Raw genomic sequence first — 115,343 nt, forward strand, 5'->3', positions numbered from 1 at the left:
TTCCAAAACTGCTTTTGAGCTTCCACCGTCATCCGAAGGGCAGCCTGCTGAGTTTCCAACGCAGAGCCAATCAGTGCCTGTTGAAAATTCAGTGCTTTATCAACACTGTCGGAAAAATTCATTGAAACATTGGTATCAGGGATGCTCTTGAGCCATGTATTCAGTACTTCCTGCTGCGACTCGGTTAACTGTTTCTGATAATCTTCCCAAAGTTTGGCGAACTCTTTTTGGGTTGCATCGAATTGCGCCTGGGAATCGGTAAAAAAGCTGCTAGTGACCATAAAATACTACCTCAAATATACTTGCAGATTACTAGGATTAACTTGCTGACTCAAACCTCTCCAACCTCAAACCTGTCTAACCTCAGAAACCTTCCATCACTGACAAAACGCTCCTCAGGGTGACATAAGGCTCCCTAAGATTCCAGGAGTGTGGAAGGGATCTGGTTGACCGACAAATCCTTTTGGTAGGTTGGGTTGGACAGCGTGAAACCCAACACCCGTCTATATTTCGTTGAGTTACGCTATCGCTAACCCAACCTACTACAGAATCATTGTTTCAGGAGTTTTGTCAGTCAATCAGGGAAGTGACTCAATCACCCTTGTTTAATTGGTTAGCTTCACCAAACCATTTTCGAGAAATTTCTGCATAGGTTCCATTTCCCTTTAGGCTTAGAATAGCGTAATTAATGAGTTTGTGGTAGGGGCTATCGTTTAGCAACCCGATCGGATAAAACTGCTCTTAAATGGGGCTACACCGATTTTCCCTTAGAATTAATACACCGCTCCACACTGTTTGACCACAATCATGACTGAACTATGCATCAGCAAGGGACTTTAGGGAACAAGTGGGCTAGCCCGATCGGCCTCTGCCTCACCCTGTTTATGCTGTCGTACACCATCGGAGTCGTGCAACCGATTATGCCGCCCATGGTACGGGAGTTTAACTCTAGCGTGGGCTATGTGCAGTCTGCCCTGGTGCTGATGTCTTTGGTGACGGCATCCTTCACTCCCACCGCAGAGAACCTCAGCCGTCGTCTGGGGCGTAAGCTAACCTTTGGCATGGCCCTGATCTTGTTTGCATTGGGTTTAGGTCTGATCATCATTAGCCCTGACATTGGTACTTTTACCTTTGGGCTGGCAGGGATGACTGGGCTAGCCTCAGCCGTATTAGTCAGTACGCCGGTAGCCTTGATCGATCATCTCTATGCGGATGAAGTGTCTCGCAAGTATGGTCTCGTGGCGTTAGCGATCGCGGGTGTCATGGGTAGTCTGGTTGGCTCTATTTTAGGCGGACTGCTGGCCTTCGAGTTAAGCTGGCGTTGGGCCTTTGCCTTTGAGCTATTGTTAATTCCAGCCATCTGGCTGCTGGTTCGCCAAACTCCAGTTCCTATGACCCCGCCAACCTTACCGCTCGACTGGGTAGGCGGACTATTATCATTAGCAGGATTTGGCTTCACCCTGGCGGCCTGAGTTTAGCCTCAGATCTGGGCTGGTGGCAACCCAAAGGCGATCCCCAAAGGCTAGACTTTGTGCTGGCTCCCTTCGGGATTTCCATCGTACCCATCCTGATTGCTTCTGGCTTAATTTGCCTGGGATTACTGATATTCTGGGAGCGGCAGCGATCGCACCGTGGAATGGTTTCGCTGTTGCGATTGGGTGTGTTTAGCCGTCGAGTTTATACGATCGGTTTAGTCATAGGCACCCTACACACGATGATTAATGCTGGGGTGCAGTTTAACCTGTTTCAATTCATTCCGCCCGTCGTTGGGTTAAACTCCTTCAGAACGGCACTTACGGTGATGCCCCTCACCATTGCCCAACTCATTGTTTTGGTGTTGCTGGTTAAACGACGACCCCAGTTTCCCCCGCGATCGTTGCTCCAGCTCGGTCTAGTGGCGAAGAGTGTGGGAATTGCGATGCTGTTTGCCGCTATAGGAAATATCACTTCCCCTTTAAGCTTGATGCCCTCTCTCGTGGTGATGGGCATTGGCACTGGGCTGTTTGTAACCTACATTACCTCCCTTGCCTTTTCGGATACTGTGGAGGAGGAAAAAGCAGAAGCCAGGGGGGTCTACCGTCCATTTCAAAATTTGGGAGCATCCCTGGGGCGTGGCATTTTAGGGACTTTGCTCGTGAGTCTGGCCTCGCTGAGAATCGTAGACGGGATTATTGCTGAACTCGGACAGTCGGTTGCCCCAGAGGTGCGTCGCAATGCGATTCGATCGCTACAAGTTGCAATTCAAACCCTCCGACGCGATGAACGTCGAACCCTCTTTGCTGACCTGCCCGAACGCATACAGCCGACCCTCACCACAATTTTCCAAACCTCAGCAATAGATGCGATGCAAAACACCTTGCTGATTATTTTGGCCCTGTGCCTGTTGTGCTTAGGGCTATCGTTTTTATTGCCCAAAACGGTGAAAAAACTGGAGGCTCCGATCGAGTGAAGTTTGACCTGCCATGCTCAAGGCTAAACCATGTGTTCTGAACGATCAATCTGCTGGGTCAGGACTGCACCACTTCCCGAAAAAACACCGGGGCATTTTGCCACCGTTTGTAAGCGCGATAACGATGAAACAGTTCACGTTCTGTAAAAAAGAACAGAGAGACTGCCTCCCAAAGAAACACCCACCCGCCGATAAACAAGGCTTCCGCCATGAGCGAGAGAAAATCCCGCTCTCCATATTGCTCTGAGAAAACCGAGCCAAACCACAGAAACGCAAAACCAAGGATAATACAGCGCAGGATTTGAAGATTCGTCTTACCGATCTCTCTTTTCAGCAGGTATCTTTTAAAGGCAAAGCTATTCTTCAGACCACTTTGCACTTCTGCTTCCAACTTTTCATCCCGTCTACCTGGAGGAATGGTAAAACATAATTCAACCGGATGACGCAGCGGAATTTCTTCGGAACTGCCTTCTAAATAAAGCTGGAGATCGGGGTCAATGTCTCGTCGTTTAAAGGGAGCGGGATCCCATTCGTTGAAAATATCTGAGTATTGATCGAGGGCAATCTCGATCATGTAAAATCCTGTAGATTGATCGATCGAGTAGATTTCATTAAATAGTTTGTCCTGTTTCATTGTTTCTTTAATGATAGAGGATGAAAGCTGCACACATCAGATACATTCTTCCTGTCGATCGCAAACAAAAACTCATCTGCGATCGCTGAAAAATATTGCTCACGGCGAGTCAGATGGTGCAGCGACTGGGGTTCCTTGCTGCTGAATCACTCGTCCAGGGCTAATAAATGAAATGCCCTGATTTCCAGTTGTTGCAATCATCAGTGCTTCAATTACCGGTTCGGTCACTGTGGTTGCCGCAACCCATTCCACAATAAAATTGGCCCCAATGCCACCACTGGTATCTTCAGCCTCCACTAAATAATCGACAGAGGCTAAGGCGGGAAGTTCGATCGGCCTCTCTAAAGCGTTTCTGACGAGTTCCCCCTGGCTATCGTAGTAGCGTACAGCAGTGAGAATTAGAGAGTTTTCCAGATCCGTATTACGAAAGCTCAATGTTGCAGACAGTTGCATGACCGGGTTATTCACATTACGCTGATAAACGTGAGAATACACCGGCACATAGACCATTTGTCCTGTGACAATTGTTTCTGTCTCCACGACCACCGTGTTGAACTGATCTTCCATGCGCAGTGGAGTATCTGAAGCAGTTGGTTGGCAGGAATAAGTCACCACACCGATCGCCGATATCAGCAAAAAGCGATACAAACGCAACATAAACCAAAAAGTGACTGCCTACAGCAGAGTGCTAGAGAAGATGATTTTCAATCATTCTAAATCCTTTCCCCCCTAAAGTGTCTCAAACAAGGGCTGGAGGTCAAACACATGGTAGCCCCAGGCAGGTAAATCGAAGTACAAACCAGAAACTAAACTGTCCCCCGATCGTTCATAACCGATCGGATTCATTAAATCCTTCAGATAATACATTTTGCCTGTGAAATCGTTATCCGGCAGCGTGACGTAGCACTGGCTTTGATGGGGTGCATAGTTGACGATCGCCAGCAATTTTTCTCCTGCTGTATCTTCCCAGGCAAAGCTGATGAAATGTTTCCATGTTTCGTTGTCCTCCGATGCAGGGGCGCAGTGCAGCAATTGCCAGCTTCCCCGTCGCAAAACCGGCAACCGCAAACAGTCCAGCAGTTGTTGATAAAAGGTGTAGAGTTCTGGATCGATCGGTTCAGATGGGCCGCGCTGAAGATGCACTGAAATTTTGTGCTGAAATCCTTCTAGCTGTCCCTGATGCAAAAACCGTAACCCTGGACTGAGAAAAGACAGAATGGCGGCGGCTTGATGGACATCGGGTGAAAAGGCGTTGGCTGCACGCGCTTCATCGTGATTTTCCAGGAAACGAACAGATTGACTTTGATAATTCAAATCCGCCCAAAAGTGTTCACGGACTGGTTCAGCTTGCTGTTCCCGCAGGCGATCGTACAGCCGTTTGTCGTAGGTATAATCGAACCCCTGCTGTTGCAGCGTCCATTCCATATCCCAGTAAACTTCTGCCATAAAGACAAAATCAGGCTGCTGATACTGCACCTTTTGAATTGCGGATTGCCAGAAAGGTTCGATCGAAATGCCCCAGGTATGTTGGAAGATCTCCGGCAGAATCAGCATCGCCATATCACACCGCAGTCCATCACAGAGTTGAGCAATAGACTGCAATTCATTCAGCATCGCGGTTTGCAAAGTGGGGTTCCCGTAATTCAGTTGCAGGGTGTCGGGCCAGCCTGCAAAGTAGGGATCGCGTCCGTGGGCAAAGATATACTCACCCTCATATTCTCCAGATAGAGCCATCCGGCAATAGTTTTGCGGTTCTCGCTCTAACCATTCCTCGGTTCCCTGCACAAAAAAATCAGGATCAGATTGCACCCAGGCATGATCGGGAGCCATATGGTTTGGGACAAAGTCCAGCATCAGTTTTAAGTCACGCTGACGCAACCGATCGCGCAACCGTTCGATCGCTGCATTCCCTCCCAGGCGATCGCTCACGGTATAGTCTTTGATCGCAAAACAGGAACCATACACATCATCATCACTGAAGTCTGCCAGGAGTAGGCGATATTCTATCAGCCAATCCGGGTTCGATAGGGAAACCATGCGTCCTGCCTCTCCCGTCTGCCAAACTCCCAGGAAATACACCCAGTCAAAGCCAAGAGTGGCAATTTCATCCAGAGCCGCATCGGGAATATCATCCAGCGTTGCCGGACGGTTCAACTGTTTGGATAGCATTGCTGTCCAGACGCGAGTATTGACCTGATAGAGTAGAGGATGGGTGAGTGTTGACATGGGTTAGATTGGCGAACCTACGTTAACTTCGTTCCTTGAACAGGATAATCAATACCGCAAAATTAACGCAATGTGTTGATGGGCAGATAGTGTTCATCATCCACCAGGCTCACTTTCCCTCCCTTAGCCAACACCAGCTCAATGACTTCATCCACGGCATCATCCATTACCTCTACGCCACCAGGCTGATCCACTAGCTCTAGCTTGCCGCGATCGGTAATGATCGCAGGCACATGATAGTTTTTTTCTACCAACAGCCGTTTTCCTCGTCCTTCGTGGGCTAACCGCCACGCTTCCCCGATCGTCGAAACGAACTTCTGGGCACTGATGGCATTCTCTAAAATCTTGTAGAGCTTCCGCTCGCTGTGCCTCTCGCAGCGATTCGACGATCGGCCACACTTGGGGCGAAAGTTCGTGAACGGCTGCACGGTCAAAATTACCTGTTAAGGTTCCAGCAATCGTCGATTTGGATTCAGACACTTCTTGAAAGAAAGCAATTTGCCAATCGACTCCTCCCACAACCAATGGCAATTCTTCTTTGTTATCAGGTGATGTCCGATGAGTGGATAACAAATTGAAAGGGCAGGCACTTGGGTTAAAGATTGCAATTCATTAAGGTCTTGTCGTTAATTGGGGCGAGTAATCATTATGGTTTCCACCCAATTAACGACTTAAACTCTTCTGCCTATAGAAGTTCTGAAGTTCTGAAGTTCTGAAGTTCTAATGTTCTAATGTTCTAATGTTCTAATGTTGATCAGACGATCGTGAGAGCGATCGATCGCATCTCCAATCAGGAGGCATCCTCAGTAGATCTAAAATGGGTTCGTTTCACAGGGATCCCTGGGGTTGATCCCCCTAAATCCCCCTTAAAAAGGGGGACTTCAACCCCTCTTCGGCTCGGTTCCCCCTTTTCAAGGGGGCTAGGGGGGATCTAAACAAGGTTTGTGATCTACTGATCCTGGATAATGCCCCCTGTCACTTATCAAGTGCCATTAAGCGTACTTTGCCAGCTCAGCCGCACTCCCCTTTAGAACAGTTTCCTTCGTGAAGTAGCCCAATGCCTGAATGATGCGGGCCACGCAGCCCGTCCACCCCGTTTGATGGCTGGCTCCGATGCCTGCCCCATTATCCCCGTGAAAATATTCATAGAACAGGATGAGATCGCGCCAGTGGGGATCCGTCTGAAACTTTTCAGCCGACCCATACAGGGGACGACGGCCCAATTCATCCTTAAGGAAAATACTGACAATGCGCTCACTGATACATTCCGTTACCTGATACAGCGTCAGATGGTTGCCAGACCCCGTTGGGTATTCAATGGTAAAAGAATCGCCATAGTAACAGTAAAATTGCAGCAACCCGCGTATCAGCAAAAGATTCATTGGCATCCAGATCGGCCCCCGCCAGTTAGAATTACCGCCAAACATGCCAGAGGTTGAATCTCCCGGTACATATCCCACCTTGTACTCCTGTCCTGCATGGTAGAAAGAGTAGGGATGCTCCAGGTGACAGCGCGATAGCGAACGAATGCCGTAATCGCTGAGAAACTCAGATTCATCCAGCATCCGAGAAAGAATGCGGCGGAGCTTATCCTGATTCAAAATCGACAGCATCAAGCGTCCTTGCACTCCAGGCTGTGAAGCCAGATGAATATTACTGGTTAATTCGGAATGCCGCGTAATGAACTTTTCGGCTTCTTCCCGGAAGCGCGGTAACTTCTCAAAGGCTTCCTGGGGAAAAGTTGCCACTGCCATCAGCGACAATAAACCTACCAGCGATCGCACCTTTAACCGATTAGACTTTCCGTCTGGCAGGCGCAGCACATCGTAGAAAAATCCATCTTCTTCATCCCACAATTCGTCCTGGTGATCACCGATGCGATCCATCGCCCCAGCAATCCACATCGTATGTTCAAAGAACTTGATGGCAAAGTCTTCGTAGAGCGGATCGTGCAGAGCTAGCTCGATCGCAATCTGAAACATCTGCTCGCTGAAAAACACCATCCAGGCTGTACCGTCTGCCTGTTCTAAATGACCGCCCGTGGGTAAATCTGCACTGCGATCGAATACGCCGATGTTATCCAGCCCCAGAAATCCCCCTTGAAATAAGTTATTACCGCCCTCATCCTTGCGATTCACCCACCAGGTAAAGTTAATCAGCAATTTAGAAAAAGCGTATTTGAGAAATTCAATGTCTCCCACTCCCTCGTTGATGACGCGATCGCGGGTATAGATCTCCCAGGTTGCCCAGGCGTGAACGGGCGGATTAACATCCCCAAAATTCCATTCATAGGCGGGAATCTGACCATTGGGATGCAGATAATCTTCTTGCAGCATCAGCATTAACTGACCTTTAGCAAAATCGGGATCAATCATGCTAATGGGAATTACATGGAACGCCAAATCCCATGCAGCATACCAGGGATATTCCCACTTGTCTGGCATGGAGACAATATCATCGTTGGCCATGTGAAACCAATCGCTGTTGCGTATATGCTTGCGCTCAAAGGTAGGGCCCAGGGATTAATACCGCGTTCCCGCAGCCACAGATCAACATCGTAGTAGAAGTATTGTTTTGTCCACATCATTCCCGCCAACGCCTGCCGCATCACATTGGCGCGATCGGCATCTGCCAGCACAGAGGGCGGAATCACAGTTGCATAAAATTCATCTGCTTCCTTGATCCGAGTTGCAAAGACTTGATCAAAATCAGCAAATACCTCGCTGAGCTGAACCGGAGATTTTTTGCTGAGGCGTAGACGGATCACTTTCGTTTCGCCAGCCTCCACCATCAGTTCGTAATGGGGAGCTACCTTGGTTCCCACATTGTAAGGGTTAACGGCATCCTGTTGTCCGTTGACAATGTAGTTGTTGATACCATCTTTGACGTAAGGAGTGTCGTTCGCTGTGCCAAACAAGCGTTCATGATTCGTTTCATTTTCTGTGAACAGCAGAGGCACAACACCATCGCAATAGAAATAACCTTCAGTGATATGCTGCTTCAATAAATCATTTGTAATCTGAGCATGAACTACGCTATTTCCGCTTCCTTCGTACTTCGTCAGTACTGGTCTAGAACCCGTATCTAACCAAGACCAGGTGTTACGAAACCAGAGGGTGGGTAATACGTGGAGTGGAGCTGCTTCAGGGCCTCGGTTGGCAATGCTGATTTTAATTAAAATATCCTCAGCATCGGCCTTAGCGTATTCCACAAACACATCAAAGTAGCGATCGTCGTCAAAGATGCCCGTGTCCAGTAGTTCGTACTCCAACTCATAGCGATTGCGGTTACGGTTCGTCTCCACCAGGTCATTGTAGGGAAATTCCGCCTGCGGATATTTGTAGAGATACTTCATGTAGGAATGGGTGGGCGTGCTGTCGAGGTAAAAGTAATACTCCTTGACATCCTCACCATGATTCCCCTGACTGTTGGTTAAGCCAAACAACCGCTCTTTTAAAATCGGATCATTGCCATTCCAGAGTGCTAGCGCAAAGCAAAGCAAATTATGGTCATCGGTAATGCCGCCCAACCCATCTTCACCCCAACGGTAGGCCCGCGATCGGGCATGGTCATGGGGAAAATAATCCCAGGCATTGCCGTCTGAACTGTAATCTTCCCGCACCGTGCCCCACTGCCGCTCGCTGAGATACGGTCCCCACTTGTGCCAATTTGCTTCGCCCGTCCGAATTTGTTCCAGCCGTTGCCTTTCCGCCGTCATAGATGCCTCACCATTTTGTGTGTTAATTGGAGTACTTAATGGCTAATGTTTAATCTGAGACACAACCTATTCTCTCCGCGCGTCACTCATTGCGCGTGAGATAGTTACTAATTGTCTGGGGCAGCATAATCATCCAAAACCCCGTGACGATAAAACTCATTCCCGTAAAAAAGCCTAGCAGCCAGATTGCGTTGAAGGGCCAGCGATTCAAAATCAAGATTCCTAAAATCAGTGCAACGATGCCGCTAAACAACATCCAGCCCCAGTTCGGATCAGGACGCACTTTAAAGGCCGTGATAATTTCAAGAATTCCTTGAGCCACAATGACCCACCCCAAAGCCAAGGTTAGGGTGAGCGTGGCTCCAAAAATGTTACTGAGTAACAAACCTGCAACAGCAATGTAGAGAATGCCGACCAGCAACTTTAACCAAAAGCCGCGTTGTCGCCAGGCTTGGATGGCATAAACCGTGCGGACAATCCCTGCAAATAACAATATCCAGGTGAGGATGCGGGCAACGGCGATCGAACTCAAGAGGGGGTTTAGCAGTGCGGCAAGTCCCAACAAAATCATCAAAATGCCTAATGCAATCAACCAACCGAAGCTTCGTTTGACATCATCCGTCACTTGTTCGTTCATGCAGCTTCTCCAAACAGGATGGATTAGATGGTTACAGGACAACTTGGTTAAACGGCGATCGCTGGTTCAATCCCGAAACTTTTCCCCGCAAGCAAGACTTTGTTTCCAGCCATTTCTATGCTGAACCGTTTTCCAGATCTATAAATCTATCTGATCCTAAAACTCTCAAGCATCCGAAGCAGGAACCTGCCATCAGCCTGACTTGACAGTATCTTTAACCCAGTAAAATTTCCAGATGTTGTTATGTTCTTTTAAAAACTCAGACTGCTGACTCAGCATTGATTTAAGCGGACAAAACCTGCTTTTTAGCGTAGAACAAAAAAATATGAAACTGATATGAAGGAAATTTAGCCCTGAAAATAGGCAGTCACGAGGAGGAATCTCGCCTAACTTCCTTGGTTGCCACCTTGTCAAAGATCAACGTCCTAACCAGCTCTAACTCTTCAGCGGTCACTTTATCGTTGGGTTGCACTGCCGCCCAAATCCTGTCCTGCTCGGCTCCACTTGTGACACCATCTGCCCTGGCCGACCCAACAAGGGTATGGAGTCTTTCAAGTTCTTTCTCCGCAGCAGATAATTCCTCGTGGTTTGGATGTAAGCTTTCCATAAAACTTTCCTACCTTCTGACAACTGCTTCTGCCGTAATAAGCTGGCGTTTTCCGCGTGGATGGAGGCAAACTAATCGATCTTTATTGTTTTTTAATTCAATCAATTTTTACCTTGGAATTCCTACGCCTACTCAAAACCTGCTCATTCATTCCGCCATTAACTTTATTTCATGAGGAATACATTCACAGGAATATGTATTTCTCCTCTGATTATGCGCCTGAAGAGATTTAAATCCGCAATCTTAGAGGCATTTAATTTGGATTTTCCCATTCAAATAACGTTCATGGAAGAGTAAATTTAGAGCGGCAGAGATTGTGACGCTGTATAGACTCCGTTCAGTTTAAATCAAGATTATATGAAAACGATATGGGCGCATCCCATTTATGCAAATCTTTCACGGCGCAGGATCTTGCCTGCCCGTGAAAGATTTGCCCTGCAACGCATTATTTTCCTTAACTTGACACCAATGGCATCTGGCTCGCCCAGTCCACTCAGCAAAACGATCGCCCAGATATTTGAGTGCTGTTCGAGTGCAATGGTTTATCGAGTGCCATCCAGGCTGGTACGAGCCGCAGCCGCCAAAACAACCGTTGCAATACCGCTAAACAGCAGCCCAATTCCAACTAAAAGTCCCAGTACCCAAATTGCGCTAAATGGCCACTGTGACCAGATCAGAATGCCTAAAATGATCATCAAAATACCGTTAAACAGAACCCAACCCCAATTAGCCGATGGCTTAAGCTGGAATGCCATCACCACTCGAAAAATGCCATCAATAAAGAAGTAAATTCCAATAATCAACGTTAAAGAAGCTACGCCGGCCAGGGGATCTGCAATCAGCAAAATTCCTGCAATGATGGCAAGGACGCTGAGGAGCAGTTTGAGTGCAAAAGAATTTCCGGGTCGGTTGTGGCGAAAGGCATAAACCGCTTGAATAATACCGCCAATGACCAGCAGCCAGCCAAAAAATATTCCCGTTGCCAGGGAGGCAAAGAATGGAGCTGCGATCGCAATTATACCTAAGACGATCAGTAAAATACCTAGAACGATCGACCAGACCGTGCCTTCTTTCAGAGTTCTTCGCGTTTCAGATTCCATTAATATTCTCCACCGTTAAAAACCTTCCGTGCGGTACTGGCTGACTTTGAGTGATCAACGCCAGTTACTTCAGTTCAGTTTGATGACTGGTATTCACGCATCAGCCTTCCTCAGTTCCGTACCCACTGCACTCAAACAATGGGGTGCATTGAGGAACAATTTAGACCTGCCAATCCCTGCCTGTGAACAGGTAATGGTTTAAAGGGCAATCCCAACCCCTAGGGCAATCAGTACAAACATAATCAGGGCGATCGCCAGGAAAATGCCAAACAACACGAAGGCAATCGTCGATGCACCTCGCGCCACTCCACTAAATCCTAATGCTCCAGCAATGATTGCAATGACTAGGGCGATGATTGACCAGGTTAGTAAATCCATCGCTGTAACCTCTGTATCAATATGTTGAAAAATAACGTGAATAGCGTTTTTCTTCTTCGCACTAAAGATATAGCTTGCGTCTTAAGACATACTTCTCAACAATTCACCCGCGCATTCAGAACTTGTTTGCTCTGCATACCCCCTGAACCTGACAGCATCCATCACAATGTGTCAGGGATTGACCTGCAACCCCAAGGAATACAAATTACATAAAATCGAAAATTTAATCTCCAGAAGGGGCACACTGCTGTGCGCCCGTACAGAAAAAATCGGAGTTATTTAATTTGCGATCCTAAGCCTCATGAACCGAGTCATGGGCCATTTGGGTAAGCATTGCCTGGGCACTCCGTTCCGGTTCCCCATCCTTCGGATGACGTTGAATGTAGGAGCCATCAGGCTGAAGCTCCCACGCCTGACGATTATCCGACAGCATAACGCTCAGGATTTCCTGTAAATCCTTAGACAAATTTGGATCTTCAACGGGGGTCACCGCCTCGACCCGGCGATCGAGGTTACGCGGCATCCAGTCTGCACTGCCAATGTAAACTTCTTCCTTGCCGTCATTTTGGAAGTAAAAGATCCGCGAATGCTCCAGGTATCGCCCCACAATGCTGATCACCCGAATATTCTCGCTAACTCCCTTCACCCCCGGACGCAAGCAGCAGATTCCTCGCACAATCAGGTCAACCTGCACCCCGGACTGGGAAGCCTCATACAGGGATGCAATAATTTGTTGATCCACCAGGGAGTTCATCTTGGCAATGATCCGACCCAGTTTGCCGTTTTTACAGTGGTCAATTTCTCGGTGAATCATCGACACCATCCGCTCCCGCAGGCTAACGGGAGCCACCAACAACTTACGATACGATCGCTGTTGCGAGTAGCCCGTCAGGAAATTAAATAAATCTGTCAGATCAGCACCCAACTCTTCCCGACAACTGAGTAGCCCCAGGTCAGTATAGAGCTTGGCAGTTTTGGGATTGTAGTTCCCTGTGCCAACGTGAACATAGCGGCGGATTTCGTCGCCTTCCTGCCGCACGACCAACACAATCTTGGTGTGGGTTTTTAATCCCACCAGCCCATACACCACATGCACCCCCGATTCTTCCAGCTTGCGGGCCCAGCTAATGTTGTTTTCTTCATCAAATCGCGCCTTTAGCTCCACCAATGCAGCCACCTGCTTGCCATTTTCTGCGGCATTGATCAGCGCGTTGACGATCGGCGAGTCTCCCGAAGTTCGATACAGGGTCATCTTAATCGCCTGCACCTTGGGATCGATCGCTGCCTGGGTAATGAAGAGTTCTACCGAACTGGAAAAAGACTCGTAGGGATGGTGAAACAGCAAATCGTGCTGGCGAATTACTGAGAAAATGTCGTTACTATCATCCAGTATGGCTCCATCTTTCATTAAGTGATTCACTGGCTGAAGTCGAGGCGGAACCACCGACGACCACGATGGATCCTTTAACTGGGGCAGGGGTAAGCTCATGAAGGACATTAAATCCTTTAGCCCCATCAAACCATCCACCTCGTAAACATCATCCTCCGAGAGATCCAACTCCTGTACCAGCCGTTCTCGCACCGACTTTGGCATGGAGGAATGAATTTCCATCCTGACTGCCAAACCAGCAAAATGCCGCTTCCGCAGTTCCTGTTGAATCGCCAGCAGCAAATCATCCGCCTCATCTTCTTCCACTTCCAGGTCGGCATCGCGGGTCAGGCGAAACAGAGAATATTCCTGAATGCTCATTCCCGGAAACAGCATTTCCAGGTTGTGGGCAATGACCTGTTCCAGGGGAACCCCTGTCCATACCGTCGGCTGGCCCGTGTGGTGCTGCAACTCTTCCGGCAGCGGAATAAAGCGAGGTAAGTTACTGGTTGGCACTTTGACCCGGGCAAATTTCTCCTCTGCGTTGGCCGAAGCCTTTACCACCACTGCCAGATTCAGGCTGAGGTTAGACATATGGGGAAACGGATGGCTGGGATCGACTGCCAGAGGAGTCAGAATTGGAAAAATCCGCTTTTCAAAATATTGCTGAAGATAGAGCCGTTGTTCCTGGTTCAGGTCAATGTAGTTGAGCAAGTGAATGCCGTTATCAGCCAGTTCTGGGCGAAGCACCTGTTCAAAATGTTCGTGCTGTTCCACCACCATTGGGCGGAGGAGTTTGCTAATGTCCTTCAACTGCCGCTGGGGCGATCGGCCATCAGGAGTCAGGGAGGTGACATTGGCATCCACCTGATCCATCAACACGGCCACCCGTACCATAAAAAACTCATCCAGGTTAGAGCTAAAAATCCCCATGAATTTGAGGCGTTCCAGCAAAGGAGTCCGGGAATCAAGGGCTTCACTCAAAACCCGGCGATTGAACTCCAGCCAGCTTAGTTCTCGGTTGAGGTAATACTTGGCATCAGTGAGGTTGATCTCGGATGGGGTCTTAGTTGGTTCTTTAGTTCTGGCCATAGCGATCGGCAGAGAAGGGCTTCATACAGCACCGGTCAAGTGATTTACAAATAGTGCCAAATTTACTGAGAAATAGTAAAGTACCCTGGAATACACTCAGGGAAACAATACTAGCGGCAGAAGGGCTTCACTCGATAAACCTGATCTTAATTGTGGCATTCTCTACGAATCTCGGCATAACTTATATTGAAGCATCGCTGCCATTATTCCGTAACCGCCAGGCCATTTCGAGCAACCGCACCCATCGCTTATGCACTTGTTTAGGGGTACATTTCAATTGCTTGGCAATGTCCTGATCATCCATATGTTGTTGTTTAAGTCGCAGCAGTTGCTGTTGTTCTGGTGAAAGCTGTTCGACAAAGGCTTCCCACTGTTGATTGGGCAACCCCAGGTTTTGGTCTAAGTCTGCACCGAGCCACTGATGAACCAACTGCCACTGATGCGATCGAGAGAATTTTTCAACATGGTACTTAAATCGCTGTTGCAGATAGTCTCTTTGCCGGGCAGAAAGTCCCAGAATTTCATCAATTTCCGGAGCGGACAGATCTTGCAACTTCAGGGTCAGGTAATCCACGCAGTCCGTCTGCCCCTGAGACTCCAGGTATTCCATCAGTTCCGTTACAATCCGATCGCGCACGACAGAATCAGCCGGGTCGATCGCATCGGCAACCATTTGCTCACGGACTTGCTGCACCACCGGAGAACGGCTGTGAATTTCTGCTTCTTCCCCCTTCGCGGAATCCATCGCCAATTCCATATCTAAAGAAGTTTCAGGCGGTTGGCGGTTGGCAAAGCCTTGGGCCCGCAGGACGATGAGCTGCTGGCTACGCTGCCCTCTGATACTAATCCGCCGCTTGGCATAATGTTCGGTGAATGCCATATATTCAGCCAGTTCTAACCGCGTTTTGGGGGAATAGTCCTCCGCTAGCTGATGCTCTCGCCGAAAGGCCCTAAGGGCTTCAATGTAAAAACCCTGCAAGAAATCCTCGACCAGGTTATAGCGAGCATTAAATCCCAGTTGGGCCCGTCCGGGCGCAATATGACGATAAACCATCGTACTGAGGTGGCTATGCAGGTCAACCCGTCCTTGCCGGGAACCCAACTTATGATAATGCAGGCATTTTTGCAGGCGATGCCGTCCTAAATTTTGTTTCCAGGATTGAATTTCTCCAGAGGCTTGAATGCGATCGCTTTTGGCACAAATTCGTTCTACCTCTGCAGTAATCCGAGCTAAGACCCCATACATGCGATTAGAGGCAGGTGGGAGTTCTGAATGAAACTCAGCCAGTAAAAATTGCGTCAATTCTACAGAGTCAGGGCGGGAGTCAGGGCGACTGGACTCGTTGATCGGTTCCAGGGGGCTAGGCAATTTTGAGGATTCTAAGTTCATGGCGCGTCTAGGGTGATGCACAACATTGGTAGAGAGGCTTGGCAGAGTGTTTTGAGAGTAACTCATACTTGCAAGAGGGGCTGAGTGAACAGATGAATTTTGGAGCTGGGAAAAAGCTTCTCAGGTCATCTAGTTTCTTTAGAACCCAAATCTAAGCAAGTTGTTTCTGTTCTGCTCTATACTCTGCCTACAAGATGGTTCGGGTTTCCTACGGTAATCCCTGACTTGGGGTAGGTCACTTTCTCAGGTGGTTTCCTGAGCCAGGCAAAAAGGCTTGTTAGACTCATCGATTCAAAGCTTTTCCTCTAGACAGCAAATCCAGAGCTGGAGAGACATTGCGGCGATCGTAAATTTTTTTTGCCAAAACAGCTCCCCTGCTGTCAGTAGACAGTTCTGAATCTGGTTAGCGAATCACTGGGTTAGCTCCTTTTCAAGGACGATCGGACAAGCTCTTTTTCCCAAGCTTATCCGCTAAACTGCCACAAGTCACAGCATTGCTCTCACTGATCGGCAAAATGCTCCACAGCCGATCGGGGTGATTACAGTAGGAGCGATCGAAACAGTAAAACAGCACGCAGGACTTTCTCCCCGTGCTGCTTGTAATGATTCACCTGTTCACAGTTCGGCTTCTTTGACTGGGCGAGTAAGACTTCGGCTTGAGCTCAGTCGAAACGCTGCCCACCCCACAAGAATTTTAGGAGTTCTGCTTCTTTAACTGGGTGGGCAAGATGCCCACCCCACAAGAATTTTAGGTTATTAAATTCGCATTCCTAGCGAACGGTGAGAAGATAGCGACCCCGTCCAGATGAATCGTAGGCATTGGCAATCACCCGATAGGTTCCCGTCAAGGGCAGGGTAATGGTCAACGCTGAATTCAAGGTGCTGGGAGATGCATCATCATTTTCACCAATCACCTGATTGTTGGGATCGAGCAAGATGAGATAGGTATCAAATTCGCTACTTTCCAGGGTGATCGTCACCGTTTGTCCTGCGGTGCCCTGAAACGTGTGTTCTTCGTACAGCGAACCATCCTGGAGGGTGCGAGAGTTCTGTCCTAACAGTCCCTCCATCCGCAACAGCGGTTCACTGCTCCGAGCGGCTGACGTTGCTGCTGCCAGTTCCAGCCGATAGTCCCCCGTTTCTCCAGGTGCGAAGGAGTTAGCCAGGATAATGTATACGCCATCATCGGGGAGGGTGACCGATAGACGAGAGTTGGGCACGCCATTCTGACCATCCTGCGCCAGGGGGGTACCACTGGGAGTGAGCAAGATGAGATAGGGGTTAAAGGTGCTGCTCTGCATATCAATCACCACCTGCTGCCCCGATCGCCCCTCAAAAATATAGGCGTTATAGAAACTGTTATCTGCCGGCAGAATGCTGCTGCGGTTATCCAGACGACCCTCCACCCGAGTATTGAGGGCCAGGGTTTCAACCCCTCGACTTCCCGCAATCAAAGGTGATTCCCGCTGGGCTGTTTGCGGGGCGGAACCTTGGTTGACCGAGGTCAGGAAGGGCTGAATTTGTTCGACGGGAATCGCAAAGCCAATGCCGATGTTCCCCGTCGTCCCTCTGGGCGCGTAGATCGAGGTATTGACCCCGATCAATTCTCCATCGCGGTTCAGGAGTGGGCCCCCCGAATTACCCGGGTTAATGGAAGCATCGGTTTGGATCAGTCCTTGATCTCGATCGATCCGACTGACAATCCCCTGAGTAATGGACCCCTGGAACCGTCCAAACGGATTGCCGATCGCAAACACCTGCTGTCCCGGACGCACCGATCCGGCGCTGGCGAAACGAACCGTCGGGAAGTTATTTCTTCCACCTCGAATTCGCACCACCGCTAAATCTAGTCCTGCCTGGCCATAGCCGATCACATCTCCGGTGTACTGCGTCCCATCCTCCAGGATCACAGCCACCGTTCGGGCTTCACCAATCACATGGGCGTTGGTCAACACCAGTCCATCAGAGGTAACAATGCTGCCGCTTCCAGAGTTATTGTCCGTTTCGATGGATACCACCGCAGGACTGACCCTTTCATAGACTGACTCTGCATCCTGGGCATAGGCTTGTTGAGTCCTGGGCGACTCCAGCGGCGCAATACTCAACAGGTCAATGGGTAGGGCCGCGTTCAGCAAGTTGATCCCTAGCGCAGTCCCTACGATCGCAAAGCTAGAGGAGGCTAGACGAAAAACCTTAGTATTCATAAGTTCATCATTGACGATGGGCGATCGAGTGCTACTCAAAAAAACAGAAAAACTAACGCACGGTGAGAGTATAGTTCCCCCGGCCGCTGCTGTCGAACGAATTGGCCATAATTCGATACGTTCCTGCTGCGGGGAGCGTAAAGTTAATCAGGGAGTTCAAATTGCTTGAAGAGATATCATCGTTCTGAGCCAGGACTTCCCCTTCGGCATCAGTCAAAACCAGGAAAGTATCAAAATCTTCGCTTTCCATGTAGATACTGATGGACTGCCCCTCTTCTCCAGTGAATTCGTACTCGTTGTAGAGGCTGCCGTCTTCTTCGAGCACCTGGGAAGAAGATTCATCCAGCGTTCCTTCTTGCTGTAGGAGTACGGGGCTGATACCAGGGCTGGAAATTTTTAGCGTATATTCTCCCGTTTCTCCCGCCGATAGGGAGTTCGCCAGGATAGTATAGGTTCCCTCGATCGCCAGGGTCATCTCAATCTGTGATTCTTCAGTGGCCCGCGCCCCACTTTGAGCAATGCTGCCGCCATCGGCAGAGAGCAAGATCAAGTAGGGAGTCAGCTCATTGCTGCTCATCTCAATCACGATCTGCTGCCCTGCCTCCGCCTCAAAGGTGTAGGCATTGAAATAGCTGTTATCACTGGGTAAGGTGCTGCTGTCCTGGTTTAAGTCCCCTTTAATTTCGATGGGTGCTTGAGCCAGGGTCAACCGTTCGGCGGGGCGACCTCCCGCCAGTAAGGGAGGCAAATCCGGTGTGCTGAGGGCAGTACCATCCTGGACTGAGGTCAAAAAGGCATCAACGCGATCGGTAGCAATGGCAAATCCAATTCCGACATTCCCCGAGCTGTTTCTGGGGGTGAAGATGGCACTGTTAACCCCAATCAGTTCTCCCCGGTTGTTGAGCAACGGCCCGCCGGAATTCCCTGGATTAATTGCGGCATCCGTTTGAATCAGTCCTCGGTTGAGATCCAGACGGCTGACGATTCCCGTTGTCAAAGTGCCCTGAAATCCAAAGGGACTACCGATCGCAAAGGCCCGTTGTCCGACTTGTACGCCTTCCGGTTGGGCCAGGGGCACAAAGGGCAAATCCGTGACATCATCCAGAATTTGTACTGCTGCTAAATCCAGTCCACCCTGCCCGTATGCAATCACTTCGCCTTCAAACTCTCGCCCATCTGCCAGGCGTACCGTTACCGTTTGAGAGCCTCTCACCACATGGGCATTGGTCAACACTAAGCCGTCTGGACTAACGATGCTGCCACTCCCTGAACCCGTTCGGGCTTCAATGGCAACGACCGCCGGACTCGCATCCCGGTAGACGCGCACATTCACGTCTTCCTCCGCATCGACCGCGATCGCCAACTGTCCGCTGGTTTGACCTAGCTGAATAGGATTGAGGAGTTCGATTGGCGTAAATGCATTCAGAAAACTCAGACCTAAAGCGGTGCTGAAGATAGCCAAACTAGATGATGCCAGGCGGGAAGGATTCATACTCATAAGTGCAGCTTGATTGCGTTGTACAGAAGCTATTAATAAAATACGCAGCAGCGATCGCCGATTTCGTTCACTCCTCAGGGCTTTACAGGATCTTGGTTAATTGTTGGTAGCGATCCATTTCCTAGCCCTTTCACGGTTACTCCACTTCTATTACTGCCTACCATCCCCTATGAATGTCAACGTTAGAAATGTGAATAATCATAGAGTGCCCTACTAATAATCATAGAGTGCCCTAATTAAGCCCTAAAAAAGGGGCGTACCAACCGTGCGCCCCCATTGCATAAATTTCTTCAATGGATTCCAAAATTGTAAGGTGTTTAACCCCAATCGTCTGTGTAGTTCACGGGCTGATAATCTACGTAATCGGAGGAACCACTGCGACGGCGGGAAGTGGGAGGTTTCCGACGAGAACGAGGGCGATCGTCATCTAAGCTGCTCGGACGAATCACCTCACGGGTGTTAGAAGAACTGCTGGAGTCATCCCAATCATCCCGGCTACCTCGTTCAGGCGGCAGACTGGAGGTGCGAGATGAACGGGGTTTGCGAGGACGATCGCTCAGGCTGGGTCGGTCAGCACTACGACGGCTAGACGAACGACGGATCTCTTCCCGTCCATAGTCATCGTCTCTAGAAACTGCTTCTCTAGTCCCGCGAATCCGGCGGTTGACGGGGAAGCGATCGCGTTCATCCAGGGGAGGATAGTCATCCAGTTCTGCTCGATAGACCCGACTCACCGGCCGCTCATCGTCAACGACTGGAGTATTCCGTTTCGCCTGTTCGGTGGCAATTCCCCTGAGTCGAACCGCCTCATAGGCAAACCAGACGGCAGAAACCGCAGACAGGGTTTGGGCAAATTGCAAGATTGGATCAAGCCGCCATCCCTGGAAGAATAGAATACCGCCACACAGTAGAGCGATCGCAGCAAAGAAAATGTCTTGATCTCGTGCTAGAGCCGGACGCATGGTTCGCAGGGCATAGAGTCCTGCTCCTGATAAAGCAAGAGCGATACCCAGAAGGCTAGCCCAGCCGAATCCAATGTTTACCATTACAGTTCTCCGATGTGATATCCCTATGTTAACGAGTCAGGTGATGAAGCCTCCACCGAAATTCCTGGTAAATTTCCAGCAAGTTTCGGCAGGTTCCTGGTAACTGTACCCTCATCTGCGATCGAACTGTCCGTAAAATAAACCACAAAAGGGTTATAAAAGCGAGCGACTCCTGCTGAAAGCTGCTGCTCGATCGCATGGGCCAGATTGAATCACTCAACCCAACCTCAAACGCCAAACAGCAGCTTCAGAAAAGCATTAGGAACGCTGAATTTTATCTTTCTGGCTGATGAAAACCAGACCAACCACAATGGGAATGACAACGATGGCAACACCAGCCAACAAGCTGTAGAAGAAGTTCACTAAAGAGGGTGTCATAAGGTTTTATCCCTAGGTTCAGGCAAGTTGTTCATTAATTATCTTATCGGTCTGTTAATCCTTTGAGAAGATCTACTAAGAATGAAACCCGGAGCCGATCGTCCCCTCTTCCCAAAAACCGCCGTAAATCCAGCCATAAAGCAAGCTAAAATATGAGACAGCCTAGTTACAAAGCTTAAAGATTTATGACTGCTGCAACGATCGCCACCTGGGTTCTGGCTCCTCTGTTCGGGGTGATGATTCTGCTCTTCATTTTCCGCATCGTCTTGACCTGGTATCCCCAGTTTGACCTCACCCGTTTTCCCTTCAACGTTGTTGCTGTCCCCACGGAACCGTTTCTTTCTCCCACCCGAAAGCTCATCCCCCCCCTGGGCGGAGTAGATATCTCTCCCATCATCTGGGTAGGGATTTTTAGCCTTTTGAGGGAATTATTGGTGGGTCAGCAGGGCTTGCTGTTCATGATGGAACGAATGGTGTAAGGGAATCCGTAGCGCAGGCATCTTGCCTGCCTCTAAGCTCCAATCCTCCCTTTAAGCCTCAATCACCACCCGCAAGTTCCCCCGTTTCCGCACAACCCGACAGGCGGTTGCCCCATTCGATTGCTCAAACTCCAGATCCAGCATGGTCTGCCCGATCTTCAAGTTTTGCAACGAGAGATGATGCACGGATTCCGGTAGAGTCGGCTGCACAATCCTCAAATAGTTCCCTGGTGCATCAGGAACCAGATTCACCATCACCTGCAACAGTTGGAAGATCGTCCCCGTTGCCCAGGCCTGGGGTGAACAAGCCACTGGGTAGCGTACCGGGCTGCTGTCGGGCGTACGCTTAAAACCGCAAAACAACTCTGGCGGTCGCTGGTAGGGTTGCTGAACCGTCATATCCAGAATTCCCCTGGCAATTTCCAGGGCTTGATCCACTAATCCCGAAGCTCTCAGTCCAGCCGCGATGATGCCGTTGTCGTGGGGCCAGACTGAACCGATATGGTAGCCCATGGGGTTGTAGGCCGACGATGAACTGCTGAGGGTGCGAATTCCCCAACCGCTGAACATATCTGGAGCCTGTAATCGCTCGGCAACACTACAGACCTTCTCTGACTCAATAATGTCTAACCCCAGGCAGTGACCTGGATTAGAGGTAATACTATCCGCCGGATGTCCCTCTCCATCCAGGGCGATCGCATAAAACCCATGCTCAGGCAACCAGAAGTCACGATTAAACCGCGTCTTGAGGTTATGGGCATCTTCCAACCAGCGATCTGCCAGATCGATGCGCTTCTTCATCCGGGCGATCTGACTCAGGCGCGTCTTGGCGGCATAGATGTAGCCCTGAACCTCGACCAGCGCGATCGCCCCTTCCGCCAGTTTGCCTTTCGAGTCGAGGATGCAGTCCCCCGAATCCTTCCAGCCCTGATTACGCAGTCCGCCTTCCGATTGGCACTCATAGCGCAAATAGCCAGTTTTCTCACAACTGCGATCGATCCATTCCATTGCGGCTAGCGCATTGGGCCAGAGGCGATCGAGTAAGTCCTGATCGTGGGTCCAGGCGTAGTAGTCGGCATAGAGCATCAGCCAGAGGGCCGTGGCATCCGCCGTACCGTAGTAAGGGGTGTGGGGCACTTCTCCACAACGGGCCATTTCACCGAAGCGAAGTTCGTGCAGAATCTTGCCCGGTTCCTCTTCCCGCCACTCATCTTCAACCTGTCCCTGATACTGGGCCAGGGTCAACAGCGTTTGTTGAGCAATTCTAGGATCAAGAATTAAAGTCTGAGCAGCGGCAATCAATGAGTCCCGGCCAAATAGCGTGGAGAACCAGGGCACTCCCGCAGAGAGAATCTTGCCTGTGCTGAAGGTTTGTCCCAGCAAGTAGATATCCTGTTCCGCTCGCTCGATCACTTGATTAAGGGCACGGTTATCGGTACGGATGCGAGTGACACTATCGCGCCAGTGCTGTTCTTCCATTGCTTCCGCTGCAATGGCTTGCTTGAGGGTGGTTGGGGCACTGACAGCCGAGACAGGGTGACTATTGATGAAGGGTTGCAGCCGATAGCCCAAAGCCTGAGTTTCGTGAGGTTGAAGGGTAAGATGCCAGATGGCAGTGTAGCCTTCAAAGGTATCAGGCTGGCGGTGGTAGAACTGGATGCGGGATTCTATCAGAGCTTTGTCGCGTCCCTGGTAGGCTAGCGTCAGTTCCCCCGTTTCTTTAGCCAGGGTCTGCATACTCGCACTGCCACGTGATGTGAGATCGTCCTTCTTGATGCGGCGTAACAGCGTCCCTCCACCACTACGAACGAATCCCCGAATTTGAAACAAATCTGCAAAATCAGCATCAAAGCTCAAACTCAGATCAAACTGCACTGGGCGCGTGCTGTAGTTGGTAATGATTAGCTCTTCAAACAAACCGCCTTGCAGCACAATATCTCGTTGGATACCTACGGTTTCTGCTTGAAAACAGCCCTCAACATAGGGATTGGCACAGAGTACTGAAATACCAAATCCGCGTTGCGCCGTACTGCTCAAAAGAATGGGAGAGAGTCCGTTAATTTGCAATTCCAAACGGCTGAGGAACCGGGTATCTTTACAAAACAACCCCAGGCTCATATCTGTTTCATCATCCAGGCACCCAGCAATGTTGCCCAGGGTATCGGTAATCAAAAACAGATCGTCATCTTTAACGGTCAGGGTGGGCTGCAACTGCTTGGTGATGGTACAGGGCCACTCTGGAATGGGGATTTGCTCCGCTGGGGCAAAGGTGCGATCGTCATCCAGTTGCACAATGTTTAGCTCATCAGGGTTCGGATTTGCTTCAATCGCTCCATTCGCGTCTGTAAGCCTTGAATCCGGGGAAGGGTCGGGAGTCGAAAAATCAGAATCAGACATTGCTCCTTGCATTTACACCGTTTGAATCACAGATTGAACGACAGAGTCATTATGACAGCAGATAAAAAATATGACAGCAGATAAAAAAATTGGGTTAATTGAGTTGGCAAATCCGCAATAATTCAGTGGATATACAGATTTGAATCGCACCAGATTATTCCGGGAATTGTTGCAGGTACGGATCAGCGATCGACAAATTTAACCATTATGGGATCGGTCATATTGCATACTGTCCTATTTAGGAATCATGGATGAGATAACCTGTGCAACATTTTGCTTCGCTGACTGGGCGGACAAGATGCCCACCCCACAAGAATTCCAGATTATTAAATTCGCATCCTGAATTAACAGCAACGGTCAGATTAATTGTTTAACAGAGCTGGCGTTTTCAGGTGTCCATTTTGATCCAGACGATCGGATATAACTTGATAATAAACCTGTTCATATCCATCCACCATTCGCTGCACATTGAAGTTGTTTTCCACATGCTGCCGACAGGCATGGCGATCGATACTGGCAATCTGATCAACTGCTGCGACGCATTCATCCAGATCCTGGCACAGGAAACCGGTCTGTCCCTGCACAATCACCTCTGGTGCAGAACCCATTGCCATCGCAATCACTGGAGTACCGCAAGCCATCGATTCCGGCATCACCAACCCAAACGGTTCCCGCCAGGTGATCGGAAACAAGGTTGCCGTTGCATTGCCCATCAATTTGTTTTTTTGAGGATGATTTGCTTCACCCAAAAACTCGATTTGTTTGCCATCAATCAGGGGAGCCACTTCCTGCTCAAAAAAGACCCGATCGACTGGGTCAACCTTTCCCGCCATTTTCAGGTGCCATCCCGTCCGTTTCGCAATCTCGATCGCCACTTGGGGGCCCTTTTCAGGAGAGATGCGTCCCAGGAAAGCTAAGTAGGGCGGTTGTTCTGGCTCTGGGTAAAACTCAAACCGATCGACAGCGATCGCGTTGTAGACGGTTGCGACGTAGTTCAGTTTAAGTTCTGTCCTGCGTTGTGAGTGAGAGATGCTGATAAAGTTTTGCTGCCGGTGGCGAATAAACATCTGCTCCACTAGCGGGGTGAAGATGCCGTGGATCGTGTGAACAACGGGGGTTTTCGTCAAGCTGGCATAGGGTAAAGCTGGAAAATCAATGTGGGAGTGGATCACATCAAATTCCTTGGCCCGCTCAAACACGCGACTGAGCTGCATCTGATCATACACAGCAGCCTCTTGATGGGTGATCTCCAGAGCGCGCAGGGGCTTCGGCGATCCGGGTTCTAGCCTGGCGATCGTCTGGGAATCGCCCGTGGCAAACAGTGTCACTTCATGGCCACGACGTACCAGTTCATCGGTTAGTAAACTGACGATTAACTCTGTTCCACCATAGGCAGGGGGAGGTACACACTCCCAGAGGGGGGCAATCTGAGCAATCCGCATATTAAATCTCCCAAGTAGTGCAGAGGTAGTGTAAAGAAGCAGTAGATCTGAAAAATTAATTTTGCATCGACCGTTATCGATCGCCTGTGGTGCTTAAGAGGATGCTTTAAAAGTCCTGTTGTTGGCAGCAAAACGGTTTGGATCCCTCTGAATCCCTTTTACTAAGCGGGAATTTGAGTTTGGTTCCCCCCTTCTTTAAAGGGGTTTAGGGGGGATCTAACGGGTTTAAAAGCACAGAGAACACTTTTCAAACACCCTCTAAATGCTTAAGTTAAACAGTTGTTGCTGAATGATTTAATTTGTACAGAGTCAAACTGTTCTTAAAAACAACAAGTGTCCATACTTGAGGATTGAGTCAAGGAGCGTTTGTAAAATTTGACTATTAGTAGTAAACAGGTTAAACCTCAATTAATCCTCCTTCCGAGGAGAGACTTTGAAGTTAGTTTTTCTCTTTATACAGGTTAAAAAATCGCCGCTTTTTGCCTTCTGCAAAGATCAATAAAAATAGGAGCAAAGGATAGCTAGAGCCGGTTTTGAGCAATACTCATTGCCTACTCTTCCTAATCCTTTACCCCTACAAAGATGGATTTTCTACTCTAACCTTTGAAGGCTTTGATCTTTTGAGAGTAGGTTTTAACTCGATGGTTGACCTGTTGCCAAAAGGTTTGAGGCGGAGCAGGCGGTAGGACTGGTTTGGGTTCACCCAGGTAGCGGTAATGTTCCCAGATTTCCCAGTAGGGACAGCCTGGCTGAATCCGCAGTCCTGCCCAGTGGAGGTACTGTAAGGGCTGATTCAGGTTGGGATCAAATAACCGATCGCCCTGAACCATAAAGTGGGAACTGCCCGCCCAGTTACCCGGTGCTTTGCCCGGACGACGCACGATGTTAAACCGTTTGGGAATGTGCTTCAACACCATGTAGTTAATGATGGGTTGATCGGAGGTTTTTTGGGAGAAATCAAAATATTCGGGATGAGCGGCACACTCCCGGAAGATGGCATAGAGTTTTTCTTCCGACATTAAGCCTTTTCTAGAACCCCAAAATCCGCCGTTAAAAATTTCCTGACACTCGGCTTCTGTAAATACACCCTGCTCAATTACGGTTGGTGTAAAAACGTTAGCGATGCCGCCTGCGTGTTGATAGTCTGCACAAATAAAGTCGTATTCCTTTAAGTAATTCAGGTTATTGGCGATTGGCTCAAACACGACAATATCGGTGTCGATATAGATAAACTCATCAAAGGCTCCAAACCAGCAGGCCTGTTTGCGAAACTGATTGGGACGGGCAAAAAAACCTTCCCCAAAAATTTCATAAAGCTGATGGGACAGGCGATCGATAAAGTCCAGATCTTCGTAGACCGTTACGCCAAATTGAGCTAATGCGGCGGCGGCCTGTTGATAATTCTCATCGTAGGGAATTAAAACAACGGGTGTTTCTGGATCATAAAACCGAATGCTTTTGAGTAAAGCAATAGCCTGTTCTGTGGCGCGATCGTTTGCGGTGATATAAATCCCACGGCTCATGCTGATAATCCTTTGTAACTAATAATTGGTGAATGCATTCAGTAGATCGCAAACCCTGTTTAGATCCCCCCTAGCCCCCTTAAAAAGGAGGAACCGAGCCAAGAAGGTCTGAAATCCCCCTTTTTAAAGGGGATTTAGGGGGATCGAACGCAGGTATTGCCATAAATGCAAATTCATTTTCAATCTACTGACATTAGTAAATGCCTGGTGAATACCGGGCGAACTACTGGCGAACCAATCCGAGCTTACGAAACACGCGATTGGAAAGACTGGGAGGTGCATCGTAGGCGCGGGCGGGCTGGCGATAGGTCGGACGTTGCTCTGGCTCGTGGAGATAGCGATAGTGCAGAAAAATATCGCGGTAAGGAAACTCAATATTTTCTCCCTCACAGACCCGATTAATCAGACTGGAAGATAGACCAATGTAATGGAGATAGGTAAGGCGATTGCCCCGATCGTAGAGCAGGTGATTTTGCTCAGTGAAACCAGGAGAGGTGACACAACACCCCGTTTTTTGCGCTGGAGGCAACTGTAACGCAAAATTATAAATCGATCGCTCCGACTTCATCACCATGTAGTTCAGTACGGTTTGATCAGGAGCCATCGGGTACAAAATTTCCGCATCCCCCGATCGCAATTCAGCAAGCAACCAATCCTGCTGTTCTGGCTCAAACAAATTCCGCCTTGAGGCATAAAGTCCGGAACAAAAGATTTCCCTGGCAATGCGAGGAGCCGCAAAGACTTGGTTTAACTTTGGTGAATTGACCTCATAAACGTGAGTTGGATCTTTGTATTGGAAGTCGTACACCACCCAGTCATGATGCTCTAGCTGCTGAAAAATGGACTCCACTGGGTTCAACAGCAACGTATCTGCATCCATATACAGGAAGCGATCGAACGGGCCATCAAAGGCACAGAATCGTCGATGGGTTCCGACCCGATAGTAAGCCGTCGGATCACCCAATCCCCAACGCTGGCGAGCCGTTGGATGGGTATCCCACACCTGCCGCACGAACTGATCCCACTGTTGAATCGAGTCTTGATCGGCATAAAGCTGGACATTGGGACGGCGAGCAATTTCCGCCCGAATCCGATCGCAGCGATCGTCGTAGGGATACACACAAACCGGAAATGCCCCCATCATGGCTTCAATGCTATTGAGCAAGGCCACAAGCTGGTGATAAACCTGGTCGTTTGCCAGGGTACAAATGCCGTCTACCATAGGATTTTGAATTTTGGATTTTAGCGGGTTAAGATCGGGCTTCCACAAACTCAGACAGCCAGTTGAGTAAATTCAACTTGTGAAGAATAATCTGCCGGGCTTCAGCGATCGCCTCTTTTGCGGCATACCAGGCTTCAGGACTGGAAATAACTTCTTGAACGTAGGCCATTCCCGTTTCATCCATGCTGGGTAACCGCAGGAAGCTACCAGGAGGTAGAAGCCGATCGGCGGCTGACCCCCCATAGTAAATCGGCAAACACCATGCCAGGAGCGAATCCCATAACTTCTCACTGACATACCAATCGTTATCGGCATAGTTTTCGATCGCCAGATTGTAATAGTAGGGAGCCATCCCATACCATTTGTTCTTCAATTCGCCACCGCTCCGAACCTCCTGGGGTAATCCCCGCCCATAAAAGTCCACCTCCAGCGCACTCTGCTGAATTTGGTTGAGAAACGCGAGTCGCTTGCGGTGATTCTCGGTGCGATTAATTCCAGAGGTAATCCAGCTACAGGGCTTGACCTTTTCGGGAGGAGGCATCTGATCTAGTTCGCGAAAAGAATTGGCGTGATACCAGATGGCCGGCATGTAGTCGGGAATTGGCGCAGCCTCTTCTGGCCCAGAAACATAGTCGCAGTAAGCCCTGGCGGCATCGTAGTTGATTTGATTCTTATGCAGAATTTCAGCAAGGGGCGGCTCTCGGAGCAGGTAGATCGATCGGGCTGGGGGAACTCCCCGTAAATCCTTTGCCGTTAGACTAACCGGTTGGGGCGAGGGTTTCAGGAATCGATCGCGCCAGCTTTTGCGGGAAGGTGGAGCAAAAAAATCGTACTGGTACAGCAGTAGGAAATCTGGATTGGGAGCGTTCTTAAGCATCTGGATATTTTTCCAAACCCCACAGGAATGAGGGGTCTGCTGCCAGAGCCAGTCGCTTTGGTTTAACCCCTGGTAGGAGGTAAGCATTCCAACGATTTTTCTGCCCATGATCAGGTGCGGTGCGGATAGATGAATTGCAGGTGGACTATTCGTAGAATGCCCAGAAATCAACCCGCCTCACCATGACTCAGTAACCACCCATGCGATCGAGTGGGATTCAGTATGAAGGAAAGACGGACTGAAGGTAAGATGTAAGACGATCGAGCCACCCGGTTGAAGGAGTATGAGTTAAAGGGGAATAAACTCAGTCATTGATGCGATCGTGGATCAAACAATCTGTAATGATTCTGCCTGGTTGATTGGGCAGGCAAGATGCCTACCCCACAAGAGTTTCAAGTGATTAAATTTGCGTTCCTTATGCGATCGTTCTGCTGCTTTGACTGGGCAGGCAAGATGCCTACCCCACAAGAATGTGAGTAGATCAGATTGCCGACTCCCGACCTCCCGACCTCCCGACCTCCCAACTCCCAACCCCTGACCGCATGACTACCACCAAATTTCGTCTACCCTCCATCCGCCTGCTGGCTCCCGCCTCATCCCTCTCCACTCAGATGATGATTGTGGGAATGGTGATCACGCTGGCGTTTATTCTGGCCGCTTTGTTCGCTCCCATGCTGCAATCCTGGGGTTGGATTCAGGATCCCCTGGAATCCCTGGCAAATCCAATTCACCAACCGCCTTCTGCCGATCATTGGTTTGGCACATCCCGGCAGGGCTATGATGTGTTTTCTCGAACGCTGTTTGGCAGTCAGGCGGCTCTCAGAGTTGTTGTTTTAGCGACTATCTTAAGTGTGCTGATTGGTGTACCCCTGGGAATGTTGAGCGGATATCTGGGGGGATGGGTCGATCGCCTCTTGCTCTTTTTGATGGATACGATCTACACCCTGCCAAGCCTCTTGCTCTCAGTCACATTAGCCTTCGTCGTGGGGCGTGGAGTCTGGAATGCAGCGATCGCCCTCAGCATTGCCTATGTGCCGCAGTACTATCGCGTGGTGCGAAACCATACGGTCAGCATTAAAACGGAATTGTTTATCGAGGCTGCTCAGGCTATGGGAGCTTCCACCTGGCGCGTCCTGACTCGGTATCTCTTTTTCAACGTGATTCAAAGTGTTCCGGTACTTTTCACCTTGAACGCTGCCGATGCAGTGCTGGTGCTGGGAGGCCTCGGATTTTTGGGGTTAGGCTTACCCGAAGGGGTTCCGGAATGGGGAAGAGATCTGCAATACGCCCTGGATGCGCTGCCGACTGGAATTTGGTGGACAGCCCTGTTTCCTGGACTGGCTCTTACCCTCCTGGTGGTTGGGTTATCACTGGTGGGTGAAGGTCTAAACGAGGTGATTAATCCGCTGTCGAGGGGTGAATAAGAAAGGTTTCTCGCTTCTCCCCTCAAAGCTCAAAAGGTACTCCCATTCCAGCCCCACATCGATCCCTTCGCATCCGCAAATTCGATATAGGTGCGATTCGTTGGGACACTGAGAGCCTGATTGATCTTCTGGCAAAAATCCTGGCTCATTGCCTTCGTTTGCGTCGGATTCATCGTGCCAACACTTTTGATTTCGACATAGCAGACCGGATCAGTGGTTCCCGCGAAGGTCATGGCCACATCCGGTTCAAAAGCCGTCATCACGTAGGACTCTGGCTTACCCAGATGCTTGGCCAAACTTGCGGACAAGTCCTTCAGCAGGGCTTCTACATCGGTTTTTTCAGGAGATGCGATCGAGGTTTGAACTTTGATCAGGGGCATGATTTTGAGTGAGGAGTGAGGAGTGAGGGGTGAGGAGTAAGGAGTGTTCGCGGAGCGGGGGCGAAGATTCCTATCCGCCGTACTGCCAGCCTGTACTTTCTAAGAGGAGTGGGTCGCCTTCCCGGTGAACCCCTGCGGCAATGACTTCGCCGACAAAAACCGTGTGATCGCCCTGCTCCACTGAACCGACAACGCGGCATTCTACATAGCCCAGCGTGTCAGAGATAATGGGGCATCCCGTTTCGCCCAGGTAAAACTCAACATCTTCAAACTTGTTCCCAACCCGACGCTGCGGTTTAAAGAATTTTTGCGCGAGTTCCTTCTGTTCTGCTGCCAAAATGCTGAGGGCAAAGACCTGACTGGCTTTGATCATGGCGTGGGATTTAGAATCCTGTTTGACGCAATTAACCACCAGGGGCGGCTGAAACGATGCCTGCATTACCCAACTGGCGGTAAAACCATTGACTTCATCTCCCTCTTTCACGCCGCAAATATACAGCCCGTGAGGAATTTTCCGCAGCATTGTTTTTTTGGCCTGTTCGTCCAGCAAGGGGCTACCTCCCGATCGCACTCTACATGGTTCAGTGTAGACAGCCAGGGGACGTTTGAGAAGGGAGTTGTACCAGGGCGTTTGCGAAAAGGCTGACCAGGAGAGGATTGTAGTGAACAAATCCCCTAGAATTTTGGCGTAAATTATTGCAATGGTTGCATTGGGTTATCTGGGCGGGCAAGATGCCCACCCCACAAGCGCCAAACTCCATCATCCTAAAGTTAGGATTTATCAGTTTTGCCAGTCGTTAGTGCCAGTTGAGCCAATCCTGAGGCTTCAGGAAGGTTTCATACAGAGCCGCTTCTGGGGTTCCAGCTTCAGGTTGATAGCTATATTCCCAGCGCACCATTGGCGGCAACGACATTAGAATCGACTCAGTCCGACCATTGGTTTGCAGTCCAAAAATTGTGCCGCGATCGTAGATCAGGTTAAACTCCACGTAGCGACCCCGACGGTATAGCTGGAAGTGCCGCTCCCGATCGCCCCATTCAGTGCCCTGTCTGCGTTCCACGATCGGACAATAGGCTGGCAAGAAGGCATTACCACAGTCCTGCACAAAGGCAAAGACTTGCTCCCAGTTGCGCGGTTCCAGCTCACCTACCGCATCACTATGGCTATGGGCCGGGCTGTCCGCACTTGGGCCGTGATATAGCTTGCCTGTTCCGTCCTGGTAGTCGAAGAACACTCCCCCTACCCCGCGCGTCTCCTGGCGATGCTTCAGGTAAAAATACTCATCACACCAGAGCTTAAAGACTGGGTAGTACTCAGGATGGTGGCGATCGCAGGCATCCTTCAGGGTTTGGTGGAACTGCACCACATCTTCCACGATGGGATAGTAGGGCGTAAGGTCGATACCACCCCCAAACCACCAGACAGGGCCAGCCTCAAAGTAGCGGTAATTGAGGTGAACCGTCGGCACGTAGGGATTACGGGGATGCAGCACCATGGAAGTACCTGTGGCGTAGAATCCGTGCCCGGCCGCTTCTGGACGTTGTACCAGGATGGAAGGCGGCAGGTCTTTGCCCCATACTTCCGAGAAGTTTACCCCTCCCTGCTCAAACACGCCTCCTGCTTTCAGGACTCTGGAACGGCCACCACCGCCCTCTTCCCGCACCCAGGAATCCTCCTGAAATTTGCCTTCTCCATCAACCGCTTCCAGCCCTGCACAAATGTTATCTTGCAGGGATTTCATAAACTCACTGACCCGCTGGCGTGAATCCGATGGCGGGAGCGATCGCTGGGAATTTGACGATTTTTTATCGGGGAAGGATTTCACCATAGCCTTTGATTAATGATGCCAACGAACGGAATAACGTGGATAGTCCTGGTGCGATCGGATAATTTCCAGACCAAAAAACCAGTCCGGATCTAGGCTATACCGAATTTGGACACAGAAAGTAAACAGTATAAAGAATGTAACGAAGATCTACAAAATCTCTCTTGAGAGGGGTTATCAATTTCCCTCATTTCAGTAAAGATGACTTCAGCTCGTTATCAATTTAATCTTGTTAATTCTGGTGAAATGCCGAAAGGATTAGCAATATCCAGTCAGCAATATTTCAGGGGTATTCACAAAGTGCTCTAGCCTCATTTCAACCCATTTTTAGAAGAGTACGAATATTACTAGCAGCTATAAATATTTGTTGCGATACTGTATGGGAATGGCGGTGGTTTGTAATCAAAGCTGCTGAACTGCTCCTGGTTTCTGTAACAAATTATGTTTGATTATGGTTGAACCGTGCTGACGAGTTTGATGAATTTCTCTAGAGTAAAAGCGACTCGTTTACAATGATTTAAGCCAAAACGAAACAAGCGGATTGGGGGCAAACCGAGAACCGATCGTTTATTCACGCTTCCAGTAAGGTCTTCAGCGTGTCGTGTATTAGCTTCCTCCGTTCCGGTGCTATTAGATATGGGAGATAAGCTAAAATGGCTGGCTTTTGGTATAAATTAACACACAAATCTTTTGAGCCCTTCCCGCCTCCGGTCGGAACGTACCAGGTGTTGAGTTCAGCGTCGGCGGATGACCTGTGGCAGAAAGTGGTCAATCTCGCTGATGTCTCCTGGCATCCTCTCTTGGCTAGAACTAATGTGCCCTATGGGTTGATCCCTAAGCCGGGACTGATTTATCGAGCTGTCAGTCGGTTATTTCCCATCGCCATCCGGATTTTTGTGGAACGGGTGCAGCCGGGTGAATTGCTCAGTGTACGCATTTTCGCCTTGCCTGGGTTAGAGGAACGAGTCACCTACCAGGTGGAGTCTACCCTGTGCGGTACTCGTGTAACTTACTCCGTCACCCTGCGGGGTTGGCTATCTCCCCTCGTCTGGTCAATTATTCGTCCCTATGCCGCTCGTGTGGCTAGCGAACTGGCTCAGGCCGCAGAGCGCGATCGCCAGCAGCCCCCTTCCACCCGTCCTAAGTTCACCAGTCCTGACATCCTGACTATTTTCTTTTCCCTTCCCTTTGTTTTGCATCTGGGCCACCGACTCTACGAAACCCTGCCCCCTTTTCACTGGAGTTATTTCTGAGGTTCATGGGTGCAATTTGTGGTTTTAAGTATTCGTTTAACCCACGGGTAGAACTACGAAATTTCTATGGGCATTCTTTGACTGACCCCTGCCCGATCGCCGCTCTGGTGGGCACACCCCACCTGTAGAATATCTGTAGGAGAGAGCCGATACGGAGAGATTCCTGACGAGTAAGTCGGGATGGAGAACATAATGCCTACAACCCTTGATACAAGTTCGATTCTAGATGTCCTGCGACCCGTACAAGACCCCGAACTCCAAAAAAGTTTGGTGGAATTGAACATGATTCGCCATGTGAAGGTCGATGGCGGTCATGTGCGCTTCACCCTGGTTTTGACGACCCCTGCTTGCCCCCTGCGCGAGTTCATTGTGGAAGATTGTGAACGGGCAGTCAAAAGCCTGCCAGGGGTAGAATCTGTCGAGGTGGAAGTCACCGCAGAAACACCACAGCAAAAGCCATTACCCGATCGCACGGGCATTGACGGGGTAAAAAATATTATTGCAATTTCCAGCGGTAAAGGTGGGGTTGGGAAAAGTACGGTGGCGGTGAATGTGGCCGTGGCTCTAGCCCAGGCTGGGGCAAAGGTAGGGTTAATCGATGCGGATATCTATGGCCCCAATACCCCGACCATGCTGGGGTTAAGTGATGCCAAGGTGACAGTGCAGCAATCGGAAAAGGGCGAGGTGCTGGAACCTGCCTTTAACTATGGGGTCAAGCTGGTTTCAATGGGCTTTTTGATTGATTTTGATCAGCCTGTAATCTGGCGCGGCCCGATGCTGAATGGCATCATTCGGCAATTTCTCTATCAGGTGCAGTGGGGCGATCTGGACTACCTGATTGTCGATATGCCCCCCGGAACCGGAGATGCGCAACTCACCCTGGCTCAGGCTGTGCCGATGGCGGGAGCGGTGATTGTGTCTACACCTCAAACCGTTGCACTCCTGGATGCGCGGCGCGGCTTGCGGATGTTCCAGCAGTTGCAGGTTCCGGTACTGGGCATTGTGGAAAATATGAGTTACTTCGTGCCGCCGGATTTGCCCGATCGCCAGTACGATATTTTCGGTTCTGGAGGGGGTGAGAAGACTTCCAAAGAATTGGGCCTACCCCTGTTGGGCTGTATTCCGCTGGAAATGCCGGTGCGGGAAGGGGGCGATCGGGGGATTCCCATCGTGATCGATCGACCAGAATCGGCTGCGGCTCAGGCTTTGGTGAAGGTATCCCAACAGATTGCAGCACGGGTTTCGATCGCGGCCTTTGCCTGATATTGGATTGAATGCGCTTTACCGTTGCATGAAAAAGTTGGGAATCGCTTGGAGTACACTAGGAGCAGATCACATTCCTGCCGTTATTACGTTACTACTGCCCATTATGATGATTCTTCCAGGTTCAGCGGTTCGCGTTAAGAACGTCAATGACATTTACTACGGATATCAGGGACTCGTCCAGCGGATCAGCGGTGGCCGGGTTGCAGTCCTATTTGAAGGCGGCAACTGGGATAAATTAGTCACGTTTAAATTATCGGAACTGGAATCAGTGGATGCCACCGCCGGACGCAGCAAGAAGTAGGTTCACCATGCGCCTTCCCCTGCCCCAATTTTCTACTCAAAATCGCCAGCCTGGGCACATTGCTGAGGTGATTGAAACCTCAACGACGGAGTTTTTGCCCAATGCCTGGAACCGGAGGATTTGAGCTTTGCCGTGATGCCCCCCTTCGGCAGTTGGGTGAAGGCGTTTGATGAGGAGTCGGGCAATCAAATTTATGCAGTGGTGTACCATGCCACAACCAGTCCGATCGACTCAGTGCATCGGGCTAGAGCATTAGGGTTGTCCTTGCAGGAATTGCGAGAGCAGCAACCACAGATTTTTGCCATGCTGAAAACGGAATTTCGAGCCGCGATCGTTGGGTTTCAGCCACCCCAGGCAACTCCCAGTAAATCCAAAAATGGCTCCAGGCGATCGAACCCAGAAACCAGCGTAAATGGTTCGCTGTTCAATACAATCTACCAGCACCTTCCACCCCGTCCGCCCCAGGTTCACCAGGCGGTTTACTTCTGCGAGGTCGAGGAAATCGTGCAGTTTAGCGAACAGTTTGACTTTTTGCGAACTCTACTGCAATTGTCTAATGCACCAGTGGATGCCTTAACTGCTGCAACCCTCCGGGAAATTTATCAACTGCGCCAGGCCGATCGCACCTGGTTAGTCCAGGCAGGGCGTTCCCTCAGTTTGCTACTCAAAGATGACTACGATCGCCTCCGAATCATTCTGAGTCAGGTGCATTTGTAGGGCATTCAGCCCATCTTGAATCTATCCCCCTATCTGACGGATCCCATCCAGATGATCCCAGCTAAACGAGCGGGGCATTAACCTCTTAGAGGGCGAAAAACAGGACGGGGAGAAGCCGAAGCAGGATTTTGCCGGGTGCGGTAGGAACTCAGGGCGTAGGCTAAATCTTCACGGGTCATCGGGCCGAGCGGGTCGATTTGATTGTATTCCTTGAGATTGACAAACCCCGCCTTAATCGCCGTTGCCATCGATTTTCTGGCCCAACCTGGAATTTTCGATGCATCAGGATAGGGAGCCAGCACTTCGTTGATGGTTTGTTCGGGAAACTGAAAAACGCCATGCGCCTGGGCGAAAATGGCAAACGCTTCGGCTCGGGTAATGCGCTGATCGGGATAGAACAATCCTTCCCGATAGCCTGTCATAATCCCATTCCGGAGAACGAGTTGGATATCATGATAGGCCCAGTGGGAGGGGGGCACATCTTTGACATCCAGCAGGACGTGATGTTCAATATGCCGCTGATCAAGCCGAAAGGTTCTCACTAAAATGCTGGCGAGTTCGGCACGGCTCACCGTTTCATCTTCGCGGAATTCCCCATTTTCCGATAGGGTCATTAACCCCGCATCAACGACTTCCTGAATCGGATCGCGGACGGAAGACTGCACCTGGGCTACAGCAGCAAGCCCTGTGAGCAATATGGTCAATGAAAGGGCACTGACAAACCGCTCCATCGGAATCACTCCTTAACCACACCATTCGCAGTCACTACACTGATATACGCTATATCAACCTTAACCCTCGATCAGGCTATTTGAAGTTCCCAACTGTTTGGGAAGGCAAATCGGAATTCAGGAATCGGGAGCCAGGAATGTAGCCTGCTTTGTTTGCTTTTGGGCAAGCGGTTACTTAGCCTCCCCTCTGTTATGCCTTCTATCCTCCGGAGTTGACCCTGTTCGTGTGACAGTATCTTCATCTGCACCCGGTGTTTTGACTTTCTAAGGGTTTGACTTTTCGATCGTTGTCTTTTGGGTCAACCGCCATTGAATCAAAAGCAATCGACCAGAGCAAAATGAAAAACGTTCCAACCTGTCCCAATTTGGGAGAGTTCAGGTAAACTCTTCACGATAGGGGACAATAAGCAGGCAAGCAAGTTGAAATCGATCGTGGCACAGGTTGTTTTAGAAAACGTTTACAAAAGTTTTCCCCATCAACGGGGCGATCGGGTGGTTCAAGCCCTGCCAACGGCTGCCGATCGCACGGCTCAAGGGGTCAGTGTGCTACGACGGATTGATCTGACGGTGCAGGATGGCGAGTTTATGGTGCTGGTGGGGCCTCCGGCTGCGGCAAAAGTACCCTACTGCGGCTGATTGCTGGTTTGGAAACCCTGACCGGGGGGAATATCTGGGTTGGCGATCGGCTGGTGAATGCCCTGCCCCCCAAACAGCGCGATATTGCAATGGTATTCCAGAGTTATGCCCTGTATCCCCACATGACAGTGTATGACAACCTGGCGTTTGGCTTGCGGCGATCGGGAGGCGGGAATCGGGAATCGGGAGGCGGGAATCGGGAGGCGGGAATCGGGAATCGGGAGGCGGGAATCAGGCGGGAATCGGGAATCGGGAATCGGGAATCGGGAATCGGGAATCTAAGAGAATCAAAACGCCAAAATCCAAAATCCAGAATCCAAACTCTCCGAAGCTCCCGTTCCCTGTGGCGTTCTCTGGTCGAACCCCTGATCGATCGCCCCTCATCGCCAAAATGGATGCGGGATTGGCTGGACACAGAGCGATCGATCGCACAACAGGTGTTAACCGTAGCGCAGATGCTCCAGATTGAAGCCTTGCTCGATCGCTATCCCAAACAGCTTTCAGGGGGGCAGAAACAGCGAGTCGCGTTGGGACGGGCAATGGCGCGGAATCCGCAGGTCTTTTTGATGGATGAACCGTTGTCGAACCTGGATGCCAAGTTGCGCACAGAAACCCGGACTCAGATTGTGAGTCTTCAGCGGCAGTTGGGCATCACTACAATTTACGTCACCCATGATCAGACGGAAGCCATGACGATGGGCGATCGCATTGCGGTGATGAATGCCGGACAAATTCAGCAGGTGGCCCGACCGTTAGAACTGTATAACGCTCCAGCGAATCGCTTCGTCGCAGAGTTTATTGGTTCTCCGCCAATGAACTTTATTCCAGTCCAGGTTAAAGCTCCGTTACTGATTCAGCACCCCCAGTTTCGGATTACGCTACCGGAATCATGGGAAGCCAGCCTGAAACCCTACGATGGGCGATCGATTACGCTAGGCATTCGGCCTGAACACCTGAGTGTGAGCTTACCTGCTCCGAAAAATCTCCCCGTGCAGGTGGAGCGCGTTGAAGCCCTGGGAAGTGAAACCTATTTGATGGTGAATTTGTCTGAAACTGCTGCCCGTCCAGGGATTTCTCCCCCGCTGCAAGTGCGGATTGAACCCGATCGCACCGTTACCATCGGCGAAACCCTCTGGTTGGCGTTATCGCCGGACAAAATTCATTTGTTTGACACCGAAACGGGCGAGGCGATCGTTTCTTACCCTTAACCCAACTAAAAACCTCTCCGGAAACCCCGTCGGGAATTTTGGATTCCAAACCCTCTGGCGAGTTTTCGGAGAGGCGGTAAGGCAAAATAATGAAGCGGCGATAAATCCTGCCTGGTTGGGGCAGGGTCTTGGTGGCGTATTTCTCGGATAGCTTAAGGAAGCGGCTGATGTATACCGAAAGTTCTTACACCCAATTTACGTTTTATTACCTCAATGGCCAGAGCGAATCGTTCAATGTCTTTGAGCAATCGGATGATCCGACGGTGCCGGGGTTACAGATGGAAATGCGTCGCTTCCTGGAGAAAGATTGGTGGATTTTGAATCTGCCGGAACAGACGGTCATGATTAATGTGGCTAATGTGGTGAAGGTTGAAGTCAAGCCAGTCATGAACCAGCTTCACGGAGAAGGAATTTTTAACAATGTGGAGCGGGTGACCGCGTTGAATCGGGGCAGATAGGGCTGAGTCCGTCGGCTGGAATAGCGGGTTGCAGGTCAAGGCGATTGGGGGTAAAACCAAGAAAAGCCAGCCGTTGAAGATGGAGGATAGAAAATCATGCCGATGGTGAGTTTGGTTCGGGCAACTGCCTATGAGCATCAATCTTTGCGATCGTCTCTGGAGCGGTTGTTGGAGCCGTTAGGAGGCATGGGCGCAGTGGTGAAGCCGGGCGATCGGGTGTTGCTGAAGCCAAACTTGCTGACGGGAGCACGGCCGGGCAAGGAATGTACCACTCGATCGGAGGTGGTGTACTGCGTGGCGCAGATGGTACGTGAGGCGGGGGGAGACCCGTTTCTGGGAGATAGTCCGGCGTTCGGTAGTGCTAAGGGCGTGGCGGTTGCCAATGGGTATCAACCCCTCATTGATGAGTTAGGATTGCCCATTATTGACTTCCAGGGGGCGCGATACCAGACGGTGAACACTGATTTTAACCATCTGCTGCTCTCCAAGGAAGCGATGGAGGCGGATGTAGTGATCAATCTACCCAAGCTCAAGTCCCATGTACAGTTGACCCTGACGATGGGGGTGAAGAACTTGTTTGGCTGTGTTCCGGGCAAGATGAAGGCCTGGTGGCACATGGAGGCCGGCAAGGATAGTGCCCGCTTCGGCAATATGCTGGTGGAAACCGCCCGATCGATCGCTCCCAATCTCACGATCATAGACGGCATTATCGGTCACGAAGGAAATGGGCCTAGTGGGGGAGAACCCCGGCTCTTAGGAGTCCTGGGAGCCTCAACCGATGTATTTGCCCTCGATCGAGCCATTGTTGATTTGCTCAATGTCAATCCGGCTGATATTCCCACGGTGGCAGCGTCCCAGCGGCTTGGACTTTGCCCTGATCCCGCCGAGATTCAGTTCCCGCTCTGCACACCCGCCGAACTTCAGATCACCGACTGGAAACTGCCTTCCCGCATGGCTCCGATCGACTTTGGCGTGCCCCGCGTGATTCAGTCTACCTTCAAGCACCTGTATATTCGGTTAATTAAAGAACCGATCGCAGCCTACAGCCGATTGAGCTAAGGAATGCAAATTTAATAACCTGAAATTCTTGTGGGGTGGGCATCTTGCCCGCCCAGTCAGCAAGGCAGAATGATTACAGGTTATTTGATCCACAATCTTAATCATGCGATTTCTCTGGCAGGGGTTTGATGCCCCGGAACCGTTCCTTCGCCGACTGAAACGCGACTTTCATCACCGCCTGAATTTTCTTCGGATCAGGCTTTTTACCGCCCATTAAATCCCCAAAATAGACACAGGCTCCTTCTCCCAGGGCCCAGGTATAGGCAGCAGCCCAGGATGCAGCAATCACACTGCCAAATCCGGGCAGGAATTTGATCAGTTCTCGCCCAACGGCTTGAGCCAAAAATCCGCCAGCGATGGCACTGGCCACGCCGCCCGCCTGGGAGGGAGAAAGGGTTTGACCATACAAATTCCCCAACACACCGATCATAGAAACTTGCAGGGCGGTGAGAACGGGCATCGTCGCAAAGGGCAGGGGCACAGCGGCGATCGTGGCAGCCATGATGGAAAATGCCGTCATGTAGTGCCGTCCCACATCTCGATACAGGTTGCCCAACTGTTGCCCCACCCCTTCATCTAAAAGCTGATAAATCGTACGAGCCTCTGCTTCGGGCAGCAACTCCGCCAGCATATCCCGAAAGGCTTCCAGTCCGTAAAAGACGGGATCATAGCCATCTTCCTCCAGGGTGAAATCAATCAAAACACTGCGATCGAACAACCCTGTGAACACTTGCTGAATTTCGGTATAGGCTCGCTGAATCTCCGTAAAGTCGGGGGGATAGGGAGGATGCTCGGTGGCAAGAGAAGGGTACAGTTCGTGCAGATTGGTGACAGCTAAGAGACAGGGAATATCGGGATGCTGTTTGCGTAACTGTTGGGCAATTTGCTGGAGCGTGTCCATCGCAAAGTCATTAATCTTAACCGTCAGGATCAAAACCCGGGCGCGATCGGACTTTTGTTTGAGTTCTGCCGTCAAGTCCTGAACGATCCCTGGTGTGTTCTGAGCAATGTCCCCCAAGCCAACGGTGTCCGTGAAAATTAGTAAGGGTAAATCATCAGAGGGATAGGCATACTGTTTCGTGTGCTGAGTATGGGGACGAAATCCCTGACCCACAATTTCAGCCGAAACTCCAGTCAGCCCACGGACGATCGAGCTTTTACCCGCCTGGGGTTTACCCACCAAAAGCGCTTCCGTTGTGGGAAGTTCTGCCCGTACCGTTTCCAATATTTTGGCGAGCTGCTCCTCATCCACGTTGAACCACTGCACCACTGTTTGAGCAATCTGATCGACGGGTAGCCGTTGGGTGATCTGATTGGCGATCTGGGTAGTCGTCTGATTCCACAGCTTCAGAACTGGATTGGACTGCTCCTTTCCCTTTAGCTCAAACGTTACCGCAGAAATGGCTTCAGGCGTGGTTTCAGAGGCTTGATTTTCAGATTGATTCTCAGTCTTCCCAGGGGCAGGAGTCGATTCGGGAGAATTTGTGAAATCAGCATCATGTGGCTCCATCATGCGATTCATCCAATGATTAGACAAATAAAGCTGGGGCGTTACGGATGACCTCACTAGAGTGATTTGGCGATCGATGGCGATCGGTCTATCCCTGCCCCCGCTTTCTCATACTAGTAAAGGATGGGCACAAACAGAGCCAGACTTGCAGTTAAACTAACTTTCCGACTGACCAACCAAAAGGTTAAGTTCGCTTCAGGTAAGGTTTCAGCCGTTGCGTTAATCGATTCATGCCATTCATTAGAGGCAGCTCCCCTACAGGTTGGGGTCGATCGCCTGGGGTGAGTGCAGTCCGTTGCTCCAGTCCATGCAGTTGGGCAATGATGCTTTCAACATGACCATCGCTGGTAAATTGCTCCAGGAAGAGTTCGTAGGCTTGTTGAGCCTGGGCCGCCGCCACCTCAGGATGGTTGAGCAGGTGGAGAATGGCTTGTTTGAGTCCGGCTGGATCTTCCGCTTCTACCCCTGTCACAATGCCCAGATCAATCAGCGTGGATGCCAATCCGGGGGTGCGTGTGATCACCACTGGACGTTTGCAGGCCATAGCTTCCATTAACACCGTCAACCCAGCAGAATAATGGTTGTACAGCAAGCTAACCACAACGATATCTGCATCCCGGTAAAGCTGGCGCAGATCCGGCCAGTCGTAGTGTTGAGCCACCATATTGCTGGGCATCACCTCTGGAAAGGCGACTCGCGTAGCGGCAGAGGCATTGGGCGACACGGCACAGGCCCGCACGTCGAGGTCTAAATCCTGAGTTGCCGCAGCTAACGTCCGATAGTCTCGTTGTTCTAACCCGGCACTGGCAATCAGGGGTCGTTGTTTGTCCGCCGACATCGGGCCAGGATTGAAAAACTGAGCGTCTGTCTGTTCGGGATAGACAAAAATTTCATGGTCGGCAAGCTGCAAGTGCTGTTGTAGAAAATCGGCTTTCTGCTGAGTGTTGGTCATGATCAGTTGAATCGGTTTGGCCCAGTTCAGGAGCTTGGTCAGGATCTTGGGTCTGGGGCGATCGGGAGCCATAATCATCACCACCAACTTCGCCCGAATGCCACGCAACGCACACAAAATTGCCAGCGGCAATCCAATGTCTTCACCCGCACAAACCACCAGATCTTCACTGCTCAAGTCTGAGGACAACTTCCGGGCTAACGCCCAATGTTCGGGTTGTCCGATGATGCGAGCCAGGAGCCGATCGAAACGGGTGACGATCGTTTTGTCGGGTTGGTGAACAACTGCATTCAATTGCTGTTGCAAAATCCACATTGTATGCCGGGGACACAAACCCATTTCAGCTTTGCGTTGAATGCCATCTAAGTCAAACTGCCGACTGAGCGCGATATGGTACTTCAAGTTGCCCTCCAGGATTTAAGACAAGTTTTCAGGAATGAAGAGATTAGGGAAGCAAATAATAAGACATGAAAACCAGAACCATAAACAGCAAGGGAACATGAAAAACCCATGCTCCATCTAACTGATGGTTGCACCACAATAAATCTGGCTTAATAGAAAGCGAACGATACGGGAGTGACTATAGAAAAACCGCCATATATTCAGCTAAAGAACCAAAAAATGGAATGGATGATGGAATTTTTATAGATCCCGAAAAGTAAGTCTAAATCGACCAGTTATCACACACGACTACATCAGACCAGACAACATCCTGGAGTGTTTAAAGGATGCTGTATGCTGACTCGACTAGCTCCTTGGAGCTATTTAATACACACTTTTGACCTCAAGCCCCGATGAGTGAAAATTTCAGGTAAGTAATTTTAGTTATAGAAAATTGCTATTCACGCTAATCAGGAGACAGTAACCTGTACGATTTGCTTGAAATTCACCTATCCATTGCTGAGCACTAGTTCTGCTAAACCAAAGCTTTTCTAACACTCAACCCAAATATGAAATTGATGCTGATATAACTCGCTCCGTAAAAATGAATGTATGACGTGTTAATTACCGGATAACGGATTCAACCTCGAAACGATCGAACTTCAACGTTGAATCACTGTGAGGCACTGACTAGAGAGAAATCGGACTGAGGTAAACCTTTTGTCCAATTCGTTTGTTCGTTAAACTGAGATTAAATGATCGAATTTGACCAAAGGAAGTCTTTGATGCGAGGCCTCACTAATTCTTCATATTCCCTACCCCTGTCAAGCGGTTTACTGTAAAAAATCCATAAAGCTATGGGGAACATGCTGAGTCGGTGCGGGAAAATACGGTTAGTGATAGTACTGATGATCAGAATTGCAGTTCCTACTGCTCTAATACTCCAAAAACAGGGTATCCAGCGTCTCTGCGGGTGGAGCAGGTTCCGATCGCCTGGGCGGCTGAACAGTAGGTGGGTTGCTCTGAGTTTCTGTGCTGCGGAACTGTTGGGCGGTTTTTTCCAGCGTGGAGACTTGCGTTTCCAGCAAAGCCAGGCGATCGACAATCTGCTGCCGTCGTTGATCCATTCCCTGAAGCTCTTGCTGAAGCCGTTTTTTCTCAATCACAAGCTTATAGATATCTAAAAATGCGGTTGCCTCAGACTGCTGCCGTGGCATGGTGCTAATTTTGGGGCGAATTTGACCTCTGGCTGACTGCTGATACATGGGGGTTCACCGCTAAGTTGCGCCTTCAGTATTCCCAGCCCGACAATCAGAGCTGCAACGCTTACAAATTGTTAGGATTTTTTGCTGGAAAATTTACAACATCGTGTCATCAGCTACAGTTATTGGAATTCCGATCGCAGAACAATAAGGGTTTATGGACAAAGAACCGTCTTCTACTGGTTTTGTCAATTTCCTTAACGTTATGAAGCCCCGAATTATTGTCTGCGGTTTGGGTCGTACCGGATTCAAGGTCTATAGCCTCTTAAAGCAACAGGGGGCAATGGTAATTGGCATCAACGATCGCCCTTTGCCCTATCTGGAAGCGGAAATTGCAGCCAGCCATATTCTGATTGGTGATATGTGTGCGGCATCGACTCTGATTGCAGCCGGAATCCAGGATGCCCATACGCTGATATTATCCAGCAGTAATGACCACAGCAACCTGGCCGCCCTGACTCAGGCACGGGTACTCAATCCCCACATCCGTATTATTAACCGTTTATTCAATGAAAGTTTAGGCGATCGCCTGGATCATATTCTGTCCGATCATTTCTCCATGAGTGTGGCGGCTCTATCGGCTCCCGTCTTCGCGTTTTCAGCTCTCGGCAACCGGGCGATCGGGCAGTTGCGGCTGTTTGATCAGCTCTGGCCGATTCGAGAAGAGTACATTGACGAAACCCATCCCTGGCGCGGCCGCAAGCTAAGTGACCTGTGGGACGATACTTCCCGGATGCTGATCTACTACCTGCCTGCCCATCAACAGGTGGATCTGGTAACAGCCGTAGTGTCTGGACGGCACCTTCAGTTGGGCGATCGGCTCATCATTGCCACTCAACCCCGGATTCAGGCAGTACAGAACACCTTCCGGCAACAGATGATCCGCATGCTGACGGGCTTCCGCTATTTCCAGCAGCATATCCGCCCCATGATTCTGGTGACGCTGTTTCTGTTCCTGACGATTTTTGCAGCCACCTTCACCTACATGATGGTGAATGCCCACGTTTCCGCAGCAGACGCACTCTACTTCTCGGTGGGTATGATCACGGGAGCCGGGGGGGCAGAGGAAGTAGCCGAATTGTCTCCAGACAGCATCAAGGTGTTCACAGTGATGATGATGCTGGTGGGGGCAGCAGTCATTGGGTTGTTCTATGCCCTGTTGAATGATTTGGTGCTGGGAACACGGTTTCAGGACTTCTGGAATAAGGCGCGAATCCCCCACCGCCATCACTATATTATTTGCGGATTGGGAGCAGTCGGCGTACAGATTTTGCGCCAGCTGCATGCTAACGGCTGCGAAGTGGTGGTGATTGAGCGTGATCCCAACAATCGATTCCTGAATATGGCGCGATCGCTGAAGGTGCCTGTGATTCAGGGGGATGCCAACATTGCTGCCACCTTACAAACAGCCTATCTGTCGGGTGCGTCTGCCGTTCTTGCCGTCACCAGTGATGATGTCACCAACATTGACATTGCCCTGACGGTGAAAGGAATTGCCCCCAGAGTCAAGGTGATTGTGCGAAATCAAAATCCTCAGTTTGCTGAACTGTCTCAACAGGTGTTTGACTTCGATGCAGTGTTGAGTCCGGTGGAGTTGGCGGCTCCTTCGTTTGCTGCGGCTGCGTTGGGGGGAAGGGTGCTGGGCAATGGCTTAACGGCTGACATTCTCTGGGTTGCCCTCTCAACGCTGATTACCCCCGCCCATCCTTTCTGCGGTCGGCTGATCAAAGATGTGGCGATGGATTCTGATCTGGTGCCGCTCTATCTGGAAGCAAAACGCCAGACTGCCCACGGTTGGAATCTGCTGGATGTGGAACTGAATCCGGGAGATGTGCTGTACCTGACGATGCCTGCCACCCATCTGGAGCAATTGTGGCGAACTCATCCTGCTTCAATTTCACTGCGGCTAACATAAATGAAATTGATTGTGCAGAAATTGCACATCCCGTAAGGGCACACAGCAGTGCGCCCCTACAGGCAATCTATCTGCCGTGCAAACGATTTGAATCAAAATGAGAATTGCTGACCGTAACAATTGTGACTTGATTTGCTCGATCGATTAATGCTACGCTCATCAGCTATAGCTGTCTTTCGGGTTGCACAGACCTGGGGGTAGCTGGATGACCTGGAGACGAAATTCTCTAACGGAGGTCAAGCGCGCCTGGCAAGCAATACGCTTAACCTCCTGACCCAGACTATCTGAGGTAGTCCAGGCTAGGGTGTATGATAACACCCGGTGCTTGCGGCCTGCCCTGTCTGACATTGAGGGCTAGTCTCTGGGGTTTCTTCAAACCCTGGAACACAAGGAGATTCATACAATATGTCCGACAAACTATTCGGTCTGCCTCCTGAAGGCGATCGGCTGATTTCCCCTGCCCGGCGATCGGTCAAAATTCTGATGATCGGCCAACCCAATGATGTAGAAATCACGATCGCCCGTCTGTATCAATGCGATTTTTGCCGAGTCGAAGACTGGTCAAAACCCCTCCCCTTCTCGCAAATTCAACAAGCCACCACCAAAGAACCGGGTGAAATTATGCGAATCTACGTGCGATCGATGACCCTCTAAGCCAGGGCGCACAGCGGTGCAGCCCCTACCATTTACCATTTTGATTGTCCTCTTGTGGGGTGGGCATCTTGCCCGCCCAGTCAGCAAAGTGAAGCGATCGCACAGGCGATTGAATCCACGATCGTACATCGGTTTCTTTAGGGCGATCGGCGGAGTACTTGAGACGAATGGCATTTCGCACCTGATTTAGCAACTTTTTAGAAGGTAGTTGCATAGAGAAAAGTAGATGCATAGCGCACCCAATAGTGCACCTTATCTATGCAAGGAATAGGAATCTGAAATTATGCGGAAAGATTCTGGCTAATCAGGTCAAACGGAGTATTATGCGGAAATAATCGGCATAAGTAGTAATTTGGGATCTTATGCGGAATCGTTCTGCCTATCCACCTAATTTGGGATCTTAGGCAGAAATAATCTCAGTAGATCGCAAATTCTCTAGGAAAGGGGTAGGGTCAGGCTAAACGCATTAAAACAAAGCCATGACGATCTACCCAAGTTCATTATCGCCTGCTCCAGCTTTGACGGATGAAGCGACGTTGGAGGTAGCCCTCGACTGCCTATTGGAACACTTATCCCTGGACATGCAAGGTGGATACACACTCCAAGATCTGTTTGAGATTTTGCTACGGGCCGCCAGTCGCAGCGATAGCATTGAACACACAACACAACGATTGGAGGGCGTACCCAGTGGCAATGGCATTCGCTATCATCTCGATAAGTTAGACGATATCACAACTCTGGAATCTCAACTCAATGCCGCTCTGCAAAGCCGCATCCCCCCAAAAATTCGTAAGGGCAAGCATCGTATTGCCATTGACCTCCATCTGATTCCCTATTACGGCAGTGTGAACGTCGCCACTGAGCCTTACATCTACCGCTCTCAAGCTAAGGCAGGCACGACTTCGTTCTTTGCCTATGCCACCGTCTATGTGATTTGTCGTAACAAACGGGTTACTTTGGGTATTCATGCCGTTGTTGGACGACAATACCAAATAGATGAGAACGACGACTATTTGACCGGTGAGCAAATCGCACTGGCTCAGTTTTGAGATCGTAGACCCGTGAGAGATCGCACCTAAGACCAGCGACAACTAGATAGAAGTCGTCGCAACCATAGAAAAGCACTAGATCATTTCTGTATTGAACGCAGAACGAGAGCTAGTGCCGATGCTACAACCCTACCAAGTTCAGGTGTATATGCGAGCACGAGAGGAAGGCTGCACGCAGGTGCAATCGGCGAAGATCGCTGGATGCTGTGAGCGCAGCGGCCGACGAATTGAACGTGGAGAACGCACAGAGCGTCTGCCCGAAGAGCGCCACTGGCGCAGACGCTCAGACCCCCTCTCTGGAGTATGGGAGCAGGAACTCGAGCCGATGCTCAAACGAGAACCACGCTTGGAAGCGACGACACTGTATGAGTACCTGGTAGAGCGCTACCCTGGGGAGTATGAGTCAACCTTGAGAACCGTGCAGCGGCGGGTACAGACCTGGAAGGCGCTGCACGGCGACCCGAAAGAAGTGATGTTTGAGATTCGCCACACGCCGGGTGAGATGGGTCTGTCGGACTTCACGGAGCTCAAGGGGGTGACGATTACGATAGCCGGAGTGCCGTTCGAGCATATTCTCTACCACTACCGCTTAGCCTACAGTGGCTGGCAGTACGTGCAGGTGATTCAGGGCGGCGAGAGCTTCATTGGTCTATCCGAAGGGCTGCAGAACGCGCTGGCGGCGTGTGGCGGAGTACCAAAGCTGCATCGCACCGATAGTTTGAGTGCGGCCTACCGCAACATGGCCGGCAAACGCCACAAGCCGTTGACCCAGTTGTACGACCAGCTGTGTGAGCATTATCAGATGCAGCCGACACGCAACAACACCGGTGTAGCACACGAGAACGGGGCTATAGAGGCGTCTCACGGGCACCTCAAGCGCCGCCTCATCCAGCAACTCTATCTCCGTGAGAGCGTTGACTTTCCATCGGTGGCCGCTTACCAGGACTTTATTGGACAGGTGGTGGCAAAGCTCAACGGCAAGTGCAGCGTCAAGTACGAAGAGGAGAAGCAGCATCTACAGCCGCTGCCCCGCTACCGCGTTGCTGATTACGAAGAGGTCATCGCCCGGGTCAGTCGCTTCAGCACCATCACGGTGCGCTGCGTCCTCTACAGCGTCCCCTCGCGTTTGATTGGCCAGCAGTTGAACCTGCGACTCTACCATGACCGATTGGTGGGCTATCTGGGGCAGCAGCAGGTGGTGGAACTTCCACGGATTCGGGGGTCTGGAAGCGGCACGCGACGCCGCGCCCGCTGTATCAACTACCACCACATCATTGAGGGACTCAGGCGCAAACCCAGAGCGTTCCTCTTCTGTACATGGCAGCAGGACATTTTGCCCAATGAGCACTGGCGGACCCTGTGGTCGCACATCAGTGAACAGTTCGACCCGGATAGCGCCGCCAAACTCATCGTTGAGGCGCTCTTCATCGCTCATCAAACAAACCAGGAAACGGCGGTTGCCGACTATCTAGAGATGCAGCTGCAAACGAGTCAACTGACCTTGAATGGCTTACAACGCCACTTTGGAATCGTTCCCCGCTCCTCGATGTCCAACCTCAATGTTCACCAACATCCCCTGGATTCCTATGACCAACTCCTCCCCTCTCATGGACTCGATAGTGCCGATACCCCCCAACCAGAGCAACCCGCATCAGACCCTCAGCCTCACCCTCAAACACCTGCGCCTCTCCCACATGCTCAACCACTGGCAGAGCATCGAAGCCAAGGCCATTCAAGAGAACTGGTCCTACGCGCAATTCTTACTAGCGCTATGCCAACTGGAGGCCGACCGTCGCGCTCAAGTCCGCATCCAACGCGCTCTAGGCGAGGCCCAACTCCCACCCGGAAAAAGTTTTACGACCTTTGAGTTTGACCATTGTCCTACTCTCAATAGCGCTGCTCTGATGCAACTGGTGCAACACACCACTTGGCTGGAGCAGGCGGAAAACCTGATTTTGCTGGGGCCGAGCGGTGTCGGCAAAACTCATCTGGCAGCAGCAGTCGCCCAACAAGCGATCCACCTGGGCAAACGCGTCAAGTTCTTCTCAGCGATGGCGTTGGTGCAACAGTTGCAGTACGCCAAGCTCCAACTCCAACTCCCGGCTACCTTAGCCAAGCTGGACCGCTTTGACCTCCTCATCCTCGACGACCTCGGCTATGTCAAAAAGGATGAGGCGGAAACCTCCGTTCTCTTTGAACTGATTGCTCATCGCTACGAGCGTCGCAGCCTCCTGATTACCGCGAACCATCCCTTTAGCCAGTGGGATGCCATCTTCTCTGACTCGATGATGACCGTCGCTGCGGTCGACCGCCTCGTACACCATGCACTGATCATTGAAATCCAGGCAGAGAGTTTTCGTAAGCATTCAGCCGTTGAGCGCGCTAAACCCAAGCCATAGTGTGATGCTCTGAGTTAGCGATCTCGTGTTGAGTCGTTGCGCTGTTTTATCTATCGATAGTGCATCTATCTTTTGAGATTCTCCTACCTGAGGGTCTCTTTTTTGATATAGGACCTGTCGTCTGTGAAATGACAGGTCTTCTTTGTGTCGTTGTCGATTTGCTCTGTCTAGTTGTCACTCTAGGATGTCATCTAGTTCTGCCCCTTGGAATCGGCAAACCAATAGTCATTCACCGGCACGAATAGTTGACATTTCACAGCATCAGCATTACAAAGACCGTTTCGGTATCGAGACCAGCTACAGGATGAAAAATGGGTGCCGTATCCGCACCACGAGCAAGAATCCAGTCACCCGTTTGCTGTTTGTGGCTCTGGCGTTTATTTTGGTCAATCTCTGGGTGTATTTGCTCTGGTTCTTTGTGAGCCGTACTCAACGAGGAGGACGGGTCGTTTACCGAGAACTCTTTAGTCTCAAGACCATGTTGGAGTTTCTCTCTCAGGCTGTCGAGCGACATTTCCCAGTCATCACAGCCATCTATTTACCCTCTCTAGAATGAATTTGCGATCTACTGAACATTGCTAAAAAGTGGACGATGCCTATCAAAGATTGGAAGGCGGCACTCAACCGTTTTGCCATCGAGTTTGAAGATAGGTTTCCGCTTTAACTTTGCTCCCTGACACAATCTGTTTGACATATCCCTGCGTCTGTTCACCCTCATCGAGTTTGTCGTGCGTCGTCAACTCGAACAAGACAAAACCGAGTTAGCCGGACTCTATGCAGGCAATCCCAAACGCGCCACCCGACGCCCTCGACTGAATCCTTGTTAAGAGCGTTTGCCGGAATCACGCTATGCCGACTCCCTACCGGAGACTACTACACAACCCCCTTAAGTTCATTGCAAACCCAGATCCTCTCCTTGATGGGCATTCCCCCGAATCTCTATCAACTGCCAAACCCCCCATCCGCTTTTCTGACCGCCGCTTAGCAACTTTGTACTATGGCAACGGGCAACAATATTCTCAATCCCCCTTCAAAATCAGCGAACCGACCGTCATAACTCACAGACAATCCGAAACCCAATAAACTTATTGCGGGTAGATGGATTATCTCGATCGCGGTAGGCCGATCGACAAGTCCAGGGATCTTTGTTCCAGGCTCCACCACGCAACAGGCGGGGAAAGTGGGGCGTATCCTCCAGTAGCCAGGCTCTACCATCGGTTGGCGCATTTTCGTAGGAATCATGCCAGTGATCCAGACACCATTCCCAAACATTGCCGTGCATATCGTGCAGCCCAAAGGCGTTGGCTGGGAAAATGCCGACGGGGGTAGTTTCTTCCCGGTACACGCCCTTCGGCCAGAGCCAAAGGTGTGATTGCCGTTGTAGTTGGCTAGATCGGGAGTCAGGGTTTCACCAAAGTGGAACGGGGTCGTGGTTCCGGCACGGCAGGCGTATTCCCACTCCGCTTCCGTCGGCAAACGGTAGGTGCGCTGGCGGCACTTAGAAAGGCGGGCACAAAACTCGATCGCATCTTCCCAGGACACCATTTCCACGGGCCGATCTTTACCTTTAAACCGAGCCGGTAGGGGGTCGAGGTCCGCTGAATCTGTGGTAGGGCTGCGATCGATCGCCACTGGGCTTGCGTTACCGGAAACATACTCATGAAAAAAGGGGCGACACTGACTGAATGCAGCGGCATTTCGGCGGGATCAGGCATCTCATAGTCAGCCGTACCCATGCCAAAGATGCCACCTGGAACGCCCACCAGTTCCAAAATCGTGCCATCTCCTAAATCATCAGAAATGATTTCAATTTCTCGCGCTCGTCGCAGGGTTTCCTGCCCTCGTAAATTCACCGTCAGCACATCGACCTTCATCGTGAGAACATTGATGGTGGAACCCAGGGATTGGGCGATCGATTGGGTAATGGATGGATTGCTGGGAGGCGAAGGGGAAGGAGCAGGTTCTGTATCAATCATGCTCTGGAGGGCTTCCAGGGCTTCGCGGGCAGAGGAGTAGCGGTGAATGTGGCGATCGCGCACCATCTGATCGAGAATATCCGCCAGACGATCGCTGACTTCGGCTCGATTGCGCCAGATCACCTCTCCGGTTTGCGGGTCTTCCGGGAGGGAAAGGGGGTAGATTCCGGTCAAAGCTTCGATGCCAATCATCCCCACCGAATACACATCACTGCACAGGTGGGGCTTGCCTTTGGCCTGCTCCGTTGGCATATAACCCAGGGTGCCAATTACCACAGATGTCGCAATCTGACCCATGGGATTCACCGCCATCGTTCCCAATTCCTTGACCGCTCCAAAGTCAATCAGCACCAGTTCACCGTTCAGTCGGCGCATGATATTTTCCGGCTTGATATCTCGATGCACCACATTGTTTTGATGGACATAGACGAGAATCTGCAAAATATCCCGCAGCATTCGCACCACATAGTCTGCATTGAGTCTTCGACCAGGGCGAATTTCCTTTCGCAACGAATGGCCTTCAATGTAATCCTGGACGATGATCAGCTCTCCTTCATCCGCGAAGTGCGCCAACAGTTGGGGAATTTGGGGATGCCGTCCCATGCGTTCCAGAATATCTGCCTCTTTTTCAAACAGTTCTAGAACTCGGTGATCGGTGTATCCCGGCTTCAGGCGTTTGACCACGCAAAAGGGTTCCCTGGGGCGTTTTTGATCTTGCGCTAAATAGGTTTCTCCAAAGGCTCCTTCACCCAATTTTTCCAGGATTTTGTATCGCCCATCTAGCAGTTGTCCCAGCATGGAAATTCACTCGACAGCACACTTTGAGTATATGGCAAGGCGTTAAGGGTGAAGGACATTATCGGGCATGATGACGTTTCGCAGGTTGGCGGTTGAGAGATTGGTATCGAACAGATTAGCATTCTGCAAGTTGGCTCCCTGGAGGTTGGTGCGGTGCAGGTTGGCTCCCTGGAGATCGGCTCCCTGAAGGTTGGCACGGCGCAGATCGGCTCTGGAGAGGTTAGCACCTCGGAGTTTGGCCCGATCGAGCATAGCTCCTGATACATTTGCTCGACTCAGGTTTACCCAACTCAGATCCGCTCCCGTCAACTGGGCTTCAATCAGGGTTGCCGCGAAAAGATCGGCTCCCACCAGATAGGCTCGGATCAAAATGGTTTTGTAGAGGCTGGCTCTCGCCAGGTTCACCTCCATCAGTTCTGCCAGATGCAGGTTAGCCCGGCTGAGGTTGGCTCCACTCAGGTTAACGGCCATTAACCGGGCGCGATCGAATTCAGTCCGGGTCAGGTTGGCATCACTGAGATCAGCTTCCTTCAAATTGGCCTGCCGCAAATCAGTGCCAATCAAATCCGCCAGGCTGAGATCGGCTTGAATCAAGACAGCCTCGCGCAGATCCGCCCCCCGCAGGTTCGCCCCTCGCAGGTCGGCCCCGGTCAGGTTTGCGCCAATCAGATTCGCATCGATCAGTTCCGCCTCCGTCAGATCCGCATTCGTCAGATCCGCTTCATAGAAGTTCGCCTTCCGGAGTTTCGCCTGCCGTAAATTGGCCCTGACCAGTCGTGCCTCCAGCAGGTAAGCCTGTTCCAGATCAACCTGGCTGAAATCAACGCCCTCCAGATCAGCATTCCGCAAGTCCGCCTGACGCAAATCTGGCCAAACCTCCGGGTGTCTGCTCCGCCAATCTGTCCAGGCAACCGCTCCCCATTTCAACTGTGAAAGATGTTCTGCCCTCGCCATTGTCCTGCCCCAGTCAACCTGCTCCTGCCTGCCTGTGATTCCCCAATCCACCCTGCCCATCGGGTGCTATTCATTCCGATTTGCCACCAGGACATCCCGGCCTGCGACATTTTCGATCGCCTCCAGGGCCGCCGTTGACCCAGCAATAATGTCTCGCTCTGCGCCACCCAGGTAAAGCCGCCCAAAGCTACCGACCGCTGAAATATGGAGGATGTTAATCAGGGCTGACTTCTCCGCTTCGTTGGCGGCTAACGCAGCATAGGCAGCCGGTTCCACCTCCAAAACATAGAGGCTTTGCCCAGCCAGAATCATGTTGCCCCTACGGGTACGATTGATCAATTGGGTGTGGTGAGCATCGATATTTCGGATGATTTGGCTGGAAATCACACGCGGTTTGATGGAATCCCTGCCCGTACCCCGATCGCCTCCAAAATGGCTCGTCCGGCGGCCAGGGTATCACTTTGCTTGTTGGCATGAATTTCCAGCAGACCATACAACCGTTCAATCACCAGGACTCCGGGCCGGACAGAAGCCGCTTTGAGGGCAATATCCATCAGGCGGTTAATTTCCATGCCCGGCGAAATTTCTACCCACAGGGAAGAATCCCCCGGTAAAGGCAAAAAACCCAGGGCCTGAGTGCCCAGGTAGGCAGCGTGCTGGGACTGCAAACTATCTAGATAAACGTAGCTACGAAGATCAATTCCCAAGGTTCAATCTCAACGATCGGCAGTGTCTAAGCTTTAGAGGATGCTTTATAAAGTCCTTCTGTTGGTAGCAAAACGGTTTGGATCCCCCTAAATCCCCCTTAATAAGGGGGACTTTGAGTTCGGTTCCCCTTTTTTTAAGGGGGGTTAGGGGGGATCTCAGGTGCCCAAAAGCACAACAGAACACTTTTCAAACACCCTCTTAGGGTTTGGCTGCTCAGTTTCCCAATCAACCTGCCCCCATTATCGCTGAGTGTTCACAAAATTTAGGAATTAAAAAATCGAAGCCATGACCGCGCCCCAGGATTCGTACCCGCGCAAGCTGAGATGAATGCCGTCTGTGGTGAGATCGCGGCGGAGAATCCCCATTTCATCGTTGAAGGCATAGTGCAGGTTCAGAAAGTCCGTCCCTTCCTGTTCCGCTGCATTGGCGATCATATAGTTCAACCGACGAATGCGATCGGTGGGTAGGGCTGCCAGCCGAGTCGGCAGAATGGAATGGACAATCACCTGGGCATTGGGATGGTGATACCGCAGTTGGCGCATAATCTCCCGCAGGTTGCTCACCACTTCGGTATCCGTGGATCCTCGCCGCAGATCGTTAATGCCGACCATAACGTGAATGGTGTCAGGATTCGTGTCTCGAATCGCCGAGAGCCGTTGCAGTACGCCCATCGTCGTATCACCAGAAATCCCCTGATTCAGCCAGAAGCGATCGCCAGTCAACAACTCTGGCGGAAACCACAGGGAGAGGGAGTCCCCAATCATCACCGACAGCTTACTGTCCCCCTGTCCCCCGGCCATGGCCTGGGCTTCCTGGTTGAGCAAGCGAACCCACTGATCGTAGGTGGGCTGGATTGCGGTATTCATCCACTGTTCCTGAAAGCTGTCGGTTGGGAGACGGGTGTAGGTGGCTCCAGCCTGTAGGGCAGCCTGACGCTGTTGGTACAACTGGCCGCCGTTTAAGGGACGGGCTGGCGCAACGGGCAGAAAGCTGGACGGAGCATCACTGATGGCTGCATCAGGTGGGGAGGGTGTAGTGGGAGAAATGGGAGGGGCGGGGAGAGCGGGGGCTGACTCCGAGGAATAGGAAACCGATCGCAGTTGAAGAGGAGAACTAAATTCGGGGGGGGCAACTTCGATCGAGGTAATCGCGTCTTTCGCTACCGTTTTAGGGTGAATTGTGTTGCAGAACCGAGCCAGCCCAGTTTCAACGGCCGCAGGTAAAGAGCTGGGGAGCTTAGATATGGGAACCGTTAACGGCCCTCCTGGAGCTTGTCCTGGAACGAGCAGACTAACCGCAAGGAGACACAATTCACTCATCGATTCAACCTCTCTGGGAAATCGAGATTTCCTCCCTCTGCCTCAGTACTATCCCTGAGGTAAGGCAGGCATCCTATTCACTTTCACTATTGATCTTCCGAATGCTCAGGACGAGTTCCTAAAAGTTCAGACAATTTTCATAGAGAAAATCGGTGGTATGCCTCCCTTCCATCAGTAGAAACTCGGAAGTCCCCAGGGAAACATTTCAACTGTTCTGGCTAAACTGCCCTGAAAAAATATTCATGGTACGATGGGGCGATTCACCGATTGTGATTGCAGCATTTGCAGGTGAAATTTGCAAAGACTTTATAGAAAATTTTCGGGGTATAGAGAACCCTTACGGAAGGACGGAGACAGAGTGTCATGAGCTACAGAATGGATCGGCGCGCCTATGCTGAAACCTTTGGCCCCACCGTAGGCGATCGGCTGCGGTTGGCGGACACCAATTTGATCATCGAAGTGGAACAGGACTACACCACCTACGGCGATGAGGTCAAGTTTGGCGGCGGTAAGGTGCTCCGGGATGGCATGGGACAGTCTCCGATTTCCCGCAAGGATGGGGCGGTGGATGTGGTGATTACCAATGCCCTGATTCTGGATTGGTGGGGGATTATTAAAGCCGATATTGGCATTAAAGACGGCAGAATTAGTGCGATCGGCAAGGCAGGAAATCCTTACATTCAGGACAATGTCACTATCATCGTTGGCCCCAGCACGGAGGCGATCGCGGGGGAAGGCATGATCCTGACGGCAGGCGGGATTGATGCCCATATTCACTTCATTTGTCCTCAGCAGATTGAAACGGCCATTGCCTCTGGAGTAACGACGATGATCGGGGGAGGAACGGGCCCTGCAACGGGAACCAATGCCACCACCTGCACCCCCGGAGCCTGGAATATTCACCGAATGCTGCAAGCCGCAGATGCTTTCCCCGTTAATCTTGGTTTTCTGGGAAAAGGGAACGCGGCCCAACCGAAGGGATTAGTCGAGCAGGTGGAAGCAGGGGCGATCGGCTTAAAGCTCCATGAGGATTGGGGAACCACTCCAGCGGCGATCGATACCTGCCTGAGTGTGGCGGAGGATTACGACATTCAGGTGGCGATCCATACCGATACGCTGAATGAAGCAGGATTTGTGGAGGACACGATCGCAGCCTTTAAGAATCGCTGTATCCACACCTACCACACGGAAGGAGCAGGCGGAGGACACGCGCCCGATATCATCAAGGTTTGCAGTGAGTTGAATGTGCTGCCCTCTTCAACCAATCCAACTCGTCCCTACACCGTCAACACCCTGGAAGAACACCTGGATATGCTGATGGTCTGCCACCACCTGGATCGGGGCATTCCAGAAGATGTGGCCTTTGCTGAGTCTCGCATTCGCCGGGAAACGATCGCCGCCGAAGATATCCTCCACGATTTAGGGGCCTTCAGCATGATTTCGTCGGACTCCCAGGCGATGGGGCGCGTCGGGGAAGTAATCTGTCGCACCTGGCAAACGGCCCACAAGATGAAGGATCAGCGGGGTCGTTTAGCGGGGGATAGCGATCGCAATGACAATACCCGGGCCAAGCGGTATGTCGCCAAATACACGATCAATCCCGCCATCACCCACGGCATTTCCGATTATGTCGGTTCCGTTGAAGTCGGCAAGCTTGCCGATCTGTGCCTGTGGAAACCTGCTTTCTTTGGCGTGAAGCCCGAACTGGTGATTAAAGGGGGATTCATTGCCTGGGCCCAGATGGGGGATCCCAACGCCAGCATTCCTACCCCCCAGCCCGTCCACATGCGACCGATGTTTGGGAGTTATGCCAGGGCCATGAGCAGTACTTCGCTGACCTTTGTATCAAAAGCGGCCTACAAAGCTGGGATTGCTGACGACTTAAAGCTCCAGAAAAAAGTTGCCGCTGTATCCGGCATTCGGAAGCTGACGAAAAAAGACATGAAGCTGAATGATGCCATGCCCCAGGTGGAGGTCAATCCTGAAACCTATGAAGTTCGGGCGGATGGAGAACTGTTAACCTGTGAGCCGGCCTCCGTATTACCCATGGCCCAACGCTATTTCCTGTTCTAGCATCCTCCCAAACCCTCGACCTCACGACGATCGCTCGATCTTCTCGATCGCTCGATTCTCGATCCCGATCCCTGAGCCTCAACCCTAATTCCCATCCGGGAACACCTGTACCCGACCATCTGGATCGAGCACCAGCCGGACTTGCAGGGAATCTATCCCCTGGAGCGGTGAGACAAACGGTTCATCCATCAACGGCATATTGGTGCGATCGACAAACTGTTCAGAAGCTGTCCCCATGGGCGTGATCAGCCGGATCGAGCCGTTGGGGTTGAGTTGCAAGCGATACTGGATGGTTTGGGACATTTCTGCGGGCGGCTGCCAGTTTTGCAGAAAATAATTCCGAATTTCGGCGATTTGCGGGTGGGTATCGAAGGCGGTGCCGCTAGCCGCTGCGATCTGAGCATCACTGGGGTCTGACTGAGCCAATTCCGCTCGACTGGCAGTGGAAGCAACCTGGCGATCGGCTCCGTAGGAGGGCAATAGAGCGGCAGTGGGCAGTCCGTTGGGATCGGTGGGAACGGCATTGGCTAAGGGATCGGACAGGGAAGCCTGGGCAACATCCCCATCAGGAGCCGCATCCACCGGGACATCGGAAGGAACCAGAATCACGGTTCCAGAAGCGGGATCACTCCCCGCAGCACCAGAGGGCGGTAAGGCTGCCAACTGATCAGGGGATACAGAGGTAATTCCTACCGGCGGCAATTCTGCCACACCTTCCGGTTGGAGGGCTTCCGTGGGCGGTTTGGGAGGAAACTGACTCTGGAGCTTTAGATCTAACTCAGAGGGGGTTGTGCCAGAAGCGGGGACAGGTAAGCGCGCCAGATCCGATCGCTGGATTGAACTGATTTCTGCATCACTGGTCTCTGCCGATTCAGAAGAAGCGACCTGAACGGGAGAAGCAATATCCAGCACAAACTTCGTGACGGCTCCGGTTGCCCCCAAAGCCAGAACGAGCACAGCGGCAACCTTCGTCCAACTGGCAGGAGACTTCAACCAGGCGGGTCGGCTGAGGGCAGGTAGGCTCAAGGCTTCTGCTCGATACTCATCCAGGGCATTGGACAGGTCAAATAGCTGTAGGGTGTTGAGGGCTACACTTGACCCGGTTTCACTACTTGCCAACGTTCCCAGTTCCAACTCATGGGCCAGGAGTCCCTTCGGCTTCAGGTGAATTCCTGCATCCGGAACCCGCTCATCCACACCAGCCTCCTTTGGAAAGGGCAACAGCTTGGCAGAATGGGTTGCCTCCTCCAGGTGAATCACCGATCGATGGAACTGTTCTGAAGGCTGGGCTAACAAGCTTTGAACATAACCCTCTACAACCTCACACAGGGCTTCTAGCTGGGATCGATCGCCATGAATCTTGACCTGTTTTTCGGGCGGCAAGGTTGGATCGTCAAAATTCAACTGGAATCGCAAGTTCTTTAGCACCGTGCGATCCGTCCAACGGGACAACACTGAGCCTGTCGCCGCGATCTCCAGCGTACAAGTTGGAGGAGTATATCGACGTAGAACAGATGTGGACATGAGCAAAACGCAGGATGTAAAGGTCAGTGATGAATCAAGGTCAGGTGCAATACACCGGAAGAAAAAGCGGCAGCCTACTCTCTACTCCCCACCTCACTCTCGAACCGATCGTTCAAGTAACGCCAACCATAATCGACGCGACCCATTCGGTGCACTATAGAATAACAAGTCAATCAGCAACTTTAGTGCCAGATGAGTCAACTGTTCCGAGGGGATGCTCTCCCCGTCGTCCATTCGCTCCTGGTAGGTATTGCTGAAATTATCAAGATAATCCCCCAGGAGTGCTGCCTGGTGGAGTTCACGGTTTTGCTCCGTCAACTGCTCCAGGAGGGTGACCGCCCGCCGAATCAGTTCCTGATGCTGTTTGGCCAGATGGCAGGTGATTAACACCAGGGCCCGTGCTTCTTCTACATCAAGACGTTTGCGCCCCTGTCCGCGCCGCAGCGGGCTGGACTGACGTAACCGCCACAAAGAAACTCGATCGGCCACCACGCTGGTCAAGTTCAAATGAGAGGCTGCCTGAAGAATGGCTTCAGAACTGACGTTAGCCAGTGCTTCCAGGGCCAAAAGCACCAGATCCAACTGAGCTTTGATATTGTCCAGCTGAGTTGGATCGGGCTGACTCGTTAGGGTCAACTCGTCCCAGGCAGGCTTCGAGGTGTCTGACTTCATCGTGGAGGGCATAGTTTCAGGATAGGAAATTCAGCAGGAATTGGGGATGCAGTTACAAGTCTTGAAACAAGACGACCAAATTGATCGTCAAGTTTCCGTTAACCTGTGCCTCGATCTGGGGCATCGACCTGTAGTATTTTGAAAAAAAGTAGCTTGGATTGCGTAGGATGATACAACACCTGAGCCAGATATTAAATCGGGAACGACTCGTTCAATATTTTTCAGTGTCGGCCCTGGCACTGATTTTGATGATACAGGTATGGCTGTTTGGGGCAGCCGCAGCCCTGGCAACCGGAGCCTATAGCTTCCCTAATGTATCCCCTGGGGAGCCAACCTGGGTTATTGATCAGGCCAGTGTGTTGAGCCGCCTGACGCGCGGAGAAATTAGCACTCAGTTGGAAGAATTGGCGGAAGCAACGGGTAAGGAAGTCCGCTTTGTCACCATTCATCGTCTGGACTATGGAGAGACGATCGAAAGCTTCGCCAGTCAACTATTTGAGAAATGGTTCCCGACTCCAGAAGCCCAGGAGAATCAGGTGCTCCTGGCTCTAGACAATGTGACCAATGGTGCCGCGATTCATACCAGCGAGGGGCTTCGATCCATTTTGCCAGAGGAAACAGCAACTAGCATTTCCCAGGAAACGGTCATGGTGCCGCTGCGAAATGGGAATAAGTACAACCAGGCGTTTTTGGATGCCAGCGATCGGCTTGTAGCGATTCTATCTGGTCAGCCGGATCCAGGGCCACCTGTGATTGAGGTGAACATTCAAACGGAGGGTACCTTTGCGAAAGCGGAGGAAACGGACAGTAAGAGTGCCACTATCATCGTGGTTGCTTTATTGGTTGTTGCCACGGTAATCCCCATGGCGACCTACTTCCTGTATCAAGCGTTTCAGTAACTTCCAGGCTTTGTTAAAGTTCGGGTAATGCTATTTCGTAAAGGATAGAGAAAAACCGTAGGCCGTCATCTTGGCTGCCAGTCCACGCAGGCAAGAGTCCTGCACGACGGTTGGATCAACCCGCTGCATCAATTTCTTTCGTCTTTTACGAAATGGCACAAGGAATGTAAATTTAATAATCCGAAATTCTTGTGGGGTGGGCATCTTGTCCGCCCAGTCAAAAAAGCAGAACGGTGAACAGCCCACTCAGTCAAAGAAGCAGCACGATGAACAGGTGATTTAACCCACGATCCTAACTAGCAGCCCCTGCGATTCAGTTCGACAACCTTTTAACCAGAAGGCACCAGGAGGTAGGAGGCAAATGGGGTAATCAGATTTTGGAGTAGGCAGATCTCTGCCGCAAAGCACCAGCGTACTCAGGCTAGCTGGCTCATCCACTCCGATCCAAGTCACAGTCACTCCGTACTCGAAGTGCCCGCCTTAGTTTTGATTAATATTTTTAAACTTTTGCGACTTACTGTTCTGGAAATTTTTCACTGAGAAACAAACTTAATCAAAACATTAAAAGATAACTATCATTGTTCAGCAAAAGCTTAAGGATGAGCTAGCCCATTTCCGCCTATAATATTCACCAGATTTAGGATTTTCCTAAGATTTAACCCAATCCCAAGATGAGCTTTAACAAAAAATCTTAATGTTTTGTTGACTGTCTCTGACTAAGTGATTTGTTGCTCTGGAGTTTCTGGAGTCAGCTCTCTGGTGGAGGCAGGTGGTAAGGTGAGCGGCAGGAAGCAATCTCGGAAATTGAGCGGCTGATGCAGTAGCAGTTGCAACAACAGTTACAGTAACGGTTGTAGTGAAAGTTGCAGTAGCAGTGGATCAATCCCCAACTGATGCAGTGATACAGGAGGAAGCAATGGCTGAACAGGAAAAGACTTCAACGAATGGCGATTCAACTCAGGTCGCTGCACCCAGTGGCGGCAAGCTGGAGTTGTCCAAGAAAAAGGATGAGAACGGACGGAATGAATCAGGTTTAGCTTTGCCTGGTAAAGGGGACATGGAAGTCAGCAGTTTTTCGGCTGCTGGACTACGCCCGATCGGTGCAAGCCACATGGATGTCTACGGCACGATCTTGAATAACCGCCCCGTGATGGCAAGCCACCTCAAAGTATTAGAATATTTGCCCGGTAATCGTCCGATTTTTGCTAGCGAAATTGTCGTACTGGACAATCTCTCCCTGCCTGGCGGTCGCCCCATTCTCGCCAGCGATCCGCTGCTGCTTCAGGGCAGCTCGCTACCCGGAGGTCGTCCGATCGCTTCTAACGAAATTGATGACAGCGAAACCTTGATGGGATTTATTGACTAGGACTATGAATTAAGTCACCTGGAGAATGGGATTTGGTTTGGGCTTGGCAGTACCAAACCCTGGTACTGGGAATCGGGATCTAATCTAATCGGGATCTAATCTGATTGGCGGTTCCATGCGGCTGGCTCCAGAACGGATATGATATCCATGCCTCCAGACACGTGCTAATCCATCTCATTTTTTATCTATACGGTCAGGGTGAGGCATCTCACCCTTTTCGTGGCCATCCCACGCTGATTTTATTGCTCCACTCCTCCTGCCATGAACCGCAACCTTATCACCATCAGTAACCGTGATCTCGTTTACATTTCTTTGTTTGCAGCGATCGTGATTGTTTTGGGACTGATTCCAGCCATTCCACTGGGATTTATTCCGGTTCCGATTACTGCCCGATCGCTGGGGCTGATGCTGGCGGGTTCATTGTTGGGGGCAAAGCGGGGAGCGTGGGCGATGGCACTCTTTCTAGTGCTGATTGCGATCGGGATTCCCCAAGCATCTGGGGGCAGTGGACTGGGGGTATTTTTAGGGCCGAGGGGTGGTTTCTTGCTGGCGTTTCCGGTGGCAGCCTGGGTGATTGGCTGGTTGACCGAGCGGTTCTGGCGACGGTTGAATTTTCTGAATGCGCTGTTGTTTAACTTAATCGGTGGCGTAGTGGTACTGTATGCGATTGGGGTGCCCTGGTTGGCTCTGGGTGCAGGATGGAATGTTGCCCTGGCTTCGATCGCGTTTTTGCCGGGGGATGTGATTAAAGCGGTTATTGCGGCGTTGGCGGCTGTCACCATTAAACGGAGCTATCCCTTGATTAGAGGATAAGCTGACCGATCAATGACGCACCTTGCCGATGGATTTGTTGCCCACGCCCTTCAGAATTCAGATCAGTTGGCGATCGGTTTTCTGGATGGGCAGTTTTCTGGCGATTCCTCTCCCAAGGTTCAGTTACGCACTTGCACCTATGGAGAGTTGTTGACTGCGGCCCAGAAAGTGGCTGCGATCGTTGCACCGTTAGTCCAAAATAAGCAGAATCAAGCTGAACGGATGGCTGGACTGAATCCAGTGCTCCAGAATACGGTTCGGATTGGATTATTGCTGCCAAACTGTCCTGAATTTCTGGAAATTTTTTTGGGGGTGACGATCGCCGGCGGTGTAGCAATGGTGTTTGATCCGAAGTGGACGCTGGATCAGGTACAGCAAGTGATTGGGCGATCGGCTCCTGCTCTGGTGTTTGTTGCATCGGAGTGGGTGGCGCAGATTGAAAAGTCCTTCCCAAACTTGCCTCTAATTTGTGTGCCCCAACGACCTGAGGCGGAAGAAGCGACAGCAATCGGTAATATCCGCCCAAAGAGTCAGACTCCAGCAGCTAAACGGCAGAACCTGTGCAGCGTAACGAGTGAGGTCAGTGGGCGCGAATCGAGCGAGGCGAGTAATACTCCCTTTTACGTTGGATTTACCTCTGGAACGACTGGAATTCCCAAGGGGGTGGTCAGAAGCCATCAGTCGTGGGTAAATAGTTTTGCTGCCAGCCAAATTGAGTTTGGCACCTGTGCCGCCGATCGGATTCTGGTGCCTGGCTCTTTAACCCATAGTTTGTCCCTCTACACTGCGCTGGAATGCCTGAATGCTGGCGCAACGCTGTATTTACTCCCTAAGTTCAGTGCGAAAGCAGTTCTCAGATTATTAGATTCCCAGCAAATCACCGTTCTGGTGGCGGTTCCGGCCCTGCTCAAACCGATCGCTAAACAGATCATTTCACAAACTCTAACTTGTCCTGCTCTGCGTACTGTCATTGCCGGTGGTTCTAAGCTGGATTTGAGCCTGCGATCGGAATTGCCCCTAGCATTTCCGACGGCTGAAATTCTGGAATATTTTGGAGCCCTGGAACTGAGTTTTATTAGCCTGGCGACTTCCCGTGAAGCCGTGCCCCCTGACTCGGTGGGGCGATCGTTTCAGGGGGTTGAGTTATCTATCCGGCAGCTAGATGGAGCAGGAGAAGCGGCGATCGGTGAGGTCGGCTGGGTTGGGGTGAAAAGTCAGATGTTTAGCCTGGGATATCTGGAACAGGTTGAGTCATCAGAAAGCGGCTATCGGGTGGTGGATGGCTGGGCAACGGTTGGGGATCTGGGCTGGCAAGATGCAAAGGGCTATCTGCATCTGGTCGGACGAGAACAGGACATGATTCTTAGCGGAGGAATCAATATTTATCCAGCGGAAGTTGAAACGGTTTTATGCAGCCTGCCCGAAGTCGCTGATGCCGTGGTAGTGGGTATACCGGATGGCGATCGAGGTCAGGTGGTGGGGGCAGCCATTCAGTGGGTGGGGGCACCGTTGTCTCGGTCGGAACTGCTGCATCGATTGCGGACTCAGCTTGAACCGACTAAATTTCCCCGATATGTCATTACGGTCGATCAGTTTCCGACCACATCAACCGGAAAAGTCAGGCGATCGGTTGTACGAGAACAGATTGTTGGGGCGGTTAAAAATTAAATTGGGTTATTTCAACCATTCTGTCTAGTTGACTGGGCGGGCAAGACTTCGGCTTGAGCCCTTCGGCTTGAGCTCAGGTCGAAAGCTCAGTCGAAACGCTGCCCACCCCCCAAGAATTTCAGACTATTCGATTTGCATTCCTTATGATCTGGGCAGCGATCGAACCTCTGCGGTCGATGTACCGGATTCGGGAGCCGCACCAAACCATTTTTGATGAATTTGTGCCAGGGTGCCGTCCTGTTTCAGTGCAGTAATAACAGCATTCATTTCATCGCGCAATGGACTCCCTTTTGCAAACATAATGCTGTACTGTTCTCCGGTCGGAATGCGTTCCACTACCTGTAACGATGCCCTGTCTTTGGTGTAGTAAAGCAACGAAGGAATATCGGAAATGTAGCCATCAAACTGTCCGGATTCTAAATCTGCCATAGCAGGCACTAAGCCTTCGTAGCGCACGATTTCGGCAAAACCGTATTCTTCCATATGTTGCTGTGCCCATGCATCTCCTGTTGAAGCACTATCAACTGCGACAATTTTGTTCCTCAGATCAGCAAGGGATTGGATACCGCGATCTGTCCGCACCGTCAGAGATTGATCGCTATCATAATAGGGCTGGGCAAAGTCAAGGGTTTTCAGGCGTTCAGTTGTGATGGTAATGGAGGAAACTGCTGCATGAATCCGGCTTGATAGAACCGCTGGAAATAGGGCGGTAAAGGGTGTATCAACAAACTCAACCGCTCGTTCCAGACGTTTACCTACTTCCTGAAGTAAATCAACTTCAAAACCGACCAATTCACCTGTCTCCGTCCGAAATTCCCAGGGAATATTTCCGACATTCAAGCCCACTTTAATTGGTTCAGAATTCTCATTTGCGCCACTCGTTGAACGAGAATTGGCAGAAGTGCAGGCATGAAGCAACACCGCACTACTGAACCCTGCAAAACCCTTTAAAAAGCTGCGTCTAGTGCCGTGAGATCGCATAGTTGATTTCTCCTATTGAATCGTGAAGTTGTGTGGCATCGTTGGGATAAGGGAATTAAACGGGTAAGGTGACGATAAACTCAGCTCCTTGCCCTGGGGATGAATGCACTTGAATACTACCCCTATGTTTCTCGATAATCTGATAACAAATTGCCAGACCTAGCCCGGTTCCCTGACCGATCGGCTTGGTTGTAAAAAAGGGATCAAAGAGTTTTCCAATGATCTCTTCCGGAATGCCTATTCCATTGTCTTGAATCCTGATTCTGACCCGATCGCTTTCTGCTTCAGTATGGATAATAATCTGTTTATCTAATTGATTTCTGTTCTCCAGCAGCGCATCGATCGCATTACTCAAAATATTCATAAAAACCTGATTAATTTGGGCGGGATAGCATTCCACAGGAGGCAAATCACCATAGTGCTTAATAAGGCGAATCTCCTGCTTGGTACGATTACTCAGTAGTAACAATGTGCTGTCAATGCCTTCATGCAAATCGATTATTTTCTGTTCTGCTTCATCCAGGCGAGAAAAGTTTCGTAGTGATAAAACAATCTGACGAATTCGCTCCGCTCCGATTCGCATTGATACTAATAGCTTAGGCAAATCGTTCTGCACAAATTCCAGATCCATAGATTCAACATGAGCTTGAATTTCTGGACTGGGATGAGCATCGTGCTTTTGGTATAAACGAATCAACTCCAACAGCTCTTCAGCATAAGTGTTAACGTGGTTGAGATTACCATAAATAAAATTGACCGGGTTATTAATTTCGTGAGCCAGCCCTGCCACCATTTGCCCCAAACTAGACATTTTTTCAGTTTGAATGAGTTGCGTTTGGGTTGCATGCAACTCTTTTGTATAGATAGCAATCCCCTCAATGAGTTGATTGAAGGAGTGTGCTAAGTACCCTACTTCATCTTCTGTATTGACCGATGCCCGTAAACTAAAATCGCCCTGTTCCGTAACCGCCTGGGCTACTTGGGTCATAGTCTGAATCGGACGAGCGATCGCTTGACTAATGTATACCGCAAGCAAAGCAGCGATTGTAATTGACAGCAACATACTGATGACAATCACTTTCAACCGTAGTAATTCAGTCTGATCAAGCGCAATTTCTGCTAACCGATTTTGCTCCTCCGCAGACAGAAACAATGTATCTAGTTCAGCGGAATAACGTGCTAATTTGGTATAGGTAGAACTATTAGTAAAGCGAGTGATCTGTTGTTGAAACTGAGTAGCCTGCTCAGGGGTAATGTTCGCCGGATCAACGCGAGATACGATCGCCTCCAGATTTTGAGCATACTCTTCAACTTCAATTTGGAACGCCTGTAAGAACGGATAAACGATGGTCGAATTACTTTTTGTAAGAACCTGAATTTCTGCAATTAAGGTCTGTACAGTTTCAACACGCTGTACAAACTCAGAGCGCGCCGTTTCAAACCGCGTAGGGTTTCGCAAAACCGGAAAAAATTCTCGCTCCGGGCGGAAGTTTGACATGGTAATTTGCAGGCGATTGAGGGCAGCCCCCTGTCGCTGGGCATTCACAAGTTGGTTTCGGGCCTGACGGTGGTAAAGATTGCCGACGGTTAACCCGATCGCCGTTCCCAAAACAGCAATTCCCAGCGAGATCCCATAGCCCCAGCAAATTTTGTTACGAATACTAAATCGAGCATTAAACTGATTAAAAGAACGTACCGCCGTTTGTCCCAGTTTTGAGGGAAAACCGGGAACCAGAATGGGGGCTGAACTAGCTCCTGCCGCCTTTACCCGAACCGCCTCCGCAGGGTGAGGGTTTTGAAATTGCAATAGTTATCCCTCCTTCAAAAAGCCTCAGCACCAGAAACCGTAGTCAATCAAAACCGCAGCAATCACCAGTGCTTTGCAGCAAAAATCTGCCTGCTCCATCTGGATTCTGTCCCAACGTTCCAGAGTGAATGCAACCAGGTACAAGCAGCGGTCTTGCAGAATATGTTCTGCTTCAGCTTAGACAAAGTTCAGGAGACTGACTATCGCAGTTTCGCTGGTAAATTTTGTGAATTTAAAGTAGGGAGGCGATCGGCTCAGTAGAATTACGGTTATCACTCAGCAACTGCATAGCTCGATCGTCCCTGAGTCTGTAAATAGCGGTAGAGACGATTCAAAGCATTAACATAGGCATGGGCAGAAGCGACGACAATATCCGTATCAGAGGCTTGTCCAGCAAAGATCCGATCTGCATGGCGGACGCGGATATTTACCGTTCCCAGCGCATCAATTCCCTCAGTCACGGATTGCACTGAGAATTCAATCAGTTGATTTGGGATATCGACTAAACGATTAATCGTGCAATAAACTGCATCAACCGGGCCTGTACCAACGGCGGCATCGGTAAGGATTTTGCCATTGGGGGTGAGTAGAGTGATAGTAGCAGTAGGGCAGGTACAATCGCCACACGTCACCTGCACATGTTCTAACTGAAATCCTTCTTCGATCGCAATCTGAGTTTCATCCCGCACGATCGCTTCAATATCCCAATCGGACACTTCTTTTTTCTTATCCGCAATCTCTTTAAATCGATTAAAGGCCTTGTTCAAGTCATCCTCATTCAACTCAAAGCCCAATTCCTGCAACCGCGCCCGGAAGGCATGACGACCGGAATGCTTACCCAGGACGATTTGATTCTCCGTTAAGCCAATGGAACTGGCATCCATAATTTCATAAGTTTCCCGATGTTTGATCACGCCATCCTGATGGATTCCCGATTCATGGGCGAAGGCATTGATCCCAACGATCGCCTTATTGGGCTGAACCAGCATTCCAGTCGATTGGGATACCAGTCGAGAAGATTTATAGATTTCCTGAGTTCTAATGTTGGTTAAGGATTCAGTAGAGTCTACTGCACGCCCAAAGAATGAATTAAAGTACGGTTTACGAACTTCCAACGCCATGACAATTTCTTCTAATGCTGTATTGCCTGCGCGTTCACCAATTCCGTTAATCGTACATTCAATCTGCCTCACGCCATGCTCGATCGCCGCTAAGGCATTGGCCGTTGCCAGTCCCAAATCATTTTGCGTATGGACGGAGAGAATCACGCGATCGATATTGGGTACATTCGCCTGAATGCCCTGAATCAACCGCTCCATTTCTTTAGGCGTATTATAGCCAACGGTATCCGGAATATTAATGGTGGTTGCTCCGGCAGCAATGGCTCGTTCGATGATCTGATACAGGTAATCGGGATCGGTGCGCGTGGCATCCATCGGGGAGAACTCCACATCCTCAACGAAGCTTCTGGCATAGGCCACCATTTCTGCGGCAATGTCTAGCACTTCCTCACGGGATTTGCGTAACTGATATTTCAAGTGAATATCCGATGAAGAAATAAAGACATGAATCCGCGATCGGGCTGCGGGTTTAACTGCTGCTGCTGCTGCTTCAATATCTTTTTTAACAGCTCTTGCCAAACTACAAATAATCGGCCCATCAGCTTTGCCCACTTCTTCAGCAATTCGTTTGACTGCTTCAAAATCGCCCGGACTGGACACGGCAAACCCCGCTTCAATCACATCAACGCCTAAAAGAGCTAATTGATGGGCGATCGCCAACTTTTCTTCTACATTCAAAGTCGCTCCGGGGGATTGTTCGCCATCACGGAGGGTCGTATCAAAAATAATGACGCGATCGGGACTGGGGTGGATGCTCATTGGTTTTCTCCTTGATAGGGGGAGTCGGGAGTCGAGAGTCGGGAGTCGGGAGTCAGCAATAGTATTTTGATCTCGATCCCATCTCTCATCTTCACTCTACATTGTATACGAAATTCCAAAATCGTATACAATATAAAGTATGAAATTAACTGACATTGCGGCTAATCTCCTCCAACACCAGCGCAGTACCCCGGATTTAATTGCCGATGCCTTGCGCCAGGCGATCCTGTATGGCGTTTTTGCTGAAGGACAGTCCCTTCGGCAGGATGAGATTGCTACCCAGTTTGGAGTGAGTCGGATTCCGGTGCGGGAAGCGTTGCGTCAGTTGGAAGTGGAAGGACTGGTGACTTTCTTTCCCAATCGGGGAGCGGTGGTGACGGTATTGTCGATCGCAGAAGTGCAGGAAATTGTGGAGATTCGGATAGCACTGGAAACGACTGCGCTGCAATATGCCATCCCCAATCAATCTCAAACCTGTTGGGCAACAGCAGAAAGGATTCTGGTGGAAACGGATCAGGCGACGGATTTTAACCGATGGGCAGAGCTAAATTGGGAGTTTCACTCTACGCTGTATACCCCTGCCGATCGTCCCCGCTTACTCAGCATGATTCGGATGCTGCACATTAACGTTGATCGTTACGTTCGGCTTCAGCTCAAGCAGACGAATTATCAGGAACATAGCCAGCAGGAGCATTATCGGCTTTTAGAATATTGTCAGCAGCAGGATGCGAAGGGAGCGATCGAGGGACTGAAACGGCACATTGGAGATGCTGGGAAAGAACTGGTCGGTTACTTACGACAGCTCAGAGACTAAAACTGTAACTCTTGCCGCAAGCGATGCAAGACCGTATTTCGATCGATCTGGCTAAAAATTTCTTGAATCACCGTATCGGCTCCCTGGGGCCCCCAGGTACAGCCCTGCTCCAGGTAAACCTGGGCCGCTTTACCCACTCGATAGCTGCCGTAGCCGGCCAGGGTTGCTTGCGCCACTGCGGCTGCTCCGTAGGCCATCACCCCCGAAGCACTGTCAAACACTGAGGTAACGGCCGCTGCACTTTTGCCGGTTCCCAACAATAGACCACTGCCCAACTCTCCCAGCAGCAACCCACCCGAACTAAACAGAATCGCCTTCAGAAGTTTTCCTGCCTCATAACGAGTCATGGGTAAACCGTAGAGCCGCGCCAGGGAACGAATCATGATCAAGTCCGTCGTTGCTCCCCCCAGTAGATCCAGAATGGCGATCGGATTAGCTGCCACCGCAATCGACTTCCATTTGGTATATTGCCAGATCAGATCATCCGCTTCTGCCCGATGGAGACGAATGGTTTTGCGGGCGATCGATCCTTCTGCCTCTCGGGCCTGACGGAGAGCATTCAGAGCCAATAGCGACTTGCCTTCCTGATTCAAAATGTCCAGCAGCTTGAACTTGAGGGCATCCATTTGGGGAGGAGGCGATTCCCATTCGTGAGTTACCGTCCCATCGGCCCATTCCACCCGCACTTCCATTGGAGACGGTTCTGCCGCCACCAGCACAATATCATTTGGTGTAAAAAAGGGGCGATCGCGTTCTCCCTGCCGGGCAAACAGGTCTTTTAGTTTTAAATAAATCGTCTGTTGATCTGCATCGGGATACAGATCAACTTTGTTGAATACAATCACGATCGGCTTACAGGCAGTCTGCAATTCTTTGAGGGCCTGATATTCCGTGCGGGTGATATCTTCTGAGATCACAAACAGAATTAAATCAGCCTGTTCTGCCACCTCTCGCGCCATGCCTGCCCGCAGTTCTCCACCCACCTCGTCCAGTCCCGGGGTGTCAATCAACTCCACCTGAACCTGCCCACCTGCCACTGACCAATAGACCGATCGCGGATACTGCGTTACCCCGTGGAGTGGCCCCGTCTGAAGTAACTTCTGCCCCAGCAACCCGTTGACGATCGCCGACTTGCCCCGACTCACCAGCCCAAACACTGCAATCTTGAACAAGGCACTGTTTAACTTATCCAGAGCCGCCGATAGCCGATCCAGGTCAGCCTTCAACGCCGCCTGTAGCTCCACCGTTTCAGGACTGCGCCGTTTCATCCGCAACTGATGACTGTAGCGTTGCAGGGTTTGTTTCAAACTCGATCGAGCGCGATCGACGTGAACGTTCTGGAGATTGGTGCGTGCCAGTCCGGTGGAGGGACTTACATTAGTCATTGAATCATCCCAATGGAACGAAGGGGCAGGGGTACAAGGAAATGGATTGACATGCGGCCGACACGACTTATTGAATTATTGAGCAGAATGATCGGGCATTTAATTGGGTTCGGTTTCGCCGGAGACGGTTTGAATCTTTTGCTCCAGGGTCTTTTCCCAATTTGGATCATCCAGATCAATCGAAATCATGCGTCCCGATGCTTTAGAGCGATCGACATAAACCTGAAAGGCATTTTCGTCTTCTCGATGAGACAGGACATACTGACGCAACTCGTCCAGATTCATCGAGTCAAAATGAGTTGCCGTCATGGCCCGTATCCTCCCTCTAGCTTGATCTCAAAATCCAGACTACCTCCGGCAAGCACGTACAGACTCCCGGTTCGTTCATCAATTCTAACCAGTTCGATCGCTCTATACTGCCATCCAGAATAAATCGCAAGTCTAACCGGTAGCAGAGCCGATAAAGCCCTTGAGCCTGCTCATCGTTCGGTTTCATATGTGCTTAGTGTAACTTATTCCCCATTGATGATAGTGGCTCAGAGTCTACCCTTCCCAACTTCCAGACCTTGAGGATCTGCAATAAAATGGCATCCCAATCTTTATTGATCATAAAAGTACAAAACTGGGATACACCCCATCTTGCTTTTATGTAAAGAATAATGCTATCCGTTGACCATTGCCCTCTCTACGGTTGAATGATCAGTTAGAAGTACCTCCATGAAGCGTCAGCAAATTTCAACAGGAACCCCCTGGGAGTCGATCGCAGGCTATTCTAGGGCTGTGCGAGTCGGAAATCTAGTGTTCGTGGCCGGAACCACCGCCGCCGATGATACGGGACAGATCCAGCATCCAGGCGATCCCTATGGCCAAACAGCGTATATTCTGAGAAAAATCGAAGCGGCCCTACAGGCAGTAGATGCCCAGCTTACAGATGTCGTGCGGACTCGCGTGTACGTTGCCAATATGGATGACTGGCAGTCGATCGCTAAAGCTCATCGAGAATGGTTTGAGCAGATCCGCCCGGTGAATGCGATGGTGGAAGTGAGCCGCCTGGCTACTCCAGAAATGTTGGTTGAAATTGAAGTGGATGCGGTTGTAGTGGAATGAACACCTACGATTGGATTGTGGTTGGCAGCGGGCTAACGGGAGCCGCAGTGAGTTATGAACTGGTCAAAGCAGGGTTTTCAGTCCTGCTCCTCGATCGCTCATCTGATCCGGACAGTGCCACTCGGTACAGTTATGGTGGCATTGCCTACTGGTCCGGGTCTACAGACTTGACCCGCCAACTGTGTCAGGAAGGCATTGAAACCCATCGATCGCTATCGGCTGAGTTGGAACAGGATACCCAATTTCGGGAAACCAATCTGCTTCTAACCGTAGAACCCGATCGAGATCCAGAGCAGATTGCCGCCCGATATGCTCAGGTTGCCATTCCCCCCACTGTTCTCAGCCCTGCTGCGGCCCACGACCTGGAACCCATGCTAGATCAACAGGCGATCGCAGGAGTCCTGCAATTTCCCCACGGTCATGTCTCCCCAGAAGCAATGGTCGCAGCTTATATTCAAGCCTTCACGAAGCGGGGTGGAACGAGCCAAATTTCTCCCGTTACGGGCTTACTGACTTCGCAGGGACGAGTCACGGGTGTGGTTACTCCAACGGAGTCATTCTACGGCGATCGGGTGCTGGTTTGTGCTGGAGGCATGAGTCGTTCTCTACTGGCATCCATCGGACTGTCAGTACGACTTTACTTTACCCAGGCAGAACTGATTGAAACCGTGGCGATCGATCCTTGCTTGCAGTCAGTGATCATGCCCGCTGAAACCAAACGGTTCGAGATGGAAGCGGCCGCAGGTCAGGCGGAAACGGATAAATTGTGGGATGCTCCAGGGCACGAAGTCCATCCCCCGATCCTCGATCCGGGAGCGGTTCAACTGCGGGATGGGCGGATTCGGATGGGGCAATGGAGCCGCACCCTGACCGATCCCACCCCAGCTATTGATGCAACCGCCAGTGAACAGGCCATTCGGCTGAACGTGGGGCAGATTTTACCTGGCTTAAAAGATGTTCCGGGAGAATGGCATCAATGTCTGGTGTCCTTTAGTGGCGATCGTCTACCATTAATTGGCGCAATTTCCGGACTGGAGGGAATTCATTTATTTTCAGGGTTTAGCAACCCCTTTGCCATCTTGCCACCCCTGGCGAAACGCTTTGCCCAGGCAGCGACCGGACAGCCAGACAGCGTAATTGCTCAACTTTCCCCCCTGCGGTTTGCCGTACCGACTTCGTAATAACCTTAACGAGTTTCAGACGAAAATATCCGCTAAACTAAGCATAACATCGTCCCTTTTGGGAGCACACCTTCTGATCTGGGATCCAATCGCAACTTTTGAGAACAGTTCTATGGCATTGATTCTGAATTCACTGTCAATCTTTATTAACCTTTACCTGGTTTTGATTATCCTGCGGGTGCTACTGAGTTGGTTCCCAACCGTTGATTGGCTGAACCCTCCCTTCTCTATCCTGAGCCAACTGACGGATCCTTACCTCAATCTTTTCCGATCGATCATTCCGCCTCTGGGGGGGATGGATTTTTCACCGATGCTGGCAACCTTTTTGCTCTGGTTTGTGGCGGGTCAACTGACTGCTTTCTCAGGCAGCATGGTGGGCATGGGTGGCTTCTAAGCTAAACCGGAATTTCTCTGAGTTCAGGTGAGCCGCAATGGTCAATCCAGTCAATTCAAATCAGGCGATCGTCGATCGCCCATTTTTTGTGTCTTCTTTTGGGGGATTGGGAGATTCGATCGGCTCACTGGGCAAGAACTCAGGTTCAGCAGCAATGTAATAGCTTGTAATTAATGCCATCGTCATCCACCAGAGGGTACTGACCTGCGGACGATACCACACCGTATCTACCATGCCGTGGGCTAACATCCCAATTAGCGTGGCCACAGCCGCCATGAGCCAGAATCCCTCGCGGTGACGCAGCTTCCGGAAGGCTTGCAACCGTTGCCAACCCACGTTTAACGTTGTCACCAATAACCACAGGAAGCACAACAAGCCAATTGCCCCCGTTTCCACCAAAATCTCCAGGAAGACTGAATAGGCACTCAGTGCGTTGTAACCCACCTGCTGATAGTTCGGGTAGACCCGGTTGAACGCCACATTTCCCGGCCCGATTCCCAGAAACGGCCGATCTTTGATCATTTCAATTACGGAGATCCAGACATTCAGCCGGAAATTATTGCTGCTATCTCCCCGTCCTACAAAAATACTGGCCACGCGATCGCGCAAAGGGGGTAAGGCAGATACCGCAAACACCACTAGAGCTGCCGAGATGCCCAGCACCACAGGAACCGCCCAGATCCGCCAGAAGCGGGGCAAATGAACGCTAAACCAGTGAATCAATAACAGTAGAAACGCAAATCCGGCCACCACAAAGCCGATCCACCCCCCGCGACTGAAGGTCAGCACCAGGCAGGCGGAGTTGACCACCCAGAGCGTCAGAGCCAGCAGTTTCGGGAGCCAATTTCGCCAGGCAAACACCGCAGCCGCACTCAAAACCGCAGCCGGAATCAAATATCCCGCCAGCAGGTTTGGATTCCCCAGAAAACTGTATACCCGTGTGGTTCCAGCCAGCGTCGATTGGGTATCGACCCAGGTGGCCAGGGCATCTGCACCAAAAAACCACTGACGTAGACCCGCCACGCTGACTACGGCGGTCACCAGCAAGTAAGCTGTGATCACCGATGATCGTAACCGGGGCGATCGAAACACCCGCGCCATCAACACAAACAAGAGCAGGTAAAGCGTCAGTTTAATCAACCCATCCAGGGCCGCAGTCCGAACGGGGGAGAGGGCCGTCGCCACCACCGCGATCCCCCAATACAGCAACACCAACAGGTGGATAGGAGTGAGTCCGGTTCCCGCCTCCGCCTCGTCCGATAGGGTCAGCAGCACCCAAAATCCGGCGCAGGCGACCAGGAGGATCCCGATTAACGAAGTCGAGACAAAGGGAGCCATGATAAAGACCAGTGCGATCAGCAGTGCGGCGATCGGCTCTGCCCAACGCATCAGCCAACTGCCCCTCCGCCACGATCGCAGAATACCGACGATGTGGTGAACATAGCTGGATTGGCTCCACTGTTGAACCGATAGGTTTGCTAAGGTTAGCTGTTGCCAAACTGAATTCATATGCTCCTGCTGCTTTTTGGCTCGTCAGAGGAAAGAGGATTTGTTGAGAAAATCACTCCGCATATTATCCTCAAAAATTTAGAAAATAACCGAACTCTGCGGAAATTTATTTTTATTTTCTAATAGTGAATTCCCTGGCATCCGATAACGAAATCAACGAAATCTCCGTCTGCCGATCGCTCACCTGACAGCAAGTATCTCAATTGATGCCAATTGATTTAGTGCCAATTGATTGGATGCCAATTGATCAACTTCCGGATTCAGCTTCCGTAGCGCAGGCATCTTGCCTGCCAGTGGGATAGTTTTTCGTGCAAATGCCAAATTGGGATATCCCCTGAATCCTGAATTCTGCCAGTTTTGCTGAGAACGGACAGGAGATCCTCCCTGAGGATTTGCAGATCCGGCTTCAGGGATCACGAGGGATCAGGATGCTGGGTATATGTAGATTTGATGAAGGGGTAGTAATTTCTTCGGGTTCAATCTCTGCCGCTTGTATGGTCAATTAGGACTGAAATCAATTGAGCGATCGTTGTTTTGATCAGCAAAGAGACTTCAAGAATTGCGATCGAGCAACAAACGATCGAACCAACAGCCTAAAGAGATGAACCTCTCAACCAAGCACACAGCGTGATAGAACGAGAGCTAACTTTCCACCTCAGCAAAGCCACAGAACTTTCAATTGATGAATTGTTTTAACTCAGTAAATTTTCTGAACTCTGGCAATCAGTCTCTCAAAGTATCAGAAAAAGAAAACATCAAAAGAGTTGTGACACAAAGGTTTATTGGGCAAGTCGAATTCCTGTTTTGAGTTTGCAAATATTTAGACTTGGTAAAGCCATTTTATTTGTTCCTGATTGTGACAATTGAGTGCGTATCAGGAAGTAGAAAAGCTGATATGGAACTCAGGTTATGCACGATAACCTCTTAACTTCATGGCGTGATGGTACAAATCGCTACAGGTCGGTCAATGTCCATTTTCATCGAGGAAGTGGACGGTGAAACCCTGGCGATCAGTGATCTCTCAGAGAGTTGAATCGATGATAAAAAAATTAGAGAACTATTGGTTTAATCTGTAGTTCCTCTGGCTAACACCTCCTATACTGAATAAAAAGCTTTAATAACAGTGTTCAAAGTCATCAAATTTCAATAATGATTGACGATTTTCACAAAAGCGAAATCAATATCACCTGATTAAAAGCTGTCTTGTGAGGCACAGATCGGCTTATCTGGTTCATGGGAGGTTTTTCGTTGAATCCTGGATCGCTGGGCAGTAAAATGAGTCGGTCTTTCACTGTGTAAAAGCGTTTTACCAAAGCGGAGAATAAATCATTGGGATGGCAGTAAGATGACAAATAGGTTGATTAACGCTTGACTTCCGATTCCTGTTACGAGAAATAATGAATGAAGAAAAGGTAAAGAAAGGTCTAATCTGAGCCGCTCTGTGGTCTAGTCCGAATAACCTAAGCTACAGAACCCCCCTCAAGATTCCCCTTTACTACTCCTGGCTCCAGTTTGCCAACGTTCATTGCTCGTCTAGCGGCAGAGGTCGAAGGGCATTCTGAAGCTGGTTCTTGCACTGCCTCTGGCATTTGGCTCGGCTAGCGATTCTTGTTGTTACTTGATGTTGCTGAATTAATTTTGAAATGACCAACGACACCGATCTGATCAAACGCCTCAGTCCCAGTGCAATGGATCAGATCATGCTGTATCTAGCCTTTAGTGCCATGCGTACTGGTGGACATCGGCATGGTGCATTTTTGGATGCTGCGGCGACGGCTGCCAAGTGTGCCGTATATATGACGTATTTAGAGCAGGAACAGAATCTGCGGATGACGGGGCACCTGCACCATATCGAGCCAAAGCGCGTGAAGGTGATTGTTGAAGAAGTTCGGCAAGCCCTCACGGAAGGCAAACTGCTGAAAATGCTGGGTTCCCAGGAGCCGCGTTACCTGATTCAGTTTCCCTACGTCTGGTTAGAACAGTATCCCTGGCAGCCCGGTCGATCGCGGGTTCCAGGCACGAGTTTAACAAGTGACGAAAAACGTCAGATTGAGGCGAAACTGCCCTCTAATTTGCCGGATGCCCAGTTGATCAACTCGTTCCAACTGATGGACATCATCGAGTTTCTCCACAATCGCTCCCAGGAAGACTTACCACCAGAACGACAGATGCCCCTCAGCGAAGCTCTGGCTGAACACATCAAGCGTCGCCTGACTTACTCTGGCACAATTCTGCGGGTTGATTCACCCTGGGGAATGCCCTTTTATGCCCTGACTCGCGCCTTCTATTCCCCTGCCAATGAAGAAGAGCGCACCTACATCATGGTGGAGGATACTGCCCGCTTTTTCCGCATGATGAAGGACTGGGCAGAGCGACAGCCGAAAGTCGTGCGGATGTTAGAAGAACTGGATATTCCCCCTGATCGGCTGGAACAGGCGATGGAAGAGTTGGATGAAGTGCTGCGCGCCTGGGCCGATCGCTACCACAAGGCGGGTGGAATGCCATTTATCTTGCAAATGGTCGTGGGTCCAAAGCAAGAATAGAGCATGCGGTAAAATTGCTATAGACACGGTGATTAAAAGCAGCGGTAGAAGATAGCCTGGAAGGTATTGCTGAAAGTATTACTGGAATATTAAGCTTCCGTGCTTCTCAGTGATTTCTGTCAGAATATGGGTAATACTCTGTAGAAAGGCTAGCTGAAAACGCTGAATGTTGTTGAGGTAGTCAAGGACGCATAAGGGCGCGTACTGCATCAGGTGTCTTGGCACCAGAGAAAGTTTGCGTAATTGCAATCTTGAAGCTTGTATGAGAGATCAGGACATTCTTCGATTCCTTTATGGGGGTGTGAGTGTCTACTCAGGTGTTCCTGGATGAACTGGTGTTTTTGGCTTCAGGTGTGAGCAAAGGTTAACCGCTGCTGCTGAACTGCTCCAAATTTGGTTTTGTGGGTTCAGTATTTATTGATACTGGATTTGGCTTAGGGGCGGATGCGCTTTTTGTACCGATTCAAAGGCTCGATGAAGAGTTTTTGCAGTCCTAGGATCCCTTCATGATGGTTGGGTAAGATCTTAGCCATTTGAGGGTAGGAATGGTTCGCCAATCCAGGTTGTCCGCCTAACAGGGTTTAGCTGTCGTTCGTTCAAGGATCGATCACTCAGGGGTCGATCGCTGTTCAATCTCTGCTTCTTTGCAGCATCTTCTGCATGGAGGTGGGAGAATTCGTGTATCTACTTTCGTGTCTATTGAGCCTGACGGTTTCTCCACCCGGTTCACTCTAAACTGGCTGATTTCAAATTCAAATATGAATCAAATGGTCTATTCCTCCCGCTTTGTCCGTGCTGCTGTCTGTGGTGGGCTGGTTGCTGCCACTACCATTCTTTCATCGCTTGTTCCCGCCTCAAAATCTTCCGCCCAGGTGTCCTTTCGCAACAGTCCCAGAGCCGTCTTGGATGAAGCCTGGCAAATTGTGAACCGGGAGTATGTAGACACTGAGTTTAATCAGGTGAATTGGCAGGCGGTTCGCTCAGAATTGCTCAGTCGAGATTACAGTTCCTCGGAGCAAGCCTATGCAGCATTGCGTCGGGCCCTGGAACAGCTAGACGATCCCTACACTCGTTTTCTGGATCCAAGACAATTTCAAGCCTTGACCAATCAAACCTCTGGTGAGCTTTCCGGGATCGGGATTCGGCTCCAGTTGGATGCAGACACCCAAACCCTGACGGTGGTGGAACCGCTCGAAAATTCTCCCGCCAGCGCAGCGGGAATTCAACGGGGCGATCGAATTCTGGCGATCGATGGTCGTTCGACGGAGGGAATGACGGTTGAGCAGGCTTCGCAATCGATTCAGGGAGCGGTAGGCACCCAGATTACCCTACGGATCGATCGTCCGGGGCAAAACGCTTTCGACCAGGAATTGACCCGCGCCCGAATTGAGGTTCCCAACGTTTCCTATATGCTGCGGCAGGAAGGTACGTATCAAATTGGCTATATTCGCCTGACGGAGTTTAGCAGCCATGCACCGGATCAAATGCGGCGTGCTATCCAGACTTTATTGAATCAGGGTGCAGATGGATTTGTCCTGGATTTACGCGGGAATCCAGGGGGGCTGTTGCAAGCCAGTATCGATATTTCCCGGATGTGGCTGGAGAATGGGCCGATCGTGCGGACGGTGAATCGGACGGGGCAGAGTGACCAAATTAATGCCAACCGGACTTCGCTCACCCAGCTTCCCCTGGCCGTGCTGGTAGACAGTAACTCAGCCAGTTCCAGCGAAATTCTGACGGGAGCTTTGCGGGACAACGATCGCGCCATTGTTGTAGGCAGTCAAACCTTCGGTAAGGCTCTAGTGCAATCGGTGCATTCCCTGTCGGATGGGTCAGGACTGGCGGTAACGGTGTCCCACTACTACACGCCGAATGGAACGGACATTAGCCAGCGCGGCATCACACCTGACATTGCCGTCGGTTTTTCGGAACAGGATCGTCGGGCCATCGCTGGTGATCAGAATTTGATTGGCACGAATGCAGATCCCTACTATCGGCAAGCCATTGGTGCTTTACAGGTGACGATCGCTGACTACCAGCAGCAACAACCAACGGCTGAAACCCAACTGCCTTCGCTACTCCAGCTTGGACAAGAACCGAACCTGAGGCAATCCCATTAGGACAAGCCCGGTCGTAAGTATGCATGAAAGAAGGGTGGGCAATGCCCACCCTTTAATGTTTGATTAGTCAGGATTTGACCAGGTTTGTCTTGATCCAGCTTGACCCAGAATGTTGAGAAATCAGCCTGTTCCCAAACCTATCCGTTATGGGCCGCATTGACTTCAACTGTACTCACCTCACCTTCGATCGCCGGGGCCCGCAGGATCCCCTCCGCCAAAGGCTTCGATCGCATTTCCTGTTCCGCTAGCGTTGTGAGCGAATTCTCCAGCTTTTCGGTAATTGCCAGCGTCTTAACATCGTAAATTTGCGTCAGCAGCTTGGGATAAAACCCAATCCCGATAATGGGGATCAACAGACAGGCAATAATGAATACCTCACGGGGTTCGGCATCAATCAGGACTTCATGCTCAACCAACTCTTTATTCTCAGGGCCGTAGAAGATTTCCCGCAGCATCGAGAGCAGGTAAATTGGAGTCAGGATGACCCCAACGGCTGCCAGAATGACCACGATCGTCTTAAACACCAGACCATAGGCATCACTGGTGGCAAAGCCGACAAACACCATTAACTCAGCGACGAACCCACTCATTCCCGGTAATGCCAGGGAAGCCAGGGAGCAGGCTGTAAACATGGCGAAAATTTTGGGCATTTTCTTGCCGACTCCGCCCATCTCATCCAGGATCAGGGTGTGGGTGCGATCGTAGGTTGCCCCCACCAGGAAGAACAGGCTGGCTCCGATCAGTCCATGGGACACCATTTGCAGGACTGCCCCACTCAAGCCCAGATCGGTAAAGGAAGCGATCCCAATCAGCACAAATCCCATGTGGGAAATCGAAGAGTAGGCAATCTTTCGCTTCAGGTTACGCTGGGCAAAGGAGGTTAGAGCTGCGTAGATAATGTTGACGATTCCCAAAATCACCAAGGCAGGCGCGAAGTAGACATGGGCATCCGGCAGCATCTCCACGTTCATTCGGATCAGGGCATAACCGCCCATTTTTAGCAGAATTCCCGCCAGCAGCATATGCACCGGGGCCGTGGCCTCGCCGTGGGCATCGGGCAGCCAGGTATGGAGGGGGAAAATCGGCAGTTTGACCGCGTAGGCAATTAGAAACGCCCCGTATAGCAAGAGTTGCAGATTGACAGGGAAGTCTTTCTCCATCAGCGATCGCATATCAAAGGTGACAGTATCCCCATAGAACGCCATCGCCAGAGCTGCCACCAGAATAAACAGTGAACCGCCTGCGGTGTAGAGAATAAACTTGGTTGCCGCGTACAGCCGTTTCTTCCCGCCCCAGATGGACAGCAGCAGGTAAACCGGGATCAATTCCAGTTCCCACATCAGGAAGAACAGCAGCATATCCTGCACAGCAAACACACCAATCTGACCGCCGTACATGGCCAGCATCAGAAAGTAGAAAAACTTGGGCTTGAGCGTCACTGGCCAGGATGCCAGCATCGCCAGCGTTGTGATGAAGCCTGTTAAAAGAATCAACGGCATTGATAGCCCGTCCGCCCCGACCGACCATCTCAAGTCTAGAGATGGCACCCAGGAATAGCTTTCAACCAACTGCATTCCAGGGTCAGAAAAGTCGTAGAAGTTGGTAAAGGCGTAGACGATGATAGCAAAGTCGATCAGACCGATCGTTAGCGCATACCAGCGTACTGTTTTGCCGTCCTTATCCGGAATAAAAGGAATAAACAGGGCGGCAACAACAGGAAACAAAATGGTTGTGGTCAACCAGGGAAAATCAACTGTATTCATTGCAGCTTGTTATAGAGGGTTGGGTGGTTGTCATCCGCTATCGCTATTATCTGTGGTGAATTCGGTCAACACGGATTGTTTAATCTAAACTACCGATAGCGGATAGAACCGAGCCGATGCAGTTACGCTACTGGTCAGGTAACACTGGAAATTCAGGTTACGCCAGAAACCAGAACCAGCCCCAGCACAGCCCCAAACACAATCAGCGCGTAGAACTGTACCCGTCCATTTTCCAGGTACTTCAGCCCTTCACCCGTCACCAGCGTGACAAATCCGGCTAAATTCACGATGCCATCCACAATACGAATGTCCACTTCCAAGACCTGCCGTGCCAGACGACGGCTGCCTTTGACAAATAGGACATCGTACACTTCATCGAAGTACCACTTGTTGAGGGAAAGCTTATAGAGCGGCTCGATTTGCTTGGCAATTTTTGCCGGATCGATTTTGCCCCTGAGATACATCAACGAAGCCAGCGTGATCCCAATCAGCGAAACACCGATCGAACTGCCTGCCATGGTCAGGAATTCTGACCAATCCACCTCCGAGGGAATGCCCTCGATCACTTCACTGGGGGGGTGAATAAAGGCTTCAAAGTAGTTGGCAAAGGGCGTACCCAGCAGTCCAATCAGGATAGAAGGAATCGCCAGGGCCATCAGGGGGATCGTCATCGTGATGGGGGATTCATGGGGTGAATCGCTGTGATGATGATCGCCATGCCCATCGTGCTCATCGTGCATTTCAGCATCGATCGCCAACTCCTGGGGATTCATCGCGCCCGGTCCCATTGACAGACCCATCTTTTGCAACTGGGCCACTTTGAGCTGCCGTTTAATGTCTTCATTGGTGCCCCGGAAGCTGCCTTCAAAGGTGCTGAAGTACATCCGGAACATATAGAAGGCGGTGATTCCAGCCGTTAACCAGCCGATCGCCCACAGGAACGGACTGGCTTCATAGGCCGCCCCAATAATCTCATCCTTGAGCCAGAACCCAGCAAAGGGAGGAATCCCAGAAATGGCCAGCGTCCCAATCAAAAAGGTGATGGCCGTAACCGGCATATACTTCCGCAATCCCCCCATCAGCCGCATATCCTGGGCCAGGGTTGGATCATGGCCAACAACGCCTTCCATGCCGTGGATCACCGAACCCGATCCCAAAAACAGCATCGCCTTGAAGTAAGCGTGGGTCATCAGGTGGAACATTCCCGCACTGTAGGCTCCAATGCCCATTGCCATTACCATGTACCCCAACTGCGACATGGTGGAATAGGCCAACCCTTTCTTAATATCATTCTGCGTAATGGCGATCGAGGCTCCGACAAACGCAGTCACGGCTCCTGTCCAGGCGATCGTATCCATGACCACCGGAATGTTCTCAAACACGGGATACATCCGCGCAATCAGGAACACACCCGCCGCCACCATCGTTGCTGCATGGATCAGGGCTGAGATCGGAGTTGGGCCTTCCATCGCATCCGGCAACCAGACGTGGAGGGGCACCTGAGCCGACTTGGCAACCGGCCCCATGAAGACCAGGATCGCAAACAGAGCCGCCACCGCACCGCTGAGGGCACCCGTTTCCACCAAATCTTCCAGGCGCAAACCCATGACTTCAAAATCAAAGCTGCCCGTCGCCCAGAACAGACCCAGGATTCCCAGCAGCAACCCAAAGTCGCCGACTCGGTTCGTGACAAAGGCTTTCTGGCAAGCATCCGCAGCGGGCTTGCGATCGTACCAGAAGCCAATCAGCAGGTAGGAACACATCCCGACCAGTTCCCAGAACACATACACCTGTATCAGGTTTGGACTTACCACCAGTCCCAGCATGGATGAGCTAAACAAGCTCAAGTAAGCATAAAACCGCACATAGCCTGGGTCATGGGACATATAACCATCGGTGTACACCATGACGAAGAAGGCCACAGTGGTCACGATTACCAGCATGACCGAGGTGAGGCGATCGATGGTATAGCCCATCGTCAGGTGAAAGTCGCCCGCTGCGGCCCAATCAATTAACTGGGTATAGGGCGGGTGTCCCTGAACCTGACTCCACAAAATTGCAAATGACAGCACCATTGCTGCCCCCAACAAAGACACAATGAACACGGCACTGGGTGTTCGCAGCGCGTTCATCGCTTTGTTGTATGAAACTAGTCCTAAGCCCAGGATCATTGCCCCTGCCAATGGCAGAACGGGAATTAACCAGGCATACTCATATATAGATTCCATGACTCACGCCCACTCCAAAGCATTCCAGTCGAGTTGGCAAAACCGTTTACATTGTGACACACACCTGCTTCAGACGGTCTTAAACCAAGGTAAAGTTACCCAAATTCCTTCTCAGGAAAGACAGTTGGTACTGTAATTCTTAGCTCATGCTGTTTGCTACCTTACGGTGAACCTCATGAATTTGGGAGATGAAACCAATGGTGGAACCGGGATTATCCCACTTTTATAACAGGCTGAAGATTAACCCACCCCAGCCCCTCCCAAGAGGGGATTGATGAACATTCTCCTTTTAAGGAATACAAATTTAATAACCTGAAATTCTTGTGGGGTGGGCATCTTGCCCGCCCAGTCAGCAAAGTGAAACGTTGCACAGGTTACTTAATCCATGATTCTAAGCAGGGGTTCTCCAGTGTTGCCCCTTCTGGAAGGGACTACAGGTGGGTTCCAGGTTTCCCCTCCTGGGAGAGGTTAGGGGTGGGTTCCCATATCTGATGCCCCAGATCTTTGTATACCCGGTTGCCCTGATTGGGAGAGGGATTTAGGGTGAGGGCTGCAAAACCGGGATGCTCCCAGGGGAAATTTAGGATTGTGGATTGAATAACCTGCCCACCGTTCTGCTGCTTTGACTGGGCAGGCAAGATGCCCACCCCACAAGAGTCGCGGTATTAGATTTGCATTCCTTAGCTTAGAAGGGATACCTGGCTCAATTTGCTCATGGCTAACATGACGATCGAGCAAGACAATTAATGATCAAGGCAATCAATCTCTGATTTTCCTCTGTGCTGCTATACAATCCAAGGCGTACTGTGTCTAAGGCTTCTATGGTTCAGTCAAGCTCATCCCCCCAACTTCATCGAACTCCCCTCTACCTGGCCCATCTTGAGCAGGCAGCTCGATTGGTTCCCTTCTCTGGCTGGGAGATGCCTGTCCAGTACAGCGGCATCAGCAAAGAGCATCAGGCAGTGCGCCAGCAGGTTGGCATGTTTGATATTTCCCACATGGGGAAGTTCATTTTGCGTGGAACGGGTTTGGTTGACCAACTGCAACAATTGGTGCCTTCAGATCTGAGTGCCCTGCAACCGGGAATGGCGCAATACACCGTGCTGCTCAATCCAGAGGGCGGCATCGTCGATGATTTGATTTTCTACTATCAGGGGGTGAATGCTGCGGGACTGGAGCAGATGACCACGATCGTGAATGCGGCGACGACTGAGAAGGATCGGAACTGGCTGTTGACCCATCTGAATTCTGGACAAATTCAATTTGAGGATCTATCCCTAACGCTTGTATTGATTGCCGTGCAGGGCCCAGAAGCCGTTCGATCGCTGCAAGCCTTTGTTCAGGAAGATTTATCCCAGGTGCCCCGGTTTGGGCATATCACTGGGACGATCGCAGGCAAACCCGCATTTCTGGCGCGAACGGGCTACACCGGGGAGGATGGATTTGAGGTGATGCTGGAGCCGGAGAGTGGCGTGCAATTATGGCGATCCCTGGTAGAGGCTGGAGTGACTCCCTGTGGACTGGGGGCACGGGATACGCTACGCCTGGAAGCAGCAATGGCCTTGTATGGACAGGATATTGATGAATCGACCACTCCTCTAGAGGCAGGTCTGGGCTGGCTGGTTCACCTCGATCGCAAGGGAGACTTTATCGGGCGATCGGTGTTGGAGCAGCAAAAGCAGGACGGGGTGACTCGTCGCTTAGTCGGACTGCGGATGGATGGACGGAATATCGCTCGCCATGATTATCCGATCGTGCATCAAGGTGAAGCGGTTGGTCAGGTGACGAGCGGCACTTTATCTCCGACTTTAGGCTATCCGATCGCGCTGGGTTATGTTCCTGCTTCTCTGGCAAAAGTGAATCAAGCTCTGGAAGTCGAGATTCGGGGCAAAACCTATGGGGCAACGGTGGTGAAGCGTCCTTTCTATAAATTGGGGAAATAGTAGAGTCAGGAAAAATTGCTGACAGGGCGGGCAAGATGCCCACCCCACAAGAGTTTTAAGGTAATTCTCAGTCCTCTCTCCTCTCTCCTCTCTCCTCTCTCCTCTCTCCTCAGTCCTGACAGGGCGGGCAAGATGCCCACCCCACAAAAGTTAATCCTATTCAAAGAGTCTGAGGAATCGGAAGGGAAGTTCCAGGATTGAGAACACGCCACCCAGCGGCCCCAGAATTGTCTCCAGGGTATCTCCGGCGCTTGCCAGTCCAGACCGACCGACAATAATCACGTCATTGTTGAGCAACAGGGGATTATTGGCTGTATTTAATCCTTCAGCAAAATCAATTTCTACCTCCTGCCGCGTCACAGAGCCATCTGGATTGAGGCGAATGAGGTCAACTCTGCTCCGTCGTGCCCTGGTGTTGAACCCACCCGCAGCCAGTACAGCTTGATTAAGCGTAGAGTTCGGCGGTAGGGGGAGCGCGCCAGGATTTTCCACCTCACCGACGACATTGACTTGAATGGTTTCTGGAGAAAAGCTAGCTGCTGCAACCTGAGTGGCTTCAGCCGGATCAAGCGTTTCAGCCCTGGAGATGATGATAGTGTCTCCTTCGCTGAGAATGGCATCCTGGCGTAAGTCCCCCTGGAGCAAAGCCCAGAGATCTACTTCAAAGGATCGCTCCTCCCCAGTCCGAGTCAGGCGACGAACTTCCACTCGACGAATATCAGCCAGGGGCTTAATGCCACCTGCCACTTGAATCGCCCGCGTCACCGTCGGTAAGCTCTCTGCACGGGCTACACCACCGATCGCCCCAGCATCCTGAACCTGACCCACACCCCCCGTCACCGTATAGGCTCCAGGCCGGAACACTTCACCAACCACTGCAATGTTAATCGGACGGTTTTCTTCGGGGGCAAAGCTAGAAGCTGCGATAATCGGAGCTTCCGCCAGATCGACGATCGTTTCTGGAATGATTACCGTATCCCCATCTCGCAGCCTGACATTATTCTGCAAGTTCCCCGTTTGCAACAGTTCCCACAGATTGACGCTAATTAAATCTTCCCCACCACCGGGTCGGGGTCGCCGCACCTGCACCTGGCGCAGGTCAGCACTTTGGGTAATGCCTCCCGCCTGCTCAATCAGTTGAGCTAAGGTTGGAAATTCTGCTCCATCGGGCTGAATCGCATAGGAGCCGGGACGAGTCACTTCCCCAGAGATGGCAAGCTGCATCGGGCGACGATTAATCAGGGTAACGGTGAGGACAGGTCGTCTCAGAAATTGAGCGTATCGGCTAGAAATAGTGGCGGTGGCTTGTTCCAGGGTTAATCCTGCAACCGAAACACTTCCCACCAAAGGCAAGTTAAGCGTGCCATCGATCAAAACATCGCTTTCACCGCTATACTGCGGCACCTGGAAAATCTCAATCTGAACTCGATCGCCTGCTCCCAGGGTGTAGGGCTGCTCGGACTGGGGCGGACTGGTTGGTGCAGATTGGGCGGTGGTTTGGGCTACCAGCGTTTGAATGGCAGTCGCAGGTAGGGCATTCGAGAGAAACGTCAGCAGGGTTAACCCAAGCACGGGCAGGGTGGCCCTTTGTTTCAAACCTGACAAACCTTTTGTCGGCATAGGCTCTGGCGTACCTCCAAATTTACTCTCCTCAGCAGTCGTCGAAATACCGAAGACGCGAATCTGAGTAATCTTTGCAGAACAGACTGAGCCAAATCCGAGGAAATTTCTGAAGTCCGATCGAACTTCACAAAAAATTTATTTTTTCTAATTGAAATGTCAGGGACAATTACTACCCCGGACGATAGATCAAAGCTCGCCAGGCAAATTTAGGCAGAGCCATCATCCGTCGCCACCGCCAGGGTTCCTGATACAGCCGATACACCCATTCCAGATGGTTGTCGCGTAACCAGCCAGGGGCGCGGGTTTTTTCTCCGCCCAAATATCAAAACTGCCACCCACCCCCATCCAAACGGCATTCGGGCACAGGTGGCGATGTTCAGCAATCCAAAGCTCCTGCCGGGGGACACCCAAACCAACGAGAATCAGACTCGGCTGCAAATCGGCCAGGGTTTGAGCCAGTTGAGCCTGTTCTTCAGGAGAGATGTAGCCATGTTGCGTTCCGGCGATCGCCAGTTCGGGAAGCTGTTGTTGCCAGCATTGCGCGGCCCGTTGACTGACTCCAGGCTGTCCGCCATAGAAAAAGATTGGGCAAGGTCGTTGTAACTGAGTCGATCGCCGTAACACCGTTTCAGCCAACTCGATACCTGGACATCGCTGGACTTGTTTGCCCCGTAGCCGTAAATAAAGAACGGCTCCTGCCCCATCCGGCACAATCAGATCAGCCTGACGAATAATGCTGGCTAATTCATCCTTTTGCTCTGCTTGAATGGCCATTTCAGCATTGAGGGTGACCACATGAACCCCTTGCCGGTGCTGAAGGCGATCGAGCAGCCAACCCGCATAATCATCAGATACGTGGATAGGCAGGCCCAGGATAGATGCTTCTTCGAGAGATGATTCTGGCGACAGCAACATAATTTGTCTTGTCTGGCTCTTAATGATCCGGAAATAATCCGGCTTTACCTCACACAACCCCTAATTATAAGGAAAGAGACCCGACTTTTTTCCTGATTTTTATGAGGCAGCTTCCAGGGCAAAAAATGTCTCAAAGATTCGCTCACTGACGCTATTTAGACGGCTCTGGGTTTGATCCAGGAACTCATGCAGTCCCTCCTGAATCACTTCTTCGATCGTGATAAATTCCAGCTCAGAGCGAAGCTTACCCAGCGTCCGTTCTGCTGGATTCGTCCAGCGTCCAGTGGAGGTTCCCGAAATTTCGTGCAGCGACCACTCCGCCTGAAGGAGGCAAAACAACACCGATCGCGGAAATTCTCGGTCTAAAAGCAAAAAATTGGTGACATCCTGGGGCGTAATTCGATGCTGGCATTTGCGATACATTTCATAGCCGCTGGCTGATTTCAGTAAAGCGATCCACTGAAGTTCATCCAGAGTTGTCCCGATATCCTGAATGGAAGGCAGCAGAATAAAGTACTTCACATCCAGAATTCGCGCTGTTTTATCCGCCCGTTCGATCAACCGTCCCAGTTGCCCAAAGTGCCAGGCCTCGTTGTGGGACATGGTGGCATCCATAATGCCTGCAAACAAATGGCTCGATAACTTCACGTCCGAGAAAAACTCAGATAATCCTGCTAACTGCGGAGCTGGAGTTGCATCTTTCACCTGATGGTAGAACACATTCACCTGCTCCCACATCTCCGAGGAAATGATCTCGCGCACCGATCGGGCATTCTCGCGGGCTGCCCGCAGGCAAGAAATAATCGAGTTGGGATAATCCGTATCAAAGGTGAGGAACTGAATCACATTCTCGGCGGTGGCTGCTCCGTACCGCTCTTTGAATAGAGACAGATCACCCGTAGTCAAGATTAGCGGGTTCCACTGCTGCTGTACTCCGGGGGGAGAATCAAGCAACAGGGTCAGGTTGACATCGACAAACCGGGCAATGTTTTCCGCCCGTTCCACATAGCGATTGAGCCAGTAGATGGAATCTGCAACACGACTGAGCATGGGAAGTTAGGACTGAGGACTGAGGACTGAGGACTGAGGACTGAGGACTGAGGACTGAAGTAGGGTGGGCATCGCCCACCAGTAAAAAAGAAGTAAAAAAGAAGTAGCCTTGATTTCTCGTAGGGTGGGCATCGCCCACCAGCTTTAATTCAGCGGCCTTCAACCCTGGGTTTGGAATTGGGTTTGATCCCCTTGAGTTTGGGATTGGGTTTGATTTCCCTGGGATTGCGATTGGGTTTGAGTTTGGTTGTGTCCGACGATCCAGGTGTCCTTACTGCCGCCTCCCTGGGAGGAGTTGACGACGAGGGAGCCTTTGCGGAGTGCAACGCGGGTAAGGCCACCCGGGTTAACGTAGATATTGTCGTCTTTGCCGTAGAGAATGTATGGACGCAGATCAACGTGGCATCCCGCGAAATGATCTTCAAACAGGGTGGGAACTCTGGAGAGACAAAGGGTCGGCTGGGCGATGTAATTGCGCGGATTCGCGCTGATGCGATCGGCAAATTCAGCTCGTTCTTCTGGCGTAGCATGGGGGCCTACCAACATACCGTATCCGCCGGACTCACTGGCTGCCTTAACGACGAGGCTATCCAGGTTGTCGAGAACGTGCTGGAGCTGATCGGGTTCCCAGCAAAGGTAGGTCGGTACGTTGGGAAGAATTTGATCTTCGCCCAGATAATACTGAATCATCTGGGGGACGTAGGCGTAGATCACCTTATCGTCTGCAACGCCCGTTCCCAGCGCATTGGCAATGGCAACTCGTCCGGCGCGGTAAACCTCCATGAGTCCAGGAACACCCAGCATTGAATCGGGGCGAAACGCGAGGGGATCAATAAAGTCATCATCAATCCGGCGATAGATCACATCTACCCGGCTCAATCCCTTTGTGGTTCGCATTTGCAGGTAGCCATCCGCCACCACCAGATCCCGGCCCTCCACCAGTTCCACCCCCATCTGCTGGGCCAGGAAAGAATGCTCGAAATAGGCGGAGTTATACATTCCGGGAGTCAGCACAACCACTGTAGGACTGGGCAAACCCGGAGGAGCCAGATCCAGCAAGGTTCCCAGCAGTTTACCTGCATAGTCATCCACGGGCTGGATGTCCATACGATTGAACACCATCGGGAAGGTGGACTTCATCACCCGACGATTTTCCAAGACATAGGACACGCCAGAAGGACAGCGCAGATTATCTTCCAGCACGTACCACTGACCATCTCGATCGCGGACTAAATCCGTTCCAGTAATATGACACCAAATCCCTTCAGGTGGTTTTAACCCCAGACAGGGCTTGAGAAAGCCAGAGGCAGATTGAATCAGCTCCGCCGGCAGCACACCATCTTTGATGATTTTTTGCTCACTATAAATATCATTCAGAAATAGGTTCAAGGCATAAATTCGCTGCTTCAACCCCCGCTCAATCCAATCCCACTCGCTGGCAGATAGAATGCGCGGAATGATATCAAAGGGCAAAATCCGCTCGGTTCCCTGATTGTTGCTGTAAACATTGAAGGTGACACCCAGCTTAAACAAAGCATTTTGTGCGGCTTGCTGTCGCTGGTGCAGTTCCTTTATGGACAGAGAGCTAATGCGTTCTGTCAGGAGAGCCGCTTCGGGTCGGGGTTGGCCCTGAGTTAAGAACAGCTCATCGTAAAAATCTTCGGGGTCGTATTGGTCAAATCGCACGGTCAAATCGTGTTCGTTCTAACGTTTTACTTCGTTGACTGGGCGGGCAAGACTTCGGCTTGAGCCCTTCGGCTTGAGCTCAGGTCGAACGCTCAGTCGAAACGCTGCCCACTCCACAAGAATTCCGGGTTGTTAAATTTGCATTCCTTAGTATGCCTATCCTACCGGATGCGATGCCTCACCAATAATTGTTTCTGCGCCCCTCTGGCTGTAGCTCAAGATACGAATTGACCGAATTTGACCTTGAGAAAAAATTTAGAATTCTGGCTTGTCTGAACTGAAATCTGAACTGAAATCAGGATCTCAATCGAAATTTTTGAGAGCAAACCCACAAAAGTTTAGGAGATACTAGACTTGATAAGGTCTGGATTAGTGTGAAATTCCATGTACATCATTGATGTGACGTTAAAGAATACGCCAGTAACGCTATCGGTACAGCGTAAAGAAGAGAGCGATGCTAAGTCGCTATATACCCAAGTCCTAGAAGCCATTAAGTCCGGTTCTCCTGCCGTTCTGGAACTGACCTGTGAACAAATGGTCGGTAAGACGGTGGGGGTAGTCGTCAGCGAAATCTCAGCCGTACAAATGTCTGAGAAATCGAGCACTGCCACTGCTTCGGGTCGTCCGCCTGGATTTTTTGCGGTTCCCCAAGGGTGAGGGAGTGGGGAGTAGGAATTGAGTCAAGTCCTATTTCCTCCCCCGCTGACTGGCCCTGCTGAGTGGGCAGGCAAGATGCCCACCCCCCCCAAGAATAAGATTTTGTAGGGTGGGCAGTGCCCACCGCTTTAGCATTTGAGCCTGCCGCGCTACTACGGCTCCATCCCTGACCCTCCTCCACCCTCCTCAATGTCCCAACCTGCTATTCGCGTTCATGAGCTTTGCTTTCAGTGGTCAAACGAGGCCCCCGTTTTGCGATCGTGTTCTCTGGAAGTTCCTAAGGGGGAATTCTGGATGCTGCTGGGCAGTAATGGCAGTGGTAAATCAACGCTGTTGCGAACCTTGACGGGTTTATTACAACCCCAATCAGGACAGGTTGAGATCGCGCCGCCGATCGGATTTGTGTTTCAGAATCCCGATCATCAACTGGTCATGCCCACCGTAGGAGCGGATGTGGCGTTTGGACTGGTGGAAGAAAAACTATCCTATCCGCAGGTGCGGGAGCGGGTGGAAGATGCCCTGGCTGCCGTGAATTTGCTGCACTTACAGCGACGACCGATCTATGCCCTGAGCGGTGGGCAAAAACAGAGAATTGCCATTGCAGGGGCGATCGCGCGGCACTGCGAAGTTTTGCTATTAGATGAACCGACGGCTTTGCTTGATCCCGATAGCCAAATGGATCTGGTACAGCAGGTGCAGCAACTTCTGAAACGACGAGGGATAACAGCCCTCTGGGTAACGCATCGACTGGAAGAGTTGGACTATTGCGATGGAGCTTTCTTGCTGGAGCAGGGACGGGTCGTGGAACAGGGCGATCCGATCCATCTCAAGCAGCGGCTGATGCAGCAATTAGAGCAGGAAGTTGACCAGGAAGATTGCTAGATTTTAAGCATAGTTTACAAAATGCAATCATTCACGGCATCATATAAGAAGAATCAATAGATTTGTTGAGATGTCGATTTGAATCTGTGAACTAGAGTTTGTGAACTAGATGTGAACTATGTCCTCTTCTCCCCCCCAAGCCCTGCTGCTGGTTGATGGCTACAACGTCATTGGAGCCTGGCATCACCTTTTGCAGGTGCGCGATCGACATGGCTTAGAAGAGGCGCGACGAGAGCTAGTCACCGCTCTAATCGACTACAGTGCCTACCAGAATTTTAACACCCACCTTGTTTTCGACTCCCAATACCAGAACGCTCCGGGCAGTCGGGAGATCATTACCGGCAATCTCATGGTCTGCTATACAGACTATCGCCAGACCGCAGATACCTACATTGAAAAAGCTTGTGCCCAGTATCGCAAAGATGTACGTAAATTTGTGCAACGGCTGATTGTCGCTACCTCCGATCGAGCGCAGCAGCTTACGGTGGTGGGATACGGTGCAGAGTGGATGTCTGCCCAGAAGCTCCGGTCTGAGGTGGAGTTAGCCGTGATCAGAGTGCGGCGAAAACAGCAAACCCAGCGCAAACGGCAATCCTCTCAGCGGTTCCTGGCCAACAGCCTTGATCCCGTCGCACGTCAGCAACTCGCCAGGCTACGGATGGGCGAACAGGGCAAAAAGGACAAGTGATAGCCAATTAGCCAATCAGCCAACCAACTCCAAACGGTTGCTAATCAGGGGTTTGAGCATTAAGCAGTGGAAATAAGCAAACAATCATCCCAAAAAAATTTGCATAAGTACTTGCCAAAGTGCATCTCCTATCGCTACTATTGTTAATCGTGATCCTCAGTAGCTCAGTGGTAGAGCGGTCGGCTGTTAACCGATTGGTCGCTGGTTCGAATCCAGCCTGGGGAGTTTAAAAAATTTAAATAAGAAAGTCAAAGGCGATGCGGGATGCAGTAGGTGAGATGACGTAGACTGCAATATATGGCAGATTCTTCTCATTCCGTTCCTGAACCTTTGTCCTCCGCCGGTTCTCCTGATCACCTCCGTTCGCTCTGGGCACTTGATCCAACCGTCGCGTATTTGAATCATGGATCATTTGGAGCCTGTCCAATCGCCGTGCTGGAGCAACAGCAGTTATTTCGATCGCAGTTGGAGGCAGAACCCGTTCGCTTCTTTGAAACCCAGTTAGAACCCTTACTGGATGACTCCCGCTCGGTTCTGGCGCAGTTGATTGGAGCCGATACAGCCAATCTCGCGTTTGTGCCCAATGCCACGACGGGTGTGAATACGGTACTGCGATCGCTCACGTTTCAGCCGGGGGATGAACTGCTCACCACCAACCATGAATACAATGCGTCCCGTAATGCCCTGGATTTTGTGGCCCAGCGCAGTGGAGCGACCGTAGTGGTGGCTCAGGTTCCATTTCCGATCGCCTCCTCGGAACAGGCAATCACAGCCATCTTGGACAGGGTTTCTCCCCGGACTCAGTTAGTTCTAGTTGATCATGTCACCAGCCAAACGGCATTGGTTTTCCCCCTGAAATCTCTGGTGAAAGAACTAGCCGATCGGGGCATTGACGTTTTGGTGGATGGAGCCCATGCGCCAGGGATGATTCCGCTCCAGTTGAAGGAATTGGGGGCGGCATACTACACTGGGAACTGCCACAAATGGCTGTGTGCTCCTAAAGGTGCAGCCTTTCTGTACGTTCGGGAAGATAAACAGCCGCAATTGCGTCCTCTGGTCATTAGTCATGGAGCAAATTCGCCACGGCGCGATCGTTCCCTGTTTCACTTAGAGTTTGACTGGACTGGAACCTTTGATCCTACGGCTTACCTGTGTGTGGCAACAGCGATTCGGTTGATGGGTTCCCTTTTTCCTGATGGCTGGACAGGCCTGATGGATCATAATCGAGCGGTGATCCTGTCTGCGCGTCAGCGGTTGAGTCAAGCCCTTGGCATTTCTCTCCCCTGTCCTGCAGAAATGATTGGGTCGATGGCAACTTTGCCCCTTCCCAGAGGATCCGCTAAATCCTTACAAGATCAATTATTTCGGCAGTTTCAGATCGAGGTTCCCATTTTCCCCTGGAGCAAAGAACCCGATCGAGCCATCCGGGTGTCTGCTCAGGTCTACAACACCGCAACAGAGTATGATCAATTGGCTGAAGCCCTTCGAGATCTACTCTCCATAGAAGCAAAGGATATATAGGTTCTGCCTTAAAACCTTCTGTCGCGGGTTTGGACAAGTCTTAAGTATATGCAGGTCTAATGGCAACTTTGTGAGGCGATCGAACCGTGAGGGCATCTTTGGCTCCATCTCAGCAGTCTATTGCTCGACTTCATTTATTGCTTTTGTGCGTTTGGATTGTGATTGGGCTGGGACTCCGATTGGCAAATCTGACGGACAAACCCCTATGGACCGATGAGTTTTCTACGATCGTCTTCAGCCTGGGAAATAGCTTTACGACTGTGCCGCTGGGTGAAGCACTGACTTCTGAACAATTGCTGCAACCCCTCCAGGCAAGTTCGAGTGCGGGTGCGCGATCGGTGGTACGTCATCTGCTAACGGAGAGCAATCATCCACCGCTTTATTTTCTGTTGATGCACGGGTGGTTAAAGCTGTTTGTGAATCAGGGTGGAGAACGGTTGGTCTGGGGGGCACGCCTGTTTTCAGTGCTGTGGGGAACGGTTTCCATTCCGGCAATCTACGGCTTGGGAGTCTTTGCCTTTCGCTCTCGATTGGTCGGGCAAATTTCAGCAGCTTTGATGGCGGTTTCCCCCTTTGGGATTTACCTGGCTCAGGAAGCCCGGCACTATACTTTGCCAATACTCTGGATTATTGCTTCGCTTGCCTGTTTGATCGCTGCGGCTCGTGCAATCCGCGATCGACTGTTGTTACCCAATTGGCTCTGTTTGACCTGGGTTATCGTTAACGTTTTGGGCATTGCTACCCATTATTTGATGATTTTAGCCCTGGTGGCAGAGGCGATCGTTTTAGTCATCATGGGGCTGGTTCAGAGCTGGAAAGAGCAGGGCCACTGGTATCCGTTGGGTCATTGGCGACAGATTATCGGCATAGTTCTGGGAACGATCATGGGAGGAGCCGTCTGGTTGCCCTATCTGGATACAGACAGTCAGCTCACAGCCTGGATTGTGCAGAGCCAACGCAGTGGGTGGGATTGGTTCAGCCCGATTGGGCAGGTTCTGGCAGGCTGGATCACAATGCTCTATCTCTTACCCATTCAGCCACCCGAAAACTTCCCAGATCAGTCTGGACTGCGCTGGTTGGTGTTGGGGTCGGGTGTTGCTCTAATTGGGCTGACGCTGTGGACGATTCCCAAGGTTTATCGGGGGCTGGTTTTACAGCTCAAGCACCGCGACTCGCGTTTAGCAGTCTTTGTCCTGGGTTGTTATGTGATCAGTTCGATCGCTCTGTTTCTGGGCATCACGTATCTACTGGCGCGTGATCTCACCAGTGCATTTCGCTATAACTTTATTTATTTTCCGGCGGTCATCCTCCTGACGGGTGCGGGTTTGTCCTCTATTTGGATGGGAGCAATGGCCGACCGACCTAAGGCTCCTGCATCCTGGTTCAGTTTTTTCTATCGGAGCAGTGCCCGGACGGTGATCTTGATTGGGCTAATGGGCTTCCTGGGGGCGTTAACAGTGGTCAGCAATTGGGGATACCAGAAAACTCACCGCCCTGATGTAGTGGCCCAAGAGATTCGCACCCGATCGGCTGGACAAGAAGTCCTGGTGGCCATTGCCCACCAAACCCACGGACAGACAGGAAGACTCATGGGCATTGCCTGGGACTTGCAGCACCCTATCCGCAGCACCGATCAACCGCCCCCCCAGAATGTCCAGTTTTTGCTAGCTCCCCTCACCCGCGATGCACGATCGATCGTCCGGGTACTGCGCAGTACACTGAATCAAGCGTCCCGACCGTTGGATTTGTGGATTATTAACTTTCGAGATACCCCTGAACAGGCAATTGATGTTTTACTCGATCGACAAAACTGCGAAGCTGTAACCAAACGACGGCTCACCGATGGCTATCGCTATCGACTTTATCGTTGCGATGAAGAATAAAAATAATGAATCATGGCTAGGAGATAGGGAAATACGAAATCATTCTTCATCAAAGAATCCCCGACTTTCGCCTAATCCTCCGGATCGACTCTTGCTTTTGGCCCAGCAACGTTCTAAAAACCGAATCGACTCTGGATCGAGCTTGGGTTCAATATGGCGCGTCTCCTTACCCCAGCAGCCTTCCAGGAAACCAGACACATCAGCATCTTTAATTTCCATATTCTGACTCTTAGCCCAATTTTTTTCTAACTGCTCAATATTATGAAGCATCCAAAACCGGGAAGGGTTAAGGGACTTAAACTTTGGACTAAAGATGGGTTGGTTTAAATAGGCCCAAAGCGGAAATCTGAATTTGGGTTGCTCGTTATTTTCGTTCATAGGACTTAGGTCAAAACAATAAACAATACAGCCTGGCAATCTACGATTCAGGGAAAATTACTCTTCACGATCGCTTTCCTGGGGAAATAGATCTACTTTGCAGCACAAAATCTATGCCCCTTCACTGACTGATCAGTGAATGCCTCTATATTCAGAAAAACACTCGCTCCATCAAAACGGCATCTACCTTAGCGGTTAGGTTTGGCAGCCTGCTTGGGTGGTTTAGGTAAAGAGTTGTAACCGCTCAACCAGTTGATGGGCTGATACTACGCCTTCGATGCGATCGACAGGTCGGCCACCCCGAAACAGCATTAAGGTTGGCAAGGCATAGATTTCGTACCGAGAAGCCAAATCAGGATAGTTCTCAGTATTAATCTTGACGATTTGGACTCGTTGCCCCAGCTTTGACTTCACATCATCCAGAATGTTTGACATGATTTGGCATGGGCCGCACCAGGGAGCGTAAAAATCAACCAGTATGGGCTTCGTAGAATCAGCGACTAGCTCTTGAAAACTGCCAAACTGCTTTTTGGTTGCCATAGGATGTCAATTCGTAGAATTCGTTTACGGGCATTCCTATTGCAGCCACGACCCATCGGCTGATTCGTACACTACCCGTGCTTTGATCCTAATGAAATTTTTCCCGGACAGGAGAGGGTCACTCAAATGTCTTAATATTGGTGTTTCAAATGGCTTAACATTAGAGATTGTGCAGTTTAGTCAGGTATCGTTCATGGCAGCTTCAGGAACATCACAGCGGTTGCAGGATCAGGTTGCAGTGGTTACAGGGGCATCACGGGGAATTGGTCGCTCTGTGGCGTTGGCCTTGGCAGCCGAGGGTGCAAAAGTGGTGGTGAATTATGCCAGTTCCAGTGAAGCAGCAGAGGCCGTCGCCGCAGAAATTGCTCAGATGGGGAGCGAGGCGATCGTCCTGCAAGCAAATGTGGCCGATGCCGCTCAGGTAGACGAACTATTTAATGCCGTCATGGACAAGTGGGGGCGGGTGGATGTGCTGGTGAACAATGCTGGGATTGCCCGTGATACCCTGCTGCTGCGAATGAAGCTCGACGATTGGCAGGCGGTGATCGATCTGAACCTGACGGGCGTATTTCTCTGCACCAAAGTCGCCAGTAAAATTATGCTGAAGCAGCGATCGGGTCGCATCATTAACCTCACCTCTGTCGTGGGGGAAATGGGCAATCCAGGACAGGCAAATTACAGTGCGTCCAAGGCAGGGGTGATTGGGTTTACGAAGACGGTGGCGAAGGAAGTGGCCAGTCGGGGAATTACGGTCAATGCAGTGGCTCCTGGATTCATTCAAACGGACATGACCTCTGATTTAAAAGCAGGGGAAGAAATCCTGAAGCTAATTCCCTTAAGCCGCTATGGGCAACCGGAAGAAGTGGCGGGTCTGGTGCGTTTTTTAGCCGCTGATCCGGCCGCTGCCTACATCACGGGGCAAGTCATTAACATTGATGGCGGAATGGTAATGGCGTAAAGGGGTAGCGTTATTTAGAGTTCCATGTAAAGAATGGTGGCGGATCGCTTGCATTGTTGAGCGAAAATTTTATGATCGAATTGTAAGGGAATCAAGATAATCCATTTGCAACCTTGTCTGGCTTGCCAGGTTATCTAGTTCATCTCACGAGTTCATTCAATCCATTCCAGGCATTCAGCTATTCGTTCTATCCCCATTATTATGCTGCTTTCTTAAACTCAGCTAATCCTACGGGTAGCAGGTAGGTGAGTGCATCCTGCAAGTTGACTCGCTAGTAGAATTGTGAGGTTAGCACTTATGAATATTGTTCAGGCCATTAGAGACACGGTTCAATACGTGGTTGAAGCTGCCACTCGCTTGTTTAGTCCGAGTGAAGATGAATGTCCAGATATTGGGGTTCAACCCTACGATGGTGATACTAATCCTGAATAAATAGGATTCACTCCTGTAGAGATTGAGTCAGAGCGAAGCACTTCGGAAAGTGGTTGCTTAAATAGTCGTTAGCGATGATTTGAGAGTTCCGCTACCGGGTGTTCCATTCTTCCTGTAAACGTACTAGTTAACGTACTAGTAAATAGTAAAAGTAAGTAAGGCTGTAGAGAAGTAAGGCTGAGAAAAGTTAAGAGCAGGAAGAGGTTGAGAATTTGGTTGGTTCCAACCTTTTCCTGTTCTTTATTGGGAGTATCCCACGTAAATAACTGACGCAAATGGACGATCGCCGTAGCGCAGGCAGCGTTCGACTAAGCTCACGCCGAAGTCTTGTCTACCTGTGAGCGATTTGTCATGGAAAGGCAATTGGCTGTAAGGGCGCACAGTAGTGTATCCCTAACGGGTACGTTATTTTGCCGCACCCCCCTTAGAATCCGCCGAAGTTATAGCCAATCCCCAGCATCAGTCCAACTTCAGTGTTGCGGAAGAATCCCACTGTCACCCCTGCTGTGGCTGTGAATTGGTTGGTGATCGGCGCATCAACTCCTGCGGTGATGATGGGTCGCACTCGGCTGTCATCTCCGGTGGAAATACCAATTCCACCACCGGCATAGGGGGCAATGCTGAAGGGGACTGCATCATCCACCAATGCTCCGGTTGGGAAATCGAGCGTGACGGGAATCAGGAATGTGGTGCGATCGCCAACGAAGACGGCGGGTCGGAGGGAGAAGTTGTTGGTTAAACCCAATTTACTGAATACAGCAAAGTTGCCTCGCCCAATTCCGGTACTGCCTCCGAAACCAATATTTCCGCCTGCGCCAATGTAGCTTGGGCCAGAACGAGTCGGTTGACCGGGAGCAATCACCTGAGCAATGGAGGTGTCTGCTTCGGTTGGATCACCTGGAGTAGCCGGAACTTCCAGTCCATCAATAGCCGGATCGGTGGTTTGAGCCTGAGTCGGTTGGTTGATTAAATCCATCGCACTGGTGCTGTCTACTGCGTCAGCCAGGGGAGCGATCGGTTCTGAATCGGTACTCGCCTCAACTGAAGCACTAACCAGGTTGCTTTCGGGTGTAGCTGCAATCTCTTCAGGAATGTTTGTCGCATCCGCTATTTCATCATCAGGTGCCGTCGTTTGGGTCTCCAAAGTTGAAGTTTCAAACGTTTCATTTAAGCTCAGGAAATCTGAGGTGCCGTCGATGGTTGAAGGAACGGTTGCAGGAGTAGCTACCGTATCCAATTCAGCTAAAGCATCCGTCTCATCACCATAAGCCTCATCGATCCAATCAATCTCATTTAATGCCAGATCAAATGGATTAGGTTCGATCGCCTCTAGATGGGTTGAAGTGGCCGTATCCAGAGTATTGAGTTCAGTCGTAGTCGGATCAAAACTTGGAACCAGGGCTGGCTCTTGATATGCGGATTCCAGATCAGTGGCTTCCAGATCAGTGGCTTCCAGATCAGTGGCTTCCAGATCAGTAGGTTCCAGGGCGATTGCATCCCGATCGTTCAGATCATTGGCAACCATTGCGCTCTCGGCATAAGATTCTACTGCCGCATCATAGGTCGCACCATCAACACCATCAGTATTGGGAATAGCTGGCTCCGCATGGGCTACTAGGCTGTTGGCGGCTAGCATAAATGCCGTAAAACCAGTTAGAGCAGTACATTTGAGGATGTTTGTATACATGATTCACAAGGAGGAATAAAGGAAAACCCTAAGCGATTCAGCAATGCATTCCGAGTGTCCTGCTCACGTCAAACGGCGATGATCACTACCCTGTAAAAAGCTACAGATCTGCCGTACACTGCACAAGACCGGGGCTAACCACTGCAATTGCTACCGAAAGAAGTATGTACAAAGTACAACTCTTTTCAATCTATGGTTCAGTGTAAGTAGCACTAGACGGTTCAGGCATCTATCTTCTAGAGGAGCTTGAAAATTCAAACGATCGCAAATGTGGCGGATAACACCAGATCAATAGGCAACATCAAGGAGCGATCGGATTCACTGCTGCCAGGCTCAAAAGGGTTTGCAATTCCTTCGGGTCAATCCAAATATCTGCCAGTCGTGGATCGGGGTAAAGATAGTCATGCAAAAAGGTTCCGGCTGGCGTTTTCCCGGTCAAATAGTAATAATCGAGTTCCAGTAAATTACTGACCAACCAGTAGCAGGGATAGACATAGTTGGGCGAGAACAGCTCAATCACTTTTGTTCCAGGACGACAGAAGACCGTATTGGTCAGTCCGCCGCCGTGGGGGGCAATCACAATTTCGGCGTTGGCCAATAACATCGCCTGTTCTTTAACCGATCGCTCCTCTAAACTAACGCAGCGAAAGCCGTACTGCTCCAGCAATTCCAGCACTTCCGACTCATTGATAACCCGACGATTGGCAGTGGATTGGCGGCTAATATAAAGCCGATCGGTGCCTGAGGATTGGGAACTGTCTCCTAAAAATAACGCTCTTAACCAATCACAAACCCATTGCGGCATCCAGGCTGGACTACCGGGATAGGACGGTACGATGAGGCGATCGGCTTGAATATGGGAATGGTGTTCGGTTGGTAAAACTTTAGATTCTGGAATATCAAGGAACGCCAAAGTTTCCTGCTGAAAAGTCAAATTCGTACTAACTACAAAACCATCGATTTGTTGTAAATCAACTCCCGATCGCTGCAAGAGATGAACTCGCGGCAGCACATCAAACATCCAATGAAAATACATATCATTGGTCAAGCCAGATAGTACAGCGATCGTTCCATTCAGCGATTTGCGGGGCGAACGCTTTTCCACTGACAATAGGGAATGAAAACTGGGATGGCGATCGGGATGTCCGGGACTCAGCAGGGGAAATTCTGGCGAGAGATCGCCCAAGATCTGATCTTCTGCGGTTAAAACAGCACTGGCAGTTTGATCAGGACTCAACCAGAATTGTCCCTGGGGAATCGTTGCAACAAAGGTTCCTGGAAGCTGAATTTGGGAACCAAAACGGTAGCTAACGTGGGCTTCACGCTGATGGAGTGGGTTTCCCTGATGATCTAATCCCTTCGGCAGGGTGAGATGGATAACGGTAGGGGAGTCAACAGCAAGGTAGGGTTGGGACGTTTGATCTGCCCAGGCTTCAGTGGTTTCATAAAATCCGGTGGGGGGTTCGCACAGTCCCAGTCGTTGAGCAGGGGAGTATTGAGAACGATCGGGATCTGCTGGATCTGCATCTGTTGGATCTGAATCTGCTGCATCTGACCAATCTGAACTCAAACCTGAATCCATTAGCTCTGAACCCATTGGCTCTGAATCGATCGGCAACAGGGATTTCAGGACAGGTTGCAGGGTACGGTACAGGCTGGGCTGAAGGGTGAGAGCTTTCTGCATGCCTTCGATCGCCTCCTGGGTTTCCCCATTCTCCGCCAGCGCGTAACTTAAATTCAGCAAAGCATCCAGGCGATCGGGTTGCAGGGTTAACGCTTGCCGATAAAGCGTGATTTTTTCTGATACCGATGCATTCGACCATCGCCCCAGGAGCACATACGCCTCGGCATTTTCTGGCTGAAGCTGAATCGCCTTTTGAAATAGAGCTACCGCATAATCTCGATCCTGCACCAACAGTAACCGTCCCAGCCCCAAACAGGCTTCCGGCAAATCTGAGTGATAGCGTAGTGCCGTCTGGTAAGCTGCGATCGCAACCTGCGGGTCAGAAGTCCTCAGGGCATCTCCCAGAGCGGTGAGGACTTCGGGTGACTCTGGCTGCTCCTGTAGAGCCTGACGATAGGCTGCGATCGCCTGCTGCCAATTCCGCTGCCGCGCCAAAAGTTTTCCAAGCCCAAAATAGATGGCGGCTGATTCCTGGGAGCAAAGAGCCTGAAAAAATCGAGCATTTTGCTGGATCAGGGGCGATTGATGGGATTTAGTCTGTCCATCCACCCACTCACAGTAAATTTTTGCCCACCGGGTTCGGGTGCAAAGCGCTGTATGAAAATCAGCCACAGCCGCATGCCACTGTTCCTGCTGAAGCTGGGCCCAACCCCGATCGCCATAGCCCGATCGCAAGTCAGGATGGAGCGATAGAGCCTGCTCAAATTGCGCCAGGGCATCTGCCCATTGGGCTTGCCGTCCCAGACAGATTCCCAGTTGATAGTGCATCTCCCAACTCGGCTGAAGTGCGATCGCTTGAGAATAGGCCGCGATCGCCTCATCCCACTGGGCAGAGATTGCCAAACTTCCCCCTGTCGTTGATACGCCTCAACTGCATCGGGTTGGAAGGTCAGAACCGTTTGCCATTGCTCGATCGCTGCTTCAAACTGTGCTTGCAGGGCCAGGGTTTGTCCCAATTGCAGATAGCTCTTGGCTGGATCAGGATCGATTTCAATCAACTGCCAGCAGATGCGCTCTGCCAAGTCGGGTCTACCCTGCTGCAACTGCCGATCGATTTCTGTCCACAGGATATCCACCAACTCTGCCATGCCCGCTTCCAGGTCTTCCGGTTCTGCCACCGTGGTTGCAGCAAACCAAATCGCCTGGGCTTCCGCTTCATCTCCCTGCAAGAGTCGCGCCAAACCCAAATACCAGTAGCTCAACAGCCGATCGGGATGCGCCGCCATCTCCTGTTCGCAGGCAGTGACTACCGCTTCATATTGGCCCTGAGCAAGGCTCTCAAGACCCTGATCAAGGTGAGTGGCGATCGGGTGGGAGGTCATGGTATGCAGATGGACGGCAAAGGGTTAACGACGCACCGTCCCCGTAAAGCCTGATGCTTTGAATTGTTTTAGCTTCAGGGGAGTAGGCTGATTGGCTGGAACTGAAATTCTCAGCTCAAACTCGCTGACTCCGGGGGGAACCTCCTCAATTGATCCCAGCCGAGTCCGATTCTGCATCACTGGATTTTCGTTGGCATCGTAAACCCGCCCGAAAATATCGGCATTGTAAATCGGCTTTCCCGATCGATTTTCAGCATTTCCGGTGATGATAAAGCAGTTGGCCGGACGACTTGCCCCACCTGGCGTAATGGCTCCCTCCGCTAACTCGGCCGGACATTCGTGGTAGGAGAGATCGGTCAAGTTAATTTGCGTCAGTGCCCATGCTGCCGGAGCGATCATTCCACTGAACAACCACAGGACACAACCGATCGCCAGGCCCCAAACTCTAAACCGTATCGCTTTAGTCATAAACCGCTTTAAGATTCTGCTTCTCCCTCAGCTTACCCTGGATCGCCGCCATTAATCTGATCCGCCGGGTTCTGCCGCATGGCCTGCCCCATCTGGCTAATCAACGACCCTAGCTTGCCGTCTTCCAGAATCGTATTCAGTACCGCTAAACCGCTGGTGGACAGGAGAATTTTGCTCATATCCTGCGTTCCATTCCCGTTGCTGTTGCCGTTGCCATTTGCTCCAGGAAAGGCATAGATCCGCGCATCGCCAATTACGCCAGGCTGGGGGCCAGGGCTTGCAGCAGTTCCGGCAATTTTTCGGAGAGTTCCGGCCAGACGGTGGTGAAGGTTTCCGCCGCTAGCCGAGCATTCGTCAATTTATTCTTTGCCTCCACCTGAGCCGTCAACCCTTCGGCTTCCGCCAAAGCGCCATCCCGATTGGCCGCTGCCCGGACGCGAATCGCCTCTGCTTCTAACTCTGCCGTTTGTCTGGCAATTTCCGCCTGCCGTCGCCGTCGGAACACATCAATTTCCACCACGTTTTGCTCGGCAATCCGTTGTTCTTCTGCTGCTTTTTGGGCTGCGATCGTGGCTAGTTGCCGCTGCCGTTCTGCGACTTCGACTTCAGTTGCAGTGGTGACAGCCGCCTCTGCCTTAGCCCGTTCCGCTTCTGCCTCAAAACTGGATTTCCGCTTATTGGCGATCGCAATCACCACATCTTCCTGGGCCAGTCGAGCCAGTCGCTCGGATTCTGCCACCTGCACCTGCGCTTCCAGCCGGTTCGAGTCGAGGATCTTTTGCCGATGAATTTCTGCAACCTCTGCCTCCTGCTCCTGTAGAGTTTTGGCAACCTTTAACTGTTTGTTGCGCTCCTCCAGGGCAATATCTGCCTCAATCTGGCTTTCCTGGACTCCCAACTTACGACGAATTTCCTCCTCTTCGACCAGCTTTTGCTGCAAGATCTTGGTTCGCTGGGTTGCTGCCATTTCCCGCTCTTTGGCTTCCTGAATTTCTCGTTCTCGCTGGGCTTTTAAAGCCTCCACCTGAAACTGCTGTTCTAACCGGGCGGCTTCCTGCTCCTGCTGAATTTGTAACGATCGCTTCTGGGCATCCAATTCTTTCTGCTCGATCGCCACCTGGGTCGATAATTCCACTTCCCGCTTTTGCTGGATCGATCGTTGGATTGTTTCTGTCCGCAATCGCACCCCTTGAGCATCAAAAAAGTTGTTGGTGTCGTAGGTGTCGCTTTCCTGAATTTCAGAGATTGCAATGTTGTTCAGGGTTAAACCGACTTTGTTGAGATCCTGCTGTACCAGATTCAGAACTTCCTGGGCAAAGCCTAATTTATCTGAATCAATCTCTGCCAGGCTCTTGGTTTTTGCTGCAGCACGGATTGCATCATCCGCCCGCTTTTCCAGGGCATTTTTAATGTCTTCTGGCGTAATCCGATTACCCTGGGACAATCGTGCTGCCGCAGTCAGAACATCTTCTTCTGTCGCATTAATGCAGACATAGAAAGTGACCCGCATATCTGCCCGCAAATAGTCCCGCGTCCGTACGGCTAACTTCCCAGTCCGTTCCACATCGATCGAAATTTCCCGCAACGGTACACGGGTCAGTTCATGAAATCCTGGCAGCACCACACAGCCGCCATTCAAGACCACCGTTTTTTGCTTAACCAGCACTCCCCCCGTCCGCACAAACGCTTCGTTATTGGGTGTAATTGTGTACACGCGGGTGTAGGCCCAAACACTAACCAGCAGTAGCACAATTAACCCGGCAATCACACCGGGAAAGATCAGTAATCCCCCCAACTGCCCGATCACAGGTGTCGGAGTAGGAGAAAGGACACGAACTTCTGACTGAATAGGCACCTGAGCGGTAGCTAATTCACTTCGCGCATCTAATCGAGAAGCAGCACCTGATTCAGGGAGAGCAATGGACGGGAGAGCTTGAATAAACGTTAACCAGAACAGCATAAGGATAAATGAAGGAAAAAGGATAAAACGCGATCCAGATGGTTTATTTAATTTTTGGCTGAAAACCAGTGTTCTTGATCAGAACTGTCTTTACAGATGACGAGATAACCCTGGGGCGATCGCTCAATCACCAGTACCTTGTCCCCTCGTGTGGGAATCACCTTAGCCCAGTCCGGCAAGATTGCATTTACTGTGACTAAATTGCGGGCTGGATCTAACACATCCACCTGACCAATTTTGCCCTCGGTCGTGATGGGAATTCGGGCCGTACTCACTGTGCCAATACAGCCTACCAGTCGATCGCCACTGGCATCTTCGCCAAAGGCTGCAAACACTTTGCCGATCGGTTTGGCAATTTGTCCGCCCACCAATAAAGCAATGACGAGCGAGAGGGTAAAAATCATTCCACCGACGAACCCACCTACTAATCCGCCCAAACCTTCACCCAGGAAAACGTTCAGCATCCAGCCAAACAATCCCCACAGGCTCAAATCGGTTGCCAACAGCAGGATCAGCGGTGCTTTACCAAACCCTAGCCAGCCCAACGCCTGAAACGCACTGAAATCACTGGCATCGGCATCGGCATCCAGATCAGCATCGACATCCAGATCGGCATCGACATCGATATCGACATCCACATCTGCATCCATGTCCAGGTCATCACCGCCGCCGCCAGAGACGATCACAAACAGAAATAGCAAAACACCGATGCCCAGAAGAATCCAGTACGGAAGGTTTGAAAGATCAAAGAGGGGCATTGTGGTTAATAAAAAGTAAGAAATTGGCCGTCGAACTGGAAAAAGTAGCGCAGTCAGATCTCAACCAGACAAATAACTACACCCAAAATAGCTGCCTTAAAATGAAAGTGGGGAAACCAGAAATGTTTTGTAATTTTTTGGTAATTTTTTTGCTTTTGTAAAATATGAACCTTAAACGGATTGGTCACGTTGCTATTTGTGTACAGGATCTCGATCGGGCTGCCGCCTTTTACCAAAATCTGGGGATGGAGCTGGTATGGAAAGATCCAGACTGGGCTTACCTGAAAGCGGGGGAGGATGGGTTAGCTCTGCTCAGTCCTAACTACGAACAGGCTGGCCCTCACTTCGGCTTTATTTTCCACGATCGCGCGGAGGTCGATGTAGCCTACAATCGCCTCAAAACGGCACGGGTTCACGTGACCCACATTCACGAACACCGGGATGGAACGGCTTCTTTCTACGGACGGGATCCGGAGGGAAATTGGTTTGAGTATTTGTATGAGCCGGTTGAGAGTGAGGAGTGAGGAGTGAGGAGATAATTGTTACCGCAGCGCAGGCATCTTGCCTGCCAGGTAGCTCACACATCTTACTTGACAGGTAGCGCAGGCATCTTGCCTGTCAGTAGGATTTTGCAAAATAAAAGGTCAGAGCGGTGAAGCCCTGACCCACAAGGTTGATATGGAAACTTAAAATGATTTTATTTATGCCGTTGTTTCCGGTTAAATAACTTGACGAGAAACAAACTTTTCAAAATCAGCCTGGGTTTGATGTAAAAGCTGCTCACGGCTATCGGCGGTGTTCGTCAGCGTCGGAACTAAATTGCGGGCTTGCAACGCCATATGAAGCTGAAGATGAGCAACGTATTCACTGAAATCTTCACGTAAGGCAGGATTAGAAGATTGCTGGAATTTAGCGACCAAAGTGTTCTCCCTCTTCTAGAAACTCTACACAAATGTTGAGCAACGATATTGAACGTAACATATTGCGGTTGATTCGTATTTTAGTTTGCAATGAAGTGTAATGTTTTCGTTGCAATCGTTTTACACAGATCATCACACAGATTGATCGTCAACCTGAACAGATTCCGAGGGAGGAGACAAAATTTCAACCACTCCCGTCTCACCATCAATTCTGACCTGTTGCCCGTCTTTCAGCCTTTGCGTCGCCTGGTGAATGTTCATCACCGCAGGAATCCCATATTCACGCGCAACGATCGCTCCGTGGGAAAGCTGTCCGCCTACTTCCGCCACCAATCCCCCTGCCTGGGCCAGCAGAGGGGCCCATCCAGAATCTGTGTAGGGAACAACCAGAATGGTTTTACGCCCAATTTCAGACACCTGCTTCAGGGTACGCAGCACTTTAACGGAACCCTCGGCATAGCCTGGACTCGCCCCAATCCCCTGCAAGATTTGAGCCGATGAACTCATGACAAAATCCCGCTGTTCTGAAAAGGGAGGTGGATTGCCGTAAACCAGGGAGGGCGGTGCGTGCTGGCTATCCTGTTCTAGATTCGATCGTCGCTGGGCAATCAATTTAGGCACTTTTTCCCTCAATTCTGGGTTAGCATCAGTCGTTAACTGCTCAATCTCATCAAAGGTCAGGAAAAAAAGGTCTCCTGGCTGCTGAAGTAAACCATTCGATCGCCACTGCTCCTCCAACGCCACAAAACTCCACCGCAGTTCTGCAAGTAAGCGACTATAAAGGGCAGTTACCCTTCCCTTCAAATGCAGCCGTTGTTGCACCTGACGAATTTTCCAATTGTGCGGTTTAACTGACTCTGTACGGGATGGCGGAGGGGGATGAAACAAAAACTGCGTGAACAATTCCTGCACCGGTTGTGGATTTTCTTTCCAGGTGGGAACGGCAATATCAGTTCCGACTTCGCTGAGGTAGCCATACTTCTGCAAAAATTGCTCAAACTGCCGCAGTATCCCTTCCCCATCCGAACTTTCTGAGAGTTCGGCCAGAACAACCTCACTTTGCGGAGAGAGTTCGTTCAAATTAGGTAAAAGCTGACGCGCATTGGCTGCCAGGTTTTGCAATGCCCTCATTGAGGTTACTTCTGGCGTTTGGGAATTGTCCAGGTCACTACTCTTCACCTTAAACAAGGATTGCCGCATTGCCGCGCTCAGGGGAGCCATAATGCTGAAATAGGTGGCGTGTTTCAACATTCTTAAAATGCGATAAATCCGCGTGAGAAGCATCTGGGGCGGCAGATGGGTAGGGGGCTGGTGAGTAAATTCCGATAAACCTGGCTCAAACAGATCATGAGACATCTGGTTGAAGTCTTTCTCTAGCTTCCACTCTCGCTGCGCTAGCTTCAGCAGTCCGGGCACGTTCCGTAAGGTTGAGAGAATCGGTGGTTTGCTGAACTTTGCCCCCCGCGTTAGAAATTCCAAACTTTCCGGGGGAAGTCCCATCCGACGAAAAATCTGCCCGAGCAAGGAGGCATTAAAGTAGGCGGCTGAGTGGTGCAGCGTTGCAGTCTCATTAAAGTTCAAGCCAGTCGATCGCCGCCCCAAAACGATCGTGAAAATATTGCCCCACACGCCACAGGTCAGGGGACGGTTGATTGACCAGGTGAGTGGATGAATGAACCCTGGAATCACTTCTGCGGCAATTTTTCGCGTCCAAATGGGCAGCAAAGTCGTAATGGGACGAGTTTGGAGTACCCACAACTGTTGTCCGTCGTAAGTCCATTCCACATCTTGAGGAATGCCGTGATACTGAATTTCCAGATGACGTGCCAGGTAGGCCACCTGCTGTACCAACAGGGCAGGTAATTTGCCCTTACCTTCCATTTTCAGGCGAATTTCGGGGGGCAGTTGCCATTGCACAGAACGACTGGCAGTGGGAGTAGGCTCTGAGCGTTCCGCGATCGCAGCTAAGTCCTCTTCCCGAACCCAGACCCGATATTGCTCTGGCGTAAACCGTCCAGATACCACCTGGTTTGTCATTCCTGGCAGTCCTTCCACAATCACAGCATCTCCCTGACGGGCGATCGGATCGCGGCTGAAGGCAACTCCCGAATAAATTCCCTGTACCTGCTTTTGCACCAAAACCGCCATGCCACCCTGAGTGGCGTTCTGATCCTGGCGGTACTGCATTGCTGCCGGGAGATTATAGGAAGTCTGGCAGTAGGCGATCGACTGTTCTAAGGCAGCCAGGCTAGTGACGTTGAGAATGGATTCATACTGACCTGCGGCAGAAGCATGTTCTGAATCCTCCCCCACAGCTGAAGAGCGCACCACAAAGGGGGTTTCGGGTGAAGGTTGTACCTTGTTTAGCAAGGAAGCGGGAGCATCCCCAGGCGGGAGCACCCACCCCATCGGCACCGGATAACCCCATCGCTTTAATTGGGACAGAGTAGCTGCTTTTTGCCCGACCTTATTGGCATCTAACGCCTGCTCTAACGTGAGTAAGGACTGGTCACCTTTAAAGAACTGAAACACTTTCCGCGAATCCCTCTGAACGCCTGCCTCTGGTAACTCTAAATCGTCTGGAATGTTGTGGTAGATCCAACCCATAATCAGGCTCAGGAGTGCCGTCGCCCCAATCAATGCTCCATTCTGAGGATGGCGTAATGCTGTGAGCAGTACCAGCAGGATGAGAACCGCTAATTTACCCGAGCGCCGTTCCCGGAATAGGGTGAAGCTAACACCGCCGATCAGCAGCACCAGACCAGACGTAATCCAATCATGAACCATATAGCCCCATACGACATTCGTGGTTCCGGCTCCACGGCCGATCCAGTAGCGCCCCAACACCAGCGCAATCAACGCCACCACTTCCCAGGTTGGATCAAAGGGAAAAAAATAACGTGCAAGCAAAACTGCTGCAATTCCCTTAACTGCTTCTGATAGGACTGCTAATACGCCAACGATCGTTCCCCCATGATAGAAAGCGGCTGAAACACTCACATTGCCTGTCCCTACTTTAGAAAGACGTTGTCGAGTGAAGCCATAGGTAATCCATTGAATTAGCGGCAGCCCACCCAGCAGTGGACACAGGATGAAAATCAGTAATACACCAAGAACCTGCGTAAGCGTCATGAAGGAATTTATACCAGAGGGCAAATCAAGGAAATGTACGCAACACTCATTGATTCGTATCACTGTGTGTCACGAACCCTATAGCAATCGTAATATGCCCGATAAAAAAGGGTTCCCCCTTTCGGAAGAACCCTTCGGACTAATTTTGTGCTCGGTCGAAGTCAGCTACCTAGCCAACAATCTCAGGAGCCTTCACCGTTGCCAGGTCGAGAGGGAAGTTGTGCGCATTCCGCTCGTGCATCACTTCCATTCCCAGGTTCGCACGGTTCAACACATCCGCCCAAGTACCAATCACTCGTCCCTGAGAATCAATGATGCTCTGGTTGAAGTTGAACCCGTTCAGGTTGAACGCCATCGTGCTGATACCCAATGCCGTGAACCAGATGCCGACCACAGGCCATGCACCCAGGAAGAAGTGCAAGCTACGGGAGTTGTTGAAGCTCGCATATTGGAAGATCAACCGTCCAAAGTAGCCGTGCGCTGCCACGATGTTGTAGGTCTCTTCTTCTTGTCCGAACTTGTAACCGTAGTTCTGAGACTCGTTCTCGGTCGTCTCACGCACTAAGCTGGAAGTCACCAACGAACCGTGCATCGCACTGAACAAGCTGCCACCGAACACGCCAGCTACGCCCAGCATGTGGAACGGGTGCATCAGAATGTTGTGCTCTGCCTGGAACACAAACATGAAATTGAACGTACCACTAATGCCCAACGGCATCCCGTCTGAGAAGGAACCCTGTCCGATCGGGTAGATCAAGAACACTGCAGTCGCTGCTGCTACAGGCGCAGAGTAGGCGACGCAGATCCACGGACGCATCCCCAAGCGGTAGCTCAGTTCCCATTCCCGTCCCATGTAGCAGAACACGCCAATCAGGAAGTGGAACACGATGAACTGGTAAGGACCACCGTTGTAGAGCCATTCGTCTAAGCTAGCGGCTTCCCAAATCGGGTAGAAGTGCAGTCCAATGGCGTTGGAGGAGGGGACTACTGCGCCGGAGATGATGTTGTTGCCGTACATCAGGGAACCTGCAACAGGCTCACGGATGCCATCGATGTCCACAGGAGGAGCAGCGATGAAGGCGATGATGAAGCAGGTGGTGGCAGCCAGCAGGGTGGGAATCATCAGTACGCCGAACCAGCCAATGTAGAGGCGGTTTTCGGTGCTGGTCACCCAGTTGCAAAACTGCTCCCACAGATTTGCGCTTTCGCGTCTCTGTAAGGTTGTTGTCATAATTCCAATGAGTGCTTGAACTACAAACTGCAAATGATGTATGTATGTCAGCCCGTATTACGAACTTGTTACAATAGTAGCAGATCATTAACGATTGTAAAGAGTCTTAATGATTATCAAAGCTAGCATAATCGATAAGGAAATCTAATTCTTGAGACTGAAGGGATGGGAACAGGAGGGCGAATTAGTCCCCCTAAGCTGGCTATACTAGGCACCATCAAACGTTTTCGGGAATAACTTGTGCGAACGAATAAAACGCTGGATGAATCGCTCTCGATCGAAGTGGCAAAACAGGTCAATAGTCGGGCACAAACGTCCTTTAAAAACGCCTACAATGCTGCTCTGGTGACGGATGGAGCTGCATACGTTCAGGGGTTTCTGGCTCTTTTGAGGAAGTCCTACGTTCTGCTTGAACATGGCTGGTTAGAGCTCGACGATCGCATTATTGACCCAACATTGCCCCACCTGCACTGCACCGCGCCAGATCTTTATTACTTCCCTGCTCAACAGTTGACCGTAAAGCAACTTAAAGCAGCTGTTGAAGAGGCAAAGGAAGATTACCCGGAGGATGAGCCGCTCCCCATTTACGGTGATGCTCCCTACGAGTACTACGGTGAAGTGATGTTAGGGGGGAAAGACTATTTGAATGCATATCAGGCAGCTGAAGCCAAGTGCAAAGAGCTAAACCAGCGTATTGCTGATCAGAACTAAGTGATTGATCTAAATTAAGTGATTGATCTGAATGAGGAAACTATACTTTTTGCTTCCTGGAACAACGGGTCGGTTTGCCTGCGGCGGCCTGTGGGCAGAGTTGAAAACGTTTCAGTTAGCCCAGCAAATTTGTTCAGCAGAAGTGGTTACCTATCGGCAGCGAGAGGTCGATAAGCCGTTTTTAGCAGATGTCTTGAAGCAGTCCGATCTGAAAAACGCCATTTTTATGGTGAGTTGGGGCTTTGACGTACCTAAGCTCGTGAGTCAACTGAAATCGCTTCAGGTGGTTTATCACGCCCACAGTGCGGAGTACGGTTTTAAACTGCCTTCTGCCATGCCCATTATTACCGTCAGCCGTCATACACTGGGCTATTGGGGACAGAAATCCCCCCATGCCTTGCTCTATTATTTACCGAATCAAATTTCAGATGAGTTTTACGATCGCCACTTAGACCGTGATATTGATGTGCTGGTACAAGCCCGCAAGTCTTCAGACTATTTACTAAAGGAACTGATTCCTGCACTGCGATCGCGTTGTCGGGTCACGGTGATCGATTCCTTCGTTGAGGATCTGCCGGGATTATTTAACCGATCGCGCCTTTACCTTTATGATTCAGCGCAATATTGGGCAGAGCAGGGAGTGACGGAAGGGTTTGGGTTGCAGCCGATGGAAGCATTAGCCTGCGGTTGTCAAGTGTTTTCGAGTGTGAATGGAGGGTTGGCAGACTATTTAGATCCGGGGTTCAATTGCCACAAGATTGCTGGTTATGCTCAAGCGTATGATGTAGAGCGCATTTTGCATGTATTACAGGATTGCAATAATGCACCATTACCAGAATCTTTTTTTGCGGAACATCGGACTGAGAAAATCCTCAGTCGTCTGACTGTGATTCTAAATGAGATTAACCACTTTTTTGACTTTACTCAAAAGCCGTGCGAACCAATCGAGCCTTTGACTTCAACCCGGCTAATGGGGCTGAAGCTGAAACGAAACTGGAATAAGTTGAAAAAACGGTTTGGTTGAGGTCTAGATTCTAGTTGTCAGGGTATATCCCACTTTTGATTGGCGGGATGGGCAGTTTACTGGCAGGCAAAACTTCGGCTTGAGTGCTCAGTCGAAACACTGCCTGCGCTACGGAACTCGCTCCATTTGCATCAGTGGAATGTGTCCAGCATGGAATTGCTGACTTAATCATCCCCTGGTTCTTCAGATGGTTCAGGAGTGGCTGCTTCTGCTTCCCGGAAAATATCGGTGCGCAGATCCCGTCCTTCGGTATACATCTGGGGGGCAACAGCCGGATTGCTGAGGATTTCCTGCGGATCTTTGGTATAGCCGCCTTTGTATACCAGATCCCGCGTATCGACTACTTTTTCATCAATGGGTGACTTTTCTGATTCATCCGGCTGGTTTGGATAGGAGGCTGGGTCTGTTGCTTTATGCTGATTTGTTACTTTGTCATTCATATCACTCATCAGTTTCTCCCACTTTTAATATTTTGGTAATTTTTTGACTTCCGTTCAGATTGCTCGATTCATTGATTGATTCATCGATCGATTCACGGTTTTTCATCCAGTCCCTTGCCCACTGAAAGGACACCCCCGCTTGCCGTGCTGCCTGTTCATCTTCGGGTCGATCGCCTACATAGAACGAATCTTGCGGTGTATGGTGGTGGCGTACCATTGCCAGTTGCAACATTCCCGATCGCGGTTTGCGATACTGACCCGACCATTTCGTTTGGCTGTGATTATGAACATTGTGACGAGTGACGCGGAAGCACTTTCTGC

96 protein-coding genes, 1 tRNA gene and 10 pseudogenes (2 of these 107 running past the window's edge) are annotated in these 115,343 nt (G+C 50.8%); 42 read left to right on the forward strand and 65 right to left on the reverse strand.

The window, feature by feature from the left end; translation table 11 throughout:
• Positions 1-281: the 5' portion of a hypothetical protein gene (locus ACM1PF_RS05615; RefSeq protein WP_416672990.1), read on the reverse strand. 55 nt of this gene lie to the left of the window's left edge; 281 of the gene's 336 nt are visible here — the first part of the coding sequence; the start codon lies at positions 279-281; its stop codon lies off the left edge, out of view.
• 537 nt (positions 282-818) lie between these two features.
• On the opposite strand from ACM1PF_RS05615, the gene ACM1PF_RS05620 reads away from it, so the two are divergent.
• The gene (locus ACM1PF_RS05620) at positions 819-1,472 is read left to right on the forward strand and encodes an MFS transporter (RefSeq protein ID WP_416672992.1); all 654 of its coding nucleotides are present in this window, start codon (positions 819-821) and stop codon (positions 1,470-1,472) included.
• A 59-nt stretch (positions 1,473-1,531) separates the two neighbouring features.
• Positions 1,532-2,449, forward strand: a complete 918-nt coding sequence (locus ACM1PF_RS05625; RefSeq protein WP_416672995.1) for a hypothetical protein — start codon at positions 1,532-1,534, stop codon at positions 2,447-2,449.
• Positions 2,450-2,507: 58 nt separating this feature from the next.
• On the opposite strand, the gene ACM1PF_RS05630 is transcribed toward ACM1PF_RS05625, so the two are convergent.
• The 16 genes and pseudogenes from ACM1PF_RS05630 to psbX all read right to left on the reverse strand — a co-directional run bounded on the left by ACM1PF_RS05630 (position 2,508) and on the right by psbX (position 20,726).
• Positions 2,508-3,083 carry a hypothetical protein gene (locus ACM1PF_RS05630; RefSeq protein ID WP_416672998.1) on the reverse strand — a complete coding sequence of 192 codons (576 nt, stop codon included), beginning with the start codon at positions 3,081-3,083 and terminating at the stop codon, positions 2,508-2,510.
• Between the two features lie 99 nt (positions 3,084-3,182).
• Positions 3,183-3,740 carry a DUF3124 domain-containing protein gene (locus ACM1PF_RS05635; RefSeq protein ID WP_416673000.1) on the reverse strand — a complete coding sequence of 186 codons (558 nt, stop codon included), beginning with the start codon at positions 3,738-3,740 and terminating at the stop codon, positions 3,183-3,185.
• A gap of 72 nt (positions 3,741-3,812) precedes the next feature.
• On the reverse strand, positions 3,813-5,309 hold the full coding sequence (locus ACM1PF_RS05640; RefSeq protein WP_416673002.1) for an alpha-amylase family glycosyl hydrolase: 1,497 nt from the start codon (positions 5,307-5,309) through the stop codon (positions 3,813-3,815).
• Between the two features lie 48 nt (positions 5,310-5,357).
• A pseudogene (locus ACM1PF_RS05645) lies at positions 5,358-5,846 on the reverse strand (hypothetical protein); the annotation flags it as partial.
• A gap of 455 nt (positions 5,847-6,301) precedes the next feature.
• A pseudogene (locus tag ACM1PF_RS05650) lies at positions 6,302-9,027 on the reverse strand (MGH1-like glycoside hydrolase domain-containing protein).
• Between the two features lie 82 nt (positions 9,028-9,109).
• Positions 9,110-9,664 (reverse strand): HdeD family acid-resistance protein, encoded by a 555-nt coding sequence (locus ACM1PF_RS05655; RefSeq protein ID WP_416673004.1) that lies wholly within the window; start codon positions 9,662-9,664, stop codon positions 9,110-9,112.
• A gap of 367 nt (positions 9,665-10,031) precedes the next feature.
• Complete coding sequence (locus ACM1PF_RS05660) at positions 10,032-10,271, reverse strand: hypothetical protein (protein WP_416673006.1); 240 nt, start codon at positions 10,269-10,271, stop codon at positions 10,032-10,034.
• Positions 10,272-10,813: 542 nt separating this feature from the next.
• Positions 10,814-11,371 (reverse strand): HdeD family acid-resistance protein, encoded by a 558-nt coding sequence (locus ACM1PF_RS05665; protein ID WP_416673009.1) that lies wholly within the window; start codon positions 11,369-11,371, stop codon positions 10,814-10,816.
• Positions 11,372-11,569: 198 nt separating this feature from the next.
• Complete coding sequence (locus tag ACM1PF_RS05670; RefSeq protein ID WP_416673010.1) at positions 11,570-11,749, reverse strand: DUF1328 family protein; 180 nt, start codon at positions 11,747-11,749, stop codon at positions 11,570-11,572.
• Positions 11,750-12,041: 292 nt separating this feature from the next.
• Positions 12,042-14,210 (reverse strand): polyphosphate kinase 1, encoded by a 2,169-nt coding sequence (ppk1, locus tag ACM1PF_RS05675; protein ID WP_416673011.1) that lies wholly within the window; start codon positions 14,208-14,210, stop codon positions 12,042-12,044.
• A gap of 181 nt (positions 14,211-14,391) precedes the next feature.
• Complete coding sequence (locus ACM1PF_RS05680) at positions 14,392-15,600, reverse strand: HetZ-related protein (protein WP_416673013.1); 1,209 nt, start codon at positions 15,598-15,600, stop codon at positions 14,392-14,394.
• Positions 15,601-16,030: 430 nt separating this feature from the next.
• The gene (locus ACM1PF_RS05685; RefSeq protein WP_416673014.1) at positions 16,031-16,174 is read right to left on the reverse strand and encodes a hypothetical protein; all 144 of its coding nucleotides are present in this window, start codon (positions 16,172-16,174) and stop codon (positions 16,031-16,033) included.
• Between the two features lie 196 nt (positions 16,175-16,370).
• Positions 16,371-17,804, reverse strand: coding sequence for a trypsin-like peptidase domain-containing protein (locus tag ACM1PF_RS05690; protein ID WP_416673017.1), 1,434 nt, complete (start codon positions 17,802-17,804; stop codon positions 16,371-16,373).
• Positions 17,805-17,856: 52 nt separating this feature from the next.
• Positions 17,857-19,296, reverse strand: a complete 1,440-nt coding sequence (locus ACM1PF_RS05695; protein WP_416673019.1) for a trypsin-like peptidase domain-containing protein — start codon at positions 19,294-19,296, stop codon at positions 17,857-17,859.
• A 323-nt stretch (positions 19,297-19,619) separates the two neighbouring features.
• Positions 19,620-20,348, reverse strand: coding sequence for a Ycf66 family protein (locus ACM1PF_RS05700; RefSeq protein ID WP_416673020.1), 729 nt, complete (start codon positions 20,346-20,348; stop codon positions 19,620-19,622).
• A gap of 258 nt (positions 20,349-20,606) precedes the next feature.
• Entirely contained in the window at positions 20,607-20,726 is a 120-nt protein-coding gene (psbX, locus tag ACM1PF_RS05705; RefSeq protein WP_416673021.1) for a photosystem II reaction center protein PsbX, read from the reverse strand.
• A 185-nt stretch (positions 20,727-20,911) separates the two neighbouring features.
• Here psbX and ACM1PF_RS05710 point away from each other — a divergent pair, with 185 nt between their 5' ends.
• A complete protein-coding gene (locus tag ACM1PF_RS05710) occupies positions 20,912-21,205 on the forward strand; it encodes a YggT family protein (protein WP_416673022.1) in 294 nt (97 codons plus the stop codon).
• Between the two features lie 51 nt (positions 21,206-21,256).
• On the opposite strand, the gene ACM1PF_RS05715 is transcribed toward ACM1PF_RS05710, so the two are convergent.
• From ACM1PF_RS05715 to ACM1PF_RS05735, 5 genes are all read right to left on the reverse strand, one after another.
• A complete protein-coding gene (locus ACM1PF_RS05715; protein WP_416673025.1) occupies positions 21,257-23,602 on the reverse strand; it encodes an amylo-alpha-1,6-glucosidase in 2,346 nt (781 codons plus the stop codon).
• Between the two features lie 362 nt (positions 23,603-23,964).
• Positions 23,965-25,044, reverse strand: a complete 1,080-nt coding sequence (locus ACM1PF_RS05720) for a glycosyltransferase family 4 protein (RefSeq protein ID WP_416673027.1) — start codon at positions 25,042-25,044, stop codon at positions 23,965-23,967.
• Between the two features lie 596 nt (positions 25,045-25,640).
• Complete coding sequence (locus ACM1PF_RS05725) at positions 25,641-26,567, reverse strand: Npun_R2821/Npun_R2822 family protein (protein ID WP_416673030.1); 927 nt, start codon at positions 26,565-26,567, stop codon at positions 25,641-25,643.
• Positions 26,568-26,790: 223 nt separating this feature from the next.
• Complete coding sequence (locus tag ACM1PF_RS05730; protein ID WP_416673032.1) at positions 26,791-27,789, reverse strand: Npun_R2821/Npun_R2822 family protein; 999 nt, start codon at positions 27,787-27,789, stop codon at positions 26,791-26,793.
• A gap of 28 nt (positions 27,790-27,817) precedes the next feature.
• Positions 27,818-28,774, reverse strand: coding sequence for a glycosyltransferase family 10 domain-containing protein (locus ACM1PF_RS05735; RefSeq protein ID WP_416673034.1), 957 nt, complete (start codon positions 28,772-28,774; stop codon positions 27,818-27,820).
• A gap of 434 nt (positions 28,775-29,208) precedes the next feature.
• Here ACM1PF_RS05735 and ACM1PF_RS05740 point away from each other — a divergent pair, with 434 nt between their 5' ends.
• Entirely contained in the window at positions 29,209-30,090 is an 882-nt protein-coding gene (locus ACM1PF_RS05740; RefSeq protein WP_416673037.1) for an ABC transporter permease, read from the forward strand.
• A 29-nt stretch (positions 30,091-30,119) separates the two neighbouring features.
• On the opposite strand, the gene ACM1PF_RS05745 is transcribed toward ACM1PF_RS05740, so the two are convergent.
• The 3 genes from ACM1PF_RS05745 to hemF all read right to left on the reverse strand — a co-directional run bounded on the left by ACM1PF_RS05745 (position 30,120) and on the right by hemF (position 32,299).
• Positions 30,120-30,470: a phenylpyruvate tautomerase MIF-related protein gene (locus ACM1PF_RS05745; RefSeq protein ID WP_416673039.1), complete on the reverse strand. Its 351-nt coding sequence runs from the start codon at positions 30,468-30,470 to the stop codon at positions 30,120-30,122.
• Between the two features lie 70 nt (positions 30,471-30,540).
• Positions 30,541-31,020, reverse strand: a complete 480-nt coding sequence (locus ACM1PF_RS05750) for a flavin reductase family protein (RefSeq protein WP_416676575.1) — start codon at positions 31,018-31,020, stop codon at positions 30,541-30,543.
• A gap of 247 nt (positions 31,021-31,267) precedes the next feature.
• Complete coding sequence (gene hemF / locus ACM1PF_RS05755; RefSeq protein ID WP_416673041.1) at positions 31,268-32,299, reverse strand: oxygen-dependent coproporphyrinogen oxidase; 1,032 nt, start codon at positions 32,297-32,299, stop codon at positions 31,268-31,270.
• Positions 32,300-32,949: 650 nt separating this feature from the next.
• On the opposite strand from hemF, the pseudogene ACM1PF_RS05760 reads away from it, so the two are divergent.
• The 5 genes and pseudogenes from ACM1PF_RS05760 to ACM1PF_RS05780 form a co-directional block, all read left to right on the forward strand.
• Positions 32,950-33,441, forward strand: a pseudogene (locus tag ACM1PF_RS05760) (SRPBCC family protein); the annotation flags it as partial.
• A 113-nt stretch (positions 33,442-33,554) separates the two neighbouring features.
• Complete coding sequence (locus ACM1PF_RS05765; protein WP_416673043.1) at positions 33,555-33,677, forward strand: hypothetical protein; 123 nt, start codon at positions 33,555-33,557, stop codon at positions 33,675-33,677.
• Positions 33,678-33,741: 64 nt separating this feature from the next.
• Positions 33,742-34,812, forward strand: a complete 1,071-nt coding sequence (locus tag ACM1PF_RS05770) for an Mrp/NBP35 family ATP-binding protein (RefSeq protein WP_416673044.1) — start codon at positions 33,742-33,744, stop codon at positions 34,810-34,812.
• A 109-nt stretch (positions 34,813-34,921) separates the two neighbouring features.
• Complete coding sequence (locus ACM1PF_RS05775; protein WP_416676576.1) at positions 34,922-35,116, forward strand: NAD(P)H dehydrogenase subunit NdhS; 195 nt, start codon at positions 34,922-34,924, stop codon at positions 35,114-35,116.
• Between the two features lie 7 nt (positions 35,117-35,123).
• Positions 35,124-35,833 (forward strand): annotated as a pseudogene (locus ACM1PF_RS05780) (HAS-barrel domain-containing protein).
• 77 nt (positions 35,834-35,910) lie between these two features.
• Here the strand turns inward: ACM1PF_RS05780 and ACM1PF_RS05785 are convergent.
• Positions 35,911-36,564, reverse strand: coding sequence for an S-layer homology domain-containing protein (locus ACM1PF_RS05785; protein WP_416673046.1), 654 nt, complete (start codon positions 36,562-36,564; stop codon positions 35,911-35,913).
• Positions 36,565-36,996: 432 nt separating this feature from the next.
• Here ACM1PF_RS05785 and ACM1PF_RS05790 point away from each other — a divergent pair, with 432 nt between their 5' ends.
• The 4 genes from ACM1PF_RS05790 to ACM1PF_RS05805 all read left to right on the forward strand — a co-directional run bounded on the left by ACM1PF_RS05790 (position 36,997) and on the right by ACM1PF_RS05805 (position 39,925).
• Positions 36,997-37,200: a hypothetical protein gene (locus ACM1PF_RS05790; protein ID WP_416673048.1), complete on the forward strand. Its 204-nt coding sequence runs from the start codon at positions 36,997-36,999 to the stop codon at positions 37,198-37,200.
• An 8-nt stretch (positions 37,201-37,208) separates the two neighbouring features.
• Positions 37,209-38,408 (forward strand): ABC transporter ATP-binding protein, encoded by a 1,200-nt coding sequence (locus ACM1PF_RS05795; RefSeq protein WP_416673049.1) that lies wholly within the window; start codon positions 37,209-37,211, stop codon positions 38,406-38,408.
• Between the two features lie 167 nt (positions 38,409-38,575).
• Entirely contained in the window at positions 38,576-38,866 is a 291-nt protein-coding gene (locus ACM1PF_RS05800) for a hypothetical protein (protein WP_416673052.1), read from the forward strand.
• 96 nt (positions 38,867-38,962) lie between these two features.
• Positions 38,963-39,925, forward strand: a complete 963-nt coding sequence (locus tag ACM1PF_RS05805; protein WP_416673055.1) for a DUF362 domain-containing protein — start codon at positions 38,963-38,965, stop codon at positions 39,923-39,925.
• A gap of 97 nt (positions 39,926-40,022) precedes the next feature.
• Here the strand turns inward: ACM1PF_RS05805 and ACM1PF_RS05810 are convergent, their stop codons facing one another.
• The 3 genes from ACM1PF_RS05810 to ACM1PF_RS05820 form a co-directional block, all read right to left on the reverse strand.
• A complete protein-coding gene (locus tag ACM1PF_RS05810) occupies positions 40,023-41,438 on the reverse strand; it encodes a YcjF family protein (RefSeq protein WP_416673056.1) in 1,416 nt (471 codons plus the stop codon).
• A 181-nt stretch (positions 41,439-41,619) separates the two neighbouring features.
• Positions 41,620-42,789 carry a glycosyltransferase family 4 protein gene (locus tag ACM1PF_RS05815; RefSeq protein ID WP_416673059.1) on the reverse strand — a complete coding sequence of 390 codons (1,170 nt, stop codon included), beginning with the start codon at positions 42,787-42,789 and terminating at the stop codon, positions 41,620-41,622.
• 914 nt (positions 42,790-43,703) lie between these two features.
• Complete coding sequence (locus ACM1PF_RS05820; RefSeq protein ID WP_416673061.1) at positions 43,704-44,033, reverse strand: hypothetical protein; 330 nt, start codon at positions 44,031-44,033, stop codon at positions 43,704-43,706.
• Between the two features lie 202 nt (positions 44,034-44,235).
• Between ACM1PF_RS05820 and ACM1PF_RS05825 the strand changes: the two genes are divergently transcribed.
• Together ACM1PF_RS05825 and ACM1PF_RS05830 are read left to right on the forward strand one after the other, a co-directional pair.
• Positions 44,236-45,945: a potassium channel family protein gene (locus ACM1PF_RS05825; RefSeq protein ID WP_416673063.1), complete on the forward strand. Its 1,710-nt coding sequence runs from the start codon at positions 44,236-44,238 to the stop codon at positions 45,943-45,945.
• A gap of 405 nt (positions 45,946-46,350) precedes the next feature.
• Positions 46,351-46,599 (forward strand): hypothetical protein, encoded by a 249-nt coding sequence (locus tag ACM1PF_RS05830; RefSeq protein ID WP_416673066.1) that lies wholly within the window; start codon positions 46,351-46,353, stop codon positions 46,597-46,599.
• A gap of 25 nt (positions 46,600-46,624) precedes the next feature.
• On the opposite strand, the gene ACM1PF_RS05835 is transcribed toward ACM1PF_RS05830, so the two are convergent.
• On the reverse strand, positions 46,625-46,813 hold the full coding sequence (locus ACM1PF_RS05835; RefSeq protein WP_416673067.1) for a hypothetical protein: 189 nt from the start codon (positions 46,811-46,813) through the stop codon (positions 46,625-46,627).
• A gap of 265 nt (positions 46,814-47,078) precedes the next feature.
• On the opposite strand from ACM1PF_RS05835, the gene ACM1PF_RS05840 reads away from it, so the two are divergent.
• The 4 genes and pseudogenes from ACM1PF_RS05840 (at position 47,079) to ACM1PF_RS05855 (ending at position 50,603) form a co-directional block, all read left to right on the forward strand.
• Complete coding sequence (locus ACM1PF_RS05840; RefSeq protein WP_416673069.1) at positions 47,079-47,648, forward strand: hypothetical protein; 570 nt, start codon at positions 47,079-47,081, stop codon at positions 47,646-47,648.
• Positions 47,649-47,796: 148 nt separating this feature from the next.
• Positions 47,797-48,864 (forward strand): annotated as a pseudogene (istA, locus tag ACM1PF_RS05845) (IS21 family transposase); the annotation flags it as partial.
• A 391-nt stretch (positions 48,865-49,255) separates the two neighbouring features.
• Positions 49,256-50,047, forward strand: coding sequence for an IS21-like element helper ATPase IstB (istB, locus tag ACM1PF_RS05850; protein WP_416670327.1), 792 nt, complete (start codon positions 49,256-49,258; stop codon positions 50,045-50,047).
• Between the two features lie 304 nt (positions 50,048-50,351).
• Positions 50,352-50,603 (forward strand): hypothetical protein, encoded by a 252-nt coding sequence (locus ACM1PF_RS05855; protein ID WP_416673070.1) that lies wholly within the window; start codon positions 50,352-50,354, stop codon positions 50,601-50,603.
• A 495-nt stretch (positions 50,604-51,098) separates the two neighbouring features.
• Here the strand turns inward: ACM1PF_RS05855 and ACM1PF_RS05860 are convergent, their stop codons facing one another.
• The 6 genes and pseudogenes from ACM1PF_RS05860 to ACM1PF_RS05885 all read right to left on the reverse strand — a co-directional run bounded on the left by ACM1PF_RS05860 (position 51,099) and on the right by ACM1PF_RS05885 (position 55,802).
• Complete coding sequence (locus ACM1PF_RS05860; RefSeq protein WP_416673073.1) at positions 51,099-51,392, reverse strand: formylglycine-generating enzyme family protein; 294 nt, start codon at positions 51,390-51,392, stop codon at positions 51,099-51,101.
• A gap of 86 nt (positions 51,393-51,478) precedes the next feature.
• Positions 51,479-51,592 (reverse strand): annotated as a pseudogene (locus ACM1PF_RS05865) (formylglycine-generating enzyme family protein); the annotation flags it as partial.
• A 125-nt stretch (positions 51,593-51,717) separates the two neighbouring features.
• A pseudogene (locus ACM1PF_RS05870) lies at positions 51,718-52,821 on the reverse strand (protein kinase domain-containing protein); the annotation flags it as partial.
• A gap of 42 nt (positions 52,822-52,863) precedes the next feature.
• A complete protein-coding gene (locus ACM1PF_RS05875) occupies positions 52,864-53,775 on the reverse strand; it encodes a pentapeptide repeat-containing protein (protein WP_416673075.1) in 912 nt (303 codons plus the stop codon).
• 66 nt (positions 53,776-53,841) lie between these two features.
• A pseudogene (locus tag ACM1PF_RS05880) lies at positions 53,842-54,482 on the reverse strand (hypothetical protein).
• 270 nt (positions 54,483-54,752) lie between these two features.
• A complete protein-coding gene (locus ACM1PF_RS05885) occupies positions 54,753-55,802 on the reverse strand; it encodes a GDSL-type esterase/lipase family protein (protein WP_416673077.1) in 1,050 nt (349 codons plus the stop codon).
• Between the two features lie 363 nt (positions 55,803-56,165).
• Here ACM1PF_RS05885 and ureC point away from each other — a divergent pair, with 363 nt between their 5' ends.
• Positions 56,166-57,875 carry an urease subunit alpha gene (gene ureC / locus ACM1PF_RS05890; RefSeq protein ID WP_416673080.1) on the forward strand — a complete coding sequence of 570 codons (1,710 nt, stop codon included), beginning with the start codon at positions 56,166-56,168 and terminating at the stop codon, positions 57,873-57,875.
• An 84-nt stretch (positions 57,876-57,959) separates the two neighbouring features.
• On the opposite strand, the gene ACM1PF_RS05895 is transcribed toward ureC, so the two are convergent.
• Both ACM1PF_RS05895 and ACM1PF_RS05900 read right to left on the reverse strand, forming a co-directional pair.
• Positions 57,960-59,399, reverse strand: a complete 1,440-nt coding sequence (locus tag ACM1PF_RS05895; RefSeq protein ID WP_416673081.1) for a DUF4335 domain-containing protein — start codon at positions 59,397-59,399, stop codon at positions 57,960-57,962.
• 93 nt (positions 59,400-59,492) lie between these two features.
• The gene (locus tag ACM1PF_RS05900; protein WP_416673083.1) at positions 59,493-60,083 is read right to left on the reverse strand and encodes a DUF3038 domain-containing protein; all 591 of its coding nucleotides are present in this window, start codon (positions 60,081-60,083) and stop codon (positions 59,493-59,495) included.
• 155 nt (positions 60,084-60,238) lie between these two features.
• Between ACM1PF_RS05900 and psb32 the strand changes: the two genes are divergently transcribed.
• Positions 60,239-60,970 (forward strand): photosystem II repair protein Psb32, encoded by a 732-nt coding sequence (psb32, locus tag ACM1PF_RS05905; protein WP_416673086.1) that lies wholly within the window; start codon positions 60,239-60,241, stop codon positions 60,968-60,970.
• Between the two features lie 30 nt (positions 60,971-61,000).
• Here the strand turns inward: psb32 and ACM1PF_RS05910 are convergent, their stop codons facing one another.
• Positions 61,001-61,174, reverse strand: a complete 174-nt coding sequence (locus tag ACM1PF_RS05910; protein ID WP_416673088.1) for a hypothetical protein — start codon at positions 61,172-61,174, stop codon at positions 61,001-61,003.
• A 652-nt stretch (positions 61,175-61,826) separates the two neighbouring features.
• Between ACM1PF_RS05910 and ACM1PF_RS05915 the strand changes: the two genes are divergently transcribed.
• The 3 genes from ACM1PF_RS05915 (at position 61,827) to ACM1PF_RS05925 (ending at position 64,817) form a co-directional block, all read left to right on the forward strand.
• Complete coding sequence (locus tag ACM1PF_RS05915; RefSeq protein ID WP_416673090.1) at positions 61,827-62,336, forward strand: hypothetical protein; 510 nt, start codon at positions 61,827-61,829, stop codon at positions 62,334-62,336.
• 261 nt (positions 62,337-62,597) lie between these two features.
• The gene (locus ACM1PF_RS05920; RefSeq protein ID WP_416673092.1) at positions 62,598-63,149 is read left to right on the forward strand and encodes a biotin transporter BioY; all 552 of its coding nucleotides are present in this window, start codon (positions 62,598-62,600) and stop codon (positions 63,147-63,149) included.
• Positions 63,150-63,161: 12 nt separating this feature from the next.
• Entirely contained in the window at positions 63,162-64,817 is a 1,656-nt protein-coding gene (locus ACM1PF_RS05925; RefSeq protein ID WP_416673094.1) for an AMP-binding protein, read from the forward strand.
• A gap of 141 nt (positions 64,818-64,958) precedes the next feature.
• Here ACM1PF_RS05925 and ACM1PF_RS05930 read toward each other — a convergent pair whose 3' ends face one another.
• From ACM1PF_RS05930 to ACM1PF_RS05940, 3 genes are all read right to left on the reverse strand, one after another.
• Positions 64,959-65,798 carry an ABC transporter substrate-binding protein gene (locus ACM1PF_RS05930; RefSeq protein ID WP_416673095.1) on the reverse strand — a complete coding sequence of 280 codons (840 nt, stop codon included), beginning with the start codon at positions 65,796-65,798 and terminating at the stop codon, positions 64,959-64,961.
• A gap of 55 nt (positions 65,799-65,853) precedes the next feature.
• Positions 65,854-67,605, reverse strand: a complete 1,752-nt coding sequence (locus ACM1PF_RS05935) for a sensor histidine kinase (protein WP_416673098.1) — start codon at positions 67,603-67,605, stop codon at positions 65,854-65,856.
• A gap of 272 nt (positions 67,606-67,877) precedes the next feature.
• Positions 67,878-69,485 (reverse strand): 2-isopropylmalate synthase, encoded by a 1,608-nt coding sequence (locus ACM1PF_RS05940; protein WP_416673100.1) that lies wholly within the window; start codon positions 69,483-69,485, stop codon positions 67,878-67,880.
• A gap of 139 nt (positions 69,486-69,624) precedes the next feature.
• On the opposite strand from ACM1PF_RS05940, the gene ACM1PF_RS05945 reads away from it, so the two are divergent.
• Positions 69,625-70,299, forward strand: coding sequence for a GntR family transcriptional regulator (locus ACM1PF_RS05945; RefSeq protein ID WP_416673102.1), 675 nt, complete (start codon positions 69,625-69,627; stop codon positions 70,297-70,299).
• Here ACM1PF_RS05945 and ACM1PF_RS05950 read toward each other — a convergent pair.
• The 3 genes from ACM1PF_RS05950 to ACM1PF_RS05960 form a co-directional block, all read right to left on the reverse strand.
• Complete coding sequence (locus ACM1PF_RS05950; RefSeq protein WP_416673104.1) at positions 70,296-71,684, reverse strand: DUF697 domain-containing protein; 1,389 nt, start codon at positions 71,682-71,684, stop codon at positions 70,296-70,298. The genes ACM1PF_RS05945 and ACM1PF_RS05950 overlap by 4 nt on opposite strands.
• A gap of 99 nt (positions 71,685-71,783) precedes the next feature.
• A complete protein-coding gene (locus ACM1PF_RS05955; protein WP_416673107.1) occupies positions 71,784-71,993 on the reverse strand; it encodes a DUF6887 family protein in 210 nt (69 codons plus the stop codon).
• Positions 71,990-72,139 (reverse strand): DUF6888 family protein, encoded by a 150-nt coding sequence (locus tag ACM1PF_RS05960; RefSeq protein WP_416676577.1) that lies wholly within the window; start codon positions 72,137-72,139, stop codon positions 71,990-71,992. The genes ACM1PF_RS05955 and ACM1PF_RS05960 overlap by 4 nt, the downstream gene beginning before the upstream one ends.
• 262 nt (positions 72,140-72,401) lie before the next feature.
• Between ACM1PF_RS05960 and ACM1PF_RS05965 the strand changes: the two genes are divergently transcribed.
• The 3 genes from ACM1PF_RS05965 (at position 72,402) to ACM1PF_RS05975 (ending at position 74,366) form a co-directional block, all read left to right on the forward strand.
• Positions 72,402-72,791 carry a RidA family protein gene (locus tag ACM1PF_RS05965; RefSeq protein ID WP_416673109.1) on the forward strand — a complete coding sequence of 130 codons (390 nt, stop codon included), beginning with the start codon at positions 72,402-72,404 and terminating at the stop codon, positions 72,789-72,791.
• The gene (locus ACM1PF_RS05970) at positions 72,788-73,972 is read left to right on the forward strand and encodes an NAD(P)/FAD-dependent oxidoreductase (RefSeq protein ID WP_416673110.1); all 1,185 of its coding nucleotides are present in this window, start codon (positions 72,788-72,790) and stop codon (positions 73,970-73,972) included. The genes ACM1PF_RS05965 and ACM1PF_RS05970 overlap by 4 nt, the downstream gene beginning before the upstream one ends.
• Before the next feature lie 112 nt (positions 73,973-74,084).
• Positions 74,085-74,366: a YggT family protein gene (locus tag ACM1PF_RS05975; RefSeq protein WP_416673113.1), complete on the forward strand. Its 282-nt coding sequence runs from the start codon at positions 74,085-74,087 to the stop codon at positions 74,364-74,366.
• A 60-nt stretch (positions 74,367-74,426) separates the two neighbouring features.
• Here ACM1PF_RS05975 and ACM1PF_RS05980 read toward each other — a convergent pair whose 3' ends face one another.
• Complete coding sequence (locus ACM1PF_RS05980; RefSeq protein ID WP_416673115.1) at positions 74,427-75,875, reverse strand: IctB family putative bicarbonate transporter; 1,449 nt, start codon at positions 75,873-75,875, stop codon at positions 74,427-74,429.
• A gap of 1,643 nt (positions 75,876-77,518) precedes the next feature.
• On the opposite strand from ACM1PF_RS05980, the gene hetR reads away from it, so the two are divergent.
• Complete coding sequence (gene hetR / locus ACM1PF_RS05985; RefSeq protein WP_416673118.1) at positions 77,519-78,418, forward strand: heterocyst differentiation master regulator HetR; 900 nt, start codon at positions 77,519-77,521, stop codon at positions 78,416-78,418.
• A 758-nt stretch (positions 78,419-79,176) separates the two neighbouring features.
• The gene (gene ctpB / locus ACM1PF_RS05990; protein ID WP_416673120.1) at positions 79,177-80,538 is read left to right on the forward strand and encodes a carboxyl-terminal processing protease CtpB; all 1,362 of its coding nucleotides are present in this window, start codon (positions 79,177-79,179) and stop codon (positions 80,536-80,538) included.
• 137 nt (positions 80,539-80,675) lie between these two features.
• Here the strand turns inward: ctpB and ndhD1 are convergent, their stop codons facing one another.
• The 3 genes from ndhD1 to ACM1PF_RS06005 form a co-directional block, all read right to left on the reverse strand.
• Positions 80,676-82,301 carry a photosynthetic/respiratory NAD(P)H-quinone oxidoreductase subunit D1 gene (ndhD1, locus tag ACM1PF_RS05995; RefSeq protein WP_416673121.1) on the reverse strand — a complete coding sequence of 542 codons (1,626 nt, stop codon included), beginning with the start codon at positions 82,299-82,301 and terminating at the stop codon, positions 80,676-80,678.
• A 152-nt stretch (positions 82,302-82,453) separates the two neighbouring features.
• A complete protein-coding gene (locus ACM1PF_RS06000; RefSeq protein ID WP_416673124.1) occupies positions 82,454-84,529 on the reverse strand; it encodes an NAD(P)H-quinone oxidoreductase subunit 5 in 2,076 nt (691 codons plus the stop codon).
• 431 nt (positions 84,530-84,960) lie between these two features.
• Positions 84,961-85,167: a hypothetical protein gene (locus ACM1PF_RS06005; RefSeq protein WP_416673126.1), complete on the reverse strand. Its 207-nt coding sequence runs from the start codon at positions 85,165-85,167 to the stop codon at positions 84,961-84,963.
• A gap of 183 nt (positions 85,168-85,350) precedes the next feature.
• On the opposite strand from ACM1PF_RS06005, the gene gcvT reads away from it, so the two are divergent.
• Entirely contained in the window at positions 85,351-86,472 is a 1,122-nt protein-coding gene (gene gcvT / locus ACM1PF_RS06010) for a glycine cleavage system aminomethyltransferase GcvT (protein WP_416676578.1), read from the forward strand.
• A 156-nt stretch (positions 86,473-86,628) separates the two neighbouring features.
• On the opposite strand, the gene ACM1PF_RS06015 is transcribed toward gcvT, so the two are convergent.
• The 4 genes and pseudogenes from ACM1PF_RS06015 to ACM1PF_RS06030 all read right to left on the reverse strand — a co-directional run bounded on the left by ACM1PF_RS06015 (position 86,629) and on the right by ACM1PF_RS06030 (position 91,746).
• The gene (locus tag ACM1PF_RS06015; RefSeq protein WP_416673128.1) at positions 86,629-88,092 is read right to left on the reverse strand and encodes a polysaccharide biosynthesis/export family protein; all 1,464 of its coding nucleotides are present in this window, start codon (positions 88,090-88,092) and stop codon (positions 86,629-86,631) included.
• Between the two features lie 172 nt (positions 88,093-88,264).
• A pseudogene (locus tag ACM1PF_RS06020) lies at positions 88,265-89,010 on the reverse strand (WecB/TagA/CpsF family glycosyltransferase).
• A 99-nt stretch (positions 89,011-89,109) separates the two neighbouring features.
• Entirely contained in the window at positions 89,110-90,060 is a 951-nt protein-coding gene (locus ACM1PF_RS06025) for an alpha-E domain-containing protein (protein WP_416673131.1), read from the reverse strand.
• Between the two features lie 159 nt (positions 90,061-90,219).
• Positions 90,220-91,746, reverse strand: a complete 1,527-nt coding sequence (locus tag ACM1PF_RS06030) for a circularly permuted type 2 ATP-grasp protein (protein ID WP_416673133.1) — start codon at positions 91,744-91,746, stop codon at positions 90,220-90,222.
• A gap of 384 nt (positions 91,747-92,130) precedes the next feature.
• Here ACM1PF_RS06030 and ACM1PF_RS06035 point away from each other — a divergent pair, with 384 nt between their 5' ends.
• From ACM1PF_RS06035 to ACM1PF_RS06060, 6 genes are all read left to right on the forward strand, one after another.
• The gene (locus ACM1PF_RS06035; protein ID WP_416673135.1) at positions 92,131-92,403 is read left to right on the forward strand and encodes a hypothetical protein; all 273 of its coding nucleotides are present in this window, start codon (positions 92,131-92,133) and stop codon (positions 92,401-92,403) included.
• A 189-nt stretch (positions 92,404-92,592) separates the two neighbouring features.
• Positions 92,593-93,285, forward strand: coding sequence for an energy-coupling factor ABC transporter ATP-binding protein (locus tag ACM1PF_RS06040; protein ID WP_416676579.1), 693 nt, complete (start codon positions 92,593-92,595; stop codon positions 93,283-93,285).
• 118 nt (positions 93,286-93,403) lie between these two features.
• Positions 93,404-93,973 carry an NYN domain-containing protein gene (locus ACM1PF_RS06045; RefSeq protein ID WP_416673138.1) on the forward strand — a complete coding sequence of 190 codons (570 nt, stop codon included), beginning with the start codon at positions 93,404-93,406 and terminating at the stop codon, positions 93,971-93,973.
• 153 nt (positions 93,974-94,126) lie between these two features.
• Positions 94,127-94,198: transfer RNA gene (locus tag ACM1PF_RS06050), tRNA-Asn, on the forward strand.
• A 72-nt stretch (positions 94,199-94,270) separates the two neighbouring features.
• Positions 94,271-95,494 (forward strand): aminotransferase class V-fold PLP-dependent enzyme, encoded by a 1,224-nt coding sequence (locus ACM1PF_RS06055; protein WP_416673140.1) that lies wholly within the window; start codon positions 94,271-94,273, stop codon positions 95,492-95,494.
• 98 nt (positions 95,495-95,592) lie between these two features.
• The gene (locus tag ACM1PF_RS06060) at positions 95,593-97,377 is read left to right on the forward strand and encodes a glycosyltransferase family 39 protein (protein WP_416673143.1); all 1,785 of its coding nucleotides are present in this window, start codon (positions 95,593-95,595) and stop codon (positions 97,375-97,377) included.
• A gap of 39 nt (positions 97,378-97,416) precedes the next feature.
• On the opposite strand, the gene ACM1PF_RS06065 is transcribed toward ACM1PF_RS06060, so the two are convergent.
• Positions 97,417-97,755 (reverse strand): hypothetical protein, encoded by a 339-nt coding sequence (locus ACM1PF_RS06065; protein WP_416673146.1) that lies wholly within the window; start codon positions 97,753-97,755, stop codon positions 97,417-97,419.
• Positions 97,756-97,977: 222 nt separating this feature from the next.
• Entirely contained in the window at positions 97,978-98,295 is a 318-nt protein-coding gene (trxA, locus tag ACM1PF_RS06070; RefSeq protein WP_416673148.1) for a thioredoxin, read from the reverse strand.
• Between the two features lie 193 nt (positions 98,296-98,488).
• On the opposite strand from trxA, the gene fabG reads away from it, so the two are divergent.
• A complete protein-coding gene (fabG, locus tag ACM1PF_RS06075; protein WP_416673152.1) occupies positions 98,489-99,253 on the forward strand; it encodes a 3-oxoacyl-[acyl-carrier-protein] reductase in 765 nt (254 codons plus the stop codon).
• Positions 99,254-99,550: 297 nt separating this feature from the next.
• Entirely contained in the window at positions 99,551-99,685 is a 135-nt protein-coding gene (locus ACM1PF_RS06080) for a hypothetical protein (protein ID WP_416673155.1), read from the forward strand.
• A 424-nt stretch (positions 99,686-100,109) separates the two neighbouring features.
• Here the strand turns inward: ACM1PF_RS06080 and ACM1PF_RS06085 are convergent, their stop codons facing one another.
• The 5 genes and pseudogenes from ACM1PF_RS06085 to ACM1PF_RS06105 form a co-directional block, all read right to left on the reverse strand.
• Positions 100,110-101,372, reverse strand: coding sequence for a hypothetical protein (locus ACM1PF_RS06085; RefSeq protein ID WP_416673158.1), 1,263 nt, complete (start codon positions 101,370-101,372; stop codon positions 100,110-100,112).
• Positions 101,373-101,673: 301 nt separating this feature from the next.
• Positions 101,674-103,824: a glycosyltransferase 61 family protein gene (locus ACM1PF_RS06090; RefSeq protein WP_416673161.1), complete on the reverse strand. Its 2,151-nt coding sequence runs from the start codon at positions 103,822-103,824 to the stop codon at positions 101,674-101,676.
• 578 nt (positions 103,825-104,402) lie between these two features.
• Positions 104,403-104,777: a hypothetical protein gene (locus ACM1PF_RS06095; protein WP_416676580.1), complete on the reverse strand. Its 375-nt coding sequence runs from the start codon at positions 104,775-104,777 to the stop codon at positions 104,403-104,405.
• Positions 104,778-104,878: 101 nt separating this feature from the next.
• A pseudogene (locus ACM1PF_RS06100) lies at positions 104,879-106,806 on the reverse strand (flotillin family protein).
• A 47-nt stretch (positions 106,807-106,853) separates the two neighbouring features.
• On the reverse strand, positions 106,854-107,564 hold the full coding sequence (locus ACM1PF_RS06105) for a DUF1449 domain-containing protein (RefSeq protein ID WP_416673164.1): 711 nt from the start codon (positions 107,562-107,564) through the stop codon (positions 106,854-106,856).
• 164 nt (positions 107,565-107,728) lie between these two features.
• On the opposite strand from ACM1PF_RS06105, the gene ACM1PF_RS06110 reads away from it, so the two are divergent.
• Positions 107,729-108,088, forward strand: coding sequence for a VOC family protein (locus tag ACM1PF_RS06110; protein WP_416673166.1), 360 nt, complete (start codon positions 107,729-107,731; stop codon positions 108,086-108,088).
• 195 nt (positions 108,089-108,283) lie between these two features.
• Here the strand turns inward: ACM1PF_RS06110 and ACM1PF_RS06115 are convergent, their stop codons facing one another.
• From ACM1PF_RS06115 to psbA, 3 genes are all read right to left on the reverse strand, one after another.
• The gene (locus tag ACM1PF_RS06115) at positions 108,284-108,484 is read right to left on the reverse strand and encodes a hypothetical protein (protein ID WP_416673168.1); all 201 of its coding nucleotides are present in this window, start codon (positions 108,482-108,484) and stop codon (positions 108,284-108,286) included.
• A gap of 132 nt (positions 108,485-108,616) precedes the next feature.
• Complete coding sequence (locus ACM1PF_RS06120) at positions 108,617-111,616, reverse strand: glycerol-3-phosphate acyltransferase (RefSeq protein WP_416673170.1); 3,000 nt, start codon at positions 111,614-111,616, stop codon at positions 108,617-108,619.
• A 169-nt stretch (positions 111,617-111,785) separates the two neighbouring features.
• Positions 111,786-112,847, reverse strand: coding sequence for a photosystem II q(b) protein (gene psbA / locus ACM1PF_RS06125; RefSeq protein ID WP_416671627.1), 1,062 nt, complete (start codon positions 112,845-112,847; stop codon positions 111,786-111,788).
• A gap of 240 nt (positions 112,848-113,087) precedes the next feature.
• Here psbA and ACM1PF_RS06130 point away from each other — a divergent pair, with 240 nt between their 5' ends.
• A complete protein-coding gene (locus tag ACM1PF_RS06130) occupies positions 113,088-113,558 on the forward strand; it encodes a hypothetical protein (protein WP_416673172.1) in 471 nt (156 codons plus the stop codon).
• A 31-nt stretch (positions 113,559-113,589) separates the two neighbouring features.
• Positions 113,590-114,582, forward strand: coding sequence for a glycosyltransferase (locus tag ACM1PF_RS06135; protein WP_416673174.1), 993 nt, complete (start codon positions 113,590-113,592; stop codon positions 114,580-114,582).
• Between the two features lie 164 nt (positions 114,583-114,746).
• Here the strand turns inward: ACM1PF_RS06135 and ACM1PF_RS06140 are convergent, their stop codons facing one another.
• Complete coding sequence (locus ACM1PF_RS06140) at positions 114,747-115,031, reverse strand: hypothetical protein (RefSeq protein WP_416673176.1); 285 nt, start codon at positions 115,029-115,031, stop codon at positions 114,747-114,749.
• Positions 115,024-115,343, reverse strand: partial view of an HAD hydrolase-like protein gene (locus ACM1PF_RS06145; protein ID WP_416673178.1) — the 3' portion only. Its footprint extends 271 nt past the window's final position; 320 of the gene's 591 nt are visible here — the last part of the coding sequence; the start codon falls outside the window, past its right edge — the gene reads right to left on this strand; its stop codon occupies positions 115,024-115,026. Before ACM1PF_RS06145 ends, ACM1PF_RS06140 begins: the two co-directional genes overlap by 8 nt.

The organism is Egbenema bharatensis FJBBOT/2019 (genome assembly GCF_048077055.1).
Lineage (GTDB): Bacteria > Cyanobacteriota > Cyanobacteriia > Elainellales > Elainellaceae > Egbenema > Egbenema bharatensis.

Excerpts from the sequence above, each read along its gene's own strand:
- trxA (WP_416673148.1), bottom strand. The coding sequence starts at position 98,295 with ATGGCAACCAAAAAGCAGTTTGGCAGTTTTCAAGAGCTAGTCGCTGAT.
- ACM1PF_RS06135 (WP_416673174.1), top strand. The coding sequence starts at position 113,590 with ATGAGGAAACTATACTTTTTGCTTCCTGGAACAACGGGTCGGTTTGCC.
- ACM1PF_RS06120 (WP_416673170.1), bottom strand. The coding sequence starts at position 111,616 with ATGACGCTTACGCAGGTTCTTGGTGTATTACTGATTTTCATCCTGTGT.
- ACM1PF_RS05980 (WP_416673115.1), bottom strand. The coding sequence starts at position 75,875 with ATGAATTCAGTTTGGCAACAGCTAACCTTAGCAAACCTATCGGTTCAA.
- ACM1PF_RS05715 (WP_416673025.1), bottom strand. The coding sequence starts at position 23,602 with ATGTCTGATTCTGATTTTTCGACTCCCGACCCTTCCCCGGATTCAAGG.
- ACM1PF_RS05660 (WP_416673006.1), bottom strand. The coding sequence starts at position 10,271 with ATGGAAAGCTTACATCCAAACCACGAGGAATTATCTGCTGCGGAGAAA.
- ACM1PF_RS06080 (WP_416673155.1), top strand. The coding sequence starts at position 99,551 with ATGAATATTGTTCAGGCCATTAGAGACACGGTTCAATACGTGGTTGAA.
- ACM1PF_RS05945 (WP_416673102.1), top strand. The coding sequence starts at position 69,625 with ATGAAATTAACTGACATTGCGGCTAATCTCCTCCAACACCAGCGCAGT.
- ACM1PF_RS05830 (WP_416673066.1), top strand. The coding sequence starts at position 46,351 with ATGTCCGACAAACTATTCGGTCTGCCTCCTGAAGGCGATCGGCTGATT.
- ACM1PF_RS05635 (WP_416673000.1), bottom strand. The coding sequence starts at position 3,740 with ATGTTGCGTTTGTATCGCTTTTTGCTGATATCGGCGATCGGTGTGGTG.
- ACM1PF_RS05700 (WP_416673020.1), bottom strand. The coding sequence starts at position 20,348 with ATGGTAAACATTGGATTCGGCTGGGCTAGCCTTCTGGGTATCGCTCTT.
- ACM1PF_RS05925 (WP_416673094.1), top strand. The coding sequence starts at position 63,162 with ATGACGCACCTTGCCGATGGATTTGTTGCCCACGCCCTTCAGAATTCA.
- ACM1PF_RS06015 (WP_416673128.1), bottom strand. The coding sequence starts at position 88,092 with ATGCCGACAAAAGGTTTGTCAGGTTTGAAACAAAGGGCCACCCTGCCC.
- ACM1PF_RS05840 (WP_416673069.1), top strand. The coding sequence starts at position 47,079 with ATGACGATCTACCCAAGTTCATTATCGCCTGCTCCAGCTTTGACGGAT.
- ACM1PF_RS05725 (WP_416673030.1), bottom strand. The coding sequence starts at position 26,567 with ATGAGCCGTGGGATTTATATCACCGCAAACGATCGCGCCACAGAACAG.
- ACM1PF_RS06105 (WP_416673164.1), bottom strand. The coding sequence starts at position 107,564 with ATGCCCCTCTTTGATCTTTCAAACCTTCCGTACTGGATTCTTCTGGGC.
- ACM1PF_RS05630 (WP_416672998.1), bottom strand. The coding sequence starts at position 3,083 with ATGAAACAGGACAAACTATTTAATGAAATCTACTCGATCGATCAATCT.
- ACM1PF_RS05710 (WP_416673022.1), top strand. The coding sequence starts at position 20,912 with ATGACTGCTGCAACGATCGCCACCTGGGTTCTGGCTCCTCTGTTCGGG.
- ACM1PF_RS05855 (WP_416673070.1), top strand. The coding sequence starts at position 50,352 with ATGAAAAATGGGTGCCGTATCCGCACCACGAGCAAGAATCCAGTCACC.
- ACM1PF_RS05765 (WP_416673043.1), top strand. The coding sequence starts at position 33,555 with ATGGGTGCAATTTGTGGTTTTAAGTATTCGTTTAACCCACGGGTAGAA.
- ACM1PF_RS06110 (WP_416673166.1), top strand. The coding sequence starts at position 107,729 with ATGAACCTTAAACGGATTGGTCACGTTGCTATTTGTGTACAGGATCTC.
- gcvT (WP_416676578.1), top strand. The coding sequence starts at position 85,351 with ATGGTTCAGTCAAGCTCATCCCCCCAACTTCATCGAACTCCCCTCTAC.
- ACM1PF_RS05930 (WP_416673095.1), bottom strand. The coding sequence starts at position 65,798 with ATGCGATCTCACGGCACTAGACGCAGCTTTTTAAAGGGTTTTGCAGGG.
- ACM1PF_RS05970 (WP_416673110.1), top strand. The coding sequence starts at position 72,788 with ATGAACACCTACGATTGGATTGTGGTTGGCAGCGGGCTAACGGGAGCC.
- ACM1PF_RS05640 (WP_416673002.1), bottom strand. The coding sequence starts at position 5,309 with ATGTCAACACTCACCCATCCTCTACTCTATCAGGTCAATACTCGCGTC.
- ACM1PF_RS06035 (WP_416673135.1), top strand. The coding sequence starts at position 92,131 with ATGTACATCATTGATGTGACGTTAAAGAATACGCCAGTAACGCTATCG.
- ACM1PF_RS05895 (WP_416673081.1), bottom strand. The coding sequence starts at position 59,399 with ATGTCCACATCTGTTCTACGTCGATATACTCCTCCAACTTGTACGCTG.
- ACM1PF_RS06140 (WP_416673176.1), bottom strand. The coding sequence starts at position 115,031 with ATGAGTGATATGAATGACAAAGTAACAAATCAGCATAAAGCAACAGAC.
- ACM1PF_RS05885 (WP_416673077.1), bottom strand. The coding sequence starts at position 55,802 with ATGAGTGAATTGTGTCTCCTTGCGGTTAGTCTGCTCGTTCCAGGACAA.
- ACM1PF_RS05835 (WP_416673067.1), bottom strand. The coding sequence starts at position 46,813 with ATGCAACTACCTTCTAAAAAGTTGCTAAATCAGGTGCGAAATGCCATT.
- ACM1PF_RS05740 (WP_416673037.1), top strand. The coding sequence starts at position 29,209 with ATGACTACCACCAAATTTCGTCTACCCTCCATCCGCCTGCTGGCTCCC.
- ctpB (WP_416673120.1), top strand. The coding sequence starts at position 79,177 with ATGAATCAAATGGTCTATTCCTCCCGCTTTGTCCGTGCTGCTGTCTGT.
- ACM1PF_RS06095 (WP_416676580.1), bottom strand. The coding sequence starts at position 104,777 with ATGATCGCTCCGGCAGCATGGGCACTGACGCAAATTAACTTGACCGAT.
- ACM1PF_RS05770 (WP_416673044.1), top strand. The coding sequence starts at position 33,742 with ATGCCTACAACCCTTGATACAAGTTCGATTCTAGATGTCCTGCGACCC.
- hetR (WP_416673118.1), top strand. The coding sequence starts at position 77,519 with ATGACCAACGACACCGATCTGATCAAACGCCTCAGTCCCAGTGCAATG.
- ACM1PF_RS05940 (WP_416673100.1), bottom strand. The coding sequence starts at position 69,485 with ATGAGCATCCACCCCAGTCCCGATCGCGTCATTATTTTTGATACGACC.
- ACM1PF_RS05775 (WP_416676576.1), top strand. The coding sequence starts at position 34,922 with ATGATTCTTCCAGGTTCAGCGGTTCGCGTTAAGAACGTCAATGACATT.
- ACM1PF_RS06085 (WP_416673158.1), bottom strand. The coding sequence starts at position 101,372 with ATGTATACAAACATCCTCAAATGTACTGCTCTAACTGGTTTTACGGCA.
- ACM1PF_RS05785 (WP_416673046.1), bottom strand. The coding sequence starts at position 36,564 with ATGGAGCGGTTTGTCAGTGCCCTTTCATTGACCATATTGCTCACAGGG.
- ureC (WP_416673080.1), top strand. The coding sequence starts at position 56,166 with ATGAGCTACAGAATGGATCGGCGCGCCTATGCTGAAACCTTTGGCCCC.
- ACM1PF_RS05810 (WP_416673056.1), bottom strand. The coding sequence starts at position 41,438 with ATGATGGAGCCACATGATGCTGATTTCACAAATTCTCCCGAATCGACT.
- ACM1PF_RS06090 (WP_416673161.1), bottom strand. The coding sequence starts at position 103,824 with ATGCACTATCAACTGGGAATCTGTCTGGGACGGCAAGCCCAATGGGCA.
- ACM1PF_RS05735 (WP_416673034.1), bottom strand. The coding sequence starts at position 28,774 with ATGGGCAGAAAAATCGTTGGAATGCTTACCTCCTACCAGGGGTTAAAC.
- ACM1PF_RS05680 (WP_416673013.1), bottom strand. The coding sequence starts at position 15,600 with ATGAACTTAGAATCCTCAAAATTGCCTAGCCCCCTGGAACCGATCAAC.
- ACM1PF_RS05875 (WP_416673075.1), bottom strand. The coding sequence starts at position 53,775 with ATGGCGAGGGCAGAACATCTTTCACAGTTGAAATGGGGAGCGGTTGCC.
- ACM1PF_RS05955 (WP_416673107.1), bottom strand. The coding sequence starts at position 71,993 with ATGACGGCAACTCATTTTGACTCGATGAATCTGGACGAGTTGCGTCAG.
- ACM1PF_RS06000 (WP_416673124.1), bottom strand. The coding sequence starts at position 84,529 with ATGGAATCTATATATGAGTATGCCTGGTTAATTCCCGTTCTGCCATTG.
- ACM1PF_RS05975 (WP_416673113.1), top strand. The coding sequence starts at position 74,085 with ATGGCATTGATTCTGAATTCACTGTCAATCTTTATTAACCTTTACCTG.
- ACM1PF_RS05910 (WP_416673088.1), bottom strand. The coding sequence starts at position 61,174 with ATGCCCACCCCACAAGAATTTCGGATTATTAAATTTACATTCCTTGTG.
- ACM1PF_RS06065 (WP_416673146.1), bottom strand. The coding sequence starts at position 97,755 with ATGAACGAAAATAACGAGCAACCCAAATTCAGATTTCCGCTTTGGGCC.
- ppk1 (WP_416673011.1), bottom strand. The coding sequence starts at position 14,210 with ATGGCCAGAACTAAAGAACCAACTAAGACCCCATCCGAGATCAACCTC.
- ACM1PF_RS05655 (WP_416673004.1), bottom strand. The coding sequence starts at position 9,664 with ATGAACGAACAAGTGACGGATGATGTCAAACGAAGCTTCGGTTGGTTG.
- psbA (WP_416671627.1), bottom strand. The coding sequence starts at position 112,847 with ATGACAACAACCTTACAGAGACGCGAAAGCGCAAATCTGTGGGAGCAG.
- ACM1PF_RS05620 (WP_416672992.1), top strand. The coding sequence starts at position 819 with ATGCATCAGCAAGGGACTTTAGGGAACAAGTGGGCTAGCCCGATCGGC.
- ACM1PF_RS05695 (WP_416673019.1), bottom strand. The coding sequence starts at position 19,296 with ATGAATCCTTCCCGCCTGGCATCATCTAGTTTGGCTATCTTCAGCACC.
- psb32 (WP_416673086.1), top strand. The coding sequence starts at position 60,239 with ATGATACAACACCTGAGCCAGATATTAAATCGGGAACGACTCGTTCAA.
- psbX (WP_416673021.1), bottom strand. The coding sequence starts at position 20,726 with ATGACACCCTCTTTAGTGAACTTCTTCTACAGCTTGTTGGCTGGTGTT.
- ACM1PF_RS05805 (WP_416673055.1), top strand. The coding sequence starts at position 38,963 with ATGCCGATGGTGAGTTTGGTTCGGGCAACTGCCTATGAGCATCAATCT.
- ACM1PF_RS05820 (WP_416673061.1), bottom strand. The coding sequence starts at position 44,033 with ATGTATCAGCAGTCAGCCAGAGGTCAAATTCGCCCCAAAATTAGCACC.
- hemF (WP_416673041.1), bottom strand. The coding sequence starts at position 32,299 with ATGGTGAAATCCTTCCCCGATAAAAAATCGTCAAATTCCCAGCGATCG.
- ACM1PF_RS05825 (WP_416673063.1), top strand. The coding sequence starts at position 44,236 with ATGAAGCCCCGAATTATTGTCTGCGGTTTGGGTCGTACCGGATTCAAG.
- ACM1PF_RS05665 (WP_416673009.1), bottom strand. The coding sequence starts at position 11,371 with ATGGAATCTGAAACGCGAAGAACTCTGAAAGAAGGCACGGTCTGGTCG.
- fabG (WP_416673152.1), top strand. The coding sequence starts at position 98,489 with ATGGCAGCTTCAGGAACATCACAGCGGTTGCAGGATCAGGTTGCAGTG.
- ACM1PF_RS05730 (WP_416673032.1), bottom strand. The coding sequence starts at position 27,789 with ATGGTAGACGGCATTTGTACCCTGGCAAACGACCAGGTTTATCACCAG.
- ACM1PF_RS05920 (WP_416673092.1), top strand. The coding sequence starts at position 62,598 with ATGAACCGCAACCTTATCACCATCAGTAACCGTGATCTCGTTTACATT.
- ACM1PF_RS05950 (WP_416673104.1), bottom strand. The coding sequence starts at position 71,684 with ATGACTAATGTAAGTCCCTCCACCGGACTGGCACGCACCAATCTCCAG.
- ACM1PF_RS05965 (WP_416673109.1), top strand. The coding sequence starts at position 72,402 with ATGAAGCGTCAGCAAATTTCAACAGGAACCCCCTGGGAGTCGATCGCA.
- ACM1PF_RS06025 (WP_416673131.1), bottom strand. The coding sequence starts at position 90,060 with ATGCTCAGTCGTGTTGCAGATTCCATCTACTGGCTCAATCGCTATGTG.
- ACM1PF_RS05900 (WP_416673083.1), bottom strand. The coding sequence starts at position 60,083 with ATGCCCTCCACGATGAAGTCAGACACCTCGAAGCCTGCCTGGGACGAG.
- ACM1PF_RS05800 (WP_416673052.1), top strand. The coding sequence starts at position 38,576 with ATGTATACCGAAAGTTCTTACACCCAATTTACGTTTTATTACCTCAAT.
- ACM1PF_RS06045 (WP_416673138.1), top strand. The coding sequence starts at position 93,404 with ATGTCCTCTTCTCCCCCCCAAGCCCTGCTGCTGGTTGATGGCTACAAC.
- ACM1PF_RS05670 (WP_416673010.1), bottom strand. The coding sequence starts at position 11,749 with ATGGATTTACTAACCTGGTCAATCATCGCCCTAGTCATTGCAATCATT.
- ACM1PF_RS06040 (WP_416676579.1), top strand. The coding sequence starts at position 92,593 with ATGTCCCAACCTGCTATTCGCGTTCATGAGCTTTGCTTTCAGTGGTCA.
- ndhD1 (WP_416673121.1), bottom strand. The coding sequence starts at position 82,301 with ATGAATACAGTTGATTTTCCCTGGTTGACCACAACCATTTTGTTTCCT.
- istB (WP_416670327.1), top strand. The coding sequence starts at position 49,256 with ATGGACTCGATAGTGCCGATACCCCCCAACCAGAGCAACCCGCATCAG.
- ACM1PF_RS05720 (WP_416673027.1), bottom strand. The coding sequence starts at position 25,044 with ATGCGGATTGCTCAGATTGCCCCCCTCTGGGAGTGTGTACCTCCCCCT.
- ACM1PF_RS06055 (WP_416673140.1), top strand. The coding sequence starts at position 94,271 with ATGGCAGATTCTTCTCATTCCGTTCCTGAACCTTTGTCCTCCGCCGGT.
- ACM1PF_RS05690 (WP_416673017.1), bottom strand. The coding sequence starts at position 17,804 with ATGAATACTAAGGTTTTTCGTCTAGCCTCCTCTAGCTTTGCGATCGTA.
- ACM1PF_RS05745 (WP_416673039.1), bottom strand. The coding sequence starts at position 30,470 with ATGCCCCTGATCAAAGTTCAAACCTCGATCGCATCTCCTGAAAAAACC.